Annotated in this window: 94 protein-coding genes and 3 pseudogenes (2 of these 97 cut by a window edge); 41 read left to right on the top strand and 56 right to left on the bottom strand. The window is 68.3% G+C overall.

Features of this window, described 5'->3' with window-relative positions:
* From A3AG_RS0126930 to A3AG_RS0126885, 10 genes are all read left to right on the top strand, one after another.
* Positions 1-1,555: the 3' portion of an ABC transporter substrate-binding protein gene (locus A3AG_RS0126930; protein WP_018008396.1), read on the top strand. The gene continues 80 nt to the left of window position 1, outside the view; the window shows 1,555 of its 1,635 coding nt (coding positions 81-1,635); its start codon lies off the left edge, out of view; it ends in the stop codon at positions 1,553-1,555.
* 138 nt (positions 1,556-1,693) lie between these two features.
* On the top strand, positions 1,694-2,644 hold the full coding sequence (locus A3AG_RS0126925) for an ABC transporter permease (RefSeq protein ID WP_018008395.1): 951 nt from the start codon (positions 1,694-1,696) through the stop codon (positions 2,642-2,644).
* Positions 2,645-2,654: 10 nt separating this feature from the next.
* Complete coding sequence (locus A3AG_RS0126920; RefSeq protein ID WP_018008394.1) at positions 2,655-3,542, top strand: ABC transporter permease; 888 nt, start codon at positions 2,655-2,657, stop codon at positions 3,540-3,542.
* Between the two features lie 2 nt (positions 3,543-3,544).
* Positions 3,545-4,615, top strand: coding sequence for an ABC transporter ATP-binding protein (locus A3AG_RS0126915; RefSeq protein ID WP_018008393.1), 1,071 nt, complete (start codon positions 3,545-3,547; stop codon positions 4,613-4,615).
* Between the two features lie 18 nt (positions 4,616-4,633).
* Positions 4,634-5,656, top strand: coding sequence for an ABC transporter ATP-binding protein (locus A3AG_RS0126910; RefSeq protein ID WP_018008392.1), 1,023 nt, complete (start codon positions 4,634-4,636; stop codon positions 5,654-5,656).
* Between the two features lie 45 nt (positions 5,657-5,701).
* Complete coding sequence (locus A3AG_RS0126905) at positions 5,702-6,952, top strand: amidase (RefSeq protein ID WP_018008391.1); 1,251 nt, start codon at positions 5,702-5,704, stop codon at positions 6,950-6,952.
* Complete coding sequence (locus A3AG_RS34120) at positions 6,907-7,083, top strand: hypothetical protein (RefSeq protein WP_018008390.1); 177 nt, start codon at positions 6,907-6,909, stop codon at positions 7,081-7,083. The genes A3AG_RS0126905 and A3AG_RS34120 overlap by 46 nt, the downstream gene beginning before the upstream one ends.
* Positions 7,084-7,153: 70 nt before the next feature.
* Positions 7,154-8,536: an ethanolamine ammonia-lyase subunit EutB gene (locus tag A3AG_RS0126895; RefSeq protein ID WP_018008389.1), complete on the top strand. Its 1,383-nt coding sequence runs from the start codon at positions 7,154-7,156 to the stop codon at positions 8,534-8,536.
* Positions 8,537-8,561: 25 nt separating this feature from the next.
* Positions 8,562-9,374, top strand: coding sequence for an ethanolamine ammonia-lyase subunit EutC (eutC, locus tag A3AG_RS0126890; protein ID WP_018008388.1), 813 nt, complete (start codon positions 8,562-8,564; stop codon positions 9,372-9,374).
* 91 nt (positions 9,375-9,465) lie between these two features.
* The gene (locus tag A3AG_RS0126885; RefSeq protein WP_018008387.1) at positions 9,466-10,755 is read left to right on the top strand and encodes a haloacid dehalogenase-like hydrolase; all 1,290 of its coding nucleotides are present in this window, start codon (positions 9,466-9,468) and stop codon (positions 10,753-10,755) included.
* 73 nt (positions 10,756-10,828) lie between these two features.
* Here the strand turns inward: A3AG_RS0126885 and A3AG_RS0126880 are convergent, their stop codons facing one another.
* The 5 genes from A3AG_RS0126880 to A3AG_RS0126860 form a co-directional block, all read right to left on the bottom strand.
* The gene (locus A3AG_RS0126880) at positions 10,829-11,812 is read right to left on the bottom strand and encodes a tripartite tricarboxylate transporter substrate binding protein (protein ID WP_018008386.1); all 984 of its coding nucleotides are present in this window, start codon (positions 11,810-11,812) and stop codon (positions 10,829-10,831) included.
* A gap of 32 nt (positions 11,813-11,844) precedes the next feature.
* Positions 11,845-12,915 (bottom strand): cyclase family protein, encoded by a 1,071-nt coding sequence (locus tag A3AG_RS0126875; RefSeq protein ID WP_018008385.1) that lies wholly within the window; start codon positions 12,913-12,915, stop codon positions 11,845-11,847.
* Positions 12,916-12,925: 10 nt separating this feature from the next.
* The gene (locus A3AG_RS0126870; RefSeq protein ID WP_018008384.1) at positions 12,926-13,858 is read right to left on the bottom strand and encodes an NAD(P)-dependent oxidoreductase; all 933 of its coding nucleotides are present in this window, start codon (positions 13,856-13,858) and stop codon (positions 12,926-12,928) included.
* Positions 13,855-14,553 carry an RraA family protein gene (locus A3AG_RS0126865; RefSeq protein ID WP_018008383.1) on the bottom strand — a complete coding sequence of 233 codons (699 nt, stop codon included), beginning with the start codon at positions 14,551-14,553 and terminating at the stop codon, positions 13,855-13,857. The genes A3AG_RS0126870 and A3AG_RS0126865 overlap by 4 nt, the downstream gene beginning before the upstream one ends.
* Positions 14,554-14,670: 117 nt before the next feature.
* Positions 14,671-15,642 carry a Bug family tripartite tricarboxylate transporter substrate binding protein gene (locus tag A3AG_RS0126860; protein WP_018008382.1) on the bottom strand — a complete coding sequence of 324 codons (972 nt, stop codon included), beginning with the start codon at positions 15,640-15,642 and terminating at the stop codon, positions 14,671-14,673.
* Positions 15,643-15,734: 92 nt separating this feature from the next.
* Here A3AG_RS0126860 and A3AG_RS0126855 point away from each other — a divergent pair, with 92 nt between their 5' ends.
* Positions 15,735-16,496: an IclR family transcriptional regulator gene (locus A3AG_RS0126855; RefSeq protein ID WP_018008381.1), complete on the top strand. Its 762-nt coding sequence runs from the start codon at positions 15,735-15,737 to the stop codon at positions 16,494-16,496.
* Between the two features lie 921 nt (positions 16,497-17,417).
* Here A3AG_RS0126855 and A3AG_RS0126850 read toward each other — a convergent pair.
* From A3AG_RS0126850 to A3AG_RS0126815, 9 genes are all read right to left on the bottom strand, one after another.
* Positions 17,418-18,152 (bottom strand): MgtC/SapB family protein, encoded by a 735-nt coding sequence (locus tag A3AG_RS0126850; RefSeq protein WP_018008380.1) that lies wholly within the window; start codon positions 18,150-18,152, stop codon positions 17,418-17,420.
* 12 nt (positions 18,153-18,164) lie between these two features.
* Positions 18,165-18,851, bottom strand: coding sequence for a TolC family protein (locus A3AG_RS32070; protein ID WP_018008379.1), 687 nt, complete (start codon positions 18,849-18,851; stop codon positions 18,165-18,167).
* Positions 18,852-19,246: 395 nt separating this feature from the next.
* Positions 19,247-20,185, bottom strand: coding sequence for a ketopantoate reductase family protein (locus A3AG_RS0126840; RefSeq protein ID WP_018008378.1), 939 nt, complete (start codon positions 20,183-20,185; stop codon positions 19,247-19,249).
* A 12-nt stretch (positions 20,186-20,197) separates the two neighbouring features.
* Complete coding sequence (locus tag A3AG_RS0126835) at positions 20,198-20,656, bottom strand: MaoC family dehydratase (RefSeq protein ID WP_018008377.1); 459 nt, start codon at positions 20,654-20,656, stop codon at positions 20,198-20,200.
* Between the two features lie 69 nt (positions 20,657-20,725).
* Positions 20,726-21,913 carry a thiolase family protein gene (locus A3AG_RS0126830; protein WP_018008376.1) on the bottom strand — a complete coding sequence of 396 codons (1,188 nt, stop codon included), beginning with the start codon at positions 21,911-21,913 and terminating at the stop codon, positions 20,726-20,728.
* 28 nt (positions 21,914-21,941) lie between these two features.
* Complete coding sequence (locus A3AG_RS34115) at positions 21,942-22,142, bottom strand: hypothetical protein (RefSeq protein ID WP_145987519.1); 201 nt, start codon at positions 22,140-22,142, stop codon at positions 21,942-21,944.
* A gap of 13 nt (positions 22,143-22,155) precedes the next feature.
* Positions 22,156-23,757, bottom strand: coding sequence for a DHA2 family efflux MFS transporter permease subunit (locus A3AG_RS0126825; protein ID WP_018008375.1), 1,602 nt, complete (start codon positions 23,755-23,757; stop codon positions 22,156-22,158).
* Positions 23,757-24,875 (bottom strand): HlyD family secretion protein, encoded by a 1,119-nt coding sequence (locus A3AG_RS0126820; protein ID WP_018008374.1) that lies wholly within the window; start codon positions 24,873-24,875, stop codon positions 23,757-23,759. The genes A3AG_RS0126825 and A3AG_RS0126820 overlap by 1 nt, the downstream gene beginning before the upstream one ends.
* Positions 24,876-24,975: 100 nt before the next feature.
* A complete protein-coding gene (locus tag A3AG_RS0126815; RefSeq protein WP_018008373.1) occupies positions 24,976-25,464 on the bottom strand; it encodes a winged helix-turn-helix transcriptional regulator in 489 nt (162 codons plus the stop codon).
* A 194-nt stretch (positions 25,465-25,658) separates the two neighbouring features.
* Between A3AG_RS0126815 and A3AG_RS0126810 the strand changes: the two genes are divergently transcribed.
* Complete coding sequence (locus tag A3AG_RS0126810; protein WP_035849726.1) at positions 25,659-27,110, top strand: efflux transporter outer membrane subunit; 1,452 nt, start codon at positions 25,659-25,661, stop codon at positions 27,108-27,110.
* Positions 27,111-27,207: 97 nt separating this feature from the next.
* Here the strand turns inward: A3AG_RS0126810 and A3AG_RS33625 are convergent.
* Positions 27,208-27,381 (bottom strand): annotated as a pseudogene (locus A3AG_RS33625) (ATP-binding protein); the annotation flags it as partial.
* Positions 27,382-27,564: 183 nt separating this feature from the next.
* Here A3AG_RS33625 and A3AG_RS34365 point away from each other — a divergent pair.
* A complete protein-coding gene (locus tag A3AG_RS34365) occupies positions 27,565-27,783 on the top strand; it encodes a hypothetical protein (protein ID WP_181955797.1) in 219 nt (72 codons plus the stop codon).
* On the opposite strand, the gene A3AG_RS0126795 is transcribed toward A3AG_RS34365, so the two are convergent.
* Positions 27,780-29,990, bottom strand: coding sequence for an amylo-alpha-1,6-glucosidase (locus A3AG_RS0126795; RefSeq protein ID WP_018008369.1), 2,211 nt, complete (start codon positions 29,988-29,990; stop codon positions 27,780-27,782). The genes A3AG_RS34365 and A3AG_RS0126795 overlap by 4 nt on opposite strands.
* Before the next feature lie 32 nt (positions 29,991-30,022).
* The gene (locus A3AG_RS32065; RefSeq protein WP_018008368.1) at positions 30,023-31,102 is read right to left on the bottom strand and encodes a glycosyltransferase family 4 protein; all 1,080 of its coding nucleotides are present in this window, start codon (positions 31,100-31,102) and stop codon (positions 30,023-30,025) included.
* A 372-nt stretch (positions 31,103-31,474) separates the two neighbouring features.
* Here A3AG_RS32065 and A3AG_RS0126785 point away from each other — a divergent pair, with 372 nt between their 5' ends.
* The 6 genes from A3AG_RS0126785 to A3AG_RS0126760 all read left to right on the top strand — a co-directional run bounded on the left by A3AG_RS0126785 (position 31,475) and on the right by A3AG_RS0126760 (position 36,425).
* Positions 31,475-31,654, top strand: a complete 180-nt coding sequence (locus A3AG_RS0126785; protein WP_018008367.1) for a hypothetical protein — start codon at positions 31,475-31,477, stop codon at positions 31,652-31,654.
* A 108-nt stretch (positions 31,655-31,762) separates the two neighbouring features.
* On the top strand, positions 31,763-32,626 hold the full coding sequence (locus A3AG_RS0126780; RefSeq protein WP_018008366.1) for a branched-chain amino acid ABC transporter permease: 864 nt from the start codon (positions 31,763-31,765) through the stop codon (positions 32,624-32,626).
* 10 nt (positions 32,627-32,636) lie between these two features.
* Positions 32,637-33,668, top strand: a complete 1,032-nt coding sequence (locus tag A3AG_RS0126775) for a branched-chain amino acid ABC transporter permease (RefSeq protein WP_018008365.1) — start codon at positions 32,637-32,639, stop codon at positions 33,666-33,668.
* Complete coding sequence (locus tag A3AG_RS0126770) at positions 33,661-34,425, top strand: ABC transporter ATP-binding protein (RefSeq protein ID WP_018008364.1); 765 nt, start codon at positions 33,661-33,663, stop codon at positions 34,423-34,425. Before A3AG_RS0126775 ends, A3AG_RS0126770 begins: the two co-directional genes overlap by 8 nt.
* On the top strand, positions 34,412-35,119 hold the full coding sequence (locus A3AG_RS0126765; RefSeq protein ID WP_018008363.1) for an ABC transporter ATP-binding protein: 708 nt from the start codon (positions 34,412-34,414) through the stop codon (positions 35,117-35,119). The genes A3AG_RS0126770 and A3AG_RS0126765 overlap by 14 nt, the downstream gene beginning before the upstream one ends.
* Positions 35,120-35,243: 124 nt before the next feature.
* The gene (locus A3AG_RS0126760) at positions 35,244-36,425 is read left to right on the top strand and encodes an ABC transporter substrate-binding protein (RefSeq protein ID WP_018008362.1); all 1,182 of its coding nucleotides are present in this window, start codon (positions 35,244-35,246) and stop codon (positions 36,423-36,425) included.
* Between the two features lie 91 nt (positions 36,426-36,516).
* On the opposite strand, the gene A3AG_RS32060 is transcribed toward A3AG_RS0126760, so the two are convergent.
* Entirely contained in the window at positions 36,517-39,192 is a 2,676-nt protein-coding gene (locus A3AG_RS32060; protein ID WP_018008361.1) for a DUF6600 domain-containing protein, read from the bottom strand.
* 286 nt (positions 39,193-39,478) lie between these two features.
* Positions 39,479-40,807 carry a putative bifunctional diguanylate cyclase/phosphodiesterase gene (locus tag A3AG_RS0126750; RefSeq protein WP_018008360.1) on the bottom strand — a complete coding sequence of 443 codons (1,329 nt, stop codon included), beginning with the start codon at positions 40,805-40,807 and terminating at the stop codon, positions 39,479-39,481.
* Positions 40,808-41,045: 238 nt separating this feature from the next.
* Between A3AG_RS0126750 and A3AG_RS0126745 the strand changes: the two genes are divergently transcribed.
* The 8 genes from A3AG_RS0126745 to A3AG_RS0126710 all read left to right on the top strand — a co-directional run bounded on the left by A3AG_RS0126745 (position 41,046) and on the right by A3AG_RS0126710 (position 50,784).
* Positions 41,046-42,698, top strand: a complete 1,653-nt coding sequence (locus A3AG_RS0126745) for a methyl-accepting chemotaxis protein (RefSeq protein WP_018008359.1) — start codon at positions 41,046-41,048, stop codon at positions 42,696-42,698.
* A gap of 39 nt (positions 42,699-42,737) precedes the next feature.
* Positions 42,738-43,214 (top strand): chemotaxis protein CheW, encoded by a 477-nt coding sequence (locus A3AG_RS0126740; protein ID WP_018008358.1) that lies wholly within the window; start codon positions 42,738-42,740, stop codon positions 43,212-43,214.
* A complete protein-coding gene (locus A3AG_RS0126735) occupies positions 43,211-44,530 on the top strand; it encodes a CheR family methyltransferase (RefSeq protein ID WP_018008357.1) in 1,320 nt (439 codons plus the stop codon). The genes A3AG_RS0126740 and A3AG_RS0126735 overlap by 4 nt, the downstream gene beginning before the upstream one ends.
* Positions 44,523-45,257, top strand: a complete 735-nt coding sequence (locus A3AG_RS0126730; protein ID WP_018008356.1) for a chemotaxis protein CheW — start codon at positions 44,523-44,525, stop codon at positions 45,255-45,257. The genes A3AG_RS0126735 and A3AG_RS0126730 overlap by 8 nt, the downstream gene beginning before the upstream one ends.
* Positions 45,254-47,557 carry a hybrid sensor histidine kinase/response regulator gene (locus A3AG_RS0126725; RefSeq protein ID WP_018008355.1) on the top strand — a complete coding sequence of 768 codons (2,304 nt, stop codon included), beginning with the start codon at positions 45,254-45,256 and terminating at the stop codon, positions 47,555-47,557. The genes A3AG_RS0126730 and A3AG_RS0126725 overlap by 4 nt, the downstream gene beginning before the upstream one ends.
* Positions 47,554-48,594 carry a chemotaxis response regulator protein-glutamate methylesterase gene (gene cheB, locus A3AG_RS0126720; protein ID WP_018008354.1) on the top strand — a complete coding sequence of 347 codons (1,041 nt, stop codon included), beginning with the start codon at positions 47,554-47,556 and terminating at the stop codon, positions 48,592-48,594. Before A3AG_RS0126725 ends, cheB begins: the two co-directional genes overlap by 4 nt.
* A gap of 53 nt (positions 48,595-48,647) precedes the next feature.
* A complete protein-coding gene (locus A3AG_RS0126715; protein WP_026164498.1) occupies positions 48,648-49,685 on the top strand; it encodes a diguanylate cyclase in 1,038 nt (345 codons plus the stop codon).
* A 316-nt stretch (positions 49,686-50,001) separates the two neighbouring features.
* Positions 50,002-50,784: a DUF4397 domain-containing protein gene (locus A3AG_RS0126710; RefSeq protein ID WP_018008352.1), complete on the top strand. Its 783-nt coding sequence runs from the start codon at positions 50,002-50,004 to the stop codon at positions 50,782-50,784.
* A gap of 73 nt (positions 50,785-50,857) precedes the next feature.
* Here the strand turns inward: A3AG_RS0126710 and A3AG_RS0126705 are convergent, their stop codons facing one another.
* The 4 genes and pseudogenes from A3AG_RS0126705 to A3AG_RS32055 form a co-directional block, all read right to left on the bottom strand.
* The gene (locus A3AG_RS0126705; RefSeq protein ID WP_018008351.1) at positions 50,858-51,184 is read right to left on the bottom strand and encodes a helix-turn-helix transcriptional regulator; all 327 of its coding nucleotides are present in this window, start codon (positions 51,182-51,184) and stop codon (positions 50,858-50,860) included.
* 219 nt (positions 51,185-51,403) lie between these two features.
* Positions 51,404-52,906, bottom strand: coding sequence for a tripartite tricarboxylate transporter permease (locus tag A3AG_RS0126700; RefSeq protein ID WP_018008350.1), 1,503 nt, complete (start codon positions 52,904-52,906; stop codon positions 51,404-51,406).
* Positions 52,907-52,919: 13 nt separating this feature from the next.
* On the bottom strand, positions 52,920-53,381 hold the full coding sequence (locus tag A3AG_RS0126695) for a tripartite tricarboxylate transporter TctB family protein (protein ID WP_018008349.1): 462 nt from the start codon (positions 53,379-53,381) through the stop codon (positions 52,920-52,922).
* A 445-nt stretch (positions 53,382-53,826) separates the two neighbouring features.
* Positions 53,827-55,318, bottom strand: a pseudogene (locus A3AG_RS32055) (MATE family efflux transporter).
* Positions 55,319-55,596: 278 nt separating this feature from the next.
* Between A3AG_RS32055 and A3AG_RS0126685 the strand changes: the two are divergent.
* Entirely contained in the window at positions 55,597-56,391 is a 795-nt protein-coding gene (locus A3AG_RS0126685) for an MHYT domain-containing protein (protein ID WP_018008348.1), read from the top strand.
* Between the two features lie 138 nt (positions 56,392-56,529).
* Positions 56,530-57,957, top strand: a complete 1,428-nt coding sequence (locus A3AG_RS0126680) for an NAD-dependent succinate-semialdehyde dehydrogenase (RefSeq protein WP_018008347.1) — start codon at positions 56,530-56,532, stop codon at positions 57,955-57,957.
* Between the two features lie 63 nt (positions 57,958-58,020).
* Here the strand turns inward: A3AG_RS0126680 and A3AG_RS0126675 are convergent, their stop codons facing one another.
* From A3AG_RS0126675 to A3AG_RS0126650, 6 genes are all read right to left on the bottom strand, one after another.
* A complete protein-coding gene (locus A3AG_RS0126675) occupies positions 58,021-58,395 on the bottom strand; it encodes a cytochrome C oxidase subunit IV family protein (RefSeq protein ID WP_018008346.1) in 375 nt (124 codons plus the stop codon).
* An 8-nt stretch (positions 58,396-58,403) separates the two neighbouring features.
* Positions 58,404-59,111, bottom strand: coding sequence for a heme-copper oxidase subunit III family protein (locus A3AG_RS0126670; RefSeq protein WP_018008345.1), 708 nt, complete (start codon positions 59,109-59,111; stop codon positions 58,404-58,406).
* 23 nt (positions 59,112-59,134) lie between these two features.
* Positions 59,135-59,782 carry a cytochrome c oxidase subunit 3 family protein gene (locus A3AG_RS0126665; RefSeq protein WP_018008344.1) on the bottom strand — a complete coding sequence of 216 codons (648 nt, stop codon included), beginning with the start codon at positions 59,780-59,782 and terminating at the stop codon, positions 59,135-59,137.
* The gene (gene ctaD, locus A3AG_RS0126660; RefSeq protein WP_018008343.1) at positions 59,779-61,536 is read right to left on the bottom strand and encodes a cytochrome c oxidase subunit I; all 1,758 of its coding nucleotides are present in this window, start codon (positions 61,534-61,536) and stop codon (positions 59,779-59,781) included. Before ctaD ends, A3AG_RS0126665 begins: the two co-directional genes overlap by 4 nt.
* 10 nt (positions 61,537-61,546) lie before the next feature.
* On the bottom strand, positions 61,547-62,905 hold the full coding sequence (locus tag A3AG_RS0126655) for a cytochrome c oxidase subunit II (RefSeq protein WP_018008342.1): 1,359 nt from the start codon (positions 62,903-62,905) through the stop codon (positions 61,547-61,549).
* A 212-nt stretch (positions 62,906-63,117) separates the two neighbouring features.
* Positions 63,118-63,621: a hypothetical protein gene (locus A3AG_RS0126650; protein WP_018008341.1), complete on the bottom strand. Its 504-nt coding sequence runs from the start codon at positions 63,619-63,621 to the stop codon at positions 63,118-63,120.
* Between the two features lie 280 nt (positions 63,622-63,901).
* Between A3AG_RS0126650 and A3AG_RS0126645 the strand changes: the two genes are divergently transcribed.
* Positions 63,902-64,081, top strand: coding sequence for a hypothetical protein (locus tag A3AG_RS0126645; protein ID WP_026164496.1), 180 nt, complete (start codon positions 63,902-63,904; stop codon positions 64,079-64,081).
* Between the two features lie 46 nt (positions 64,082-64,127).
* Entirely contained in the window at positions 64,128-64,295 is a 168-nt protein-coding gene (locus A3AG_RS34265) for a hypothetical protein (protein WP_018008340.1), read from the top strand.
* 43 nt (positions 64,296-64,338) lie between these two features.
* Here A3AG_RS34265 and A3AG_RS0126635 read toward each other — a convergent pair whose 3' ends face one another.
* Both A3AG_RS0126635 and A3AG_RS0126630 read right to left on the bottom strand, forming a co-directional pair.
* Positions 64,339-64,536, bottom strand: a complete 198-nt coding sequence (locus tag A3AG_RS0126635) for a rubredoxin (protein ID WP_018008339.1) — start codon at positions 64,534-64,536, stop codon at positions 64,339-64,341.
* Positions 64,537-64,642: 106 nt separating this feature from the next.
* Positions 64,643-68,623 carry a DUF748 domain-containing protein gene (locus A3AG_RS0126630; protein ID WP_035849723.1) on the bottom strand — a complete coding sequence of 1,327 codons (3,981 nt, stop codon included), beginning with the start codon at positions 68,621-68,623 and terminating at the stop codon, positions 64,643-64,645.
* Between the two features lie 355 nt (positions 68,624-68,978).
* Here A3AG_RS0126630 and A3AG_RS0126625 point away from each other — a divergent pair, with 355 nt between their 5' ends.
* On the top strand, positions 68,979-70,289 hold the full coding sequence (locus tag A3AG_RS0126625; protein WP_018008337.1) for an MFS transporter: 1,311 nt from the start codon (positions 68,979-68,981) through the stop codon (positions 70,287-70,289).
* A gap of 22 nt (positions 70,290-70,311) precedes the next feature.
* Here the strand turns inward: A3AG_RS0126625 and A3AG_RS0126620 are convergent, their stop codons facing one another.
* From A3AG_RS0126620 to A3AG_RS34105, 5 genes are all read right to left on the bottom strand, one after another.
* Positions 70,312-71,400, bottom strand: coding sequence for an extracellular catalytic domain type 1 short-chain-length polyhydroxyalkanoate depolymerase (locus tag A3AG_RS0126620; RefSeq protein WP_018008336.1), 1,089 nt, complete (start codon positions 71,398-71,400; stop codon positions 70,312-70,314).
* A 180-nt stretch (positions 71,401-71,580) separates the two neighbouring features.
* Positions 71,581-72,459: a DUF2950 domain-containing protein gene (locus A3AG_RS0126615; protein ID WP_018008335.1), complete on the bottom strand. Its 879-nt coding sequence runs from the start codon at positions 72,457-72,459 to the stop codon at positions 71,581-71,583.
* A 3-nt stretch (positions 72,460-72,462) separates the two neighbouring features.
* Positions 72,463-73,791: a DUF3300 domain-containing protein gene (locus tag A3AG_RS0126610; RefSeq protein WP_026164495.1), complete on the bottom strand. Its 1,329-nt coding sequence runs from the start codon at positions 73,789-73,791 to the stop codon at positions 72,463-72,465.
* A 52-nt stretch (positions 73,792-73,843) separates the two neighbouring features.
* Positions 73,844-74,245 (bottom strand): hypothetical protein, encoded by a 402-nt coding sequence (locus tag A3AG_RS0126605; RefSeq protein WP_018008333.1) that lies wholly within the window; start codon positions 74,243-74,245, stop codon positions 73,844-73,846.
* Positions 74,246-74,313: 68 nt separating this feature from the next.
* Positions 74,314-74,604: an IS3 family transposase gene (locus tag A3AG_RS34105; RefSeq protein ID WP_018008332.1), complete on the bottom strand. Its 291-nt coding sequence runs from the start codon at positions 74,602-74,604 to the stop codon at positions 74,314-74,316.
* Between the two features lie 812 nt (positions 74,605-75,416).
* Here A3AG_RS34105 and A3AG_RS0126595 point away from each other — a divergent pair.
* Both A3AG_RS0126595 and A3AG_RS0126590 read left to right on the top strand, forming a co-directional pair.
* Positions 75,417-76,376, top strand: coding sequence for a LysR family transcriptional regulator (locus A3AG_RS0126595; protein WP_018008331.1), 960 nt, complete (start codon positions 75,417-75,419; stop codon positions 76,374-76,376).
* A gap of 445 nt (positions 76,377-76,821) precedes the next feature.
* Positions 76,822-77,487, top strand: coding sequence for a response regulator (locus A3AG_RS0126590; RefSeq protein WP_018008330.1), 666 nt, complete (start codon positions 76,822-76,824; stop codon positions 77,485-77,487).
* Between the two features lie 40 nt (positions 77,488-77,527).
* Here A3AG_RS0126590 and A3AG_RS0126585 read toward each other — a convergent pair whose 3' ends face one another.
* The 4 genes from A3AG_RS0126585 to A3AG_RS0126570 form a co-directional block, all read right to left on the bottom strand.
* A complete protein-coding gene (locus A3AG_RS0126585; RefSeq protein WP_018008329.1) occupies positions 77,528-77,989 on the bottom strand; it encodes a MarR family winged helix-turn-helix transcriptional regulator in 462 nt (153 codons plus the stop codon).
* Between the two features lie 32 nt (positions 77,990-78,021).
* Complete coding sequence (locus A3AG_RS0126580; protein ID WP_018008328.1) at positions 78,022-79,617, bottom strand: MFS transporter; 1,596 nt, start codon at positions 79,615-79,617, stop codon at positions 78,022-78,024.
* A gap of 122 nt (positions 79,618-79,739) precedes the next feature.
* The gene (locus A3AG_RS0126575; RefSeq protein WP_018008327.1) at positions 79,740-80,531 is read right to left on the bottom strand and encodes a DUF2182 domain-containing protein; all 792 of its coding nucleotides are present in this window, start codon (positions 80,529-80,531) and stop codon (positions 79,740-79,742) included.
* Positions 80,528-81,172, bottom strand: coding sequence for a DUF1326 domain-containing protein (locus A3AG_RS0126570; RefSeq protein WP_018008326.1), 645 nt, complete (start codon positions 81,170-81,172; stop codon positions 80,528-80,530). Before A3AG_RS0126570 ends, A3AG_RS0126575 begins: the two co-directional genes overlap by 4 nt.
* A 174-nt stretch (positions 81,173-81,346) precedes the next feature.
* Between A3AG_RS0126570 and A3AG_RS0126565 the strand changes: the two genes are divergently transcribed.
* Positions 81,347-81,637, top strand: coding sequence for a hypothetical protein (locus A3AG_RS0126565; protein ID WP_145987518.1), 291 nt, complete (start codon positions 81,347-81,349; stop codon positions 81,635-81,637).
* Positions 81,638-81,717: 80 nt separating this feature from the next.
* Here the strand turns inward: A3AG_RS0126565 and A3AG_RS0126560 are convergent, their stop codons facing one another.
* Both A3AG_RS0126560 and A3AG_RS0126555 read right to left on the bottom strand, forming a co-directional pair.
* Entirely contained in the window at positions 81,718-82,686 is a 969-nt protein-coding gene (locus A3AG_RS0126560; protein WP_018008324.1) for a tripartite tricarboxylate transporter substrate binding protein, read from the bottom strand.
* 25 nt (positions 82,687-82,711) lie between these two features.
* Positions 82,712-83,884 (bottom strand): pyridoxal-phosphate dependent enzyme, encoded by a 1,173-nt coding sequence (locus tag A3AG_RS0126555; protein ID WP_026164494.1) that lies wholly within the window; start codon positions 83,882-83,884, stop codon positions 82,712-82,714.
* Positions 83,885-83,951: 67 nt separating this feature from the next.
* Here A3AG_RS0126555 and A3AG_RS0126550 point away from each other — a divergent pair, with 67 nt between their 5' ends.
* On the top strand, positions 83,952-84,896 hold the full coding sequence (locus A3AG_RS0126550) for a LysR family transcriptional regulator (RefSeq protein WP_240619984.1): 945 nt from the start codon (positions 83,952-83,954) through the stop codon (positions 84,894-84,896).
* A 25-nt stretch (positions 84,897-84,921) separates the two neighbouring features.
* On the opposite strand, the gene A3AG_RS0126545 is transcribed toward A3AG_RS0126550, so the two are convergent.
* The 10 genes and pseudogenes from A3AG_RS0126545 to A3AG_RS0126505 all read right to left on the bottom strand — a co-directional run bounded on the left by A3AG_RS0126545 (position 84,922) and on the right by A3AG_RS0126505 (position 100,173).
* A complete protein-coding gene (locus A3AG_RS0126545; RefSeq protein WP_026164493.1) occupies positions 84,922-88,233 on the bottom strand; it encodes a hybrid sensor histidine kinase/response regulator in 3,312 nt (1,103 codons plus the stop codon).
* Between the two features lie 53 nt (positions 88,234-88,286).
* The gene (locus A3AG_RS0126540) at positions 88,287-88,988 is read right to left on the bottom strand and encodes a response regulator transcription factor (RefSeq protein ID WP_240619973.1); all 702 of its coding nucleotides are present in this window, start codon (positions 88,986-88,988) and stop codon (positions 88,287-88,289) included.
* Positions 88,989-89,235: 247 nt separating this feature from the next.
* Positions 89,236-89,877 (bottom strand): response regulator, encoded by a 642-nt coding sequence (locus tag A3AG_RS0126535; protein WP_018008319.1) that lies wholly within the window; start codon positions 89,875-89,877, stop codon positions 89,236-89,238.
* 132 nt (positions 89,878-90,009) lie between these two features.
* A complete protein-coding gene (locus tag A3AG_RS0126530) occupies positions 90,010-93,402 on the bottom strand; it encodes an ATP-binding protein (RefSeq protein WP_018008318.1) in 3,393 nt (1,130 codons plus the stop codon).
* Positions 93,403-93,570: 168 nt separating this feature from the next.
* Positions 93,571-93,777, bottom strand: a pseudogene (locus tag A3AG_RS34900) (FimD/PapC C-terminal domain-containing protein); the annotation flags it as partial.
* Positions 93,778-93,789: 12 nt separating this feature from the next.
* Entirely contained in the window at positions 93,790-96,153 is a 2,364-nt protein-coding gene (locus A3AG_RS32050) for a fimbria/pilus outer membrane usher protein (RefSeq protein WP_018008316.1), read from the bottom strand.
* A 157-nt stretch (positions 96,154-96,310) separates the two neighbouring features.
* On the bottom strand, positions 96,311-97,069 hold the full coding sequence (locus A3AG_RS0126520) for a fimbria/pilus periplasmic chaperone (RefSeq protein WP_018008315.1): 759 nt from the start codon (positions 97,067-97,069) through the stop codon (positions 96,311-96,313).
* Between the two features lie 136 nt (positions 97,070-97,205).
* A complete protein-coding gene (locus tag A3AG_RS0126515) occupies positions 97,206-97,754 on the bottom strand; it encodes a fimbrial protein (protein WP_018008314.1) in 549 nt (182 codons plus the stop codon).
* A gap of 293 nt (positions 97,755-98,047) precedes the next feature.
* A complete protein-coding gene (locus tag A3AG_RS0126510) occupies positions 98,048-99,457 on the bottom strand; it encodes a sensor histidine kinase (RefSeq protein ID WP_018008313.1) in 1,410 nt (469 codons plus the stop codon).
* Positions 99,454-100,173, bottom strand: a complete 720-nt coding sequence (locus A3AG_RS0126505) for a response regulator transcription factor (protein ID WP_018008312.1) — start codon at positions 100,171-100,173, stop codon at positions 99,454-99,456. The genes A3AG_RS0126510 and A3AG_RS0126505 overlap by 4 nt, the downstream gene beginning before the upstream one ends.
* Before the next feature lie 245 nt (positions 100,174-100,418).
* On the opposite strand from A3AG_RS0126505, the gene A3AG_RS0126500 reads away from it, so the two are divergent.
* On the top strand, positions 100,419-102,407 hold the full coding sequence (locus A3AG_RS0126500; protein WP_018008311.1) for a ligand-gated channel protein: 1,989 nt from the start codon (positions 100,419-100,421) through the stop codon (positions 102,405-102,407).
* 556 nt (positions 102,408-102,963) lie between these two features.
* On the opposite strand, the gene treF is transcribed toward A3AG_RS0126500, so the two are convergent.
* The 3 genes from treF to A3AG_RS0126485 form a co-directional block, all read right to left on the bottom strand.
* Positions 102,964-104,754 (bottom strand): alpha,alpha-trehalase TreF, encoded by a 1,791-nt coding sequence (treF, locus tag A3AG_RS0126495; RefSeq protein WP_035849787.1) that lies wholly within the window; start codon positions 104,752-104,754, stop codon positions 102,964-102,966.
* Positions 104,755-104,881: 127 nt separating this feature from the next.
* Positions 104,882-106,306 carry a multidrug transporter subunit MdtD gene (gene mdtD, locus A3AG_RS0126490; RefSeq protein WP_018008309.1) on the bottom strand — a complete coding sequence of 475 codons (1,425 nt, stop codon included), beginning with the start codon at positions 106,304-106,306 and terminating at the stop codon, positions 104,882-104,884.
* A 101-nt stretch (positions 106,307-106,407) separates the two neighbouring features.
* Positions 106,408-108,597: a TonB-dependent receptor family protein gene (locus A3AG_RS0126485; protein ID WP_018008308.1), complete on the bottom strand. Its 2,190-nt coding sequence runs from the start codon at positions 108,595-108,597 to the stop codon at positions 106,408-106,410.
* A 311-nt stretch (positions 108,598-108,908) separates the two neighbouring features.
* Here A3AG_RS0126485 and A3AG_RS0126480 point away from each other — a divergent pair, with 311 nt between their 5' ends.
* Positions 108,909-109,529 (top strand): flavodoxin family protein, encoded by a 621-nt coding sequence (locus A3AG_RS0126480; RefSeq protein ID WP_018008307.1) that lies wholly within the window; start codon positions 108,909-108,911, stop codon positions 109,527-109,529.
* Positions 109,530-109,631: 102 nt separating this feature from the next.
* Here A3AG_RS0126480 and A3AG_RS0126475 read toward each other — a convergent pair whose 3' ends face one another.
* The gene (locus tag A3AG_RS0126475) at positions 109,632-110,591 is read right to left on the bottom strand and encodes a LysR family transcriptional regulator (RefSeq protein ID WP_018008306.1); all 960 of its coding nucleotides are present in this window, start codon (positions 110,589-110,591) and stop codon (positions 109,632-109,634) included.
* Between the two features lie 122 nt (positions 110,592-110,713).
* On the opposite strand from A3AG_RS0126475, the gene A3AG_RS0126470 reads away from it, so the two are divergent.
* From A3AG_RS0126470 to A3AG_RS0126460, 3 genes are all read left to right on the top strand, one after another.
* Positions 110,714-111,889, top strand: coding sequence for a M20 aminoacylase family protein (locus A3AG_RS0126470; protein ID WP_018008305.1), 1,176 nt, complete (start codon positions 110,714-110,716; stop codon positions 111,887-111,889).
* A 63-nt stretch (positions 111,890-111,952) separates the two neighbouring features.
* Positions 111,953-113,275 carry an MFS transporter gene (locus A3AG_RS0126465; protein WP_026164491.1) on the top strand — a complete coding sequence of 441 codons (1,323 nt, stop codon included), beginning with the start codon at positions 111,953-111,955 and terminating at the stop codon, positions 113,273-113,275.
* Between the two features lie 162 nt (positions 113,276-113,437).
* Positions 113,438-114,190, top strand: the 5' portion of a protein-coding gene (locus A3AG_RS0126460) for a methyl-accepting chemotaxis protein (protein ID WP_018008303.1). It continues 339 nt past the right edge of the window; 753 of the gene's 1,092 nt are visible here — the first part of the coding sequence; it begins with the start codon at positions 113,438-113,440; its stop codon lies beyond the right edge, outside the window.

Below are 114,190 nucleotides of genomic sequence, written 5' to 3'. Positions count from 1 at the left end.
CGGCATGACCGCCGCCGATATCCCCCGCACGCTGGGCCAGCCCGATCAGGGCTTCGAGGGCAACCGCTTCACCGGCATTCCCATGTATGACGCACTCACGCAATGGGACCTGTCCAAGAGCAACGGACCCAGCCTGCTGATTCCCGATCTCGCCACCGAGTGGAAGGTCGAGGACAAGGACAAGACCAGGTGGACCTTCAAGCTGCGCCCCGGGGTGAAGTTCCACGATGGCTCTCCGTTCAATGCCGATGCCGTGGTGTGGAACGTCAACAAGGTCCTCGACAAGACGGCGCGCCAGTTCGATCCGAGCCAGGTGGGCGTGACGGCTTCGCGCATGCCTACGCTGCGCAGTGCGAAGAAGATCGACGACCTGACCGTCGAACTGGTCACGTCCGAGCCGGACTCCTTCCTGCCGTATAACCTGTCGAACCTGTTCATGGCGTCGCCCGCGCAGTGGGAGAAAAAGTACGCCGCGGTCCCCGCATCGGTCACCGATGCGGGCGAGCGCAGCAAGCAGGCGTGGGTCGCGTTCGCCGCCGACGCGTCGGGCACGGGCCCGTTCAAGATGACGCGATTCGTGCCGCGCGAGCGGCTTGAACTGGCAAAGAATGCTGCTTACTGGGACAGCAAGCGCGTGCCCCGCATCGACAAGGTGGTGATGGTGCCGATGCCAGAAGCCAATGCACGCACCGCGGCACTGCTGTCTGGCCAGGTCGACTGGATCGAGGCACCGGCCCCCGACGCCATCGCCCAGATCAAGAGCCGCGGATTCAACGTCTACGCCAACGCCCAGCCCCATGTGTGGCCGTGGCAGCTGTCGTTCGCACCGAACTCACCCTGGCTCGACAAGCGTGTGCGTGAAGCCGCCAACCTCTGCGTGAACCGCTCCGAGCTCAAGGCGCTCCTTGGCGGCTATATGGCGGAGGCCAAGGGCATTGTCGAGCCCGGCAATCCCTGGTGGGGCAACCCGAAGTTCGACATCCGGTACGACGCCAATGCGGCGCGCAAGCTGATGAGCGAAGCGGGCTACTCCTCGGCCAGGCCGCTCAAGGTCAAGGTACAGATATCGGCCTCCGGCTCCGGCCAGATGCAGCCGCTGCCAATGAACGAGTATGTCCAGCAGAACCTGAAGGAATGCTTCTTTGATGTCGATTTCGATGTGGTCGAATGGAACGCGCTGTTCACGAACTGGCGCGTCGGCACCAAGGACGCAAGCGCGCACGGTGCCAATGCCATCAACGTGAGCTTTGCCGCCATGGATCCGTTCTTTGCCATGGTCCGCTTTGTCAGCACAAAGACGCAGCCCCCGGTTTCGAACAACTGGGGCTATTTCGGCAACGCCGAATTCGACAAGCTGATCGAGACGGCACGCACGTCGTTCGACGCCAAGGCACGGGACGCGGCGCTGGCGAAGCTGCACGCCCGCATCGTCGAGGAAGCACCGTTCGTGCTGATTGCGCACGACGTCGGTCCCCGTGCTATCTCGAAGAAGGTCAAGGGCGTGGTGCAGCCGCAAAGCTGGTTCATCGATATCGCCACGATGTCGATGGATTGAGCCTGGAACCCGGCACCCGCTCTCTTTCGCACAGCAGGAGAGCGCCGAAGGGGACGGACTCGCCACGCCTCGTCCAGCCCCCGCCTCCCTGCCCGCACGGGCAGGGAGCGCATGACACCCACACGACGGGCACAGACCATGACTTATCTGTTCCACCGCGTTCTCTATGCGTTTCCGATCCTGCTCGGGGTCGCGCTGCTCTGCTTCTCGCTGGTCCACATCGCTCCCGGCGATCCGCTTGTGTCCGTGCTGCCTCCCGACGCCTCCGAAGAACTGCGGCAGCAGCTCACCGCGCTGTATGGCTTCGACAAGCCATTCCTCGAGCAATTCGTGCACTGGCTTAGCCGCGCACTGCACGGCGATCTGGGCACTTCCATCGCCACCAGCCGGCCGGTGATGACTGAAGTGTCGCACGCCGTGGTCAACTCGATCCGGCTCGCGGCGGTGGCCACGCTGATCGGCTTCGCTCTCGGCAGCCTGTTCGGCTTTGTGGCGGGCTACCTGCGCGATTCGGTAGCCGACCGCATTGCCTCGTTCCTGTCGGTGCTCGGCGTCAGCATTCCCCACTACTGGCTCGGCATGGTCCTGGTGATCGCCTTCTCCGTGCTGCTCGGGTGGCTGCCCGCCACCGGCGCGGGGCCGGACGGCTCCGGCGCCTGGACGTGGGACTGGGCGCACGTCCAGTACATGCTTCTGCCTGCCGTGACGATGTCTGTGATCCCGATGGGAATCGTCAGCCGTACGATCCGCGCGCTCGTGGCGGAAATCCTGTCCAACGAATTCATCGTCGGCCTGCGCGCGCGGGGATTGTCGGACTTCGCCGTGTTCCGCCACGTGGTCAAGAATGTCGCGCCCACCGCGTTGTCGGTGATGGGCCTGCAGCTTGGCTATCTGCTCGGCGGCTCGATCCTGATCGAGACCGTGTTCTCCTGGCCGGGCACCGGCTTCCTGCTCAACGCGGCCATCTTCCAGCGCGATTTCCCGCTGCTGCAGGGCACGATACTGGTACTGGCGGTGTTCTTTGTGCTGCTGAACCTGTTCGTCGATGCGCTGCAGACGGTATTCGACCCGCGCATCCAGCGCACCTGAGGAGCCCCGCATGGAAATGACGCTCAACAAATCCGTCGCGCCGCTGGTGATCGAACGCTCTCCCGGCTACTGGGCCACGGTCGTACGCCGGCTGCTGCGCAACAAGGTCGCCATGGCGGCGGCTCTGATCCTGATCGCCCTCGTGCTGATGGCGGTATTTGCCCCGGCACTGATGCCGGCCGACCCCTATGCCTCGTCGATCCTGAAACGCCTGAAGCCGGTCGGTACGGAGCACCACCTGCTCGGCACGGACGAGCTCGGCCGCGACATGCTGTCGCGCCTGATGCTCGGCGGCCGGCTCTCGCTGTTCATGGGCATCACGCCGGTGCTGCTGGCATTCGTGATCGGCAGCGCCATCGGCATCGTCGCCGGCTACGCCGGCGGCTGGACCAACACGGTGATCATGCGCGTGACCGATGTGCTGTACGCGTTTCCGTCGGTGCTGCTGGCCATCGCGCTGTCCGGCACGCTCGGCGCCGGCGTAGGCAATGCGTTGTTGTCGCTGACCATCGTGTTCGTGCCGCAGATCGTGCGCGTAGCGGAAAGCGTGACCACGCAGTTACGCAGCCGGGAGTTCGTCGATGCGGCCCGCGCCTCGGGTGCGTCCGCACTGACCATCGTACGGGCCCAGGTGCTCAACAACGTGCTCGGCCCGATCTTCGTCTATGCCACCAGCCTGATTTCGGTATCGATGATCCTGGCCTCCGGCCTGTCCTTCCTCGGACTCGGCGTCAAGCCGCCGGAACCCGAATGGGGACTGATGCTCAACACGCTGCGCACGGCGATCTACACCCAACCCTGGGTGGCCGCGCTGCCCGGCGCCATGATCTTCCTGACCTCGATCTCCTTCAACCTGCTGGCGGACGGCATCCGTTCGGCCATGGAAATCAAGGACTGAACATGACCGATACGCTCGTCTCCCCCGCCGCCGATATTGGCGGTCCGGCCCAGCCGCTCGTGATCGCGCGCGATCTGGTCAAGCACTTCCCGCTCAAGTCGGCGATCCCGCTGCGCCGGGCGGGCGTGGTGCGCGCCGTCGATGGCATCAGTTTCGACGTGCGCAAGGGCGAAACGCTCGGCGTGGTCGGTGAATCCGGCTGCGGCAAATCCACCACGGCTCGCTTGCTGATGCAACTGACTCCCCACGACAGCGGCGAACTGATCTTCGACGCGCAGGGCGTCGGCTCGCCGCAGCTGCCGATGAAAGCCTTCCGCAGCCAGGTGCAGATGGTCTTCCAGGACAGCTACTCGTCGCTGAACCCGCGCCTGACGATCGAGGAATCGGTCGCCTTCACGCCACGCGTACACGGCGTGCCGGCTCGCGAAGCCATAGAGCGGGCCCGCTACCTGCTGAACCGCGTCGGACTGGAGCCGTCGCGCTTTGCCGGGCGCTACCCCCACGAGCTTTCCGGCGGCCAGCGCCAGCGCGTCAATATCGCGCGGGCACTGGCGCTGCGTCCGCGCCTGGTGATCCTGGACGAAGCGGTATCCGCGCTGGACAAGTCCGTCGAGGCCCAGGTGCTCAACCTGCTGCTCGATCTCAAGGCCGAGTTCGACCTGACCTACGTCTTCATCAGCCATGACCTGAACGTGATCCGCTACCTGTGCGACCGGGTCATGGTGATGTACCTGGGCAAGGTCGTGGAAGTCGGCGATACCGAATCCATTTACCGGCACCCCGCCCACCCTTACACGCGCGCGCTGCTGGCATCGATGCCGTCGATGGACCCCGACCATCGCACCCTGGCCGCGCCGCTGGCCGGCGACCCGCCGAACCCGATCGACCCGCCATCGGGCTGCAGCTTTCATCCTCGCTGCGCCAGCGCGGAGCCCGTCTGCGCCCGCCGCGCACCGGCGTTGTCGCATGCGCTGGCGGATCACCCCGTGTCCTGCCTGATGGCAATGCCCGATGGCGGCCATTCGCAGCCGTTGCGCCGCATGACGCCCGGCCTGCATGACGCCGCACACTGAACCCGGCCGGAGATGACCATGCCCTCTAATACCCCCGCCATCCCCGCCATCCCCGCCATCCCCGCCATTTCACTCCGGGACCTGCGCGTGACGTTCGCGGGCAGCGGCAAGACCATCCAGGCCGTCAATGGCGTGTCGCTCGATGTTGCCACGGGAGAAGCCGTCGCATTGATCGGCGAGTCCGGTTCCGGCAAGAGCGTCACGCTGCGCGCGCTGATGCGCCTTCACCCGCCGCGTCGCACGAAGATGAGCGGCGACATCCGGGTCGCCGGGCAGGACGTGCTAAAGCTGGACAAGCGGGCACTGGCGCGACTTCGCGGCGGCACCGTGGCGATGGTGTTCCAGGAACCGCTGCTGGCGCTGGATCCCGTCTACACCGTGGGCCAGCAGCTCATCGAGTGCATCCGCACACATCGCAAGGTATCGAAGGCCGAAGCACGGCAACTCGCGCTCAAGGCGCTGGAAGCCGTACGGATCCCGAGCCCGGAGCGCAGACTGGCCGCCTATCCGCATGAAATGTCCGGTGGCATGAGGCAACGTGCGATGATCGCGCTGGCGCTGTCCGCGCAGCCGCAGATCCTGCTGGCAGACGAGCCCACTACGGCGCTCGACGCCACGGTGCAGATCCAGGTACTGATCCTGTTGCGCGAACTGCAGCGCGAACTGGGCCTGTCCATCGTCTTTGTCACGCACGACATAGGCGCCGCGGTGGAAATCGCCGACCGCGTCGCGGTGATGTATGGCGGACGCATTGTCGAGGAAGGTCCGATCCGCACGCTGATGCGCGAAGCGCGCCACCCGTACACGATCGCGCTGCTGCAAAGCCGCCAGCACGGCATGCATCGCGGCGAGCGGCTGCCATCCATCGGCGGCGCGCCGCCCGATCTCGCGGCATTGCCGCCGGGCTGCGCCTTCGCGCCGCGCTGCCCGCACGCCCGCCCCGAATGCCTGGCCGACGTGCCGCGCGCGGTGTCGCTCGGCAACGGCCATCAAGTCAGTTGCACCCTCGTCTCCGCGCGCGCCGCGGCCGAGGCCGCCTGAGTCCCTCAGGCTTCAGTATTCACCGGAAAAAGGAACCCGACCGCCATGAGCCTGGCCACCCATCCGTCCCGCGCCTTCCTGCCCTACCCCGAGGCACCTGTTCCCAACGCGGCGCAGGGGCCGCTCAGCGGGCTGACGTTCGCGGTCAAGGATCTGTTCGATGTAGCCGGATACCCGACCGGCGGCGGCAACCCGCATGTACTGGCGCGCTCCGGCATCAAGACGGCCACAGCGCCGGCGGTATGCAGTCTGCTCGATGCCGGTGCCGCGTTCCTGGGCAAGGTCCATACCGATGAACTCGCGTTCTCGATGAATGGCCAGAACTATCACTATGGCGGCCCTTACAACGGCGCAGCGCCAGACCGGATTACAGGCGGCTCCTCGTCGGGATCGGCATCCGCGGTATCGCACGGCCTGTGCGATTTCGCGCTCGGCACCGATACCGGAGGCTCGATCCGGGCGCCGGCCAGCCATTGCGGCCTGTTTGGCATCCGCCCCTCGCACGGCCGTGTCACGCTGGAGCTGTGCATGCCGTTGAGCGCGTCGCTCGATACCTGCGGCTTTTTTGCACGCGATATCGGCACATTCGCACGCGTCGCCGACGTACTGCTCGGCAACGACTGCCAGCCGCTGGCCGCGCCCCCGAAGTTGCTGCTTGCCGCGGACCTCTTCGAACTGCCAACGCCCGAGGCACGCGCGGCGCTCACGCCAGCCGTTGCCCGCATCGAGTCCCTACTTGGCACGGCCATGCCTGTCAACGTGGCCGACCGCCCCCTGTCCGAGCTGTACTGGGCCTTCCGGTACGTGCAGGGGTGGGAAGCCTGGCAAGCCGACGGCCCACTGATCGAGGACTTTGCACTGCAACTCGGCCCCGACGTGGCCGGCCGATTCCAGTTCAGCAAGGGCGTCACGCGCGACCAGTTCGAGCACGCCAGTACGATACGCCACGCGTTCACCGCACACCTGGGCCGCATGCTCGGGCACGACAGCATCCTGGTGCTGCCGACCATGCCGGACATTGCCCCGCTGCGGACCGCACCGGCGGAGGCCCTGGAAGACTATCGCACGGCCGCTGCGCAATCGCTGTGCCTGGCGCCGCTGACCGGGTTCCCGCAATTGACTCTGCCTCTGTCAGGCCGCCAGGGCGCGCCGCTCGGCATTTCCCTGCTTGGACCGAAGGGGCGCGACCGCAGTCTGATCGCCGTGGCCGAAATGCTAGCCTGTTTCGCCTGCGGCGAAGCGCGCCGGAGATGGCGCGACCGTACCGCACGCCGTTCTACCCGGTCTTCCCGTTGATCGCGCTGGCCGGCGCGGTGGTCGCGCTGGGCGCGATGACCTGGTTCAACCCGCTGATCGCGCTGATCTATGCAGGCGTGCTGGCGGCGGGCTACGCGCATTACCACTGGCGCGGGCGGCATCTGTCGTAGTTGGCGACCTGCACGGCAGCGGGCCGCAGGCAAGCGCACCCGTGGCTGACCCCGCAGACTGAGGCGCATCATGGCCTTCGCCCACACCGTTGCCTCGCGGCGCCACCTGTTCGCCGATCTCAAAACCCTGCTCGCCAAGGCCAGTCCGGCACGCTCGGGCGACTACCTGGCGGGGTTGGCGGCTGCCAGCGAGGAGGAACGCATGGCCGCGCGCATGGCGCTGGCCGAAGTGCCGCTGGCACATTTCCTGAGCGAAGCGCTGGTGCCCTACGAGAAAGATGAGGTCACGCGCCTGATCGTCGACCGCCATGACGCCCAGGCCTTTCGCGAGATCGCGTCGCTCACCGTGGGGGACTTTCGCAACTGGCTGCTGCTGCACGAGACCGATTCCGCCGTGCTCGCGCGCGTGGCGCCGGGCATTACGCCCGAGATGGCCGCCGCGGTCAGCAAGCTGATGCGCAACCAGGACCTGGTGAGGGTGGCGCACAAGTGCCAGGTGGTCACGCGCTTTCGCAACACCATCGGCTTGCCCGGGCGCTTGTCTGTGCGGCTGCAGCCTAACCATCCCACCGACGACGCACGCGGCATCGCCGCCTCGATGATCGACGGGCTGCCGTATGGCTGCGGCGATGCCACCATTGGCATCAACCCCGCCACCGACAACCTCGGTGCCATCGTCACGCTGATGCGCCTGATCGACGACCTGCGCCGCCGCTACGACGTGCCCACGCAGTCCTGCGTGCTGACACACGTCACCAACACCTTGCGCGCGATCGAACAGGGCGCGCCGGTGGACCTGGTGTTCCAGTCCGTGGCGGGCAGCGAGCGCGCCAACGCGGGCTTCGGCATCAGCCTGGCGTTGCTGGCCGAGGCGCACGAGGCCGCGCAAAGCCTGGCGCGCGGCACGGTGGGTAACAACGTAATGTACTTCGAGACCGGCCAGGGCAGCGCGCTGTCCGCCAACGCCCATCACGACGTGGACCAGCAGACCATGGAGACCCGCGCCTATGCGGTCGCGCGCGCGTTCTCGCCGCTGCTGGTCAATACCGTGGTGGGCTTTATCGGCCCCGAGTATCTGTACGACGGCAAGCAGATCATCCGCGCCGGGCTGGAGGACCACTTCTGCGGCAAGCTGCTCGGCGTGCCGATGGGTTGCGATGTCTGCTACACCAACCATGCCGAGGCTGACCAGGACGATATGGACACGCTGCTGACGCTGTTCGGCGCGGCCGGCATCAACTTCATCATGGGTGTGCCCGGCGCCGACGACATCATGCTGAACTACCAGAGCACCTCCTTCCACGACGCGCTCTACCTGCGCGACGTGCTGGGCCTGCGCCCCGCGCCGGAATTCGAGGCGTGGCTGCAGGCAATGGGCATCCTTGGCGAGGACGGGCGGCTGCTTGAGCTCGCCGAGCGCCAGCCATTGCTGCAACTTGCCCACGGCTTGTAAGCCGACAGAGCGCGCCCCCCAAGCCATGAGCCGCAAACTGATCCAAGACAATCCCTGGCAGCGCCTGCGCCAGTTCACCGCCGCGCGCATCGCGCTGGGCCGCGCGGGCCACAGCCAGACCACGGAGGCGGTGCTCGCCTTCGGGCTGGCGCATGCGCAGGCGCGCGATGCCGTGCACCTGCCGCTGGCGCGCGCGGCCATCGAGCAAGCCCTGCATGACGCGGGGTTGAGCAGCGTGGCCGCCCACAGCGCCGCGCCGGACCGCCAGCATTACCTGCGCCGCCCCGACCTGGGGCGCCAGCTTGACGAAGCCAGCCGTACGCGGCTGGCGCAGGCGCGGCCCGCCGAAGCACCCGACGTGGTGTTCGTGATCGCCGACGGCCTTTCCGCACTTGCGGCCGAACGCCATGGCGTGGCACTGCTGCTGCACGCACGGGAGCGCCTGCCGGACTATCGCATCGGGCCAGTGGTGGTGGCCGAGCAGTCGCGCGTGGCGCTGGGCGACGAGGCTGGCCACCTGCTTGGCGCGCGCCAGATGGTGATGCTGATCGGCGAGCGGCCCGGATTGAGTTCGCCGGACAGTCTCGGCATCTATCTCACCCATGACCCGCGGCCCGGCCGCAGCGATGCCGAGCGCAACTGCATCTCCAATGTGCGGCCCGAAGGTCTGCCCTACGCGCAGGCCGCCGATAAGCTCGCCTTCCTGCTGCGCGGCGCGCTGGCGCTGGGGTTCAGCGGCGTGGGCCTGAAGGACGACAGCGAGCACGCGGCGCTACCTGAGCCTGCGCCGGGCGCGCTGTCCGCATCGGGCTCAGCGCCCGGCGCACAGACGGACTGACAAGCCGGTCGATCCGGCCGCTCACGCAGGCGGCCGGGCATTGCCGTGCCGTTTTGCTATCTCATCGCAACAACGAGGAAGAGGAATCGCCATGAAGCACAAGAGCCTGTTGATCGTATCCCTGCTGGCCGCCGCATTCGCCGCGGGCGGCTGCGCCACGCAATCCCTCAACGCACCCGCCGCGCTGGTCCAAGGCACCGCCCAGCCGCTAATCCAGGGCAATTGGGACGCCTTCAACCGTGGCCGCATCGAAGCCATGATCGCCGCCTATGGCAAGGACAGTCCCACCTACGATGCGCGCAAGCCGCCATATGCGGTGTTCGACTGGGACAACACCAGCATCTTCCTCGACATCGAGGAGGCCGTGCTGGTCTACCAGCTGGAGAACCTGCGCTTTGGCGCCACGCCGCAGCAGCTCGACACCGCCATCCGCGTCAACATCCCGGGCAAGGACTTCAACGCGCCGTTCAACAATGCCGCAGGCCAGCCGGTTAACATCGACAAGGTGGCGCCGGACATCATCGAGAGCTACACCTGGCTCTACCAGAACTACCGCGGGCTGAATGGCACGCAGTCGCTCGAGCAGGTCAAGGCCACTCCGCACTACCAGAACTTCATCGCCAAGATGCGCTACCTGTATGAGGCCATCGGCGACAGCTTCGATCACGCGGTAGCTTATCCGTGGGTGACTTACCACTTCGCAGGCATGACCGAGGCGCAGGTGCGCCAACTCACGGCCGATACCGTCACCTGGCAACTCGCGCAGCCGATCGAAAAGGTGAAATGGACCAGCCCTGCCGCCCTGCCTGGCCGCGCCGGCGTCGTGTCGGTAAGCTGGAAGAACGGCCTGAGGCTGGTGCCGGAGATGCAGGATCTCTACGGCAAGATGCGCAATGCGGGCTTTGATGTCTGGGTCTGCTCGGCGTCGTTCGTCGATGTGATCAAGGAGATCTCCTCCAATCCCGCCTATGGCTACAACAACCCCGCCGAGCGCGTGCTGGCGATGGAACTGGAGCGCAATGCACAAGGCGTGATCCAGCCCGAGTTCCGCCGCGGCTACGACCAGACCCAGGGCAAGGGCAAGACCAAGACCATCGAGCGCTTCCTGGTGTCGCGCTACGGCTACGGCCCGACGTTTGTCGCCGGCGACAGCGAAGGCGACCAGAACATGATGCAAGACTTCGCCGACACCCGCGCCGTGCTGATCGTCAACCGGCTACGCGCCAGCGATATCGGCAAGCTGTCCGGCGTGGCCGTGCAAAGCTATGGCAAGCCTGATGCAAAGTACCTGCTGCAGGGACGCGATGACAACGCGGGTGCGTTCGTGGCATCACAGCAACACACGCCGCTGGGGGCGAAGGAAGGGAAGTTGTTGAAGTAGCAGGCGGGAGCGGCCGATCCTCTGATCGATGGGATCGGCCGACGCGGCTACGGCCAGCTCACTTTGAGTATCGTTATTCGGCCCGGATGCTGCCTTGCTTGATGACCTTGGCCCATTTCGCGGTCTCGCCCTCGACGAACTTGCGGAAGTCCTCGGGCCGCGAGCCAGCCGGTTCGGCGCCGATGGCGGCGAGCCGCTGAGAGACCTCTGGAGAGTTGAGCACTTCGCGCGTCAGCGCGCTGAGCCGGTCGACAATCGCCTGTGGCGTACCGGCCGGGGCAAAGAGCCCGTTCCATTCGTAGACCTGATAGCCCGGCAAGCCGGATTCGGCAATCGTGGGCGTGTCCGGCAACGCGGCAGACCGCTTCGTTCCCGTCGTGGCCAGCACCTTGAGCTTCTTGCCCGCGACTAGCGGGTATGACGCCGCCATATTGCTGAACATCATGTCGACCTGGCCACCCATCAGGTCGCTTAGCGCCGGCGCGCCGCCCTTATAGGGAACGTGCAGCAGTTTCAGTCCCGACTGCTGCCCGAACAACTCCGCCGCCAGGTGCTGTGCCGTGCCTGGTCCCGCTGAAGCATAGGTCAGCTTGCCCGGCTTCGCCTTAGCGGCAGCAACAATGTCCTTCGGTGACTTGAAGGGAGAATCGGGCGGCACCACTAGCAGGTTCGGCACCAGCACCACCAGCGAGATGGGGGCAAAGTCCTTAACGGTGTCGTATGGCAAGCGCGGCTGCAAGCTTGGATTGACCGAATGCGCGGTGGCATCGAGCAGCAGCGTGTAACCATCGGGCGCGGCCTTTGCCACCGCGCCCGCGCCAATCACGCCGCTTGCACCGGGACGGTTGTCGACCACGATGGTCTGTCCCAGCTTGGCACCAAGCGGCGCGGCAAGCGTGCGTGCAACCGTGTCGGCGGCACCGCCCGCGGGATAGGGCACAACCAGCCGGATGGGCCGGTCCGGATAGGCTGCGGGTGCGGCGTGGGAGGCGTTCGGCGAAATGCCGAGGCCAAGCAATGCGAGCGAAAGCAGCCGGGCAGTGATGGGCTTGAACATGTCTCGACTCCAGATTCTTATGTGATGAATAATCAAACGGTAGCGATGGGAGTTGCCGGGGATCCGACCGCGCCGGGCAGGCGCAGCGGCGGTGCGGTCAACAGGAAGCGGCTGCGCCGATGTGCCCGCAGCCACCGCGCCAACGGCGTCAGGTGCCAAAGTTCGCCCAGATGAATGCCGTTCTTGAACAGGCAATGCTCGTGCAGCGGCAGCCGGGGCCCACGAATCGGCGATGGCGTCAACGGCTTGGGCACGACAAGCTCTACGGCCGGGTTGTCTGCCAGCAGGCAGGCAAGCCGCACGTCGGTGATCCAGTTGAGCAGCTTCTTGTCGTGGCCGTCCAGCCCGGTCCCGGTTTCATGCAGCACGCGCAGGTCGGGCATCTTGTTCATCGACAGCAGCGTGTCCGCAAAGCCGGTATGCAGGCACACCATGTCGCCCGGTTCGACCGCAATCTTGTCGGCCTCGAGTATGCGCATCAGCGCGTCATAACCGACGGCGTTGCGCTTGCGGCCGATGTGGTGCTCGAGGTCGATCATGACGCCTCGCCCTTGCGCCCCATGCTCGGCCAGCACCGCAATGCTCAGCGCGCGAGCTTCCGGATTCTCGTAGCGCGCCCACGGTTCAGTGGCCTGCATCTCAGTGCCCGCGATGACATCCTCGCCGCCCCGGTAGCCGTTATAGAACACCGGCTCTTCCTTGCCATCGCCGTCCGCGTCGAAATGGCTGCCGACATGCGCAAGACTGTCCCATTGCGTCGAGTACTGCAGACTCATCAACACCACGTCGTCGTTGACGACATCGGTCAAGTCGGGGTCTTCCGACTGATAGGACCAGCAGAAGCCTTGCTGCCCGGCGCTCTTGCCGTCGCGCAGCACGGCAAAGCGGCGCGGTGGCTGACGGCGAACGTTCATCGTTTGCCCGCCCGGATAGTCGAGCGGCAGCGACAGGCAGAACGTGACGCCCTCGCGAACTTCCGCCACACCCTGCAGCACCTTGGCGCGGTCGACCAGGTTCATCCGGCCGCGTTGGTCATCCGGGCCGAATTCGCCCCAATGACTGCCTTCGGGCTGCCGCTTCCAGCGAAGTTGAGTCGACGCCATGCCCTGCTCCTCAGTGTTGCCCGCCGAGCACCGCCAGCGCGTTCGTCGCGGCCGCTACGCCCATGTTGACGTAGGCGTCGCTGGTCACGCCGCCGATATGGGGGCTCAGCACGAACTGCTGATGACGGAAGAACGGATGGTCCGGAGCAGGAGGCTCCTGTGCCAGCGAATCCAGGCCGGCTGCTGCAACCTTGCCGCTCTCCACCGCCGCAAGCAGTGCCGCCTCGTCGATCAGGCCGCCACGCGCGGTATTGACCACGATGACACCGTCCTTGCAAGCCGACAATGCGTCTGCACCCAGCAAGCCCTTGTTGTCGGCGGTGAGCGGGCAATGGAACGACACGACATCGGACTCGCGCCAGATCGTATCCAGGCCGACCGCACGGATATCGCCGGGTACCTCTGTAGCGAAGGGGTCGTAACCCAGCACGTTCATATCCATGGCGGTTGCCATGCGGGCAAAGCGGCGGCCGATCGCGCCCAGGCCGATCAGGCCCAGCGTACGCCCGTTCAATTCAAGGCTCTGGTGTGTCGCCTTGTCCCAATGCCCCATGCGCGTGCGCTGGTCCAGGTGCACCACGGATTTCGCACAGGCAAGCAACAGCGCCATGGCATGCTCCGCCACGGCCGCAGCATTGGCACCGGCGGCCGCCACCACCTTCACGCCACGCGCCTGCGCGGCTTGCTGGTCGATGTTGTCGATGCCGCTGCCGTGCTTGGACAACACGCGGATGGACGGCGCCGCGTCGAGCGCCATCGCACCCACCTTGCTGGTGCGCACGATGATCGCCACAGGCGCATGGCGGCGACACAGGTCGGCCGTTTCCTCTTCGCTGGCGGCCTTGCCGGCATAGATCAGTTCGTAATCGGATAGCAAGGCGACGGCTTGCGGGGCGAGATTTGCCGCAGTCACCACAATGACAGGCTTGCTGGCGGCGCTCACAGTGCCTCTCCCGCCTTCAGCACGCCCGCTGCGCGCAGCGCGTCATCCAGCCAGGCCGGACGCAAAGCCTTGCCCGACTTGATTCCGTCGATGCGCTTGCGCTCGCCGGCTACTTTCTCGGCCGCGGCGGCGATCAGCGAAGCCGCCTTATCGCGTTCGATGACCACGACCCCGTCGGCGTCCCCGATCACCAGGTCGCCCGGGCATACGCTGACGCCACCGCATTGGATCGGGTGGTTGACCCGGCCCGGCACGAACTTGGTCGGGCCATTGGGGTTGGTGCCAACGGAATACATCGGGAAGCCCGCATCCCGGATTTCATCGGCGTCCCGCGACGCGGCATCGAGCACGACGGCGGTCACGCCCAGCGCGATGCACTGCTGGACCATGATGATGCCCATCAGCGCGCTGTTCTGGTCGCCTTTGCCATCGACCACGATGACGTCGCCCGGGCGGGCCAGCGCCATGGCCGCATGGATCATCAGGTTGTCACCCGGTCGCACTTCCACCGTCAGCGCGGTGCCACAGAAGCGGCTGGTGGGGCTGAGCGGCGCAATGCGGCCGTGCATGCCGCCGCGGCGTCCGGCCACGTCAGCAAAAATGGATGAAGCGAACTCCGAAGCCTGCCGGACGATCTCGGCCGGTACGCGTTCAAAATCACGGATGACATCAGGGAGGGTCGGTTGCGCGGACATGGTTGCTCCTGAGAAAGTGCGAATGCATCCCACCGCCCGCCTGGTTACCCACGGCGGGAGGTTCTGCAATGATGCGAAATGGTTAGGAAGTGCTTGGCGACGAAAGCGCGTCGGCGCTCAGTCGATGGTGGCGCCGGAGTCCTTGACCACCACGCGCCAGCGGGCCAGGTCTTTCTGCATCAACGATGCGAATTCCGTGCTGCTGCCGCCGAGGACACGACCGCCTTCGGCTTCGATCTTGTTTTTGACGTCAGGCGTCTTCAGGGCGCGGTTCAGTTCGGCATTGAGCTTTTCCAGGATCGGCGCAGGCGTGCCGGCGGGCGCGAGCAGGCCGAACCAGGTATCGGCTTCAAACTGCTTCACACCGGCCTCCGTGACGGTAGGCGTCGACGGAAGCTGGGCGGAGCGTTGGGTCGAGGTCACCGCCAGGCCGCGCAGCTTGCCGTTCTTGATCTGCCCCATGACGGTCGGCACGGAACCAATATAGATGGCAACCTGCCCGCTCAGCACGTCGGTCAGCGCCTGCGACGCGCCCTTGTAAGGGATATGCTGCAGCTTCACGCCGGCCTGCTTTTGCAACAGTTCCATGGCGAGATGAGCCACGGTGCCGTTGCCTGGCGTGCCAAAGGTGACGGTGCCCGGCTTTGCCCTGGCTGCTGCCAGCACTTCGCCGAGGTTGCGGTATGGGGAGTTGCTCGCCACCACGAGCGCCAGTGGCGCCGAGGCGATCAGCCCGATCGGCGCCAGGTCCTTGCCCGGGTCGTACGGGAGTTTCTTGTACAGCGAGGGATTGATGGCCAGGTTACTGGTCTGGCCGAACACCAGCGTATAACCGTCTGGCGCCGCCTTGGCAGCGGCTTCAATGCCCAGATTGCCCCCGGCGCCGGGCTTGTTTTCGATGACTACCGTCCAATTAAGGTCGCGGCTCATCTGATTGCCGATGGCGCGCGAGAAAGCATCCGGCGCTCCGCCCGGCGGGAACGGCACAATCAGGCGAATAGGCTTGGTGGGATAGGTCTCGGCCACTGCGGACAGCGGCAGTAGGCCGAAAATGGCGCAGGCGGCCAGAAGGCGGGTAGTGCGTTTCAAGGTTGTCTCCGTGGTAAGCCTTGTTCTATGCGCTAACTATAGGGAGTCGTTGCGAGGTGTACAATCACGTTGTCTACTACGGAACGCGTGCCATGAACCGGAACACTTCGCCCGCTTTGGAAGATGCCAAGGAAAGTGCTGATAAAGACACAATCGTCGCAGTAACGCGGGCATTACAGATCCTGGAAGCGTTTTCGGCCGACGACACCGCGCTCACGCTCGCTGAACTCAGTCGTCGTGTCGGCATGGGCAAATCAACCGTCTTGCGCACCGCGAGGACGCTCGCTCAATCCGAGTATCTGGTGCAAAGGGACGATGGCCAATGGCGACTCGGCGCTGCGGCGGGATGGCTCGGCGCACGCTATCAGGCCGCATTTCGCGTTAGCGAAACGGTCGAACCCGTGTTGCGACGCATCTCGTACGAGACTCGAGAGAGTGCCGCGTTTTACGTCCGGGAGGGCGACACGCGGGCCTGCCTGGTGCGCGTGGAAGGGCCCGGCGCGGTGCGACACCACGTGCGCGTAGGTGAAAGGCTGCCGTTGATTGGCGCCCCCGGCCGTGTGTTGCGGGCCTTTGCCGGTGAAATGGGCGAGCCCTACGAAACGATCCGCAAAGACGGCTATTTCATTTCTATGGGGGAACGCGAGCCAGAAGTTTCCAGCATTGCAGTTCCCGTGTTTGGCATTAACTGGACGCTGGCAGGCTCGCTTTGCATCTCTGGCCCGATCAGCCGCCTGACCCGCGACAAGCTGAGCGAATACGCCGAACTGATGCTGGCTGCGGGCCGCGAAATGTCTTATCTGATCTCCGGCTCCCGCGGGCAGACCGCGAAGCCATCCACTTGGCATCCTTGAGACAATGGTCCGGGAAAACTTCACTGATTTGCACAGTCGAGTGGGACTCGTCTTCCTTGAAGCCCATGTCGGCCATCGGCTGCAAAGCTGCCACTGGAACTACCCGCCTCAGTGGCAGAGACGGGGCAAGCGCCCTTGATTCCTTCGACTATTCATGCACGCCGTAGCCTGCAATCCTGGAAGCTGGCCGCGATGTGCGTTTGTCGATTCTCATCAAGGTAATGCGTAGGCTGGGCGTGCAGAGCAATCTCGACGCCGCGTTCCCAGATACCTTGCCGACGTCGCAAGCGTTAACGAAGCGACGGCAGCTACGAATGCGCGCGTACGTGAAAAAGATGCGGCTGTGGACGTCGCAGAAGGGTCGTGAATAGACGAACGACACTGACTCCGCACCGCAGCATTCCTACGGACACCAACCTCTCACGCAAGCGCTACGTAGGCTGCGCTCACGAGCCGTCGCCCTCGCGCTTCCGGGGCGACCGTCCAAAGGTGCCACTGGTGGAGTTGGTCCGGAGTTATATGCATCGCGATGTAGCGCCAAGTTTTCAAGACAGAATAACGGAGCTTCCCGCGAAAGCCGCTGCCAGGGGCGCGTGGTGGCACGATACGGCGACCGGAGCCTATTCTTCCGATGACAGAAGCCGGCTAACTTGCTCCCGGGCCGAGAAGAGACGGTCGTCAATGACGCTGTGACCTGCGGCTCGTAGACCGTTGCGGCGGTCGCGAACAGAAGCCCTGTCTCGCAAAAGAGGCTTGGTCGTGACCTTCGCCTGCCACGAACTCATTAGAGGCGTAATCATCGCCCGTCGCAAGTAATAGGTTTAACGAAAATACCAATCACCAAAACGGTAAAAGGTGCATTCTGGGTGCCAGGCTGCAGGGATGAGCAACACTTCGTCGCGCTTACCCGGGCTTATCCGGCTAACTGCGCACCGGTACGATGCTGAACCGCGAGACACCCTCGGTTGCAGCCATCTCGGCTGCCAGCGAAGCCGGCGAAATCGCACGCGCCTTGTCCGGCGCAACCAGGCTGACTCGCCACACTGCCTGGTTGTCGGCAAACGTGATGTTCAGGGTGTCGTGCAGCACGCGATAGCCGCGAGCCCTTGCCCTGTCGATCAGCAGATCCAAATCAGGCGCTTCTCCGGGTTGGAAAGTCAGCGACAGGTCAAGCGTCATACGGCCCGGAAGCCGGGCCTCCAGCCGATGCAGCAGGGACATCGACGCCACGCAGAGCACAGCGAGCAGCAACCCGGCGGCATAAAAGCCCACGCCCAGCAACACGCCTATGGCCGAGGCGGCCCAGATCGATGCCGCGGTCGTGAGGCCCCGGATAGTCATGCCGTCCTTCATGATGACCCCCGCGCAAAGGAAGCCGACGCCGGTGACGACCCCCTGTACGATACGGGTCGGGTCTGCCTGGGCGTGCGCTGCAGCACCGCCGTACCACAGCGCCGGGTAGCCGACGAACACCGTCAATGCCGTCGACGCCATGCACACGAGGCCATAAGTGCGCATGCCAGCGGCACGGCCGTTGTACGAGCGCTCGTAGCCAACCAGCATTCCCAGCAGCAACGCGCCCACCAGGTTCAATCCGATGAACGCGTTGGCAACGAGATAGCTACCGCTCCAATAGTGCTGCAGATCTCCAATCATGGGGTTTCGCGATCAGGATGCGAGCCAGGCATTCAGCGAGCGCAAGGTTTCCTCGCTGAGCTCGCCGGCCGCGGCGGCAAGACGCAGACGGCCAAGGAGGTAATCCAGGCGTGCCTGGACCACGTCAAGCTCGGCGGCGAACACGCGCTGCTGCGCGTCCAGCACGTCGGGTTCCGTACGGGTTCCCACGTCACGGCCAAGCGTCGTCGCCGCGAGCGCGCTACGCGCCGAAGTCAGCGACTGCTCGAGTGCGGCGACGCGCGACACGCCCGTTTTCACCGAGAGGAATCCGTCCTGCACCTGCAGGCGCACGTCGCGCCGGGCGGCGGCAAGCTCCTGCTCCGCCTGGCTCTTGCGCGCAATGGACTCCCGCTCGCGCGAATCCAGACCGCCGCCCGCGTAAAGCGGAATGTTGAGCTGCAGGCCGACCGTCGCGGTGCGGGTGTTGCTGGCTGCGATCCACGGAGCCAGGTTGCCGGATTGCCCTTGTGCGCCATAACGTGCTACCAGCGCGACGGTCGGGCGGCTGCTGACGCGGTACTTGTCGATCTCCGTCCCGGCAATGTCGAGCTCCGACTGCCGGGTCTTCACCAGGTAACTCTGCTCTTCACCCCTTGCCTGCCACGCCGCGAGATTGTCCGGCTCCGGCGGCCTCGGCACGAATTTTGGTGCCAGTGCGGTGAGCTGATCGGGCGGCATGCCGACCGTTTCCTGGAATCGAGTCCGTTGTTGCTCCAGCGCGGACTGCGCCGTGACTTCGCGACGGCGGCTAGGACATGCACGTGCTTGTACAGCATGATTAGCTCCTCAGGTCCTAGGCCAGTCTGGTTGCTGGATCTCTTCATAACCTGCGCTGGAGTAGGTCTCCAGTCGACGCGAGCCAGTATTTACGATGCCGGGGAAGGCCATTTGACATTTCGGGACCGCCAATTGATGCATTGGGACACCCCGGGAAACCCCCTGCCAAGGAGAGTGACTCCGGCTACGCCGCGTCATGCCGCATCCCGCCTTACGGACGACGGCATCGCTGCTGCGAGCACCGCATGAGCCGGGCGAGCGCGACCGTCATGGCGCGGCCGCGGCCGGATCGCAGGTCAAGCCGCAGCCTGCGCGGCGGCACGCTGGCGCTCGTAGACCTGCAGGTGGCAATAGGCCGTGCGGCTCAATGGCACCTCGTTCCCCTGGGCGGCGGCACGCCGGATCAGGTCGCCGACGATGGCGTCGGCTTCGATGCGCGGCGCGCCCTGCGCAATGTCCCGCATCATCGAAGCGGCCCAGGTCGAGGTGTCGTCCAGCAACCGGGACTGCATCGTGGCCACCACGGGTTCGGAAATGGCATGGCCGCACGCCCGCGCCACCGAGCGGCACTCGGCCATCGCATCGAGCATCAGCCGGCGGCCATCCTGGGTCTTCATGATGTCTCCCACCGAGCCGCGCATCAGGCATGTCATCACGGCGCCGGCCGCAATCATGGTCCACTTGTTCCACAGTTCCTGCTCGATGGCTCCCGAGACTTCGCGCGTCCCCGCCGCGCGCGACAGCAGCGCGTGCACTTCCGCAGCAATGGCCGATGCCTGGCCGGCGCGAGCCCCGACAATGAGGCGGTCCGCGCGGCCGGCGTGCAAGACGGTTCCATCCGCCGCCAGCGTGGCCGCGATATAGGCGACTCCACCAAGCACGCGCTGCCTGCCAAAGCACTGGTCGAGCGAGTCATAGGCGCCCATCCCGTTGAGCAACGGCAGCACCGCGGTGTCCCGGCCCACTGCCGGACTGACCGCCTGGATGGCATCGGCAAGGTCATAGGTCTTGCATGCCAGCAGGATGAGGTCGTACTGCGGGTATGCCTGGCCCGCCAGGACGGTCCTGACCGGGCGATGAAAGTCCCCCAGTTCGCTGCGTACCGCCAGCCCCTGGCGTTTCAGCGCCTGGGCGCGGCCGGGCCGCACCAGGAAGGTAACGTCCGCGCCCGCCTCGATCAGCCGCGCACCGTAGTAGCCGCCCATGGCGCCGGCACCGAGTACCAGAATCTTCATGGCGCCTCCCGTCTACGCATTGCCGCCAGGACGGCACTGCACCACCAGGTTGACGACGCCTGCCTGCACCGCTTCGTCGTGCTGGTTGAAGGTGGTGATGCGCACCTTGACGATGCCCTGGTCCGGACGGGACTTCGACGTGCGCACCTCGAGGATCTCGCTCTCGACACGCAGTACGTCGCCGGGCCGCACCGGCTTGGGCCAGCGCAGTTCCTCGAAGCCGGCGCCGATGATGCCGCCCGCGGGACGAAGTTCGCCGTCGACCAGCAGGCGCATGGTCAGCGCCGCCGTGTGCCAGCCGCTCGCGGCGAGGCCGCGGAACAGCGTGTCGCGGGCTGCGGCTTCATCGAGGTGGAAAGGCTGCGGGTCGAATTCAGCCGCGAAGGACTTGATCCGTTCGGGCTCGACGGTCAGGCGCCCCGAACCATATTTCTGGCCCGGCGCCAGATCCTCGATATATTGAATGTTCATGGTTTGCTCCTCCTGGTGGTGATTGCGCCGGTCCGGACGACCGGCGCGCGCGGGATGACGACGGACGGCTCAGGCCAGGGCCTCGAGCGCCAGTGCAATCCCTTGGCCTCCGCCGATGCACAGCGTGACGATGCCGCGCCGGATGCCGTCCGCGCGCATCGCATGCAGCAGGCGCGTGGCCAGCACCGCCCCGGTCGCACCGATCGGATGGCCGTGCGCGATCGCGCCGCCGTCGACATTGATAATGTCGTGGGGCAGGCCCAGTTCCGCCGCCACGGCCAGCGGCACCGCGGCAAAGGCTTCGTTGATCTCGATGCGCTCGATATCGCCCAGCGCCCAGCCGGCGCGCTGCAGCGCCTGCCGCACCGCCGGGACCGGCCCCAGGCCGAACATGCCGGGCTCCACGGCGCCCACCCCGTAGGCCGCGAGCCGGCCCAGCGGCTGCAGCCCGCGGGCTTCGGCCAGCGAACGTTCCGCCACGATCATGGCCGCGGCGCCGCTGTTGAGCCCGGGAGCATTGCCCGCGGTGATGGTGCCGTCCGGCCGGAACGCCGGCTTGAGCCGGCCGAGCGCCTCCAGGGTGGTATCGGGCCGGTTGGCTTCATCCACCTCGAAAGTCGTCGTACCGCCCTTGCCGTTGACGGCCACGCCGGCGATCTGGCCGGCGAAGCGGCCGTTCGCCTGCGCCCGTGCGAAATTGCGTTGCGAGCGTTCGGCCCAGCGATCCTGCGCCTCGCGGCTGAGCTCGTAGCGGGCGGCAAGATCCTCGGTATGCCATCCGGAATGCTCGCCCGAGAAGGCGTCATGCAGTCCGTCGTACAGCATGCTGTCACGGAGCACGGAATCGCCCATGCGCTGGCCCCAGCGCCCGGACGTCATCAGGTAAGGTGCACGGTCCATGTTTTCCATGCCACCCGCGACGGCGATGTCGACATAGCCGAGGCGCACCTCGTCGGCAGCCGTGGCGATTGCCTGCGCACCCGAGCCGCAGACGCGGTTCACGGTCATCGCCGGAACCGAAACCGGCAGCCCTGCCCCAATGGCAGCCTGCCGGGACGGGTTCATCCGGTTGCCGGCCTGGATGACGTTGCCGAACACCACGCTGCCGACTTCGCCGGGATCGATACCCGAACGTTCCACGCTGGCCCGGATTGCCGCGGCCCCGAGATCGGTCGCCGCAATGGACTTCAATGAGCCGTTGTAGGCGCCAATGGCGGTCCGCACCGGCTGACACAGCACGACATCTCTTGCATGCATTGCTCTTCTCCTGCCAACAAACCAAAGATCACTCGGCCACACGCGCTTCACTCGTGCCGCCATACGGCAAACGTCCGTTGCCCGCCTCCTGAAGATTGCAATACGAATTGCCTGCCCGGGCACACCCTACGCCGGTGTCACGCGGTCGCTCATTGCCGGCGTAGGCCAGCGTCACCCCGCCCGCGATCAGCGCGGCACACAACAAAGGTTTGAACAGAACGGCTTTCATCTTTGCTCCCAGATCAGTGGGCATCCGCCGAGGGGGCCTTCGGCGCCGCGACCTTGCGCATCAGTGGCACCATCGCCGTGGCGACGACGAAGCAGACCAGGATCACCAGGAACGCATCGCCGAAGGTCTGTGTCTGGGCCTCGCGCCAGGCCAGTCCCCACAGTTGTTTTAGGGCGGCCGTATGCGCGTCCAGGGCGTCGTGCCCGGCCGCGACGAACTGGTCGGTGAGCCCTTGCAGCACGCTGCCCATGGCTTCATTGCGGATGTTCAGGTGCTCCGCCTCGCGCAGGAAATGCATGTTGCCGCGGTCGTTGAGCACGGTCGCGCACGCCGCGATGCCGATGGCGCCGCCCAGGTTGCGCATCAGGTTGAACAGGCCGGACGCCAGCTTGAGCCGCTCCGGCGGCAGGCTGCCCAGCGTCAGGGTCACGGTGGGCGCCACGGCAAATTGCTGTGCCATGCCGCGCAGCGCCTGCGGCAGCAGCAGCTGCGCGGCGCCCCAGTCGTGGGTGATGGGCGCGAAGAACCACATCGACACCGCGAACATCGCCAGCCCGGCCATCATCAGCCAGCGCAGGTCGACGCGGTTGGCCAGAAAGGCATAGAGCGGGATCGAAGCCATCTGGAACACGCCGGTCGAGAACACGGCCAGCCCGATGTCCAGCGCGCTGAATCCGCGCACCCGCCCCAGGAACAGCGGCGTCAGGTAGATGGTGGCAAAGATGCCGATGCCGGTGACAAAGGAGAAGAAGCAGCCAAGCGCGAAGTTGCGATCCTTGAGCGCGCGCAGATCGACGATCGGGTTGGCATAGGTCAGCGTGCGCCAGATAAAGGCCACGCCCGAGACACCGGCAATCCACGCCGTCGTCAGGATCACGTCATCGTCGAACCAGTCCCAGCGCGGGCCTTCCTCCAGCGTGTATTCCAGGCAGCCCAGGAACAGCGCCATCATCGCAATGCCGAGATAGTCGGCGCCGCGCACCAGGGACCAGTTGGGCCGGTCGACCTTGACCAGCAGCGGCACCGCGATGGTGACGAAGATGCCCGGCATCAGGTTGATGAAGAACAGCCAGTGCCACGAGAAGTGGTCGGTAATCCAGCCGCCCACCGTGGGGCCGAGGGTTGGCGCCAGCGAAGCCAGCCCGCCGACGGTGGCCGCCGCGATCACGCGCTGCGGGCCGGCGAAGAATGCGAACGCCGTGGTGAACACCAGCGGGATCATCGAGCCGCCCAGGAACCCCTGCAACGCCCGGAACACGATCATGCTATGGATGTCCCACGCCACCCCGCACAGCAGGCTGGTCACGGTGAAGCCGGCCGCCGAGGCGGCGAACAGCCAGCGCGTCGACATCACGCGCGACAGCCAGCCGGACAGCGGAATGACGATGATCTCGGCGATCAGGTAGCTGGTCTGCACCCATACCGTTTCATCGGCGCCGGCCGAGAGCGCGCCGCCGATATCGCGCAGCGACGCGGAAACGATCTGGATATCCAGCAAGGCGATGAACATGCCCACGCACATGGTGCCGAAGGCGAGGACTTTGGCGCCGGTGGACATTGCGTCCGGCGACGTCGCCACGGTGGCCGCAGGGGTGCTCACGCTGGCCGTCGTCATCACTGCACCTGCGGCGTGGATCGCGTCGCGGGATGGGTATTGACCTGCGCGATGACCGACAGGCCCGGGCGCAACACTCCCAGCCGGGCGTCCTGGTCGTCGAGGCGAATCCGCACCGGTACGCGCTGGACGATCTTGGTGAAGTTGCCCGTGGCGTTTTCCGCCGGCAGGACGCTGAACTGCGCGCCGGTGGCGGGCGCCAGGCTCGCGACGCGGCCATGGAAAACGCGTCCGGGCAAAATATCGGCCTCCACTTCGACCGGCATACCGGGGCGCATGTGAGCCAGCTGCCCTTCCTTGAAGTTGGCGTCCACCCAAAGCCCGTTGGCCGGAACGATAGAAAGCAGCTGGCTGCCCGCGCCGGCAAAGGCGCCGACGCGTGCGCGGCGATTGCCGACGGTGCCGTCCACCGGGGCGCGCAGCTCCGTATAGCTCAGGTTGAGCTTCGCGATATCGCGCTCGGCGCTCGCCTGCAACAGCGCTGCCTCGGCCTGCTGCTTCTGCGTGCCGATGACATCCAGCTGGCGCTGGGCTGCCTGCAGCGCGGCGCGGGCCTTGTCGCCGTTGGCCTGCGCCTGCTGGTAATCCGAGTCGGCCTTCTGCGAGCTCTGGATCGAGACGGCCGCCTTGGCCACCAGGCTGGCATAGCGGAGCTGGTCGTCGCGCGCCCGCACCGTGTCGGCATTGGCCGCCGCGATGCCCGCCCTGGCCTGCGCGATGACCGCCTCCTGCAGCCGCGCCGTGGCATCGAGGTTGGCCAGCAGCGCCTTCTGCGCGGCCACGGCGCCTTCCGCCTTGGCCAGCGCGGCGCGATAGTCGCGGTCGTCAAGGCGCACCAGCACGTCGCCGGCGCGGACCGACTGGTTATCGGTCACCGCGACTTCGGCGATATAGCCGCCGACCTTGGCACCGATCACCGTGACATCGCCGCCGACGTAGGCATCGTCGGTACTTTGCAGGTAACGGCCCGATGTCCACCAGTGATGGCCATAGCCGACAGCCGCCAGACCCGCGACAGCCACGGCGGCTGCAACCAGCAAGTGTTTGGGACGGGTCCGGGATTTCGACTCGGGGACGGTGTCGGTACCGGCCCGATCAGTCAGCGTATCGCTACTCATGGCACTTCCTTTCTGCTCTCTGCTTGTTGCTACGGGGGCTGCACCGTGCCTTTGGTGGGAATGGAACGGAAAACCCGGCGGTGGGAAATTGCGAAGCGGCCTAGTGCTCGGCCGAGCGGGACAGGCGCCGGCGCACACCATCGCTGGCGGCCGGACCGGGCGCAATGTGGTAGTCCGCGCCGGTGACCGGGCTGCCGGTGGCAGGATCGACCAGCACGGGCTCCACCCGAGCGCCGGTGTGGCGGTTGGCCAGATGCACGCTTTCGCCTTCGGGCGCGAGATGCTTGTTGCCCCAGGCCAGCATGGCCAGCAGAACCTGGCGAAAATCGCGGCCGCGCTCGGTCAGGATGTATTCGGATCGCGGCGGCCGGTCGCAGTATTGGCGGCGTTCCAGCATCCCCTCCTCGACCAGCGAATTGAGCCGGCGGGTGAGCATGTTGGGAGCGATCGCCAGGTTCTGCTGAAACTCGTCAAAGCGGGTGACGCCATAGAACGCCTCGCGCAGGATCAGCACGCTCCAGCTGTCGGCAACGCGTGCCGCCGTGCGGGCGATAGGACACGGCAGTTCGGCAAGTGGCTTTTTGGGCATGAGCAGCGACCTCTGAAAATCTAGTTGCTTTCAATTTGAAAGTTAGTCTAGAGTAGTAACTATCGTTATGCAAGTTAGTTTTTCGTTTGCGCCGTATCCGCCGCTGTCAGGTCGTTGAAGGTCGCCGTTGAAAGGTGTCAGCCATGCCGCAAGATTCCTCCCGTTCCGTTCCCCCCTCCGTTTCCCGTGTTCGCGTGCGTTCCCCTGCGCAGCGCGCAGGTGCCGGTATCAGCCGCGCCGTGCCGCTGCTGCTGGCGGCAACGCTGGCCGCGTGCGCGGTGGGGCCTGACTACAAGACCCCGTCGTCGGACTTGCCCGCCGCCTACCCGCACGCTCCTGCCCTGGCAGCGCGTGAAGCCACCCGCGAAGCGCCGGCGCTGGACAGCTGGTGGCAGGGCTTTGACGACCCGGCGCTAACCCGGGTGATCCAGCGAGCGTTGGAACAGAACCTCGACCTGGCCGCCGCGATCGCGCGTGTCGACCAGGCCCGGGCGGTGGCTCGGCACGCCGGTGCCGCATTGCTGCCCGAAGGTTCGCTGTCAGGCAGCGTCAGCCGGCAACACCAGTCGCTGGAAGGACCGCCGGGCAGCCTTGCGAGGAACCGGCCGGGCTTTGACCGCAACAACACGCTGTACAGCGTTGGCGCCGGCGCGAGTTGGGAGATCGATGTAGCGGGCGGCCTGCGACGCGGTGCGGAGGCCGCCGGCGCGGAAGCACAGGCTGCGGAAGCCGAGCACCTGGGCGTGCGCGTGCTGGTGGCCGCGGAGGCCGCCGACGCGTACTTCCGCGTGCGCGGCGCTCAGCAGCGCATTGCGATCGCGCAGCAGCAGGTGCGGACCAATGCGCGGCTGCTGGAACTGGTGCAGTTCCGCCTTGCTGACGGCGTCGGCGCGGAACGTGAACGGGCCCAGGCCGAAGCCCAGCTCGCGCAGACTCGCGTGACCATCCCGCCGTTGCAAATCGAACTGGAGACGCAGCTGAACCGCCTCGACGTCTTGATGGGCGCGCATCCGGGCACCTACGCGGCCGAACTGCTCACCCCGGTCGAGCGCGCCACGGTGCCGCGGATTTCCGTGGCCCAAGGCCCCGCCAACCTGCTGCAGCGCCGCCCTGACGTGATGGCCGCCGAACGCCGGCTGGCGGCGTCCAGCGCCCGCATCGGCGTGGCCACCGCCGAGTACTACCCCAAGCTGTCGCTGGCGGCACTGCTCGGCTTCGAAAGCCTGGCCGCCGGCAAGCTGTTCACCGCCGCCGCGTTCCAGCCCGCCGCTGCGGCAGGGCTACGCTGGCGGCTGTTCGACTTCGGCCGGGTGGACGCCGAGGTGGCGCAGGCCAGGGGCGCCAACGCCGAGGCGCTGGCTGTCTATCGCAAGGCGATGCTGCGCGCCACCGAGGACGTGGAGAACGCGATCATCACCCTGACCCAGCTGGAATTGCAGAGCAAGGACCTTGCCACCGAAGTGGCTGCGCACGCCCGTGCGCGCGGCGCGGCCGAGGATGCCTACAAGGGCGGCGCCGTCAGCCTGTTCGAAGTGCTGGAGGAAGACCGCCTGCTGCTTGCCGCGCGCGATCAGCAGGCAAGAGTGCATGCCGACAACGCCCGCGCGGCGGTGGCAACCTTCCGTGCGCTGGGCGGCGGCTGGTAGCCTGCATGGCCGCTGACTTCAGCAGCGCGGCGCCATGATTGCCACAGTGCCCGCGGCCACGCGAAATCCCGCGCGCCGGCCGGGCCGGCTTGCTGTCTCAGCCCAGCCTGAGCTGCGCTTCCAGCCCGCCGCCTTCGCGATTGCGCAGCGTCAGCGAGCCACCGAGCGACAGCGCCAACTGGTGCGCAATGGCCAAGCCCAGCCCAGTTCCGCCAGTCTCGCGGTTGCGCGATGCCTCGAGCCGGACAAACGGCTGGACCACCGCTTCGAGCCCAGTCCGTACATGACGAGCGCGTACGACTACCTCGTCGCCCTCCTGTCCGCGCATGGATTGCCGATCGTCGGCGCGCTAGTATGCGCCCTTACGCCTTCAGTGCCGCCCGCTGCGTGGCTGCACTCACCGCCCGACCTCAGCGAGCACGATCATAGGACTCAGCCTGCGTTGCAGCAGGCAATGGCGCAGAAGATCTCCGCCCACATCGTGAAGTTGCCGACGAGCCATGTACCGCAACTCGCACGGCCCAGACAGGTCGCGGATGACCTGCACGTCATCGAACACCCCGCCGAGGGGGTCGCCCTTCTGCCGGCGTCCGCCGACCGGACAAGCGGATGGGTGGGACGACCACAGCCGATCAATCCGGGCTGGCCCGGCGTGCCAGGCGTGGATGGCTAATTCCGCGTCAGCACCCGCACCGGACCGCGCCGCTCCAGCACATCGACCACCACGCGCTCGCCGGAACGCCGCACCGCCACGTCGGCGCTGCCGCCGCCGACCCCAAGGTTGCGGAACACCACCTCGTCCAGGAACGTGGGCAGCGACGGGTTCTCGAACGTGATGGCCGGCTCCTGCGTGTCGAAGTCCAGGCCCAGGCAGGCCTGCAGCATCAGCAGCGGCGCGGCCGCGGCCCAGGCCTGCGGCGCGCACGCCACCGGATAGAAGGTCGGTCCCTGGCTGCGCTGGCGCGCGAAGCCGCAGAACAGTTCGGGCAGGCGGCGCAGGTCGATATAGCTCGATGCCGCGAACAGGCCCTCGAAAATGCGGCTGGCTTCGGGGTGGTAGCCGTAGCGCGCCATGCCCGCCGCGATCAGGGCATTGTCGTGCGGCCAGACCGAGCCGTTGTGGTAGCTCATCGGATTGAAACGCGCCGCATCCGCGGCGACGGTGCGGATGCCCCAGCCACAGAAGGAACTGCTCTGCATCAGCGTGCCCACGACCGACGGCGCGCGCTCCGGCAGCGCGATACCGGTAAACAGCGTATGCCCCGCGTTGGAAGCGCGGATGCGGCACGGCTGCTTGCGGCCATCCAGCGCCAGCACATAGGTGCCCAGCACGGGGTCAAAGAAGTGCTTGTCGAAGGCGTCGCGCAGCACTTCGGCCCTGGCGGCATAGCGGGCGGCGCCCTCGCTGTCGTCCAGCGCCGCGCGGATCTGCGCGGCGGCCTGCCAGGCGCCGTAGGTGTAGGCCTGGACCTCGGCCAGCGCGATCGGGCCGGCGGCGAGCCCTCCGTCCTCATGGAACACCGAGTCGCGGCTGTCTTTCCAGCCCTGGTTGATCAGGCCCTCCGGCGACTGCCGGCCGTATTCGACGAACCCGTCGCCGTCGCGGTCGCCGTATTCGCTGATCCAGTCCAGCGCGGCCTGCAGCCTCGGCCACAGCGCGCGCACGGTATCGACATCGCCGGTGCGCCGCAGGTAGGCGCCGGCCAGCAGCACGAACAGCGGCGTGGCGTCGACGCTGCCGTAGTAGAGCGCGAATGGCACCTCGCCCAGGCGCGCCATTTCGCCATGGCGCATCTCGTGCAGGATCTTGCCGGGCTCGGCATCGGCACCGGGGTCGACCGCCTCGGCCTGCAGCGCGGCAAGGTGTTGCAGCACGCCGCGCGCGATCTCGGGGTCGAGCCATAGCGTCTGCAGCGCCGTGATCAGAGCATCCCGGCCGAATACCGTGCTGAACCACGGGATGCCGGCATACGGGTAAGGTCCGTGCACGGTGTTGGTCAGCAGCATGTAGAGGTCGGAGATGCTGCGCCGCGCGACTTCGTTGAACAACTCGTTGGACGTGGTGATCGACGCCGCGCGCCCGGACGAGCGCCGCAGCTCGCGCCGCGACTGCAGCAGCGCGCCCAGGAACGACTGGGCCTCGCGCTCCTCGTGGTCCACCGACTTGCAGCGGATCTCCATGCGCAGCAGCTGCGTGCAAGACGGCTTGAGCAGCAGCGTGAAGCTGGCGCGGCTGCCGCTCAGCGCCTGCGGCACCGGGTCGAACGAGAGCCGGGTTTCGCGCCGCGCCTGATCCAGGCCGGTATAGCTCAGCGTGACCGCGGCGCCGTCGACTTGCGCCGGGTGCAGGCTGCCGCGCCGCAGCCGCTGCGTGCCGCGCACTTCGAACAGGTCGGCAAAGTCCGCATCGAAGGCGATGTCGATGCACACGCGCCGCGGCCGGTCGTCGAAGTTGCGCACGCTCAGCCGTTCATAGCAGGCGCCGTTCCACAGGAAGCGCGACCGGCGCAGGTGGATCAGGTCGTGCTCGAGCCACAGCGTGCCCTCCTGGTCGAACAGGTCCGGATTGGTCAGGTCGCAAGTCAGCGCGGCATTGTCGTCGCGCAGCGTTGACGACAGCAGCATCGGGCGCTGCCCTTCCACCGTCAGCCGCAGGAAGGACAGGTGGCGCGTGTCGAAATGGAACAGCCCCTCCGGGCTGCCCGGCGCACCGATCGCATCGCCGTTATGGTCGAACAGCGCGAAGGTGTCGCCATGCTTGAGCGTGCGCGGGCGCCGCTCCTGCAGCGACGCCGCCGCGGGGATATAGAACTGCGCGACATCGCCGGCGCCGGCGACCGCCACCGAGCGGTTGGGATGTTCCGTGGATTCTGCAGGCATGAGCGGGTCTCTCCAGCAGTGGTCGTGTGCGGTTATGCGAGCGCCAGTCCGCCGGCCTCGCCATGTGCCTCGCCCGCGTCGCCGGGGTAAGGCAAGCCCTGGTAGATGCGCACGTAGTCGCGCGCCATCCGCTCCGCGGTAAAGCGCGCGTCGAACGCGGCGCGCACGCCGGCGCGCGGCAGCGTGGCCACGCTGGCGACGGCGGCCACCGCTTCGTCGACGCTGTGCACGATATGCCCGCTGATCCCCGGCTCGATCACTTCCGGCACCGAACCGCAGTCGAACGCAATCACCGGCGTGCCGCAGGCCATGGCCTCGATCATCACCAGGCCGAAAGGCTCGGGCCAGGCGATCGGGAACAGCAGCGCGCGCGCATTGCCCAGGAAGGACGACTTCGCGCACTCGTCGATCTCGCCGATGTATTCGACGTTGGCGTGCGCCGCCACCAGGGGGCGGATCACTTCCTGCCAGTAGGCGCGGTCGACCCGGTCGATCTTGGCCGCCATCTTCAGCGGCCAACCCGCGCGCGCCGCCACCTCGATGGCGTGGTCGGGGCGCTTCTCCGGCGAGATGCGGCCGAGGAATGCCAGGTAGTCGCCCGCCGGATTGGCGCAGTAGTCGAGCAGCGTCGCCGGGATGCCATGGTGCACCGTGCCCACCCAGTTCACCGGCGGCATCGGCGCGCGCTGCGCGTCGGAGACCGACACCAGCGGAAACTGCGGGAAATGCGCATAGAAGGGCCGCAGCTCGCGCAGGTCGAGCCGGCCGTGCAAGGTGGTCACCGCCCGCACCGGAAGGCGCCGCAGCAGCGGGCATTGCAGCATGTCGATATGGAAATGCAGGACATCGAAGCGCGTGGCGGCGGCCATCACGCGGTCCAGCATCATCACGTAGTAAGGCAGATGGTCGCCGACGTCCGCATCCAGGCGCAGTGCCATGTCGCAGCACGGCACCAGCTCGGCGCCGGTGACCGAGTCACCGCTGGCGAACAGCGTGACCTCGTGGCCCTGGCGCACCAGTTCTTCCGTCAGGTACGAAACGATGCGCTCGGTGCCGCCATACAGGCTGGGCGGGCAGCGTTCGGCGAGTGGTGCAATCTGCGCAATCTTCATCGGCTCTCCCCCCGTGTGACTAGCAAACTGCAGGGTGGATTGCCGCGACAGTGCCTGGGCTGATGAAGGCACCATAGAAAGCGGCGGCGGCTTTTTCAAGCTGGTCCGGACCATGCAGGCGCGGCATGGCAACCATGTGGCGCAGCAATGGTGGCAGCCCTGTCCGTCAGGGCTTACCCGGAGGCGCGACCGGTGCTATTTCGCCGTGCGGAATAGCAGGCCGCTTTCCTTGACGGTGCCCGCGCGACTATGCAAAAGTCGGCGAAAACGAACGATCGTGCGGGAACGCTTTCCCGACACGGCGTCACCGGGCGGCAACGCCGTCCGGCTTGCCGGGCGGCCATCGCGCCGCATCGCACAGGAGACACCGCCATGCAGCATCCGCAGCACCGCATTGCGCATCGCCGTTGCCGCGTCCCACGCGTGGACCCGGCGCGCCCGCGCAACAAGGCCCGCGACAAGGCGCGCAACAAGGCGCGCAACAACGCCCGCCACACCGCACGCACCGTCGCGCGCTTCCCGGCACGACAGCCCGCGCTGCCGCTGGCCTGACCCACTGCCCGAGTTTCCCCTGCGCGGCCGCGCCCGGCGCCGCCGCGACGGAACACGCACGGCCACCGCCGGCGCGTGCCTGCTTTCCCGAACCGTACGAGGTATCCCGTGGCATTGTTCCTTCAACAGATCCTGAACGGCCTGACGCTGGGCGGCGTGTACAGCCTGGTGGCGCTTGGCCTGACGCTGGTCTACGGCATCCTGCACGTGCCCAATTTCGCGCACGGCGCCTTCTACATGGCCGGCGCCTACGTGTCGTACTACCTGATGACCGCGCTGGGCGTGAACTACTGGCTGGCGATGCTGGGCGCGGCGCTGGTGGTGGCGGTGCTGTCGATGCTGGCCGACCGGCTGGTGTTCCACCCGCTGCGCAATTCGCCCGAGCTGCACGACATGATCGCCGCAATCGGCATCCTGCTGTTCCTGGAAGCCGGCGCGCAGGCGCTGTGGGGCGCGGACTTCCACCGCATGCCCACGCCCTATGGCCAGATCGTCGACGTGTTCGGCCTGGCCGCGCCGCTGCAGCGCCTGCTGATCATCGGCGCCGCCTTTGCGCTGATGGTGCTGCTGCACCTGTTCCTGACCCGCACCATGACCGGCGCCACCATCATGGCGATGGCGCAGAACGGCGAAGGCGCGGCGCTGGTCGGCATCGACGCCACGCGGGTCACGCTGCTGGTGTTCGCCATCTCCGGCGCGCTGGCCGCGATCGCCGCCACGCTGTACGCGCCGATCAACCTGGTCTACCCCAGCATGGGCAACCTGGTGATCACCAAGGCCTTCGTCATCATCATCCTGGGCGGCATGGGCAGCATCCCCGGCGCCATCGTCGGCGGGCTGATCATCGGCATGGCCGAGAGCTTCGGCGGCTTCTACGTTTCCACCGACTACAAGGACATCATCGCCTTCGTGCTGCTGGTGGTGATCCTGTCGATCCGGCCGCAGGGCCTGTTTGCCGGCAAGGCAGCCTGAGGAGCAAGACATGAAAGCACTGCAAGGAAAGACCGGCTGGATGCTGCTGCTGGCGCTGGCCATCGCCTTCCCGCTGGTCACGCCCAACAGCTACTACCTGACGGTGATGACGCTGGCCTTCATCTATGCCATCGCCACGCTGGGGCTGAACCTGATCACCGGCTATACCGGTCAGCTGAACCTCGCGCACGGCGGTTTCATGGCGATCGGCGCCTATACGCTGGGGATCCTGACCGTGGACTACCAGGTGCCGTTCTGGCTGGCCTTCGTGCTGGCGGGGGTGCTGTGCATGGTGCTGGGCTATGTGGTCGGCGTGGTGTCGCTGCGCCTGAAGGGCCATTACTTCTCGATCTTCACCATGTGCGTGGGCTACATCATCTACCTGCTGATCGAGAAGTGGGAAAGCCTGACGCACGGCACCGTGGGCCTGATCGGCATCCCGGTGCCGGCGGCGATCGGGCCGCTCGCCTTCGACAGCGTGCAGGCGCAGTATTACCTCGTGCTGGCCTTCCTGGCGCTCGGCGTCTTCCTGATGCACCGCATCGTCACCTCGCTGCTGGGGCGCAGCTTCATGGCCGTGCGCAACAGCGACGCGCTGGCCGAGGCGCTGGGCATCAACCTGATGCGCACCAAGGTGCTCTCGTTCGTGCTGTCGGTGGGCTACGCCGGCTTTGCCGGCGCGCTGTACGCCGGACAGGTGCGCTTCCTGGGCCCGGACATCGCCCGCACCGACCTGACCTTCGACATGGTGATGTCGATGCTGGTGGGCGGCATCGGCACGCTGTTCGGGCCGCTGCTGGGCGCGGTGCTGGTACCGTGGATCACGCAGTCGCTGCAGTTCATGCAGGACTACCGCATGCTGGTGTTCGGCCCGGTGCTGGTGCTGCTGATCATCTTCGTGCCCGACGGCATCGTCGGCTCCTACCTGAAGAAGCAGGCGCGCAGGGCCGCCGCGGAGCGCCGCGGCAAGCTGGCCCAGCCCGCCGCCGCGAGCAACACCGCCCCTGTACCGACCACCCGCGCCGGAGCCGACCATGCTTGAGATCCGCAACCTGACCAAGAAATTCGGCGGCCTGACCGCCGTGCACGAGGTCTCGGTGACCTTCGAACAGGGCCACATCAACGCCATCATCGGCCCCAACGGCGCCGGCAAGACCACCTTCTTCAACCTGGTGGCGGGCACCCATGCGCCCTCCTCCGGCCAGATCCTGTTCAAGGGCCAGGACATCGCCGGCCTGCGCGCCGACCAGATCGCGCGCCTGGGCGTGGCCCGCACCTTCCAGGCGACGGCGCTGTTCGACCGCGCCACGGTGCTCGACAACCTGATCGTCGGCCACCGGCTGCGCACCCGTTCCGGCCTGGGCGACGTGCTGTTCAACACCCGCCGCCTGCGCGAGGAAGAGCGGCTGTGCCGCGACAAGGCCGAGGCCGCGCTGGACTTCGTCGGCCTGTCGCACCTCGCGCACGAGGTCGCGGCCGACATCACGCAGGAAGCGCGCAAGCGCGTGGCATTCGCGCTCGCGCTGGCGACCGACCCGGAACTGCTGCTGCTGGACGAACCGGCCGGCGGCGTCAACCCGGAAGAGACCGTCGGCCTGGCCGAGCTGATCCGCAAGATGGTGCGCCATGGCAAGACGGTCTGCCTGATCGAACACAAGATGGACATGATCATGCGCCTGGCCGACAAGATCATGGTGCTGAACTACGGCGAGAAGATTGCCGAAGGCACGCCCGCGCAGATCCAGCAGGATCCGCATGTCATCGAGGCCTACCTGGGAGCCGACCATGTTGCAGCTTGAACGCGTCTCGCTGTCGTACGGCAGCTTCCGCGCCCTCGACAACATCACCCTGCACGCCGGCGCCGGCGAGCTGGTGGTGCTGCTCGGCGCCAACGGCGCCGGCAAGAGCTCGATCTTCCTGGCGATGAGCGCGATCCACCGCATCAGCGGCGGCAGCATGCGCTTCGACGGGCGCGAGCTGTCCGGCATGAAGCCGTCGCAGATCGTGCAGGCGGGGCTGGTGCATTGCCCCGAGGGCCGCAAGCTGTTCCCGGCGATGAGCGTGGAGAAGAACCTGGTGCTGGGCGCCTACGTGCACCGGCGCGACGGCGCGGGCATCCGTAAGACGCTGGACGAGGTCTATGAACTGTTCCCGATCCTGCGGCAGAAGAAGGACGACCCGGCCGGCTCGCTGTCCGGCGGGCAACAGCAGATGGTGGCGCTGGGACGCGCGCTGATGAGCCGCCCGCGCGCGCTGCTGCTCGACGAACCGTCGCTCGGCCTGGCGCCGCTGGTGGTCAAGCAGATGTTCGAGATCATCCAGCGCATCAACCGCGCCGGCACCACGGTGTTGCTGGCGGAGCAGAACGCGTACGCGGCGCTGGGGATTGCGCATCGCGCCTATGTGATCGAGAGCGGCAAGATCGTGATGGAGGGCGATCGCGATGCGCTGTTGAAGGATGAGGGCATTCGCAAGGCGTATATCGGAGGCTGAATCCGAAAGGCCTCGATTACCGATTGCGTACTCCCTCTCCCGCTTGCGGGAGAGGAAGAAAACAAAGCGGTCGGACAGAACGACAGCAGGCAAAACAAGCGCAGTACTTTCAGGAGACAACACCATGCAACACAACCTCATGCGCCGCATCTTCCCGCTGGCCGCCACCGCCGTGGCCGCCATGACCGCCATCATGGCCTCGGGCGCCGCGCTGGCGCAGGAAGTGGTCAAGATCGGCTACACCGGCCCGCTTTCCGGCGGCGCCGCGCTGTATGGCAAGAACGTGCTGTCGGGCGTGCAGATGGCCGTCGACGAGATCAATGCCGCGGGCCTGGAGGTCAAGGGCAAGAAGGTCAAGCTGGAGGTGGTGGCGCTGGACGACAAGTACTCGCCCGCCGAGGCCGCCATCAACGGGCGCCGCCTGGTGCAGCAGCACAAGACACCGGCGGTGTTCGTGCCGCATTCGGGCGGCATCTTTGCCCTGCAGGCCTTCAACGAGCAGGAGAAATTCCTGGTGATGGCCTACTCCAGCGTGCCGCGCATCACCGATGCCGGCAACAAGCTCACCATCCGCATCCCGCCGGCCTATACCGGCTATATCGAACCGTTCATCAAGGCGCAGATGAAGCGCTACGGCAAGAACGTAGCGCTCGCGCCGGCCGACCACGACTACGCCAAGGCCTGGGTGCAGGCCTTCGTGCCGGCTTGGGAATCGGCGGGCGGCAAGGTGGTGGCCAACAACCCGATGTCGTACACCAAGGCCACCGACTTCTACAGCGGCGTGTCGCGCGCCATCAGCGAGAAGCCGGACGTGATGTTCGTCGGCGGCCCGTCGGAGCCCACCGCGCTGGTGGTCAAGCAGGCGCGCGAACTCGGCTTCAAGGGCGGCTTTATCGTGATGGACCAGGCCAAGATGGACGAGATGGCCCGCGTCACCAACGGCCTGGGCATGCTCGAGGGCTCGATCGGCGTGCTGCCGCTGGTCAACGACAGCCGCCCCGCCGCGCAGGCCTTCAATGGCCGGTACAAGAAGCTGCACGACGGGCGCGATGCCACCACCGAGATGTCGCTGAACTACACCATGGTGTATGCGCTGGCCGGCGCGATGAAGCTGGCCGGCACCACCAGCGACGCCGCGGCGATCCGCGCGAAGATGCCGGATGCGGTCAAGGGCCTGGCCAAGGAGGTCAATCCCAACGAAGTCGACGGCATCGACGCCAGGGGCGGATCGATGGCCGACACCGTGGTCGGCTGGGTGCAGAACGGCAAGATCTCGCAGGTGCGCTTGTCCGAACTGGCTAAGTAAGGCGAGACACGCTGCCGCTACGGCAGCGCAGCACAAACCCCGGCATGCCGCCAGGCATGCCGGGGTTTTTCCTTGCGGCGGCCGGGCGCGGCTAGCGGTGGTCGCCGTCGCGGCCCTGGCGCGCCTCCATCTGGCCACGCTCCTGCTGCGCGCGTTGCTGCTGTTGCATTTGCCGCTGCTGGTCCATTTGCTGGCGCTGGCGCTCCTGCATCTGCCGTTGCTGGTCCTGCATCTGCCGCTGCTGCTGCTCGGCCTGGCGCTGCTGCTCGTGCATCGCCCGTTGCTGTTCCTGCATATGGCGCTGCTGCTGTTCAGCCTGCCGCTGCATGGCCTGCTGGCGCTGCTGCTCCTGCATGGCCCGCTGCTGCTCCTGCATCTGGCGCTGCTGCTCGGCCTGCCGCTGCATGGCCTGCTGGCGCTGCTGCTCCTGCACCGCGCGCTGCTGGTCCTGCATCTGCCGCTGCTGGTCCGCCTGCCGCTGCATGGCCTGCTGGCGCTGCTGCTCCTGCGCCGCGCGCTGCTGGTCCTGCATCTGGCGCTGCTGCTCCTGCGCCGCGCGCTGCTGGTCCTGCATCTGGCGCTGCTGCTCCGCCTGCCGCTGCATGGCCTGCTGGCGCTGCTGCTCCTGCGCCGCGCGCTGCTGGTCCTGCATCTGGCGCTGCTGCTCCTGCGCCGCGCGCTGCTGGTCCTGCATCTGCCGCTGCTGCTGCTCGGCCTGGCGCTGCTGCCCTTCCTGCATCTGCCGCTGCTGCTCGAAGCGCTGGCGCTGCATTTCCTGCGACTGCCGCGCCGGGTCGGGGCGCTCCTGACCGTCGGCCCACTGGCGCGGCGGCATGCGTTGCTGGCGCTGCTCTTCCAGCTGCCGTTGCTGCTCGCGCAGCGCGCGCTGCTGTTCCACCTGCTGGCGCTGCTGTTCGACCTGCTGGCGCTGCTGTTCTCGCGGCATGGTCTGTTGCTGCCGCTGGGCGTCGCCGGGCACGTCCGGCTGCCCGGCAAAGCCGCGCGCCTCGTCGGGCCGGGTGCTCTGGCCGCGGCCAGGGCCGCGCCACGGCTCGCGCCGGGCCTGCGCATCGTTGCGATCCGCGCGGCCGTCGCCGTCGGCATCGATACGCCCGGGGCGCGCCTGTACCGGGGCGTGATCGCGCGATGCGATCGCGGCCTGGCTCATGCGCACATCCGGCACCGGCCGTGCGTCGCGGCCGGGCCGGCGTTCGTTGCCGCCGCGCCAGGCCGGACCGGCACCGGGCACGACCCCGCCCTCGCGCGCGAAACGCCGGGCCAGGTCTTCCGTGGCCGGACGGGCCGGCGGGCGCACGGCAATGGCCTGCCGTTCGAAGCCGTGGCGCGCCTGCGGCGGCAGCGGCCGCACCGGCGCCGCGCCCACCAGGCTGCCCTTGACCGGCGCCACCGGCGGCGCGCCGTGGGCCTCGCCCGCCGGCAGGTTGCGCCATTCGGGGCGGTGCAGGCCGCGCGCGGGACGCCCTTCGACAAAGTTGCGCGCGGGCATGCCGGTAATGGCGCCGGGCACGGTGCGGTTGACGTAAGGCGGCGGGCGGCGGTCGCCCATCACGAAGTTGTTGACGGTGACCCGGTTGATGCGGGCGACGTAGGTAGGGCTGGCGCGATAGACCGGCCGGTAGGCGTCGCGCGGCCCCAGCGGATACCAGGCCACGCCGGGTCCGCTGCCCACGCGCACGCTCCAGCCGGGCCCGGCGGCGCCGACGAAGGCGACCAGCGCCGGCGCATAGCACGGCCGCACGCGCGGCCCCGGGACCCAGCCCCAGCGCGAGCCCACATAAGCCCAGCGGCCGTAATGCGACGGCGCGAAGCCCCACGGCGCGTCGTCGATCCAGGTCCAGCCCCAGGGCGCGATCCAGGCCCAGTGGCCGGCGCTGTACGGCACCCATCCCGCGCTGACCACGCGCGGGAACCAGATCGCGCCGTAGCCCGGGTCTTCCTGCCAGTCGCCATAGCCGTCCAGCGCGGCATAGCCCGGCATCTCGCGTGGCACATAGCGCGCCGACGGCGAAGCGTCCTCGCGCGCGTCGCGCGCCGCGGTCCAGCGGTCGAACGCGTCTTCCGGCACCGCGCCGCCGCCGGCATCGGCCAGGTCGGTGCCGGCAAAGCGCATGCGGTCGCCGCGCTGCAGTTCGATGGTGCGGCTGTCGCCGTAGACCACCGCGCTGCCGTGGCGCAGGGTCACGGTGGTGGTACTGCCGTCGGGCGCCACGTCGAGCCGGTAGTCGCCGGGCTCGCGCGGCACGAAGGCCAGGTTGGGGGTATCGACCTCGACGGTCTGGCCCGGCGGCAACGCGCGCACCCGCACCTGCAGCGTGCCCTGGGTCAGCTTGACCTGGGTGGTGCTGTCGTCCAGGTTCAGGATGCTGGCGGCAGTGGCGCCGCCCATGCGCAGCGCCACCGTGCCGGCGTGCAGTTCGGCGCGTCCGCCCGGCTCCAGCCAGAGCCGGTCGCCGGTGGTGACCGGCCGGTTCAGCCCGGCCTCGGCCCAGATGTCCGAGCCGGCGGGCGCAAAGCTGAGGTTGCCGTCGACCGCGGTCAGCGTGGCGATGCGCGAGGAAGGATCGGCCTGCTGCAGCGCGGCGTCGGCCACCGGGGCATCGAGGTAGGGCTCGCCCGGCGCGGCGGGTACCTGCGCCAGTGCTGCAGCCGCCACTGCGAGGCCGGCTGCGGCCGCCAGCGCGGTCAGCGCCAGCCGGCCGCCAAGGCGGCGTGGAAAACGGCCAGCGGATTGGAAAGGATCAGACATGGAAGAACAGGAGCGGGACCCGACATGGGTCGGCGGGCAGGCCGGCCCACGCCGGCGGCCACCCTATTGTCACCATACATGGCCGCGGATGCGGCGGCGCGTTCGGCGCGGCACAGTTTGTAAGCTCGTATTTCGCCAGGCGCCGGGGCCGGGCGGCCCGGCCGGAGCGCGGGGCAGGCTGCGGGCGGGGCGGCGGGCGGTACCGCCCGTGGCAGGGGCGGCCTGTCCGTCAAAGGTGGAAACAACTTCGGGACGCCCGGGTAGGCGGTCCGGGGCCGGCTGCCGCTCAGCCGGCGGCTTGCTGGCGCAGTATCTCGGTCAGGCGCTCGGCCGGCATCGGCCGCCCGTACAGGTAGCCCTGTGCCTCATGGCAGCCGTTGGCGAGCAGGAAATCGCGCTGTTCGGGGGTTTCCACGCCTTCGGCCACCACGCCGATGTGCAGGCTGGCGCCCACGTTGATCACCGAGCGCACGATGGCTGCGTCGGCCGGGTCTTCGGTCACGTTGCGGATAAAGGACTGGTCGATCTTGAGCCGGTCCACCGGGAACGACTTGAGGAAGCTGAGCGAGGCATAGCCCGTGCCGAAGTCATCGCAGGTCAGCGTGATGCCGTCGCGGCGCAACGCCTGCAGCTGGTCCGAGACCTCGTCGCCCTGCTGCAGGGCGATGGTCTCGGTGATCTCGATCTCGAGGCAGTCGGGCGCCAGCTCCAGCGCCCGCAGTACGTGGCGCACCTCGGTCAGCAGCCGGCTTTCGGACAGCTGGGCCGCGAACAGGTTGATCGCCACGCGCGGCGGACGCGCAAACGCCAGCGCCCAGGCACGGGCCTGGGCACAGGCAGTCTGCAGCAGCCACATGCCGACATCGCTGGCGATGCTGCTGCCGGCCAGCGCGTCGATGAAGGCTGCCGGCGACAGCAGCCCGCGGGTGGGATGGCGCCAGCGCATCAGTGCCTCGGCGCCATGGACGCGGCCGTCGCGCAGGTCGACCTGGGGTTGGTACAGCAGCTCGAACTGGCGCTGGGCATAGGCCTCGTGCAGGGCCTGCACCAGCGACAGGCGCGTGGTCACGTCCGAGCGCATCTGCGGCTTGAAGAAGCGGATGGTGCGGCCGCCGTCGTGCTTGGCCCGTGCCAGCGCCAGGCTGGCCGCCGCCAGCATGTCCGAGGCCTGTTCGCCGGCCGCGGGCGCGACGCAGGCACCGATGCTGGCCAGCACATGGTGGCGGCGCCCGGCATGTTCGTGGGGGGAAGACAGCATCGACAGGATCGCGGCGCTGACGTGGCGCACCAGCGTGGGATCGGCGATGGACGGCAGCAGCACGCCGAATTCGTCGCTGCCGATGCGGCCGATGATGGCGTCGCGGGGCGAGGCATCGCGCAGGCGGCGGGCCACGCGCTGCAGGATGATGTCACCTTCGGCATGGCCGTGCATGTCGTTGAAGGCGCGGAAGTCGTCAATGCCGATCAGCAGCAATGCGCAGCGCGGCACAGCCTCGCTATGCAGGCGTGCCTCCAGCCGTTTCAGAAAGCCCTGGCGATTGTCAACGCCGGTCAGCGGATCGAGATCCGAGCCTGGCGAGGCGCCAGCCGACTTCGCCCCCGACTTGGCCACCATCCCTGCCCCATCTGTAATTGTCGACATTGTTACCTGCTAGCAATTTAGCAAGTGTGACGAAAACTTGGAAAAAATCAAGCAGTTCCGATACACGCCAAAACCCCTAGGCGCCGGCGCAACGCCAGCTCTGCCGCAACCATGCCACGCGTTGAATCGCGCGGCCGCATACAGTACCCTACCGCGCATCGGCGCCCGCCACCGCCCCCGAACCGCCCCGGCGGCCCGCTGGCCGGCATCGTTGCGCCTTCAACAAGAACATCACCGGGATCTCACCGTGAATGAATGGACCATCCGCACGCGCATCCTGGCAAGCTTCTCGCTGATCCTGCTGGTCATGGCGCTGATGGGCGTGGTTGCCTATACCCGCCTGGTTTCGATCGAGCGCGAAACCGCGCTGATGCGGGATGACGCGCTGCCCGGACTGACCTACAGCACAGCCATCCGCGGCGCCTGGGGCGAGCGTTATGTGCTGGCCTGGCAGACCATCAACGCCACCGACGAGGCCGAGCGGCGGCGCTTCCAGCAGCAAGCCCTGGAGGCGGCCAGCCGCCTCGACAAGCTCGAGCAGCAATACGACACCACCATCACCCGCGACGAGGACCGGGCCAACTTCCAGGCCTATCGCGACATGCGCGCGCGCTACGAACAGGCGGCCCAGATCCTGTCGCGCCAGGGCGACTGGGACGGCGCCGCCGCCGCGGCGGCGCTGCGGGGCGAAACGCATGACCGCTGGATCGACGCGCGCAAGGCGACCCAGCGCGTGGTGGACGACAACAGCGCGGTCAGCGCGCGCGCTGCGCAAGGCATCGACGATGCCGTCAATGCCGCCAAGATCGGCATCGAAGCGGCGCTGATCGTGGCGGTGGCGGTAGCGCTGCTCTGCGGCTACCTGCTGCTGCGCGCGATCACGGTGCCGATGCAGTCGATCGTCAGCCTGCTGGCCGGCATCCGCGGCGGCGACCTGCGCCTGCGCATGGCGCTGCGCCGCAAGGATGAATTCCACGAAGTCGAGGAAGGCTTCAACCAGATGACCGGCGAGCTGACCTCGCTGGTGGGCCAGGCCCAGCGCACCGCGATCCAGGTCACCACCTCGGTCAACGAGATCGCCGCCACGGCGCGCCAGCAGCAGGCCACGGCCACCGAGACCGCCGCCACCACCACCCAGATCGGCGCGACCTCGCGCGAGATCTCGGCCACCGCGCGCGACCTGGTGCGCACCATCCACGAAGTCTCCAGCGCCGCCGAGCAGGCGGCGGGGCTGGCCGGCACCGGGCAGGTCGGGCTGTCGCGCATGGAAAGCACCATGCAGCATGTCATGGATGCCGCCGGCTCGGTCAATGCCAAGCTGGCCACGCTCAACGAGAAGGCCGGCAATATCAACCAGGTGGTGACCACCATCGCCAAGGTCGCCGACCAGACCAACCTGCTGTCGCTGAACGCCGCGATCGAGGCCGAGAAGGCCGGCGAATACGGCCGCGGCTTTGCGGTGGTAGCCACCGAGATCCGCCGCCTGGCCGACCAGACCGCGGTCGCCACGTACGACATCGAGCAGATGGTGCGCGAGATCCAGTCGGCGGTATCGGCCGGCGTGATGGGCATGGACAAGTTCTCGGAAGAGGTGCGCCGCGGCATGTCCGAGGTCACGCAGGTGGGCGACCAGCTGTCGCAGATCATCGCCCAGGTGCAGTCGCTCGCGCCGCGCGTGCTGATGGTCAATGAAGGCATGCAGGCGCAGGCCGGCGGCGCCGAGCAGATCAACCAGGCGCTGATGCAGTTGTCCGAGGCCGCGCAGCAGACCGTGGAATCGCTGCGCCAGTCGAGCCAGGCGATCGACGAGCTGACGCTGGTCGCCAACGACCTGCGCAGCGGCGTGTCGCGCTTCAAGGTCTAGGCTGCCGGTCTCCGCACCGGGCCGTAACGCGCCGCCGCCATGAAACTCTTCCTGCTGTTCCGCCTCGGCGCCGACCACTACGCGCTCGACGCGGCCGAAGTGGCCGAGGTGCTGCCGCTGACGCGCCTGAAGCAGATTCCCGGCGCGCCGGCCTGGGTGGCGGGACTGATGCAGCGCCGCGGCCAGCCGGTGCCGGTGATCGACCTGCCCGCCCTCGCCACCGGCGTGCCCGCCGCGCTGCGCACCAGCACGCGCACGGTACTGGTCCACTACCGCCGCGATGACAGCGAGCCCATGCGGCTGCTCGGCCTGCGCCTGGAGGCGGCCACCCAGACCCTGCGCTGTCCGGCGGAATCGTTCGTCGATGCCGGCCTCGCCGGCGCCAGCCCGCGCTACCTCGGGCCGGTGCGGCATGACGCGCGCGGGCTGGTGCAATGGGTCAGGGTCGGCGCGCTGCTGCCGGACGATGTCCACGACATGCTGTTCGCCGATGCCGTCGGGGAGGCCGCCGCGTGAGCACCGCCGCGCATATCGAAGCGCTGCTCAAGGCCCGCATCGGCCTTGACGCCGGCGCCATCGGCAGCGGCGCGGTGGCGCGCGCCGTGCGCGAGCGCCAGCAGGCGCGGCAGGCGCCCGATCCCGAGTCCTACTGGCAGCTGCTGCAGGGCACCGCCGACGAATTCCAGGCGCTGATCGAGGCCGTGGTGGTGCCCGAGACCTGGTTCTTCCGGCACCGCGAAGCCCTGCTGGCGCTGGGCCGCTTTGCCGCGGAGCGCGCCTTTGCCGACGGCAGGCGCACGCTGCGGCTGCTGAGCCTGCCCTGCTCCACCGGCGAAGAGCCGTATTCGATCGCCATGGCGCTGCTCGACGCCGGCGTGCCGCCGGGGCGCTTCTATATCGACGCGGTCGACATCAGCGCGCGCGCGCTGGCCCGCGCGCACCAGGCGCACTACAACGCCAATGCCTTCCGCAGCGGCCCGCTGGACTTCCGCGACCGCTATTTCACCGCCACGCCGACGGGCTACGTGCTGGACCCGCGGGTGCGCGGGCAGGTGCGGCTGCTGCAGGGCAACCTGGTCGAGCCCGGCCTGCTGGCGGGCGAAGCGCCCTATGACTTCGTGTTCTGCCGCAACCTGCTGATCTATTTCGACGCCGCCGGGCAACGCCAGGCGGTGCAGACGCTGGTGCGCCTGACCATGGCCGATGGCCTGCTCTTCGTCGGCCCGGCCGAGGCCAGCGTGCTGAGCGCGCAGGGGCTGGAACCGGTCGGCATTCCGCTGTCCTTTGCCTTCCGCAAGCCGGCGGCCGCGGCGCCGCGCGCCCGGCCGCCGTCCCACCCGCCCGTCCACGCCACCCAGCCGCCCCGCATGGCCGCGCCGCCGCGGCTGCCCCGCCCGCCCACGACCATGCGTGCGCCGGCGGTGCGCGCGCCCGCGCCGGCGGCAGCACCGACAGCAGCACCAACGGCAGCACCGGCCGCAAAGCCTGCGGCCGGCACGCACGCTGCCGCGCTGGCCGACATTGCCGCCATGGCCGACCGCGGCGAGCTGGACGCGGCCACCGCCGCATGCCTGGCGCTGCTCGACCGCGCCGCGCCGGACGCCGATGGCACCGCCCTGGCCGATGCCTATGGCATGCTCGGCGTGCTGCACGACGCCGCCGGCCGCACCGCCCAGGCGCATGCGGCCTACCGCAAGGCGCTGTACCTGGATCCGTCGCACCAGGAAAGCCTGTATCACCTGGCCGCGCTGCTCGACACCGAAGGCGACCACGGCGGCGCCACCCGCCTGCGCCAGCGCGCGCAGCGCCATACCCGCAAGCACCATGGCTGAGACCCAGGCCCCTCCCTTTGCCACCGTGGTGCGCGCCGAAGGCGTGGACGACTGCTGGCGGCGCATCGGCGTGCGCGGCGACGGCAGCTGCCCGGCGCTGGTCGAGCACGCGCACTGCCGCAACTGCCCGACCTACGCGCAGGCCGCCGCGATGTTGCTGGACGCGCAGCAGATGGACCAGGCCCTGCTGCAACTGCCGGATGCCGCCGACCTAGCCGGCGCGGCCGACGACGGCGGCAACGACAGCGGCAACGGCAACGACCAGGCGCAGGACGCCAACGCGCTGGCCTGCCTGGTTTTCCGCATCGGCGATGAATGGCTGGCGCTGCCCACCGCCGCGCTGGGCGAAGTGACCGCGCCGTGCCCGGTCCATGCGCTGCCCCACCGTCGCGATGCCGCCGTGCTGGGGCTGGCCGCGGTGCGCGGCAACCTGCTGGCCTGCCTGTCGCTGGCGCACCTGTTCGACACGGGCGCGGCGCGGGCCGAGCCCGATGCCGCCGGCAGCCGTTTTCTGATCCTCGGACAAGGGCGCGCCGCGATCGCCCTGCCGGTGGCCGAGATCGCCGGCATCGTGCGCGTGCGGCGCGCCGCGCTGCAGCCGCTGCCCGCCACGCTGGCACGGGGCTCGGCCCGCTATACGCAGGCGCTGTTCGTCGACCAGGGCCGCAGCGTCGGCCTGCTCGACGCCGCGCAGGTGCGCCAGGCACTGACACGGAGCCTGGCATGAACCCCGAACAACTGCGCGACGCCTCGCTGCTGGACCTGTTTGCGCTCGAAGCCGACGCCCAAGCCGAGATCCTCAACGCCGGCCTGCTGGCGCTGGAGCGCAACCCGGGCGCGCCCGAGCAGCTGGAGGCGTGCATGCGCGCGGCCCACTCGCTCAAGGGCGCGGCCCGCATCGTCGGGCTCGATGGCGGCGTGCGGCTGGCGCATGCAATGGAAGACTGCCTGGTCGCCGCGCAGGGCGGCATGCCGCTGGCCGCCGCGCATATCGATGCGCTGCTGCAGGGCACCGACCTGCTGCTGCGCATCGGCCATCCGCCCGGCGGCGACCCGGACTGGTCCGAGCAGGCCGGCCGCGCCGAGATCGACGCGGTGGTGCAGCGGCTGAACTCGCTCGACGGCGGCGGCATGCCGGCCCAGCCCGCCGCAACGGACGCGCCCGCTCCCGCCCCGGTCCACGCGCCCGCCGCTGCGCCTCCCGTCGACCCTGAACCCGCGCCCGCGGCACCCATTGCCGCGCACGCCAAAGACGGCCACGAGCGCATGCTGCGCGTCAATGCCGATGCGCTGGACCAGCTGCTGGCGCTGTCGGGCGAGGCCATGGTCGAATCGCACTGGCTGCGGCCGTTCGGCGCCTCGCTGCAAAAGGCGCGGCGCCAGCAGGCGCGCGCGCTGCGCGCGGCCGACACGCTGCAGCAGGCCTTGCGCGAAGCGCAGGATGGCGCTGGCGCGCAGGCATTGTCGGCGGCGCACGCGGCGCTGGCCGAACTGCGCCAGCTGCTCGACGACGGCCACCAGCAGCTGGCGGCGCGGCTGGACGAGTTCGAACATTACGACCATCGCGCCACCCGCCTGGCGCGCCGGCTCTACGACAGCGCGCTGGCCTCGCGCATGCGCCCGCTGTCCGACGGCCTGGCCGGCTACGCGCGCATGGTGCGCGACCTGGGCCGCTCGCTGGGCAAGTCAGTGCATCTGGAACTGTCGGGCGCCGGCACGCAGGTGGACCGCGACATCCTCGAGGCGCTCGATGCGCCGCTGGCCCACCTGCTGCGCAATGCCGTCGACCATGGCATCGAAGCGCCGGCGGTACGCGCGGCGCTGGGCAAGCCGCCGGAGGGCGTTGTGACGCTGCACGCGCGCCACAACGCCGGCCGGCTGCAGATCGAGATCTCCGACGACGGCGCAGGGGTCGACCTGGAAGCGCTGCGGCGCGCCATCGTGCGGCGGCGCCTGGCCTCCGAGGACACCGCGGCGCGGCTGTCGCAGGCCGAGCTGCTCGACTTCCTGCTGCTGCCTGGCTTCAGCATGCGCGAGACCGTCTCCGAAGTCTCGGGGCGCGGCGTCGGCCTAGACGCGGTGCAGGAGATGGTGCGCCGCGTGCGCGGCAGCCTGCGCCTGACGCAGCAGCCGGGCCACGGCCTGCACTTCAGCCTGGAACTGCCGCTGACGCTGTCGGTGGTGCGCACGCTGCTGGTGGACGTCGCCGGCGAAGCCTATGCCTTTCCGCTGGGCCGCGTGCTGCGCGCGACCGCGGTGGCGCGCGGCGAGATCGAACAGACCGAAGGCCACCAGCACTTCCGCCACGAAGGCCGCGCCATCGGGCTGGTCAGCGCGGCGCAGGTGCTGCAACGGGAGGGCGCCGACGCGCCGGCGCGCGAGCAGGTCCCGGTGGTGGTCATCGGCGAGGGCGAGCGCACCTATGGCATCGCCGTCGACCGCATGCTGGGCGAACGCCTGCTGGTGGTGCAGCCGCTGCCCGCGGCGCTGGGCAAGATCCGCGACATTGCCGCCGGCAGCCTGACCGACGACGGCACGCCGGTGCTGATCTTCGATGTCGAGGACATGATCCGCTCGGTCGAAAAGCTGGTCTCCGAAGGCCGCATCGAAGGCGTGCGCCAGGGCGCGGCGGCCAGCGTGCAGGCGCGCGCGCGGCGGGTGCTGGTGGTGGACGACTCGCTGACCGTGCGCGAGCTGCAGCGCAAGCTGCTGGCCGGGCGCGGCTATGACGTGACGGTGGCGGTCGACGGCATGGACGGCTGGAACGTGCTGCGTGCCGAGCCCTTCGACCTGGTCATCACCGACATCGACATGCCGCGCATGGACGGCATCGAGCTGGTGCGGCGCATCCGCCAGGACGCCGCGCTGCGCCAGCTGCCGGTGATGGTGGTGTCGTACAAGGACCGCGAACAGGACCGCCAGCGCGGCCTGGAGGCCGGCGCGGACTATTATCTGGCCAAGGGCAGTTTCCACGACGCCGCGTTGCTCGACGCGGTCCAGGACCTGATCGGCGAGGCACGTCCATGAAAATCGGCATCGTCAATGATTCCGCGCTCGCGGTCGCCGCGCTGCGCCGCGCACTGGCGCTGGATCCGTCGTTCGAGATCGCGTGGATCGCCGGCGACGGCGCCCAGGCGGTGCAGATGGCCGCGCAACAGACCCCGGACCTGATCCTGATGGACCTGCTGATGCCGGTCATGGACGGGGTCGAGGCCACGCGCCGGATCATGGCCGCCACACCGTGCGCCATCGTGGTGGTAACCATGGACCTGGGGCGCAACGCGACGCAGGTCTTCGACGCCATGGGCCATGGCGCCATCGATGCGGTCGACACCCCTACGCTGGCCGAGGCCGATGCGCAGCTTGCCGCCGGGCCGCTGCTGCGCAAGCTGCGCAATATCGCGCGCCTGCTGGCGGGCCGGGTGGCACCGCAGCATGCGCTGGCGGTGGCGCCGCGCGCGGTCAGCGCGCCCCGGCTGGTGGCGATCGGCGCCTCGGCCGGCGGCCCGGCCGCGCTGGCCGCGCTGCTGGGCGGACTGCCGACAGACTTCGGCGCCGCGGTGGTCACCGTGCAGCATGTCGACGAGGCCTTTGCCGCCGGCATGGCCGACTGGCTCGACGGCCAGTGCGCGCTGCCGGTGCGCATCGCCCGCGCCGGCGAGACGCCCCAGGCCGGCACCGTGCTGCTGGCCGGCACCAACGACCACCTGCGCCTGGCCAGCCCGAGCCGGCTGGCCTACACCGAGCAACCCTGCGACTACCTTTACCGCCCGTCCATCGACGTGTTCTTCGAAAGCGTGGTGGAACACTGGCGCGGCGACGTGATCGGCGTGCTGCTCACCGGCATGGGGCGCGACGGCGCGCTGGGGCTGAAGGCGATGCGCGACCGCGGCTTCCTGACCATCGCCCAGGACCGCGCCACCAGCGCCGTGTACGGCATGCCCAAGGCCGCGGCCGCGCTCGGCGCCGCCGCCGAGATCCTGCCACTGCCGCGCATCGCGCCGCGCCTGGTGCAGGCGTGCGGCCCGGCGGCGATGACATGGCAGCCGGCGCCGCCCGTCTGAAAGAATGCAACCGGTCCCAGGCCGCGCCGGGACCGCGACAACAGGAACTGAACATGCAACCCGAATCCTCCAACCCGTCTGCCGCGCCCGCGCCGACGCCCGCCGCCACCGACAAGCAGGAGTACCTGGCCATGGTGCTGCTGGTGGACGACCAGGCCATGGTCGGCGAAGCGGTGCGCCGCGCGCTCGCCACCGAGCCCGATATCGACTTCCATTACTGCTCGCAGCCCGAAGAAGCGGTGGCCGTGGCGCAGCGCACCAAGCCGACCGTGATCCTGCAGGACCTGGTGATGCCTGGCATGGACGGCCTGACGCTGGTGCAGCGCTATCGCGACAACCCCGCCACGCGCGACATCCCGATCATCGTGCTGTCGACCAAGGAAGAAGCCGCGACCAAGGGCGCGGCCTTTGCCGCCGGCGCCAACGACTACCTGGTCAAGCTGCCCGACAGCATCGAGCTGATCGCGCGCATCCGCTACCACTCGCGCTCGTACCTGAACCAGCTGCAGCGCGACGAGGCCTACCGCGCGCTGCGCCAGAGCCAGCAGCAGCTGCTGGAGACCAACCTCGAGCTGCAGCGCCTGACCAATTCGGACGGGCTGACCGGCTTGTCCAACCGGCGCTATTTCGACGAATACCTCGGCGCGGAATGGCGCCGCGCGCAGCGCGAGCAAACCCAGCTGGCGCTGCTGATGATCGATGTCGACGCCTTCAAGGCCTACAACGACACTTATGGCCACGTCGCCGGCGACGACGTGCTGCGCCGCGTCGCCGCGGTAATCCGCGACAACTGCGCGCGCGCCACCGACCTGCCCGCGCGCTTTGGCGGCGAAGAGTTCGCCATGGTGCTGCCGGCCACCTCGCCCGGCGGCGTGCGCCTGCTGGCCGAAAAGGTGCGGCGCGCGGTGCAGGGGCTGGCCATCGCCCACAGCGGCTCGCCCGCCCTGAATTGCGTCACCGTCAGCATCGGCGGCGCGGTGCTGGTGCCCCAGCCCGACGCGCAGCCCAGCCAGCTGGTGCAGGAGGCCGATGCGGGCCTGTACCAGGCCAAGCGCAACGGCCGCAACCAGGTCATGATGTCGACGGCCTGAGCCGCGGCGGCAACAACCGGTTACACATCTGCGCAGCCGGCATCGCGGGCCGCGGCCGCGTCTTGCCGCGCCGCCGCGCTTGCGCCGGCAAGGCGCGCCGCCTGTCGCGCCCGCGCAGGCATCACTTACTGTCGGAATCGTCCGACACTGAATTCGGAGCGTCGCGCCTGTCTGGCCTGCGGCTTCAAACCTATCGTTGCATCACGGCAAGCGTGATCCCGCGCCTGCATACCAGATAGCAACTGGCCACGCGGCCGCCGCGTTCCGCGCCGGCATGGGCCAGCTCGTCTCTGACTCCAACAGCAAGAGGTGACCCATGCTTCGATCCAAGACCCTTTTCCTTGGCCTCGCGCTGGCCGCGACCGCGGTACTGACAGCGTGCGGCGGCGGCGATGACGGCATCGATGACCGCATCGGCCTGAGCAAGCCGAGCGTGCGCGTAATCCACGCCGTCACCGGCGGCCCCAATGTCGACGTGCTGCAGAACGGCACGCTCACCAGCATGGTCAACAAGCCCTACAAGTTCGTCTCGACCTACTTCAACGTTGAAACCGGCAACCAGCTGATCTCGTTCAACACCGCCGGCACGCAGACCGAACTGGCCCGCGCCAGCCTGGTCGCGGCCACCGGCCACAAGTACACCGTGGTGGCGCTGCCCGGCGCAGCCACCGCCGAAACGGTGACGATCGACGATCCGTTCGGCAAGGGCCTGCTGTCGAACAAGGCGCGCCTGCGCTCGCTCAACGCTTCGTTCAATGCGCAGAACATCGACATCTACGTGACCCTGCCCGCGATCGACCTGAACTCGGTCGCGCCGACCTTCGCCGCGGTGGGCTACAAGCAGGCTTCGCCGGCATCGGGCCAGGATTCGATCGACCTGGATGGCAACACCACCTATCGCCTGCGTATCACCCCGGCCGGCACCAAGACCGTGATCTTCGACTCGGGCGCGCTGACGCTGGCGAACAACGCCGACTGGCTGATCACCACCATCCCGTCGGATGGCATCGCCGGCCTGACGCCGAACAAGATCAAGGTGCTGGTGGCGCGCGGCGACGACGAGTCGCAAGCCGGCCTGGAGCTGGTGACCACGCAATAACCGCTGTCGCGGTTGCCCGCGGCAGGCGGGCAGCATGCGGAGGCCGGTCCTGAGGGACCGGCCTTTTTTTGGCTCAAGGCTGGGCGTCGTGCCGCGCCGGCGTTTCGTCGACAGGTTGCAGTTCCGCCTTCAGCACGGCCAGATGGGAGATATACGTTTCCAGTTCGGCCCGCCCCTGCGCGGTGATGCAATACACGCGGCCGCTGCCTTCGACAAGCTCGGCGGTGATGGCGCGGGCCATCATCAGGCTGCGCAGGATCGGCCGCAGCGAGCGGATGTTCTTGTCGATGCCGCGCTCGCGCAGCCGGTCGACCAGGCTGAGCACCGTGGACGGGCTCGACTGGACCAGCTTGAGCACATAGATGCGTGAGAAAAACCGGTCAAGGGTAGGCGTTTTCATGGGCGCTGTCGGCGCACCCGATGGTGCGGGAATCCTGATCTATCATGCGCAGCCCATGACTGCTGCCGCAGTCGGGCACTCTCTGGGAACAAGGCGGGCGGACGCGCGGCGCGCGCCGCGCCCGCGAAAGCAAACGGGGTGCGCGAAGGCACCCCGAAAGCTTGCGTTGCTGGCGCCGGCCGCTTGCGGGACGGCGCCATTCCGGGGCGCTCGCCGGCGCTAGTCTTCCTGGAACGCTTCCTCGCGCTTGGCCTTGATCGACGGCAGCGCCACGATCACGACCAGCACCGCTGCGGCGATCAGCAGGCCGAGCGACAGCGGACGGGTCACGAACACGCTGAAGTCACCACGCGACAGCAGCAGCGTGCGGCGGAAGTTCTCTTCCATCATCGGTCCCAGCACGAAGCCGAGCAGCAGCGGCGCCGGTTCGCACTTGAGCTTCAGGAACAGGTAGCCGATCACGCCGAAGCCCGCGGCCATGAACACGTCGAAGGTCTGGTTGTTGACCGAGTACACGCCGATGCCGCAGAACACCAGGATCGCCGGGTACAGGAAGCGGTAGGGCACGGTCAGCAGCTTCACCCAGATGCCGATCATCGGCAGGTTCAGGATGATCAGCATCAGGTTGCCGATCCACATCGAGGCGATCAGGCCCCAGAACAGCGACGGGTTGCTGGTCATCACCTGCGGGCCGGGCTGGATGTTGTGGATGGTCATCGCCCCCACCATCAGCGCCATCACCGCGTTGGGCGGAATGCCCAGCGTCAGCAGCGGGATGAACGAGGTCTGCGCCGCGGCGTTGTTGGCCGATTCCGGACCGGCCACGCCCTCGATCGCGCCCTTGCCGAACTCATGCGCGTTCCTGGAAGTCTTCTTCTCCAGCGAGTACGCCGCGAACGATGCCAGCGAGGCCCCGCCGCCCGGCAGGATGCCCAGCGCCGAGCCCAGCGCGGTGCCGCGCAGCACCGCCGGGATCATGCGCTTGAAGTCTTCCCTGGTCGGGAACAGGTTGGTGACCTTGTTGGTAAAGGTCTCGCGGGCTTCCTTCTGCTCCAGGTTGGCGATGATCTCGGCAAAGCCGAACATGCCCATCGCCAGCGCGACGAAGTCGATGCCGTCGGTCAGCTCGGGCACGTCGAACGAGAAGCGCGCCGCGCCCGAGTTGACGTCGGTGCCGATCAGCCCCAGCAGCAGGCCCAGCACGATCATCGCGATCGCCTTCGGCAGCGAGCCGGAAGCCAGCACCACGGCGCCGATCAGGCCCAGCACCATCAGCGAGAAATACTCGGCCGGGCCGAACTTGAAGGCGATCTCCGACAGCGGCGTGGCGAAGGCAGCCAGGATCAGCGTGGCGACGCAGCCGGCGAAGAACGAACCCAGGCCCGCGGTGGCCAGCGCCACCCCTGCCCGTCCGCGCCGCGCCATCTGGTAGCCATCGATGGTGGTCACCACCGACGACGATTCGCCCGGCAGGTTCACCAGGATGGCGGTGGTCGAGCCGCCGTACTGGGCGCCGTAGTAGATGCCGGCCAGCATGATCAGCGCGGCCACCGGCGGCAGCGTGTAGGTGATCGGCAGCAGCATGGCGATGGTGGCCAGCGGCCCGAGGCCCGGCAGCACGCCGATCAGCGTGCCCAGCACGCAGCCCAGGAAGGCATAGGCCAGGTTCTGCAGCGACAGCGCGGTGGAAAAACCCAGCGCGAGGTGTTCAAACAATTCCATGATGCGGCGCTCCTTAACCGGTGATGAAGGCCGGCCACACCGGCATCTGCAGGTTGATGCCGTACACGAAGGCGCCCAGGCTGATCAGCACCAGCACCACCGCGTTGAGCAGCGCGCCCTTCCAGCTGAATTCGTGGCTGGCCATCGACGACACCAGCACCAGCACGAACACCGACAGCACCATGCCGAGCGGCTTGAGCAGCAGGCCGAACAGCACCACCGAGCCGAGGATCCACAGCAAGGTCTTCAGGTCCCAGCGGGCCAGGTGGTCCTGCTCGCCCTTGGGCGACAGCGAGCTCAGCAGCACCACCGCTCCCAGCAGTGCAAGGACCAGGCCCAGCAGGAATGGAAAGTATCCGGGTCCCATCTTGGCGGCCGTCCCCATGGAATAGCCGCGAGCGACCCAGGAAAAGCCCAGCCCGACCAGAACGAACATCAGGCCGGAGGCAAAGTCCTTTTGGCTGCGTATGCGCAAAACGATTCTCCTCAAAGTTCACGAAATGCCGTGCCGGGGGTGCACTGGCTCAGGCGCAACAGGATGCAAGCGGGCATGCTCCCCGACGGTTGCCCCGAACCTTAGAGACGTGATCTTTCAGGTGCCTTTCATTTGTCTGGTTCTAGGGGTATTTACCAATAACCCCTTAAAACAAGGCAAATCCAGCCGAATGGCGCGCGCAAATACATCACAACGTGATGTATTTGCGCGTTCAGTCAAATGAGAAAGCGGACAGGAATTCAGACCAACAAGACGGCGCGCGCACTTGCATCAACGCAAGGCGCGGCCGGAAAGACGCGCACCGCTGCCGTGCCGGGCAGCCCACGCGTGCGCTGGGAGGGAGAGCCAGCGATGACACGATGACACAGCGATCTTTCGAAAGGCTTTCAATGCGAAGCCTGCTGTGCGCGGACTTTCCGTGCCATCAGCGCGCGGCTTCGGCCGCGGGTGTTGCCGCGCCGGCCGGCTCGACAACCTCGCCGGCGTCTTCGCAAGGCGTGCCCATGCTGGTATCGGGCGCCTGCCCCACCGCCTCTGCCGGATGCGGCGCGACGGGCAGGATCTGGCTGCCGCGCCAGTTACCGAAGCGGTAGTAGCCGAGCGCCAGCGCCAGCGACACCACCGAGCCGAGCGGGAAGCTCCAACCAGATCGCGTCGGCGCCGAGGCGCGGGCCCAGCGCCCAGGCGAACGGCAGCCGGATCACCCACATCGACAGGAACAGGATCACCAGCGGTGCCATCACCGCGCCGGTGGCGCGCACCGTGCCGAAGATGACGATGGTGAAGCCGAACAGGATGAACGACCACAGCACCACCACGTTGATATGCCGGGCGATGCCGATCGCGACGCCGTCGGTGCCGAGGAACAGGCCCAGCGAATGGCGGTTGAACAGGTAGATCAGCGCCACCAGCGCTCCCGTCATGGCTACGTTGAACAGCAGCCCCATGCGGGTGATGCGCGCCACGCGCTGCCACAGCCCGGCGCCGACGTTCTGCGCCACCATCGACGACACGCTCGCACCCACCGCGAGCGCGGGCATCTGCACATAGGTCCACAGCTGCGACGCCACGCCATAGGCGGCGGTGGTCTGCGAGCCATAGGCGTTGACCAGCGCCATCATCACGATGGCGGACGACGAGATCACCACCATCTGCAGGCCCATCGGCAGGCCCTTGACGACCAGCGCGCGCAGGAGCGCCGGGTCCGGCACCAGCAGCGCCAGCTGGCCGCGATGCAGCAGCAGGAAATGCCGGCGCCGGTACAGCAGCGCCATCATCGCCGCCAGGCTTGCCAGCTGGGCGATCAGCGTGGCCAGCGCCGAGCCGGCGATGCCCATGGCCGGGACCGGACCCACGCCGAAGATCAGCACCGGGTTGAGCCCCACGTCCAGCACCACCGACAGCAGCATGAACCAGAACGGCGTGCGCGAATCGCCGGCGCCGCGCAGCGTCATCATCACGAAGTTGTAGAAGTACATGAACGGCAGCGCCAGGAAGATGATGCGCAGGTAGGCCACCGCCAGCGGCGCGGCATCGTGCGGGGTCCGCATCGCTGCGAGGATGTCGGGGGTGTAGAAGTAGCCGAGCGCCGACGCCAGCACCGACAGCGCGACGAAGAAGGTGGTGCTGGTGCCGACCACGCGGCGCGCCTCGTCGATGTCGCGCGCGCCGACGGCCTGGCCGATCATGATGGTGTTGGCCATGCTGATGCCGAACACCACGCCCAGCAGGAAGAACAGGATGATGTTGGCGTTGGAGGTAGCGGTCAGCGCGGCTTCGCCCAGGAAGCGCCCGACCCAGACCGAATTGATCGAAGCGTTCAGCGACTGCAGGATGTTGCTGCCGAGCACCGGCAGCGAGAACAGCAGCAAGGTCCGGCCGATCGGGCCGGTGGTCAGTCTGGCATCGGGCTTCATGGGGCGTCGCGAGGCGGAAATCCGTCCAGTCTATTCCTGCCTCCCGGGCGCCTACAAGCTTGCCGCGGCGTCCGCATCGCCGGCCAGCGCCCTCCGACCGCAGCGCCTTGCCCGCCTTTTTACCTGAATGAGTTATTTCCGGCCGATGGCCGCCGCCGCATACTCCGGCTGGGACCAGCGCGTCCCGGGCCGGCTGCCGGACGGGGTTATCCGGGCTTATCCGGATCGATCCGGCATGCGAGCGCCTTCCGCCGCAGTCAAAACAAGGAGGTGGGGTCATGTTTGTCGGTTTCGAGCCTGTTGCCGGCGCCCTGGTGCCGTTTGCCTATGACTGGCCGATGGTGGGCCTGTCGTTCCTGATCTCGGTGTGCGGCGCCTACGTCGGCCTGCGCTGGTCGCGCCGGGTGCGCCAGCCCGACGGGCGCCTGGACGTGGACCGGCTGCTGTGCGCCAGCGTGGCGCTGGGCGGCGGCGCGGTCTGGTCGATGCATTTCATCGGCATGGTGGCCTACCAGACCCCGACCCACCGCGAGTTCGGCCTGTTCACCACGCTGGCGTCGCTGCTGGTGGTGATGGTGCTGGCCGGAGCCGGCCTGGCGATCGCGTCGCGCCCGCGCGGCAGCCGTACCGGCAACGTGGTGCAGGGTGGCGTGCTGACCGGGCTGGGCGTGGTGGCGATGCACTACACCGGGATGGCGGCGATCCGCTCCAACACCCGCTTCGACTGGGATCTCGCCATCATCGCGCTGTCGGTGGTGATCGCCGTGGTGGTGTCGGTGGTGGCGCTGTGGCTGGCCATCACGGTGAAGACCGGCGGCAAGCAGCTGGCGGCGGCGGTGGTGATGGGCGTGGCGGTCTGCGGCATGCACTACACCGGCATGTCGGCCGGCACCATGATCTGCACCAGCCCGACCTACGCGCCCAGCCTGTTTGCGATCGAAGGCGACAGCATCGGCTATGCGGTGTTCGGGCTGAGCCTGATCACGCTGCTGGTGATCCTGGTGGTGGAAGCCACCCGCACCGGCGCCGCGGCCGGGAGCGCCGCGATGGCACGCACGCGCGACCCCGCCTGACACCCGGCCGCCGGGCCGCGGCCTGACGGCCGGACGGGTCCGTTCCCGCACATTCCTGCCTGGCACGCACCCGGCACGCTGCATGAACGCAGCGGCCGGGTTAAGCTTGCGGTTTCACCGCCCACCAGGAGAACACGCATGTACCAGGATCTCGCCCTCTATATCGACGGGGAATTCATCAAGGGAGGCGACCGGCGCGAGCAGGAGGTCATCAACCCGGCGACGCAGGAAGTGCTGGGCCAGCTGCCGCACGCCACGCGCGCCGACCTGGACCGCGCCCTGGCCGCCGCGCAGCGCGCCTTCGAAAGCTGGAAGAAGACCTCGCCGCTGGAGCGCGGCAAGATCCTGCGCCGCGTCGGCGAGCTCGCGCGCGAGCGCGCCCGCGACATCGGCCGCAATATCACGCTGGACCAGGGCAAGCCGCTCGCCGAGGCGGTCGGCGAGATCATGGTCTGCGCCGAGCACGCCGACTGGCATGCCGAGGAATGCCGCCGCATCTACGGCCGCGTGATCCCGCCGCGCCAGCCCAATGTGCGCCAGCTGGTGGTGCGCGAGCCGATCGGCGTCTGCGCCGCGTTCACGCCATGGAACTTCCCCTTCAACCAGGCCATCCGCAAGATCGTCGCCGCGGTGGGCGCGGGCTGCACGCTGATCCTGAAGGGGCCCGAGGACTCGCCCAGCGCGGTGGTGGCGCTGGCGCAGCTGTTCCACGATGCCGGCCTGCCGCCGGGCGTGCTCAACATCGTCTGGGGCGTGCCGTCCGAGGTCTCGACCTACCTGATCGAATCGCCGATCGTGCGCAAGATCTCGTTCACCGGCTCGGTGCCGGTGGGCAAGCAGCTGGCGGCGCTGGCCGGCGCGCACATGAAGCGCGTCACCATGGAGCTGGGCGGGCATTCGCCGGTGCTGGTGTTCGACGATGCCGACATCGACCCGGCCGCCGAGATGCTGGCGCGCTTCAAGCTGCGCAATGCCGGCCAGGTGTGCGTGTCGCCCACGCGCTTCTACGTCCAGGAGAAGGCCTATGACCGCTTCCTGGCGCGCTTCACCGAGGTGATCGGCTCGATCAAGGTCGGCAACGGCCTGGAGGACGGCACCCAGATGGGGCCGCTGGCGCACGAGCGCCGCGTGCTGTCGATGGAGCAGTTCCTGGACGATGCCAGCCAGCGCGGCGGCAAGGTGGTGGCGGGCGGCTCGCGCCTGGGTGACAAGGGCTACTTCTTTGCCCCGACCGTGGTCACCGACCTGCCCGACGACGCGCGCCTGATGACCGACGAGCCCTTCGGACCGGTGGCGCCGGTGACGCGCTTCAAGGACACCGCCGAGGTGCTGCGCCGCGCCAACAGCCTGCCCTACGGCCTGGCCTCGTATGTGTTCACCAACTCGCTGAAGACCGCGACCGAAGTGTCCAACGGGCTGGAGGCCGGCATGGTCAACATCAACCACTTCGGCATGGCGCTGGCCGAGACCCCGTTCGGCGGCATCAAGGACTCGGGCATCGGCAGCGAAGGCGGCCTGGAGACCTTTGACGGCTACCTGGTGACCAAGTTCATCACCCAGGTCTGAGCGCCGCGCGCGTGCAAGGCGGCCTGCCGCCGGCGCCCTCCCCGGGGCCGGCGGCGCCGCCCGTCAGCGGAAGAAGATGCCGCGCGTCAGGTACGTATGATTTGCTTCTTCCGCCATCAGCCAGACCAGCACCAGCAGGCACAGCGGCGGGATCAGGATGGCGCAGATCAGCGCCATGCGCTCCCATGCCATGTGCATGAACACCGCCACGATCAGCCCTGCCTTCAGCCCCATGAACAGCAGGATCAGGGTCCAGCGCAGGTAACCGGTGAAGTGGAAATAGTCGACCAGGTACGACAGCGTCGACAGCACGAACAGCAGCAGCCAGATTTTCAGGTACAGCCCGATCGGGTGCTCCTGCCCGTGGTGCGCGGCGTCCGCGCCAGTGGCATGCTCGGGCGTTGCCGGCGCCGCGGGGGTTGCAGGGTTCGATGCCATGGCCACCCTCACCAGAGATAGAACAGCGCAAAGATAAACACCCACACCAGGTCGACGAAGTGCCAGTACAGGCCGGCGATCTCGACGATCTGGTAGTTGCCGGTGGCCTCGTAGCGCCCGCGCAGCACGCGCGTGGCCACCACCAGCAGGTAGATCACGCCGCACGACACGTGCAGGCCATGGAAGCCCGTGATCATGAAGAAGGTCGAGCCGAACTGCGCCGCCCCCATCGGGTTGCCCCACGGCCGCACGCCCTCGTCGACGATCAGCTTGGTCCATTCGAACGCCTGCATGCCGACGAACAGCACGCCGAAGGCCGCGGTGACGAACATCAGCGTCGCGCATTCGCGGCGCGCGCGCCGGTAGGCGAAGTTGACCGCCATCGCCATGGTGCCGCTGCTGGTGATCAGCACGAAGGTCATGATCGCGATCAGCAGCAGCGGGATGTCGGCGCCGCCCACGTGCAGCGCGAACACCTCGCTCGGGTTGGGCCACGGCACCGTGGTCGACATGCGCACGGTCATGTAGCCGGTCAGGAAGCAGCTGAAGACAAAGGTGTCGGACAGCAGGAAGATCCACATCATCGCCTTGCCCCACGACACCTTGAAGGCCTGCTGGTCCGACGACCAGTCGGCCAGCAGGCCGCGCACGCCGCCGACCGGCGGCGCGGGCGCCACGCCGGGGGTGGCCGAGGGTGAAGACAATTGCGTGGACATGCCGGTCCTCCTTGCCGCCGGCGCTAGGCCGTGCCGCAGATGTAGCGCACCAGTTCGGGCGTGAGCCATCCCAGCGCCGCCAGCAGCACCGCCCACACCGCCAGCAGGAAATGCCAGTAGCGCGCGCACAGCCGCAGGCGCAGCACGGCGGCCTCGCCGCTGCCGCGTGCCGTCATGGCAAAGCCCCAGCCCGCCAGGCCGCCGAGCACGTGCAGGCCATGCATCGCGGTCAGCAGGTAGAAGAAGCTGCCGGCGGGATTGCCGGCCGGCAGCACCTGCATCGCGCCCAGCGCCTGCCACGCCCACAGCTGCGAGGCGACGAAAGCGGCCGCCCCCAGCCCGCCCAGGCGCAGCGCGCGCCTGGCCGCGGCCATCTCGCCCCGGCCCGCCGCGCGCGCGGCCACCGCCATCGCCACGCTGCCCGCGGCCAGCAGCGCGGTTGACAGCCATACCTGCCACGGCAGCGCGATGCGGTGCCAGTCGGGGCTGTCCATGCGCAGCGCATAGGCCATCAGGAACAGCGCGAACAGCGAAGTGACCACGCCCATGAACACCCACAGGCCGATGCTGGCCGGCGCGCGGCGCTGCGGATGGCGGTTGGCGGCGTTCTCACCTGAAGGGTTGCCGCCGAAGTCATCGCGGCTGACCTTGAAGACAGCGTCGGCGTTCATGCTACGGCTCCACGGCTGGCATGCGGTTCAGGCTCGGCCCCGCCCTGCTCCGGCGGCGCGTTCTGCGCGATAAAGTCCTCGCGCGCGCCCGGCACGCTGTAGGCATAGGCCCAGCGGTACACCACCGGCAGGTGCGGTCCCCAGTTGCCGTGCGCGGGCGGCGTCTGTGGCGTCTGCCATTCCAGCGAGGCCGCGCGCCACGGGTTGCCGTCGGCCTTGCGCCCGTGGCGCAGGCTCCAGAACAGGTTGAAGACAAAGAGCAGCTGCGCCGTGGCGACAACGAACGCCGCCACCGAGATATACATGTTCATCACATGCGCCGATTCCGGGATAAAGGCATAGTTCTCCCAGGCGTAGTAGCGCCGCGGCATCCCAAGCACGCCCAGGTAGTGCATCGGGAAGAAGATGGCATAGGTGCCGACGAAAGTGACCCAGAAGTGGATGCGGCCCATGCTGTCGTCCAGCATCCGCCCGGTCACCTTGGGATACCAGTGGTAGAGCCCGCCGAACACCACCAGGATCGGCGACACCCCCATCACCATGTGGAAGTGCGCCACCACGAAATACGTATTCGACAACGGGATGTCGACGCTGACATTGCCCAGGAACAGCCCGGTCAGTCCGCCGATGATGAAGGTGCTGATGAAGGCGATGGCGAACAGCATCGGCACGGTGAAGTGGATATCGCCGCGCCATAGCGTGATGACCCAGTTGTAGACCTTGATCGCGGTCGGGATCGCGATGATCAGCGTGGTGGTGGCGAAGAAGAAGCCGAAGTACGGGTTCATGCCGCTGACGAACATATGGTGCGCCCACACCGCCACCGACAGCACGCCGATCGCCAGGATCGCCCACACCATGGTGCGGTAGCCGAAGATGCTCTTGCGCGAATGCACGCTGACCAGGTCCGAGACGATGCCGAAGGCCGGCAGCGCGACGATATAGACCTCGGGGTGGCCGAAGAACCAGAACAGGTGCTGGAACAGCAGCGGGCTGCCGCCCTTGTACTGCAACTGCTGCCCCATCGACACCATCGCCGGCATGAAGAAGCTGGTGCCCATGGTCTTGTCGAGCAGCATCATCACCGCCGACACGAACAGCGCCGGGAACGCCAGCAGCGCCAGGATGGTGGCCATGAAGATGCCCCATACCGACAGCGGCATGCGCAGCAGCGTCATGCCCTCGGTGCGCGCCTGCAGCACCGTGGTGACGTAGTTGAGCCCGCCCATCGTTGCCGCGACGATGAAGATCGCCAGCGATACCAGCATCAGGATGATGCCCCAGTCGTGCCCCGGCGTGCCGGCCAGGATGGCCTGCGGCGGGTATAGCGTCCAGCCCGCGCCGGTGGGCCCGCCCGGCACGAAGAAGCTGGCCAGCAGCACGATCACCGACAGCAGGTAGACCCAGAAGCTGAGCATGTTGAGGAAGGGGAACACCATGTCGCGCGCCCCCACCATCAGCGGGATCAGGTAGTTGCCGAAGCCGCCCAGGAACAGCGCGGTCAGCAGGTAGATCACCATGATCATGCCGTGCATGGTGACGAACTGGTAGTAGCGGTTGGCGTCGATGAACTCGAAGCGGCCGGGGAAGCCCAGCTGCATGCGCATCAGGTTGGACAGCGCCACGCCCACCAGGCCCACCACGATCGCCACGATGGTGTACTGCACGGCGATGACCTTGTGGTCCTGGCTCCAGACATAGCGCGTCCAGAAGCTCTGCGGCGCGTGATGGGCGGCATCATCGGCGTAAGCCATGCAGGTCTCCTCACTGGCGCGGCGGCGCGGGCGCGGCCGTGGGCGGCACCGCGACGGCCGTCGAAGTGGTGTAGGTGCCGGACGCGGCGCCGGCCGTGGCCGCGGGCGCCGCGGAACCGGCGGCCGCCGTGGTCGCGGCGCTAGTGGTGGCGGCCGCGCCGGCGGGCACGTCCGCCGGCGCCACCGGCGCCACCATGCCGGCGTCCGCGGCACCGCTGCCAACGGACTTGATATACGCGGTCAGCGCCGCGACCTCGTCGTCGCTGACCGGCACCTTCGGCATTACCGGGCCGTAGCCCTTGACCAGCCGCGCATGCGGGTCGGCGATCTCCTTGTGCAGGAAGGCATCGTCGACCCTGGCGCTGCTGCCGTCGGCAAAGGTTTCGGTCTTGCCGTACAGGCCTTTCCAGGTCGGGCCCACGCCCGGGTTGCCGTCGATGCTGTGGCAGCCGGCGCAGCCCTTGCTCTGCGCCAGCGCGCGGCCCTTCTCGATGGTGCCGGCCGCACCCGCGGCACCGGGCGCTGCCGCGCCCATGGCCGCCGGCGGCGCCGCGGCCTTGGCCAGCGTCATGGCAAAGGTCTGCTGCTTGGCCAGCCACGCCTCGAACGCGGCCGGCTCTTCCACCACCACCGTGCCGCGCATGTTGTAATGGCCCACGCCGCACAGCTGCGCGCACAGGATGTCGAAGCGCCCCGCCTGCGTCGGCGTGAACCAGAATGACGTCACCATGCCCGGCACCATGTTCATGCGCGCGCGGAACGGCGGCACGTAGAAGTCATGCAGCACGTCCTTGGAGCGCAGCAGCACCTTGACCGGCTGGTTCAGCGGCAGGTGCACCTCCGGGCCGACGATGACGATGTTGTCGAGCCCGCGCGGATCGTCCGGATCCAGCCCGAGCGGATTCGCGCCGGTGACGAAGCGCGCGTCGGAGGCGCCGAGCTGCCCGCTCTTGCCGGGAAAGCGGAAAGCCCACGACCACTGCTGGCCGACCACTTCCATCACCATCGCCTCGCGCGGCGGGCGCACATAGTCGGCGTAGACGAACAAGCCCGGCGCCAGCAGCAGGATCACGCCCAGCGTGGTGCCGCCGATCAGCCACAGTTCAAGCTTGCTGTTCTCGGGGTGGTAGGAGGCGCGGTGACCGCTGCCGCCGTTGGGATGCGGCGCATCATGGCGGAAGCGCCAGACGATGTAGCCGACGAACAGGTTGATGCCGATAAAGAAGATGCCGGTGATGACGAGGGTAATGGTCAGCGTGTCGTCCATCTGTTTCCAGTTGGACGCCAGCGGCGTTGCCCACCACGGGCTCAGGAAATGGAAGAGCACCGAAGCGGCAACCATGACGACGAGTGCGATGGCCATCGCCATATCCACCCTCCTCCTCGCGCGCGGCGAGGGATGCGCAAGTCACGCAGGTAGAGATAAGACTAGTGCATGCCGTCAGGTCACTGCAAGGCGACACGCCGGAGCATTGGTGTCGCACTGCACAAGCGTGCGGCGCAAGCAAAAAAGCGGCGGGAACCCGTGGTCCCCGCCGCCGCAGCGCGATGGTGCCGGCCCGTGTACTGGCCGGCGCCGCGTCAGTGCGAGACGTCCTTGCTTTCCAGCTTCCAGTAGCACGCAGCCGCGGCGATGCCGAAGATCAGGTGCCCGACGAAGGTATGCCAGCCGCGCACCTCGACAAACCACGGGAACGCCCGCGTCATCACATAGAAGTTGAAGACGTAGACCACCACGCCGAACACCGCGCCGGCCAGCATCGCCAGGCCCAGGCTGGAATCGAGCGTGAACGGCGCCAGGATCGCTGCCAGGATCATGCCCAGCACGGCGCCCAGCACAAAGTGGATCACCAGTGCCGCGGCCACGGTGCCGACGCTGAACAGCGAGGTCTGCAGCACCTCGGGCCCCATCACGATCGCCGCGATCATGCGCGTCGCGACCCACGGGTTGACACCCGACACCATCGACGACCAGAACAGCTCCAGCACCAGCAGCAACGCGCCCGCCGCCAGCCCTGACACCGCTGCCGCGGTCCAGTCCGGCAGTCGTCGCACGTAGTGGTGCGATTGCATGTGAAGTTCCATAGCCACCTCCGTCTCTCGTCGGCGGGGCATCGCACGAAAGGGGAAACACGCCCCGCGTCTCTGCTCAGCATAGGACACGGGTCTAGCGCTTCGGGACCGGCGAGCCGAAAAAAGGCTCGGCATGCGTACATCGCGCAACGGCCGCCTCACGCAAGTGCGGCCTCCGATACTGCGGGTCAGGGCGCAAGCGCCGCATCGGGGACAATCCCGATGCGCACACCGTTTATACGGCACACACTGCCTATACTGGAACCACAAAAGAGAGAGACAGGAGACCGCCATGCACTTCACCGCGCATGATCTTGTATTCCTGATTCCGATGGCGCTGGTAGGCGTGATCGCCATGGGGTCGATCCCGGTGACCGCCAAGTTCCTGCGCATCAGTTGCCGCACCATGGGGGCGCTGATCGGCGCACTGGTCGCGGTGCTGGTGATGGAGGCATTACCGCTGCTGATCTGACTCACGTAGGGAGTCCGGTGCGCGCGTAGTGGGAGGAGGACCCGCCATGTCGATCGGCCTGCTAGCCGCCATCATGGCGGTGCTGCTGTGCATCACCGTGTTGCGGGCGCTGTGGCGCTGCAGCCATCCGTACCGGATGCGGTATCGGAGGTACCTGGCGCAGCGGCAGCGCGCGGGGCTGTGCCGGCCGGGACACAGGCGCCGCCACGGCTAGTCCGCCAGGGCCTGCAGGCGTCGTAAAGAGCGCAGCGCTCCGCTTACAGCTCGATCATCGCGAATTCGCCCTTGCCGACGTCGCATTCGGGGCAGCGCCAGTCGTCGGGAATGTCCTCCCAGCGCGTGCCGGGGGCGATGCCGTCTTCCGGCCAGCCTTGCTCTTCGTCGTACACCCAGCCGCAGATCACGCACACCCACGTCTTGTAGGCGACGGCGGCTTCCATTGGCTCCTGCTGCAAAATTCACTCCTGGTTCGGCGATGGAACGGATTGTCCGGGCCGAATCATACCGGTTTTCGCAGCCGGGCCTGTGGCGGCGCCGCACGGTGCGGCGCCGCCACCCGGACTAGCCGCGGATGGAAAAGTCCACCCGGTTGGGCGTGCCCTTGTCCTTGATGCCCTCGGCGCTGAGCCTGGGCGCGGTCAGGAACAGCCGGCTTTCGGGCACCTTGCCTTCGCGTTCGAGCGACTGCTTGACCACCAGCGCGCGCTGCTCGGCCAGGCGCTTGAGGTCGGCTTCGGTCACGGTGGCGTTGGCCATCAGCAGCTTTTCCATTTCCTCGGGCGGCAGGGTCTTGGCAAAGCCGACGAAGTTGCGCGGCTTCTTCATCGAGGTGCGCTTGTAGACCTGCTCCAGGTATTTGGGGTACTCGGCCTTCGACACCTTGACCTCGGCGCCCTGCTCGCCGGCCTCGTCGTCGCGCGCTTCGGCACCGGCCTGCGCGTTGTCGCGCAGGTCGCGCCGCTTCTGCTCGGCCACGCGCGCATCCAGCCACGCGCGGCGGGCGCCGGCTTCGTCGGTGGCGGGATCGATGCGGCCGCTGATTTCCAGCCGCAGCGAGGGCCGGTCATTGAGCGCCTGGCCCAGCTTGGCGATCTTGTCCCTGGCCGCCGGCGTCAGCGTGGCGGTGCCGGGCGCGAACTCGACATAGCCCAGCTCCTCGCCGCTGCCGCCGAAGGCCGAGGCGATCAGCGAGAACGGCGAGGTGATCGCCTTGGTCAGCAGGTTGACGATCACGCGCACGATCACGCCACCGATGCTGAACTCCGGATCCGACAGCGAGCCCGACACCGGCAGGTTCACATCGATCACGCCATTGCGGTCCTTGAGCAGCGACACCGCCAGCAGCACCGGCAGCTTGGTCGCATCGGGGCTGTCGACGCGCTCGCCGAAGGTGAGCTGGTCGAGGAACAGGTGGTTGCGCGCATCGAGCTTGCCGTTCTCGATCTTGTAGGCCACGTCCACGGTCAGCTTGCCCTTGGTGATGGGGTAGCCCGCGTACTTGGCGGCATAGGGCGTAAGCCGGGTCAGCTCGACGCCGGCGGCCTTGGCGGCAATGTCGAGGAACAGCTGCTCGCCCAGCGGATTGAGCTTGCCGCTGATATTGACCGGCGCGTCGTCGTCGATGCGGCCGTCCAGCACCAGGTCGGCCGGGGTGGGGTCGCCCGACGACACCTTGGACACCGAGCCCTTCATGCCGGTCAGGTTGGCGGTGTAGTTGGGCTTGACGAAGAAGTCCGAGAAATTGATGTTGCCCTTGTCGACCGAGACCCCGCCGATGCGGATCTGCGGCTTGGGTCCGCCCGGCTTCTGCTCGACCTGGGCGGTGCGCGTGTCGCCGGCCTGCACCGGCGGCGCGGCCGGCGCCGAGGCCGGCGTCGAGCTCGGATTAGCCTGGGTCAGGCTGGTGGACGGCGCGGCCTCGCCCTTCTCCGCGCCGCCGGCCAGCACGTCCTGCAGGTTCAGGCGGCCGTTGGCGTTCAGGATCACGCGGGCGTAGAAGTCGGACAGCGCGATATTGCCCAGGCTGACGCGCATCGGCCCCTTGCTCTCGTCCATCGCGAAGTCGATGCCCGACACCGCCAGCGAGCGCCAGCGCAGGAAGTCGTCGCCGCTGACGCGGTCCACCGTGCGCACGTTGCCGGTCTGGACGTTGCCGTTGAATTGCGCGGCAAGCGGCTTGCCGGCTGGCGCGTCGACATTGAGCCGGCCCTTGACCGTAAGCGTGCCGCTGCGCAGCGCGGCATTGAAGCGGTCAGCCAGGTAAGGCTGCAACGGGCTCACGTCGACCTGGCGCAGGTCCAGCTGCAGGCGGGTGCCCGGCAGGGCCGGCAACACCGTGCCATCGACCCCGATCACGCCGCGGCGGCCGGATTCGGCATGCAGCTTGACCGGCACCGCCGCCGGCGTGAGGGGCCAGGCCAGCGTGCCGGTGTTCAGGCCGATATTGCGGAACTGGTGGATCACCGGGCGGCCACGGTTGGCCTGCGCCGGCTGGTAGTCCGCCAGCCGGGCGCTGCCACCTTCCACCACCACCTTGCCAATACTGGCCTTCCAGCCTCCGCCCGCTGCAGCACCATTGGCGCCATTCGCGCTGGCGGGCGCAGTGCGCCGCGGCGCCGCGCGCGCCTGCTGCGCCGATTCCGTCGCCCACAGCCGTGCCATCTCGAGGAACTCGCCGCGATGGTCGCGCGTGGCGGCGATCTGCGGTTGCGCCAGCGTGACCTGGCTGGTGGCAAAGGTCTGCCTGGCGAGGTCGAGCTGGATATCGTCCAGCACCAGCTTCTGGGCCAGCAGCAGCGGCAGCGCGGCACCATCCCAGTCATTGCCGCGCTCGCCGGCGCGGTCGCGCGCGCGGCGGCCGGCGCCCTGCGTTCTGTCGCCCGCAGGGGCATCGGCTGCGCTGGCGCGCAAGGCAGCGGCCGCCGGGATCACCACCGGATCGCGCGTGGCGACGTACAGCGGCGCCAGCTCCAGCCGCGATTTTTCCAGCACGAACTGGAACTGCGGCGTGCCCCAGGCCATGCGGTAGTGCAGCTCCGCATTGACCGCGGTGGTGCCGAACTGGCTGCGCAGCTCGCGCGGCCACCAGGCGGCAAATCCCTGCGGCCGCAAGCCGGTGGTTTTCAGCGTGCCGGTCATCGAGCCGTCGCGCAGCAGCAGGTCGCCGGTATGGTGCAGGGTCTGGCCATCGGCCACGGCCAGCGTGGCCTCGACGCGCACCGGCTTGTCGCCGTCGATGCCGGCAAAGCCTTTGACCTCGGCATCGAGCGGCCCGAGCGCGAGCTTGCCCGGGCCGGATGGTGCCAGCGCGTCTTCGAATCCCACCCGGGCCTGCCTGACCACGATGCGGTCGACCGCATAGTGCCACGGCGCCTCCCTGGTCGCGGCCGTGGCGGGAGCTGCCGGCACCGCCGACGCGGCGGCGGGAGCCGACGCCGGCGCGGGCGCCGGTGCCACGCCATCGGTGGACCGGCTCACCGCCTGCGGCAGGAATGCCGTGGCCAGATTCAGGGAGCCGTCCGCGCGCCGCGCTGCCTCCAGCGCCAGCCCGTCGATCTCGACGCTGCGCAGCTGCGCGCGGTGCGCCAGCGGCTCCAGCCTGGCGATATCGACCGCCAGCTTGCCGCTGCGGATCAGCGGCTGGCCGGCGCGCGTGCGCACGTCGGCTTCGCGCAGCGCGGCGGTGCCCAGCACCACCATCTCCTGCGTGTCCTTCTGCTGGCGGAACGCCACCGTCAGCCGCGTATCGAGCTTGCCGGACTTGACCTCGGCATCGCGCAACGGCGGCGCGAACGCCATCATCCGCGCCACCTCGAGCCCGTCGAGGTTGATGTTGAGCCGGGTCTGGCGCGAATCGGCGAAAGGCAGCACCTCGCCGTCCAGCGCCAGCGGCGTGCCGTTAACCTGCGCGCTCAGCGTGGGCCGGGTCACGATCTCGACGTCGTGCGGCAGGTTGGACAGGAACGGCAGCGTCAGCGTCAGGTTGTCGACGCGCAGGGTGGTATTTAGCAGCTTGTCGTCATAGCGCAGGCTGCTGCCGGTCACCGCGATGTTGTTCACCGAGAAGCGCGCCGGCCTGGCATCGGCCGGCCTGGGGGGCAGCGCCGCGAACTTTTCCTGCACATCGGCAAAGCTCATGCGGCCGTCGGCGCCACGCACCACGTGCACGGCGAGGCGGTCGACATGCAGGTTGTCCACCACCGGTGCCAGGTGCCAGACCGAGGCCAGCGAGGTATTGGCCTGGACCTCGCCCAGCGTCAGCGCCGGCGTCTTGCCATCGCGCTCATAGATGGTCAGGCCGGACAGCGTGGCGCCCAGTTCGAACGGGCGCACCTGCGCCTGACCCAGCGTGACCTTGCGCCCGAGCGCCTCGGTCGCGTTCTTTTCGACCAGGTACTTGATCAGCGGCGGGCCGCCGAAATACCCCGCCAGCCCGAACACCGCCAGCGCCGCCGCCACGCCGCCCGCAATGCGCACGGCCAGCCGGCCGCGCGGCGTGGCAGCCACCGTGGCTGCCGCCTGGATGGATTGCTTGAATGCCATGACGTTCCAGAAATTCCGACCCCGCAACCCGGCGTTGCACGCTTCTTTGTGCCCCGGATTTCACATTTTTCGACATTATGGCAACGGTTTCGGACAAAGCAAAGAAATCGGTCCCGGCGCGGGTGCGGCCCGGCGACGGGCGCGGCATGCACGCGGACCGGCGCGGTTTTGACCGCTCAATGGCCGGTGCGCCGATCTGGTATCTTTACGTCCTTTGCGAAGCGTCCCGTCGCAAGCCTGTGGCTTACCCGCCATGTCGTGCCTGCCTCTCCCGCGCTGTACCCTCCGGCCACACCCATCACGTTATTCCGTGCTGCGCGCTTCGCATGCGTTCTCTTCCATGCGAGTCCACTTCATGTCTACCACCAGCAGTACCGCCGCGGGTGTCGGCACGCCGCGCGCCGGCGCGCGCGCGCTCACCGGCCAGGATTACAAGACCCTTTCCCTTGCCGCCCTGGGCGGCGCGCTCGAATTCTACGACTTCATCATCTTCGTGTTCTTCGCGACGGTGATCGGCCAGCTGTTCTTCCCGCCATCGGTGCCCGACTGGCTGCGCCAGCTGCAGACCTTCGGCATCTTCGCCGCCGGTTACCTGGCGCGGCCGCTGGGCGGCATCATCATGGCGCACTTCGGCGACCTGCTCGGGCGCAAGAAGATGTTCACGCTGTCGATCCTGCTGATGTCGGTGCCGACGCTGCTGATGGGCCTGATGCCCACGTACGAGTCGATCGGGCTGGCCGCGCCGGTGCTGCTGCTGGTGCTGCGCATCCTGCAAGGCGCGGCCGTCGGCGGCGAAGTGCCGGGCGCCTGGGTTTTCGTCTCCGAGCACGTGCCGGCGCGCCATGTCGGCTATGCCTGCGGCACGCTGACCGCGGGACTGACCGCCGGCATCCTGCTCGGCTCGCTGGTGGCAACCGGCATCAACACCGTCTTCACCCCGGCCGAGCTGTCCGACTACGGCTGGCGCGTACCGTTCCTGATCGGCGGCGTGTTCGGCATTGCCTCGATGTACCTGCGCCGCTGGCTGCATGAGACCCCGGTCTTTGCGGAGTTGCAGCAGCGCAAGGCGCTGGCGGCGGAAATGCCGCTGAAGTCGGTGATGCGCGACCACGGCGGCAGTGTCGCGGTGTCGATGCTGCTGACCTGGATGCTGTCGGCCGGCATCGTGGTGGTGATCCTGATGACCCCCACCTTCCTGCAGAAGCTGTATGGCTTCGACGCGCGCACCGCGCTGGTCGCCAACAGCGTGGCCACGCTGTGCCTGACCATAGGCTGCATCGTCTCGGGCGCGCTGGCCGACCGCATCGGCGCACGCCGCACGCTGTTCTTCGGCGGCCTGCTGCTGGCGGTCTGTGCCTACGCGTTCTACACCACCATCTTCACCCGCCCCGACCTGCTGCTGCCGCTGTACGCGCTGGCCGGCCTGCTGGTCGGCACCATCGGCGCGGTGCCGTTCGTGCTGGTCAATGCGTTCCCGGCGCAGGTGCGCTTCTCGGGGCTGTCGTTCTCGTACAACGTGTCCTATGCGATCTTCGGCGGCCTGACGCCGATGGTGGTGACGCTGATGCTGAAGAACGACCCGCTGGCGCCGGCGCATTATGTGGTGGCGCTGTGCGTGCTGGGCATGGTGACCGCGCTGTTTGTGAAGGATCGGTCGCGGGTGTGATGGCGCTGCCGCCCCTCGTCGCTCAGCGGCGGTGCTGCCGAAAAAACTCCCACATCATCGTGCTCGCATCCGGCCCGATATCGCTGTGGTAACTGTAGCGGTCGTCGCCGCCGCTCCACGCGTGCCCCAGGCCCTCCACCTCGACCAGCGTCACCAGGTCGCGGTGCCAGCGGCCAAAGCGATATTCACGCGAGCGGCCCGGCACGTCGCTGGCCGGCTCGAAGTGCGCGGGGCGGCCGGCGAGGCGGTCTTCCAGGCCGTTGTAGGCCACGAACTGCCGCGCGAGCAGGCGCCCGTTGACCGGATGCACCGCGTCATCGGCCAGTCCGTGGATCACCAGTGCGGGCATCTCGGGGCCGCCCGGCGTGACGCCGGCGGCATCGAGCAGCCAGGCGGGCTCGGCCTCGGAGCCTTCCTGCATCGCGCGCAAGCCGGCGCGGGCGTTGCCGGCGGCGCCGATGACCACGCCGGAATGTAACGCCACGGCCGCCACCTTGTCCGGGTAGCGCAGCGCCACCACCGCGGCCATGGCCGCGCCGGCGGACATGCCGGCCAGGTAGATTTCGCGCTCACGCACGTCATGGCGCGCCGCCAGGGCATCGACCAGCGCGGCCACCGCCTGCGCCTCGCGTCCGCCGTCGGCCGCGCCGAGGTCGAACCACTGCCAGCAGCGCTGCACTTGCCGGCGCAGCGGCTGTTGCGGGTAGGCGACGATAAAGCCCTCGCTTTCGGCCAGTGCATTCAGGCGCGTGCCCGCGGCCAGGTCATCCGGCGTCTGGCGACATCCATGCAGCACCACCACCACCGGCAGCGGGCCGCGATGGCGCTTCGACGGGATGTAGAGGTGATAAGAGAGATGCGGCACCAGTTCGCCCGGCGTGGGCGCGAGGCGCAGCCGGTGCGCCTGCCAGGTGCCGCGCAGCGCGCCGGGATCGGCCACCGGGCGCGCGGGCCGGGCGGGCCGAGGCGGCCCGGGCAGCCGCGTCGGCGTGAGCGGGTTCAGTGAATCCATGCGCCGGAGCCAGGATTTCACCTGGGCTTCCGTGCGGGTCTGCACGCGGCTCAAGCGCCGCATGCGGGCATGCCAGTCTGCTGCAAGGCTCTTCGTCATGAGGACTCCTGTGTGACGGAATCTCCCCCTATGCCTTTATTGTTGCGTTGCAGCATACCACAGGCGCGAGTCGTCCACCCGCTATTCGCGAGCACACGTCGGGAAAACGAAACGAAACTGCGACGATGCACGCTGGCTGCCGACGGCCCAACGGCTGCCGGGCGGCGCAAGCGCCAGTACTTAGCGATCAGCCACCCGCTTCCAGCCTTCGGGCGAGAAGCTGCGCATGGCCCGGGCGCGCGCGGCCGTGCCCGGGCCCAGGTCGCGTTCGTAGAACACGCGATCGCTGCCGAGCAGGAAGGATTGGACACCGGTATCGCCGTAGCGCGCCGGCCATGCGAGCAGGCCGTAGCCGCCATTGCTGCCCCGGGCGGCCGGCAGGATGCGGTAGTGATAGCCGTAGAACGCGTCGGCCGCAGGCGTGTCGGGACCCATCGCCAGGGCGTCGGGACCGAGCGGACTGGCGTCCTGCTCGCTGGCGGCGGGCCAGTAGAGTCCGTCGGTCTTGCCGGGCGTGCTGATCAGCCGCCTGGCGTAGCGGCCCTGGCCCACTTGCTCGGCATAGCGCTGCTGGGCATCCGCCAGCTGTAGCAGGGTCTCCATGGTGACCAGTTCGTTGCGTCCGAGGCGGCGGCGGCGCACTTCCTGCTGGCCGGCGGGCAGGTCGAACTGCCAGCCGCCCTTCTGCCGGGCCAGGGGCACCGGGAAGGTCCAGCCGCTCTCCCCCACCGCAATGCGCGCGCGGTTGTCGCCTTCGGGCTGCACGGCATGGTGACGCGCCCAGGCCCCCAGGAAGTCATAGACGTCGTCCTGATCGATCGAGCCCTGCGGCACCAGCAACTGGTAGCGCTTGCCAAGCACCCGCTGCAGTGCGTCGCCATCGCTGCGCGCGATGGCATCGCCGAGCGCATCGGCTGCCGCCTGCGCGCTCGGGAAGACCTGCTGCGCCGCCGCGGGGACGGCCAGCGCCAGGGCCAGGGCCGCAGCTACCCGCGGCAGCACGCGCGCACCGCGGCGGAAACCGACCGCGGAGATCAGGTTACCGGTCTTGGGCATCATGCTTTACCTCCGACCATGGCCAAAATGTTCCCCGCCGCCCAGCCGGCCCTCGCCGCCATGGCGCATGCCGCCCTGGCTGAATCCGGCCGGATGCACCGGAGCCGCGTGGTGCGGGGATAACCCGGCGCGCTGCGTCTGCTGGCGCATGCGATCGCCGTTGCCGGCATCGCGCAGCGCGCTGTCACGATTGGCATGGCGGGCGCGGTCGCGCGCCGCGGCCTGGTCGGCGCGCTGGTGCTCGGCACCGGCGGGATGCGGGGTGCGCGTGCCGGCACCGCCCGCGCCCGGCCGCGCGCCCTCGGCGCGACCGGCCACGCCGCCGGCATGGCCTGGAATCGCCCGGCCGGTACGGCCTTCGAAGGAGCGGGCCGCGCGCTCGCGCGCCTGGTCGCGCGCAGACGGTTCGCGCTGCACGCCGCCGCCGACGCGCTGCCCCGGCTGCGCCCCGGCCTGGCGATTGGCTAAACCGGCCTGGCGCTGCGCGTCATAGCGGCCGCGCACCGCCGCGTTGTTGTAGGGCACATCGCCGCGCCGGGCCGGGTTGTGCTGCCAGTTCACGTTGGCGCGGTTCACGTCCAGGCGCTGGTTGACATTGATGTTGTTGTAGCGGTTCACGTTGATGTTGACATCGTGGTCGTGCCAGTCGAATCCGCCCCACATCGCGTCGACCGCGGCCACACCCAGCCCGAAGCCGATGCCGGACACCAGCGCCGTGGCGAACACCGATCCCGGCGGCGGCGGGTAATACGCCGGCGGATAGGCGGGATACGGCCAGGCGCCGTAGACCGTGGTCGGGTTATAGGCCGGCACATAGACCACTTGCGGATTGGCCGGCTCGATCTGCACGATGGTGGTGCCGCCGGAGCTCTGGGTCACCACCTTCTGCTGTTCGGTGGTCTTGAGCGTGCCTGCCTTCTGCGCCTGCAAGCGCAAGCGCTGCACCGAGTCCATCACGTCATTGGGCTGCGCCAGGAACGCATCGCCGATCGACTGCACCCACTGCGGCTGGCGTCCCATCATGTCGAGCACCGACGGGAAGGCAGCCAGCGATTGCACGCTGGGGTCCCAGCTCTGGCTGGCCACCGCCTTGGTCGCGGCGTCGCCCGAGAGGCCGGGATTGGCCTTGGACCATTGCGCCGCCGCGGCCACGTCGGCCGGATACGTAGCGGCCATCAGCACCTGGGACAGCAGCGCATCCGGATACAGCGCCACCGGCGCGGTGAGCTGGTCAAGTTGCGGCTGGCTCAGCGTGGCTTGCGCCAGCGCAGGCTGCAGGGGCGCCATCAGCATCAGTGCCAGGCACCACGCTAAAAACCGTTGAAGACGATGCATGCTGACGCTCCACAAGTCCGCAAGTGACGGACGGCCGCCACCGGTGCGCCGATCAGCGGCGCTCCTGCGCGCACTGCTGGCGATAGGCTTCCTCCAGCCGCTTGCGATCCGCCTGGCGCTCCAGGGTCGGATAGCTGCGCCCGTCAGCCGTGGTGACCGAACCTTTGCCGGTAGACCATTGCGGTCCGCCGGGCAATGCGTTGATCTGGTCGAGCAGGCCCTGGCAGTGCTGCCGCTGCGATGCCGAAAGCGTGCCGCCAGGCCCCTCCCCCACCGCCGTGGCTTCATCCAGGATCCGCGGCGGTGGCGGCGCCACCATCGGCGTTGCAGCCGCCGAATCGGCCGCAGCGGCCGCAGCGGCCGCAGTCGCGCTGGCATTGCCAGCTGCCCACGACGGGGCAGCCACCATGGCGGTGCATGCCAGCATGCCCGCCTTGATCAGAAACTTCGTCAAACCCATTACTCCAGAGCCGTCCACGGCGCGTCCCCGGGCCGTGGGCGTGTTGCGTGAACCGTCCGCCGCTAGCGGTCCTTGCCGCTGCCGCCGCGCCGGCCGGTGCGGTTGCGCATCAACTCAAGCTTGAGCAGTGCGTCCGCAAGCATACTCTTCAGTCTGGCATTCTCTTCCTGCAGTTCGCGCAGCTTGCGCCCCTCGCGCGCCTCGCCGCTGCCGGGCTGGCCGTAGCGGCTGCGCCATCCGTAGAACGAAGCGTCGCTGAAGCCATAGCGCGCGCACAGCTCGCGCACCGGCACGCCGCTGGCCGCCTCGGCCAGGTAACCGCGGATCTGTTCTTCCGAATACCGTCTGTTCACGAATCTCTCCGCTTCGCGACGGCGGGGCCCAGGCGTCGCACAGCCAGCCCGCGACGCCAACCGTGCCGACTCTGGCCGTAAGTTAGCCCACGGCCGCCGCAAAAGGCAATTCAGTGTCTTCGCAGTGCGAGTTAAGAAAATTATCGCGGCACACCGGTGCCGAGCGTTGGCATTGCATAGCCAAATTTCGTTATTCCAATTTGGAAATCGCATGGACTGATTGCATGCCAAAGTCACCCAAGCGGGGGATGAAATATCATCGCCAGGACCGGTATTTGACGACAGACCGGCCCGCAAACGCCCACAGCAAGCCATGTCTGCGGCGCCATACAAAAATAGGGAAAAAGATTGACAGGTCTGTCATCAATTCAAGTTTCTAGGACTTTTTCTAAGCATGTATTAAGATTCCTCGGCATAACTAAATTTCACACGCCTTCGCACGGCGCCCTTACGCGGCACCGGCAGAAGCGCGGTCCGGCAGCAGCGCACCACCGAGGAGTCGCCCCGCAGCCGGTACCCATCCCGTCCGTCGGCATGCGCCGATCTGATGGATCCGAGAGTCGCTACGCTGGGGGATCTGAGCTACGTGGACACTGGCGTGTCACGCGTATAGGGAAACATCCTGCAGAGCCTTGCGTGCGGGACTTCATACTGGCCCACCTGGCTTGCGCGGCGTGGCGCCGAAAGCAAGCAGCCGTGGCGAACGCGCCGCGGTGCGCCGTGGTTTCATGCGCGCCCTCACTGGCGCATCACTGTTTGCATCAGACCGACAAAGAAGAAGAAAGCGAAGTCATGTATCAGGAGAAGTCGGAATGCGTCATGTCAGCACGAAGTTGTTGCATGTCTTTGTTCTGGTCATGGAGTACCGTGACCTGAGTGCGGTCGCGGCTTGCACGCAGGGACGCGTCCCCACCGTGGCCTACAGCCTGGCGCGCTTGCGCGAGATCACCGGCGACCCATTGTTCGTCAAGCGCAACGGCATGCTCGAGCCCACCCCGCACGCGCTGCGCCTGGAACAGACGGCGCGCCAGATCCTGGCGAAATGGAACCACCTGGTGCGGCCCGGCGAACCCGGCCTGAGCAAACGCCGCGAAGGCGGCAGGCGCGTCTCCATCGGCTTTTCGTCATCGATCGGCGACCCCGTCATTACCGAGATCCTGACCGCGCTGTGCGAGCAGTTCCCGCAAGACAGCTTTGTCACGCGCCCGGTGATTGCCGACGCCGCCCTTGCCGGCCAGCTGAGCGAGGGCGACCTCGATTGCGCCTTCGTCGTCGACAGCGGGCATGATCCCGAACGGGTGCGCCAGCACAACATCATGGCCACGCCGCGCCGGCTGGTGAGCGCCACGCGCGGCGGCAACCAGGATGAAAGCGAGAGTGCGTGGATCCTGTTGCAGGAAGACAGCGAGGCCGGCAGTCCGCTGCGTGCCTTCCTGAGCCGGCACGCCAGCACGCCCGGCCATCGCGAGACGGTGGTGCCGTCGTGGCATACGCAGATCACGCTGCTGCATTCCGCCGGCGGCATCTGCCCGGTGCTGGATTTCAACGTGCCGCTGGTCACGCGCGAGCGCAAGACGCGGCTGCTGGCACCACCAAGCAGCTTTCCTGAATGGGCCGCCCTGCATTTCTGGGGGCCGGAGCGCGGCCGCGACCAGGGCGTGCTGCGCGATGTCATGGAAGTCGGCAGCGCGGTGCTGCGCGACCCGCTCAAGGCCATCGACGGGCGCCGCAACGGCCGCCCCGCAGTCCCCGCCGAGGCCGCGACCACCTGACCCCAGGCGCGCCGCCAACATGCAAACGGGCGCTGTCGCCGGGAGGCGGCAGCGCCCGTTTGCATGTCACGGATCGTTGTCGCCTATCGTTATCAGCGAGCCTTGTCACGGATCGGAAACGCCGCGCCGTCTAGCCCATTGCCGAGGCGAAGTGCCGGCGGCCGGCACGCGCCACACGCGCTCGCGCCGGGCTGGCGCAAGGAGCTTTTCTGGCAATGATTTACGAATCCTCCTAGTTCCGCCGCACTGACGCGCCGCTATCCTGCCATGGCAGTGCCGCAGTCCGGCCGTCTCCCGTTTGGCCCGGACCCGCGGCAATGCGAGCAGTTGTCCGGCGCCTCCCTGTCTGGCGTCATTTTTGCGCCGCACGTCGCCGAGGCGTGCGGCGTTTTCTTGACGTTTGCCGAAGGCTGCGCCGCGTGAACCAGAATCGAGGAGCAACCCGATGGCATTCAGGATCCTGCTTGCCGACGACCACCCACTGGTCTCGGCAGCCGTCGCCGACCGCTTGCACACCCAGACCGGCTGGGAAGTCTGCGGCAGCGTGACCAGCGCGACGGCGCTGCTCAACAGCATCGACAGCCTGCGCCCCGACGTCGTCATCACGGATTACCACATGCCCGCGCAGGGCGAACGCAACAGCGACGGACTGCGGCTGCTGGCGAGCCTGCGGCGGCGGCATCCGTCGCTGGCCGTGATCGTGCTGACCATGATCACCAACCCGCTGGTGCTGCGCTCGATCCTCGACACCCAGGTACACGGACTGGTGCTCAAGGACGCCCCGCTGACCGAACTGGTCACGGTGGTGTACCGCATCCAGCGCGGCTTCCATTACATCGGCAAGTCCGCTATGGAAGTGCTGTCGCAGGCTGACCCGGGCAGCCTGGTGGGCGCGGGCCGGGCCGGCGCGGAACGCCTGTCGCGCCGTGAAATGGAGGTATTGCGGCTATACCTGACCGGGCGCTCGGTCAGCGAGATCGCCATCCAGCTGTGCCGCAGCGTCAAGACCATCAGCCGGCAGAAGAACTGCGCCATGCAGAAGCTCGGCGTCACCAACGACCGCGAGCTGTTCGAGTTTGCCGCGCTCAATGGCCTGCTGCTGAGCGGCTGAACCGCTGAGCGCCGCCGCGCCGCGGACGGTGCCGCTGGCTTCAGGCCGCGTCGGCCTGCGCCGCCGCGCGGGCCTGTGCGTGGGCAATGCCTGCCTCGAGGCGCGCCAGGCCGCGCGACAGTTCGCGCATGGTCGTGGGCGAGACCTCGGACAGCACGTCCTCGAGAAAGGCCGAGCGCAGCGGCATGGCGCGCGCCACCACCTCGCGCCCGGCCGGCGACAGCGTGACATGGGTCACGCGGTTGTCGCGCTCGGACGTGCTGCGCTCGACCCAGCCCAGTTCCTGCATGGCCTTGAGCTGGCGCGTCAGCGCACCGGGGTCCATGACGACCAGGTCGGCCAGCGCCTTCTGGCCGATGGCGCCCTCCTGGTGATGCAGCGCATGCAAGATGCGCCAGCGCGGCAAGGGCAGTCCCATGCGCTGCTCGAACGCCCCCGCATAGGCGCGGTAGGTTCGGCCGAACTGCTGCAATACGGCCACGCTCTGTCGCTCCAGTTCCATCCATTCTCCTCAGGGTAAGTTGCCGCCTGGCATCAGTCCGCGGCCATCGCCGGCGCGGGGCTGCGGGCCAGCCTGATCGACGGCACCTGGCGCGCGCACCACACGCCCAGCGCGGCCGCCGCTCCCGCCACCACCAGTCCGAGGTGGATGGACCCCACCAGCGACACGCGCGCCTGCTCCAGCAGCAAGGCGCCATTGTGCCCGGCCTGCTCCAGCTGGCCGAGCAGCGCCAGCTGCGACGCCTTGTCGATCAGCACCTGCGGGTCCGCCATGCGGGATGCCCACTGGGTGGCATTGGCGCCGGACAGCGCCTGTTCGACGCCGCCGGTATAGCTGCGCGTCACCAGCGTGCCCACGATCGCGGTGCCAACCATGCCGCCCACCATGCGCAGCGACTGCAGCATGGCCGTGGCAATGCCAAGGTGCTCGCGCCCGGCGGTCTGCTGGGCGAACACCGTCAGGTTGGGCATGATAAAGCCAAGGCCGAGGCCGCCGACCAGCATGATGGCCATCAGCACGCCATGCGGCATGCCGCGGGTGGCCTGCGACAGCCCCAGGCACGACAGCGCCAGCATGCCGAAGCCGGCATAGAGCATGGTGTTCGGCCGGCGTATGCGGGTCACGATGCGGCCGTTCAGGATGCTGCCGACGGTGATGCAGACCACCAGCGGCGTGATCAATACCCCGGCCTGCTTCGGCGAATAGCCGAAGCCGCCCTGGAACAGCAGCGGCGCATACAGCAGCAGCGCAAACATGGTGAAACCCGCGAACACCGAAAGCTTGAACAGCGGCGCCAGCCCCGGATCGCGGAACATTTCGACGGGCAGGATCGGATTGGCGCAGCGCCGCTCCCACTGCCAGAGCGCCACCAGCGCCACCGCCGCCAGCACGAGCAGGCCCGCGGTATAGGCGTCGAGGCCGCGCGCCGGCAGCAATTCCACGCTCATCTGCAAGCTGCCGAGCCCCGCCGCGATCAGCAGCGCCCCCAGCCAGTCGACGCGGATCGACCCGCGGTGCGCCTGCTGGCGCAGATGCGGCAGGTAGCGCCAGGCAAACCACAGCCCCAGCACGCCCACCGGCAGGTTGACGTAGAACACCGCGCGCCAGCCATACCACTCCGTCAGCAGGCCGCCCAGCGACGGACCGACCGCGTTGGCAATGCCGAACGCCGCGCTGAGCATCACCTGCCAGCGCAGCCGCACGTGCGAATCCGGAAACAGGTCGGCAATGCAGGCAAAGGCCGTACCGACCAGCATGCCGCCGCCGATGCCCTGCAGCGCGCGCGCCGCCACCAGGAACGGCATGTTCGGCGCCATGCCGCACAGCGCCGAGGCGACAGAGAACACCACGATCGAGGCCAGCACGAACGGCTTGCGGCCGTAGTAGTCCCCCAGGCGGCCGAACACCGGCACCGTGATCACCGAGGTCAGCAGGTAGGCCGTGGCGACCCAGGCGTAGTACTCGAACCCCTGCAGCTCCGCCACCACCGTGGGCAGGGCCGTGCCGACCACGGTCTGGTCCAGCGCCACCAGCATCACCACGAAGGCCACGCCCAGCATGGCCAGCAGCGATTCGCGAAACGGCAGGACCTGGCCGGCAGGCTGCGAACTTTGTGGTTCGGGGGTCATTTTATTGCTCGATCAATCGTTGCATTGTCAAGAATTATAGGGCAACTTCCGCCGCCTTGCCTTGCCGTATTCGGCACGGGAGTCATGTCGGCGTGCCCAGCCGGGAGTTGACGGAAGCCCGACTACACCAACAGGGTGGCGCCCGCCCAGAGGATCAACAGGACCCCCAGCACGCGGCCCGCCCGCTCACCGCCCGGCAGGACCTTTTCAACGAAGACCATCAGCGAGAGCGCGGCGATCCAGACGATGTTCATGATGCCGCCGACGAACAGCAGCGCCATCAGCAGCCAGCAGCAGCCCACGCAGTAGGCGCCGTGGCGCAGGCCGAGCAGGAAGCTGCCGGCGGCGCCAGGACGCCAATGCGCGACCAGGAATGCGGCGGGCGCGCGGCACTGTGCCAGGCAGGCGCGCTTGAGCGGCGAAAACTGATAGACGCCCGCCGCCAGCAGCACGCCAGCGGAAAGGAGGGCACTCTTCGACCACAGCATCATGGCCGAAATGAGCCCGCTCGGCTGCAGCGCCAGCTGCAGCGATGCCGCGCCGACGGCGAACCCGAGCCATGCGGTGAGATAGCCGGCCAGCAGAAGCATCGACGTGGCCGCGGACCCGCCCGCGGCGGTGCCGTGATGCCGCAATACCCGCCGATACAGCAGGACGACGGGCGCCGCGCTGGGCGTCATCATGGCGATCATCATCACCCACCACATCAGGATAACGAGGGACAGCGGCGTGTCCATGCCTGCGATGCCACCCGGCAACCGATGCGGAAACAGCGTGACAGCCGTCATGTCGAGCGCGGACATGCCGGTGCCCGCCCCCGTCCACAGGTAGCCCCACGACAACGCGACAATGACGACGAGGCCGAGCGACGTGATGGCGCGCTCGCGTCCGAGGACGTTTTCGAGACGGCTCATGCGGCAGTGCGATGCCGGATCAGTCCCTTGTTGTTCATGTGCAATCGTGCGAATTGCGCGTAGGTGCCGTTGAGCTCGAGGGCGATATTGCCTTGCGAGCGGCTGGTACCGGAGCCGATCTCGGCAAGCTCGTACTCGAAGCCGTGCGGCAGATCGATGCGGACCCGATGATCGACGCCCGTTACCGGGTTGCGGATCGGTTCGCCGACGGTGTCGAACACGCCTTCGACATGGATGCGGCCGCGGCGGGCATCGACATCGACGTCGAAGTCGATCTTCGTGTAGATCGGATCGAAGACCTGCTCGAGCGTCGACGCGAATACCGCGAACATGGTCGCGAACGGCTCGGTGTCCTGCCCGGACATGATCTTCAGGAGGGCTTCGCGCTGCGCCGGGGTGGCCCGTTCGTCGACGATCGGCTGGCACTTTCCCCGCCCTTCGTGGATCGGGCCGGGCCACTGGAACACCACTGCGATGTTGAGGCCGTCGAGTCGCACGTCGCCGTAGTAGCCGTCGCTGATCGAGATCGCGCCCATGGCTTCGCAGAAGCCCTTGCTTGGCACCGCGTTGAATTGGCATGGGCAACCGTACGAGCAATTGCAGTTGATCAGCTCGGTGCCTTGGATTTCCCAGGGGGTCATGGCAGTCCTCCTTGCGCTTGACGTCTTGAGCGCCTGCTTATCGTCCCCGCACGATGGGCAGCCTGGCTTGAATCTAGTGTGCAGCAAGGGGAAGTCAAGACGGGCTCTGCGCCGGCACGTGCGTTCGCCTACCCACAACCATGTGATGTACCATCGCCGCAAACGGAGGTCGCCATGCCTGCAGCGATGCGGAAGTGCCTGTGGTGGTACAAGCTGTGCTGGGTCCTGGTCTGGCTGTGCGCCAGCGCCTTGCTGGTCGGTGCGCCGGCGCTGCTGGTGTCCGGCCTCTTCGTCGCCGCGGCAATGGCGGGCGGCGCTTCGGCGGCGTACCTGGAACAATGCCGGCCGACCATCGGCGCCGATTTCGTCTGGTTCGCCGCCTCGGTGGCGGTACTGCTGTTCCCGCTGGCGCTGGCGATCCACAGCGTGCGCGTCTGTCGCCTGAGCCGGGCGGACCGGGCGTGACGCCAGGCCCAGCCGATGTGCGTGGCGTATTACGACTACCACCGGATTCGCATGCGCTTGCCCGTCGCGCCAGGCTCTTGCTATTCAGGTTGAATACCCGCCTGCTTCACCAGATTCCCCCAGCGGTCCACCTCCGCGCGCAGCCGGTCGCCGAGCTGGGCGGGGGTCGACGCCTTGAGATCGATGCCCTGGCTGTCGAGCCGGGCTTTGGTCTGCGGACTCGCCAGCGCCGCGCGCACTTCGTCCGCAAGCCGGCTCACCACCGCGGTCGGGGTCCGCGCCGGCGCGACCAGGGCCCACCACTGGCTGACCTGCATGCCGGGCAGCCTGGCCTCGGCGGCGGTCGGCACGCCGGGCAGCGCGGCCACGCGCGCCGGGCCCGTCACCATCAGCGCCGAGATCTTGTTGCCGCCAAGCAGGCTGCTGCCGCTTGCCAGCGTCGCGAAATGGCCCTTGACCAGTTGCGCGGAGACATCGGTCAGTGCCGGCGCCGAGCCGCGGTACGGCACGGCGTCGACCGGGATCCCCGCCTGGCTTTCCAGCATCTTGGCGGCCAGATGGCTGATCGAGCCGTTGCCGCTGGTGGCCAGCTGCAGCGGCGTCCCCGCCTTGCGCGAGTCCGCCAGGAAGCGCTGGACCTCTCCGGCGCGATACTGCGTGCTGTCCGCGAACAGCACCAGCGGCGCCTCGCCCAGCATCGAGACCGGCGTGAAGTCGCGCAACACGTCGTACGGCATCTGGCGGAACACCGACGGCGCGACGGTGTGCGCCAGCTCGATCACGCCCAGGGTGTAGCCGTCCGGCGCCGACTTGGCCAGCGTGTCGGCGCCGATGCGGCCAGAGGCACCGGCGCGGTTGTCGACCACCACGGGCTGGCCCATCGATTCGCTCATGCGCTGCGCGACCGCTCGCGCCAGCGCATCGGTACTGCCGCCGGCGGCCCAGGGCACGATCAGCCGGATCGGCTTTTCCGGAAAGGCGGCCAGCGCCGGCTGCACTTGGGCCGCGAGGCAGCAGGTGATGGCAGTCAGCAGGTAACGCAGCTTCATGAGTATCTCCCCAAGGTGTTTGAATTCATGCCTGGCCCGGATCGCGGTCGCCGCGCGCGGTCAGCATCAGCATCACGGCTTCAGTCCGGCCGATGCGCCCGTCGGCGCGCAATGCCTGCGCCGCGGCAAGGCCCGCTCCGGCGCACAGTTCGACCCAGAATCCCGCGGCTGCGAGATGGCGGGTGCCGTCGCGTGCCGCCGCATCGTCGACGACCACCGCGCCGCCACCCGAGCGCGTGACGGCATGGACCTGCTGGGCGGTCACGGTGGAGCCCGCCGTGGAGAACTGCAGGGTCGTGCCGGCAAAATCAGACTGCTGCGACGCCCCGGCCAGCACCCGCGACAGCCGTGGAAACGGCTCGACCGCCCAGAGGCGCGGCAGTTTCGGCAGGTGCCCCAGCGCAACGAGGTCCCGCAGCGCGCTATAGATGCCCCACAACAGATCGCCGCGCGCGGTGGGCACGATGACATGGTCTGGCCGGCACCCTTGCGCCACCCACTCCAGCGCGACGGCCCGGTAGCCTTCCACCCCGAATACCGGGCTGCCGACCGCCGGCACGCTGTAGTTGGTCAGCGCGAAGGCACCGTCGTCCCGGACACGCCGGCGCACATGCGCCCAGCGCGCATGACCGTTATCGCAGACCACACGCCTTGCGCCGTAATGGCGCAACGCCGCGTCGAACACGGCGGGCAGGGACTGGTAGGTCGCGACTTCGCAGTCCAGCCCCGCGGCGGCGCAATAGGCGGCGGCCGAGACGGCGGCGTTGCCGCTGGAGGCCAGCACCAGCTCGCGCGCACCGATATCGACGGCCCGGCTGATGGCCTGCGCCGACATGCGGTCCTTGTGCGAGCCGGTCGGGTTCGCGCCTTCGTTCTTGATCCAGACCGCCCCCACGTCGGCCAGCGACGCCAGCGCCGGCACCGGGACGCATGGCGTGGCGCCCTCCCCCAGTGACACGCCGTCCAGGTAGGGCAGCCAATGGCCCCATGTATAACTTCCGCTTTTCGGTGCAAAATCCAGTGCCCCGGCCTCGTAGACCGCTTCAAGGCTGCTGGGACGACCGGCGGCCGCGCAGGCCGGGCAGCCTTCCGGCATGTCGCCGAGCGGATGGCGGGCGTCGCAGGTGATGCATCGCAGCACCTGCATTGCCGGGTTGATGAGCGGTTGGGTCGGAGGTGGAGTGCCGCTGGCGCGCATGGTAATGGCGGGAGTGAAAGTGGCTCGAGTCTATGCCAGGCCAGGACCCCGCGGTGCAGGCGTGCCGATGATCAACTTAAGCAAAACTTATAGGGTAGAGATGAAGACAGCCGCCGATGCACGCATCAGCGCCCGCCAGGTCGAGGTGTTCCGCATGGTCATGCGCCTGGGATCGGCCCGCCGCGCCGCCGAAGCGCTGCATATCAGCCAGCCGGCCGTGACACAGATCGTGTTGCAGCTTGAAAAGGCGGCGCGGCTAAGGCTGTTCGACCGCAGCAAGGGACGCATGGTGCCGACGCCCGAGGCGGCGTCCTTGATGGATGAAGTCGAACGGGTCTATGTCGGCCTCGACGCCGTGCAACGCCGGATCGATCAATTGCGTGCCCATGAGGACACGGTGCTGCGCGTGGGGGTGTTGCACGCCATGGCGTCGAGCGTGATGCCGGCGGCGGTGGCGGACTTCGTCCACCGCCATCCGCGCTTTCGTTGCCAGCTGGAAGTCGACAGCTCCCGCGGCCTGCGCGAGCGCTTGCTGCAGCGCGAACTCGATATCGCCTTCATGGGCGATGAAGCGGACACCAGCGGCCTGATCGCTTCCGAGTTCTACGCGGTGCAGGCCGTCTGCGTTGCGCCGGCGACGCACCCGTTCGCGGCGCGCGCGAAGGTCGGCATCGAGGACCTCGTCGACGTACCGCTGATTGGCCTGGACGCCGCGGATCCCGCGCAACGCCGGCTGCAGGCTTGCTTCGCCGAGCTCGGCATCGCGCCGCGCTTCGTCGCGACGACGCCGTACAGCCATACGCAATGCTCGCTGGCCCTGGCCGGTGCGGGCCTGGCGATCACCAATCCGCTGGTCGCCCGCACCTATGTGGCGCTCGGGCTGCGCAGCGTACCCCTGACCGCGCCGGTTCGCTTCCGCGCCATCCTGGCCTTCCATCCGAGCCTGGGCCAATCCACCGCGGCGCAGCAGTTCGTCAGCCTGTGCCGCCAGCGCCTGGCCGATCTGCAGTAATGGTCGTACGGCTGCGGCCGTTGCGTCAGACGGCGTGGCTGCCGCACTGCGCCTGCAGCCGCTCCGCCAGCTGCTCCAGTTCGGCGTGGATCGCTTGCCAGTCGGCGCCGACGGCGCCCAGCCCGGCCCGCCGCACGGTCTGTTCCAGCCAGCGACAGGCCTGGCTTTGCACCGGATGGCCCATCACCGACAGCGCGCCGGCCAGCCCATGCAGGCGCTGGACGAAGGTGTCGGCATCGCCGGCGCGCAGTGCCTCGGCCAGCGCGCGCTGGTCGCTGCGCAGCGCATCGGCATGCAGCACGGCGCCGCCGGCATGCCGCTCGGGCGGCGTACGCGCGGCCAGGCGCGTGCCGGAGAAATCCTCGAGCAGCTCGCGCAGCGTGGCCACGCCGACCGGCTTGGTCAGGCAGCGGTCGATGCCGGCGTGCCGGCAGCGCTCGGACACATCGGGTCCCACGCTCGCCGTGATGGCGACGATGGGCATGGCATGTCCCGCCTCGCGCAGGCGCCGCGCCAGCGTGAAGCCATCCATGCCCGGCATCTGCAGGTCGGTCAGGATCAGGTCGTAGTGCCGGCCCGAAGCCAGCGACAGGGCCTCGGGACCGTCTTGGGCCAGCTCGACCGATTGCCCCAGGCTTTCCAGCTGATCGCGCATCACCACCTGGTTGATGGGATGGTCTTCCACCAGCAGCAACGCCAGCTGCGCGTCGGGCGCCTCGGCGCCAGCCGGCGCCGGCGCGGGCACCGCCTCCACCTCCGCGCCGGCCGCGGCCGCGATGGCCGAGACCAGGCCCTGCCAGGCATAAGGCGAGGCCACCACGGGCGTCTGGGTCAGGTCCGGCGCGATCGGCGCCAGCGCGGATATCACCACATCGGCATCGGGGCAGCCCGACAGCGCGTCTTCGTCACAGACCAGCACGTCGACCGGCGTCACCGGGGGCGCGCCGGGATCGTACCTGACCGCGCGTGCGCCGTAGTACCGCAGCAGCTGCTCGACGCCCTGATAGAGCTCCTGCAAGGTGACGTTGAGGCCTACGGTCAGGCCGCGCAGCGCGGCCTGCGGCCAGGGCTCCGCGGGCGCCGGGATGCCGGAGGCGCCGGCCAGCGGCAGGCTGACGACAAAGCAGCTGCCCAGGCCCGGCTCGCTGACCACGCGGATCTCGCCGCGCATCAGCTCGACCAGCCGCCTGCAGATCGACAAGCCCAGTCCGGTGCCGCCATAGTGGCGCGTATCGGGCTGCTCGGCCTGCACGAACGGCTCGAACAGGCGGCGCTGGTCATGCGCCGCAATGCCGACGCCGGTATCGACCACGCGCATCTCGACGCCTTCGGCGCCACCGCCCTGGGCAGGCCGCATGCGCCTGGCCGTGACGATCACCTTGCCCTGTTCGGTGAACTTGACCGCATTGCTGACGAGGTTGTTCAGGATCTGCTCCAGCTTGACCACGTCGGCCATCACTGGTTCGGACAGCGACGGATCGATGACGCACAGCAGGCGCAGGTGCTTGCGCGCGGCTTCGGCGGCAAAGCCCCGGGTCACTTCCTCGACCACTTCGTCGAGCCGGCACGGCCGCGGCTGCAGCGACATCTGCCCGGCCTCGATCTTGCTGAAGTCGAGCACGTCGTTGATGATGTCGATCAGCGATTGCGAGGCGTGCTGCATCACGGCCAGCTGGTCGCGCTGGCGCGGCTCTAGCCGGGTCAGGCTCAGCAGTTCGATGCTGCCCAGCATGCCGTTGAGCGGCGTGCGGATTTCATGGCTCATGGTGGCCAGGAACGCAGACTTGGCCCGGTTGGCGGCATCCGCGGCGCGGATCGCCTGGCGCAGGCGCGCCTCGCCGCGCCGCGCCTCGGTGACGTCGTTGAGCGCGCACAGCAACGCCGCGCGGACCTCGTAGGTGATCTGCACCAGGCGAACTTCCAGGGAGCGCGTCTCGCCATTGCCGCAGGCCATGTCGACGTCGAAGCAAGGCAGCACCTGCGGCGGCCCTTCGGCGCCGGCATCGCCGCTGCCCAGGCGCGCTTCGCAGGCGTCCTGCAGCTGCGCCAGCCCGGCGGGCGTGGCCTGGTCGATCAGCGCCTGGGCCGCGGCATTGGCCAGCAGCACCCGGCGCGTGCTGCGCTCGACGATCATCAGGCCGACCCCCGCCACCTCGATCACGAAGCGGCCCAGCGCATCGCTCTCCTGCAGGCGCTGGGACTGGCGCTGCGCCGGACGCATGATGCGCCGGTCGATCAGCCAGATCCAGGCGAAGATCAGCAGCGACAGCGAACCGGTCAGCCCCAGCATCCACAAGGTGTTCGCCCGGAACTGCCGCCACACGCGGCCGACCTCGACCACCGCCACGGTGCGCCAGCCCCAGGCGTCGAGCGGATATTCGAGCACCACCTCATGCTGCAGCAGCCCGTGCCGCACCAGCGCTGATCGCACCGTGCCGGGCGGCGCACCGGGGGCAGCGAGGGCCGCGGCGACGGGCGCTTCGAGCGGGCCGGCCGGCATGCCGTCGGCACTCAGCACCATGCCGGAGTCGGTCAGCAGCAGGAAGTCGCCGTCCCCGGCCTGGCCGTCGGGCAGCATCGGTGACAGCGGGAACTCCATCGCCAGCACCGCGGCCGGCTCGCCGCCGTCCTGCACCAGGATGGCAAAGGTGACCGTGCGGATGCCGCTGACCCAGTCCTGCGCCGGTGGCAGCATCGCCGCCTGGCCCGGATGGGCGCGCAGGCGCGCCAGCAGCGCGTCGCTGCGCAGCCGCTGCAGGGTGTCGCGCAAGAGGGTCTGGCGCGCGTCATCGCGCTGCAGCAGCATGCGCGCCGGATTGAGCCGGCGCGGGATGACGTACAGCTGGTCGGCGTGCAGGTCGACCAGGTAGGCGTTCTGCACCTCGCGGTATTGCAGGTTGTTGACGCGGAAGGTGAACGTCATCACGTCGGCCAGGTCCTTCAGCCCCTTGCGCGGCAGGCTGGTGCTCGCGGGCGGGACCAGCAATGCGATATAGGGCCGGTCGCCGCGGCGCTGCAGGCGCTCGGTCCATTGCGCGTCGCGGACGCCCGCGACATCGTCGGCCAGGCCGATATCGGACAGCCGCGACAACGATCCCTGCGCGCGCACGGTCAGCGCCTCGGCCCGGTGCAGCGTCGACTGGAGTTCTTCGGACTGCGCGCGCAGCACCATGCCCTGCCGGTCGATCGCCTCGCGCAGGCGGTAATGGAGCAGCACGCCCCAGGACAGTACGGTCAGGCCCACCACGCAGGCCGAGAACAGATAAACCAGATAGCGGATCTGGCGAATGCTCAACGGCAATGCGGCGCTGCTGTCGGCCGGCATCAGCCTTTTCATTGCTTACCTCGTAATCACGTCGACCGGCCCGGGCGCGCGCTGTGCGGGGCGACTCACAACATGCCGCGCTGGATGGCAAAGGCGGCGAGCTCGACGTCGTTGTCGGCGCCGACCTTGCGCATGACGCTCTGCTTCTGCGTACTGATGGTCTTGACGGTGCGCCCCGTGCGCACCGCGATTTCGGTCACGGACAAGCCGGACAGATAGAGCCGCAGCACTTCGCTTTCGCGGGTGGTGAGCAGCTCTGCCCAATCGTCGCAGTCGCCCAGGCCGCGGCAGCGCCGGCCCCAGATCAGGTCACAGGCGATGTCAGAGACCGAGGCAAGTTCCAGGTGTGCCATCCGCACCGCCTTCACGACCTCGTCGGCGTGGTCGCGGGCGGTGACGACATTGCGGCAGCCATCCTTGATCAGTTGCAGCACGCCGGCGCGGTCCGCGATATTGGCGATGGCGACCACGCGTTGCCGCCCCAGCGCGGCCAGCCGCGCGCCGAGGCGGGCATAGCTGCCAGCACGCGCATCGTTGTCGTTGCCGAGCGGGAACCGCAGCGCCACCACATCGCAAACGCCTTGGCCCAGCGCCTGCACCAGGCCGCGCTCGTCCGCCACCAGGCCGGCCAGTTCGATGCAGGCGCTGGCCGCGAGCCGCCGGCCCAACAATCGCCGCATGCCAGGTTGCGAGTCCGCGACGATCACCCGGATTTTTTCCATGACCGCTTTACGCTCCAGCGTTGTCCCGGTCTCAGGATGGACCATGCGCCTGGCTTTCGAAATCAGCCAAGCCTGAAATGTCTGCGGTATTTTCTGATCAGCGCCGGCCGAGCGCACACGCGGTCGGGCGCAGGCCGGCAATCACGGCACCGGTCAGCACGCGCGCGGAAATCGGCGGTGAAGGAGAGAGGAAAGAAGGTGGAAACCCGGCAGCCCACGCAGCCGCGGCTCCTACGCGGCTCCTACGCGGCTACCACGCGGCTACCACGCGGCTACCACGCGGCCGCGATTATCACGCGCCGCCAAGCAGGCCGTTGGTGCGGGCATATTCGTAAAGCTCATAATCGTTTGCCAGGCCCAGCTTCTTCATGGCAATGCTTTTTTGCGCGCTGATGGTCTTGCTGCTGCGATTGGCCTGGCGCGCAATCTCGATGACCGGCACGCCGGCCGCGCATTGCCGGATCACTTCGAGTTCCCGCCGCGTAAGGAGCGGGCGGCGCGACGGCTCATCGAGCCCGCCCGCGGCGAGGATGGCGCGCACCGACGCCGGCTGGTAGCTCAAGCCGCTGAACGCGGCGCGCACCGCGGGAATCAGTTCCTGGACCGGATCGGTCTTGTTGAGGATCACCGAAATGCCGACCTTCTGGATATTGCGGATCAGCGCCGGATTATCCAGCATGGTCATGACCACGATGCGCGTGGTGGGATAGCGGCGCCGCAACATCTGCAGCATCGGCAGGCCGTCGCCAAACTGCCCGCCGGGCATCGAATAATCGGTGACGATGACGTCGCAGTCGGTGCTTTCGAGCAACGCCACCAGCTGCGTCGAATTGGTGGCGCTGCCCACGACCTGCATGCCTACCTCGAGCGCCAGCACGCGACTCATTCCGTCCAGCACCACGGGGTGGTCATCGGCGATGATTATTTTGATCATTCTTACCCCCTGATTTTTCGGTTCCGTGACTAGGCGCGATGCGCCGCCGGAACTGAGCCGGTATTCAATACCGGTCATCTTCGCTGACTTGAATATTAGGAGTCTTCCGAAAAACCCGAATTAAGGTATTCCTTAAATAGTACTCCGCCAATCGCCGGGAAGGCCGCTCTGGCCGCTGTTCTTGTTGCCGTTCTGGCTGCCTGTCTGGTGACATGGCGGATCGTCGGTTCCGTCAAAGTACGCTGCAAGGTACAAGGCGAGGTTGTCGACATGGGCCTGCACGGCCTCCTGCGCCTGGGCCACCTCCAGTTCGAGTTCCCGGCACAGCACTACGATTTCTTCGCCGTCTTCGGCCAGCGCCATGGCGCCGCGCATGCGATGCGCGTGATGGCGGATCGCCTTCCATTCCCCACTGCGCGCGGCGGCGGACAGCGCCGCGAAATCTTCGCGCATGGTATGCGCCAGCAGCGCCACGCCGGCGGCGCTGTCCGGGGGCCGCGGCAAGCCGGCTTCGTCGTCGGCTGATTGCGCCGGCCCGGCTGCATGCGCCGGCAGCACCGCCCGCAGGCACTCGGCCAGGGGGCCGAGCAAGACCGGCTTGGACAGGTATCGATCCATGCCGGCTTCCAGGCAGCGCTCCGCCTCGCCTTGCGCGATGCTCGCGGTCAGCCCGACGATCGGCACGCTTACCCCTTGCGCGCGCAGCCTGCGGCTGAGTTCGTTGCCGTCCATGCCGGGCATGTGGACATCGGTCAGCACGAGATCAAACCCGCGCTGCTGCCACAGCGCCAGCGCTTCTTCGCCACCGCTCGCCAGCGTGGCGCGGCAGCCCAGGCGGCCGAGCTGCTGCTGCATCAACAGCCGGTTGTAGGGATGGTCGTCGACCACCAGGATCTCCAGGCCCAGCTGCGGCACGGGATCGGCTGCCGTCGCCACCGGCGACGCGCTTGCCGGCGTCATGCCAGCGGCCCGGCACAGCGCGCGCAGGATGCCGGCCTGGTGATAGGCGTTGACCACCCAGCTGCCGCCGGCGAGCTGCGGCTCGGCCGGGCCATCGGCGCGTCCGAACACCACGCCGGCATAGCCCTGCGGGATGGCGGCGATACGGCGGGTGGCGACGAACAGCACCATGCCGGGTTGCGGCGCCGGCCCTTCGCAGGCGATCGCGTCGCAGCCGGTCGCGCGCAGCGCGGCGATGGCATGGTTGCGGATCTCGTCATCTTCGGTCAGCACGGCCACCGGCGGCAGCACCGGCTCCAGCGCCGCGCGCGGCCCCGCCTGCGGCAGCCGCAGCAAGACCCGGAACACGCTGCCCTTGCCGGGCTCGCTGTGCACGGCAACGCTGCCATCCATCAGCGCCGCCAGCCGCCGGCAGATCGACAAGCCCAGGCCCGTCCCGCCATACCGCCTGGCGGTGGACGGGTCGGCCTGCACGAAGGGCTCGAACAGCTTGTCCTGTACCTCGGGCGCGATGCCCGGCCCGGTGTCCGCCACCTCGAGCTGGATCGTGATCCTGCCGGCCGTGTCGGTAGCCTCCGGCACAGCGGTTCCCGCGCCGCGCGGCGCACGCCCCAGGCGCACGATGACATGGCCTGTGGCGGTGAACTTCAGCGCATTGCCGAGCAGGTTGCCGATGATCTGGCGCACCCGCACCGGGTCGCCGGCCAGGCACGGCAGGCTCGGCTCCGGATAGCACGACAGCACAAGCCCCTTTTGCAGCGCGATCGGCGCGTGCGCCCGCACTGTCGACTCGAGCAGGTCGACCGGATCGAACGGCACGCTGTCCAGATGCATCTGGCCCGCTTCGGCGCGCGAGTAGTCAAGCAGGTCGTCCAGGATCTGCAGCAGCACCTGTGACGAAGACTGGATGGTCGACAGCATCTCGCGCTGGCTGTGCGCGAGGCTGGTCAGCGACAGCAGTTCCAGCGTGCCCAGCATGCCGTACAACGGCGTGCGGATTTCATGGCTCATGGTGGCCAGGAAGCGCAATCTGGCGGCCCCGGCCTCGTCGGCAAGCTGGCGCGCGCGGGCCAGCTTGCGGTGCGCCTCGCGTTCTTCGGTGACGTCATGGATCGCGCACAGCAGCACGTCTTCGCCTTCGAAGCGGGTACGGCAGCCGACCACCAGCACGTCGCGCGCGCCATCGGCGCCCGCCGGCACCCGCACCTCCAGCCGCACGGGCGTTTCGCCGCGCCGCGCCAGGATCGCGTCCAGCCATGGCCGGCCTTGCGTGCGCGCATCGAGCGGCAGCCATTGCGCAGCCAGTGCGTTCTCGGCGCGCACATGCGCGTCGGCGGTACGCACCACGCGCAGGCCCACCGGCGCGGCCTGCATCACGGTGCGGTTGAAGCGCTCGCTGTCCTCGATGCGCTCGGCGTTGCGCTGCATCGGCACCAGCACCCGGCGCCGCACCATATGCGCGCCTTGCAGCACCGCGGCGACGCCGAGCGCGTAGAGCAGCAGCGCCGCCGCCAGCGCCACCCCGTGGTCGGCCAGGCCTTGCGACAGCGGGTAGGCATAGACCGCGCGCCAGCCCTGGTCGCGCGCCAGGCTGCCGATCATCAGGCTGCCTTGCTCGAACCAGAAGGCCACGCCCAGCTCGCCGGCTGCCAGCTCGCGCGCGATCCGCTCGCTCAGGGCCTGGGTGCGCAACCAGCCGGCATCGCGGCCCTGGAACAGCAGCTTGCCACGCTCATCGAACAACACCGCGCGCCTGCCCGATCCCCGCTGCGCCGCTTGCGTGGCGCCCGACTGGCCGACGTCGCCCATCAGGGCGTGGATCGGAATGGCGGTGGCGGTATAGCCGAGCAGCGCTCCCGTGGCGTTGCGAACGGGCAGGAAACAGCTCAGCATCGGTTCCTCACCGATCAGGCCCGCGTAGGGGCCGGCCCACAGCGGCGTGCCTGCCGGCGTAGCGGCCCGCGCCTCGCGCGACCGGCGCGCCAGCGCCTTGGCCCAGTTGCTGACGGCATCGGCAACCAGCGGCCCGCTCAGCGGCTGCGCCGCCGGCAGCGCGGGGGTCACCAGCGCCTCGCTGCCGTCCGCCATCAGAAACACCGAGCGCACGCCCTGCGGCGCCGTGCCCCAGTACGCGCGCTCGAACATGGCAAAGCGGATGATGTGCGACACCGCCGCGGAGCGGTCCGCGCCCGGCACCGGCGCGCCGCGCAACAGGGTGGCGGGATTGATCAGCCCGGGCAATTCGACCGCGCGCGCACTGCCCGCAGGCACGGCCATCAGCATGGCTTCAAGCTGGGTTGCGGGCCGGTCGCTGCGCACCAGCCGGTATTCGGGCCCGGTGATCTCGGCCATGCGCCGGATAAAGTACTCGTGGGTAGCCTTGGCCGCCAGCACGGCGCCAAAGTGCTGGCGCGCGGCCCATGCCTGCTCCCAGACGACGCGCTCGAACCGGCTGTGCAGAAACAAGGCGAGGCAGCCGCTGATGACCACGATCAGCAGGGCGGCAACGACGGCGAGAAGGCGACCGGGAAACTGCCTGTTTGCGCGAGACAGCCAATTGGGCATTGGCGAAGCTCCTTCTCAGCAACCTGCCTGACGTCGCTCGGGAAGCGGGCCTCGCCCGTGCCCGATGGCTGGGGAATTGCCTAGGGATTATGCATCAACATGGCGGCGCTTCCCGGCCCGCCGCCATGTCGCGGCGGCTGGCGGACCATGGCCGATGTCATCCCCGGCTTAGCGCGCCGCCGATGCCCCGCATTCCGCGTCAAGCACCGCCAGCGCGTTGGCCGGGCGCGCCGTTTCCGGCGGGAGCGCATAGCGCAGTGCGCACGAGGATTTCGCATCGCTGCCCCATTTGACCAGCAGTTCGCCGCTGTCCTGCTTCAGCCCGCGCACGATGATGCGTCCGCCCTGCCCCACGGTGCCGACCGCCTGGCCCTGCGCGTCCGTGACCTAGGCCCCGAACGGCAGCGGCGCCCCATCCGGGCCCATGGCACGCAGGATCGCGGCGCGCCCGGGGTTGTCGGTCTCGAACTTCATCTTCACGATGGCGCCCGCGGTGGGTGCCGTGTTCTGCTGCGTGGTCTTCAGCGCCACGCTGATGGGCAGCCCCTTGGGATCGATCTCGATCTGGTTGCGGGAGAACGGGGTCAGGCTCGGCACGAGGGCGTGGCCCCACGGGTCCACCCGCAGGCCGCTGCCATTGGCCACGCGCGCGCCCGCGGCGTCGGCGGCCTCGACAATGGCCATGGTGTCGCCGGGCATCGGCGTGAATGCCACCCCGCCGGCATAGGCAACGATGCCGCCGCTGATGCCGAAACCGGCCTGCGAGTAATTGCGCCCCTTGCTGGCGCTGGCGGTGACCGTGGCGAAGGGCGACACATAGCCGACGTTGGCGCCGGCCATGGCGGTGTCGGTGCTGTTGCCGCCGCCGGTGTAGCCGGCATTGACGCCGTAGGTGAAGGCGTTGTCATCGCCGAGCGTGCCGGTCACCGATTCCTGCAGCGAGGTGCCGCCAGTGGAGTCGTGGGACAGGCTGGTCATCGAGTACGGCGCATGCTGGCCCCGGCCCAGCGGAATGCCCACCGTGAGCATCACCCGGTTATCCCATTTGCCGGCGTTGACGTTGAACTGGCGCGATGCCGAGATGCCGTAGTTGATGCGCTTGTAGCTGTTGTTGTAGCCCGCCTGGAACTGGGTGTCGCTACCGCTGCGGTTCCAGTAGTTCTGCGTGGATCCGGTCAGGTAGAACGAGCCGTAGCCCTGCGGCAGCATCTGGTTGATGGTCATCTGCAGCCGCCCGCGCTGGATCCCGCCCATGAACATGCCCGCGGCCATGCCGCGCTGTTCGAGGTCGCGCAGCGCCATGGCATCGGCCATGCCGAGGTAGCCGCTGCTGGAATAACGGTAGGCAGCCAGCGTCAGGTTGGTGTTGGTCGGCGCCACCAGCTTGCTGTAAGACAGCCGCAGGCTCTGGCCGCTGCGGTTGCCGGCGTCCAGGGTGGTCCAGGCCTGCGTGATGTCGGCACCGAAGGCGCCCAGGTCGGTGTTCAGCGCTCCGCCGCCGAGCACCGCGGTGTAGTCCTGCGCCACGATAAAGCCGCCGTAGCCCGTCACCATATTGCTGATGCCGTGCTGGACCGTGGCCTGCATCATCATCGGCCGGCTATGGAGCGCGACATTGCGGTACTGCCCCACGGTAAGGCTGTAGCGCGTGATGCCCGGACGCAGCGCATTGACGGCCGCGGCAAAGGGCAGGCGCGAGGTGCGCACGCTGCCGTCAGCTTCGGTGATCACCAGTTCCAGGTCGCCGCCATAGCCGGTCGGATACAGGTCGGTGATCTCGAACGCGCCTGGCGCGACCGTGGTTTCGTAGATGATGTTGCCGCCCTGGCGCACCTGCACCCGGGCATTGCTGTTGGCAATGCCGCGCACCACCGGTGCATAGCCGCGTTGCGATTCCGGATACATGCGGTCGTCGCTGGCGACCTGCACGCCGCGAAACCCGAAGCTGTCGAACAGGGCCCCGTCCGTATAGGCCTCGCCGATCACCAGCTGGCTGCGGATCGGCGCCAGCGAGCGCTGCAGGCTGGTCTGCACGCTCTGGTAGCGGCTGCCTTCGAGGTCGCCATGGGTCAGGTTGCCGACATGGCGGAAGCGCCAGCCACCGAAGTTGAAGCCGGCGTTCAGCCCGACGTAGCTCTGCGTGGTCGACAGCCCGCCCGCATCCGAATGGTAGACGTTGGCGTTGTACTGCAGCCGCGCCGCGGTGACGCCTTCGTCCCAGTACTTGGGATCGACATAACCGCGCGCGGTGCGCGACATGGCAATCTGCGGTACCGACACATCGAGCCGTTGCTCGCCGTTGTCGAAACTGGCGCTGGCATCGGCCACCAGCTCGGGCAGCGCCACGCAGCCCGCCACCAGCTTCGCCGTGGCCTCCGGCGACAGCTTCGCCAGGTCGATGCCGATGCGCTCGACCGCGGCGCGGTCGAAGCAGGGCTGCACATTGCGGGAGTCGTCGCCGACCTGGCGCAGCGTCGCCTCGGTCCGCCCCAGCCAGACCTCGTTCACGTAGAGTTCTGCGCGATAGGTGCCCGGCAAGGCCACGTTGCCCTTGTTGAAGCGGCTGACGTCGATGCGCACCCCGCCCGGCTGCTGCAGGAAGGTGTCGTTGAACTCGACTTCGGCAACCAGCGCGGAAGCGGCGGAAGCGCCGGACGCTCCCCACGCATTCACGCTGGCAAACAGGGACAACACCACCGCGCTGGCCGGACGCAGCCGCGACGGGAACGACGAGGTCTTCTGGGTTTTCATGGTCTATGCCGGATATCTGGCACTGCGCGGGCAAGACTTGCCCCTGCCGCCTGCGCGGCATCGTCAATCGAAGGCAATCAGCCTGGAGGATCGCCGGGCGGCGCCCGGCGCTAGCTCAGCGCAAACTTCAGCGCGAAGCTCAGCGGGAAGTGCAGCGCTAAAGGGCCTGGGCGGAGCCGCTGTCGAGCGCGGCTTCGCCGCGTGCGGAGCCGCCGTAATCGTTGATGGTGTTGAAGCGGACCCTGGCGTCGGGGCCTTGCGCCACGTCGCCGGTCAGCGCAAAGCTCCTGGTTTCGCCCGGCCCGATCATGCCGCCTTCTTCAAAGCGGGCGGTCTTGCCGCCCCCGACCAGTTCGATCCTGGAGAAGGAAACGTGATACGCGCTCGGGTTGCGGCCTTCCAGCGCTGGCTTGCCGCCGGACTGGACCACGCGCCAGCGGATCATGGCCGGAGCCTCGTCCGCCGTGCCCTTCAGGCCGGCAGGACGGAAGAACAGCTTGATGCGCGATCGAAAGGCCAGTTGCAGCTTGTTGGCATCGGCCTGATCCGCGCCCGGCTTGGGCGGGATTTCCAGCACGTTGAGCCAGAACACGGTTTCGCGGTCCTGCGCCAGCGGCTCGCCGGTGTAGAGAATGCGCAGCGTCTGGCCCTTGCCCGGGTCGATGCGCGACACCGGCGGCGTCACGGTGAACGGCACCTCGATGGCGGCGGGCGCGGCCTTGGGATCGCCCTTGTCGATCCACGCCTGCGTCAATGCAGGCGTCTTGCCTTCGTTGGTCAGCTTGATGGTGGTCTCGCTCTCCTGCGCGCGATAGATGACCCGCGTACCGGCGATGACCACGGAGGCCTGCGCTTGCACTGCACTCAGGAGCCCCAGCGCAACAACGCCGGCGGAAATCAGGGACTTGATCGTCATGTTCTTGCTGGCAGCGGACGCCAGCTCGGGTGAACCGGCAGCCGGATGGGCCGCCAAATTGGTTTACCGGCGCGACGTCAGGCAAGGCAAGGCGCGGAGCGCGCCGGTATCACGCTCCGCGCCTGGGGCAAAAGGCTTACTCGTAGGCGATCGAGTACATCACCCTGGAATTGGCGGCGCCGGCAGTGGCCTGGCCGGTGGCGTAGTACTGCGCGTAGTACCACAGCGTAGCCGCGCCGTTGGTGATGGGAACAGAGTTCGAGCCCTGCGCCGCATCGGTGAAGCCGGCCTTGATCGGGGTGTTGGCGGTGCCGCCGTTCAGCAGGCGGATCTGCACGTTCTGGGCGCCGCCTGCGTCGAGAATCAGGTTGCCGGTGGTGGCGTCGGTGGTCGGGCCGGCTTCGAAGAACGTATGCACGTTGCCGCTGCCCGGCGTGCAGTTGGTCAGCGCAATGTTGAAGGGCGTCTGACCAGCAACATTGCCGGGCGCATTCAGGGTCGAGGTCGAGACCGTCGGCAACTGCACGGTAAAGTCGTGGGAGTTGGTGCCATTGCCGTTGATGGTGCAGGTCTGGGCGGTGATGTTGCCATTGAAAGTGATGGTGCCATCGGCAGCATGGGCGAACTGCGCGCCCATGGCGGTACCGGCAACGATCAGAGCGGCGAGAAGCTTGTTATTGGTCATGATGGGTGATTCAGAGGTTGGTAGGTCAATGGCTTGCGGATCCGGCGGATCCCGCCCTGCCCCGTGCCGCGTGCAACCGCCAATCAGCTTGTGCAGTTGCCGGCCGCCCCGGGGACAAGTGGAATATAGGGATGGGGCTTAATGCCACCAATCAGGCAAGCCTTAGATCTTGTTCGGAATTTTCCCTTCGACAGGCCAGGTCACGCCATGATGCGTTGACACCACCAGGGGCCCGCGTGGAAAACGGCCGGCCTCCTGCAAGCCGCCCTGTTGCGGGGCCGCCGCTGCGCGCGTCAGGGCAGGCGCGGCAGGTGCACCGATACCGCCAGCCCGCGCGGCTGGGCATTGCGGGCGGATACCGTGCCGCCATGCGCGGCGATACCCGCATGCGCGATGCTGAGCCCGAGCCCGGCGCCGGCCGGATGGCCCGGGCCGCTGCGCACACGGTAGAACGGCTCGAACAGGCTTGCCAGCGCTTCGGCCGGCACGCCGGGGCCACCGTCGACGATATCGAGGCGGATCTCGTGCGCGTCGGCCTGCAACGTCACGTTCACCGGCGCGTCCGGGTCGTTGTAGCGGACGGCGTTGCGCAGGATATTCTCGATGGCGCTTCCCAGCGCCGCGGCTTCGGCGTCGAAGATCAGTTCCTCCGGCGCGGTCCAGTGGATCGCCACGCCGCGGGCCGCGGCCTCGAAGCGGGCATCGGCGACGATCACGTCGACCAGTCCGGCGAGGTCGATGGGACTGCGCACCGGCGCCATCGCATGCAGCCGTGCCAGCTGCAGGGTGCGCTCGACCAGGGCATCGAGCCGCTCGGTCTCGCGCTCGATGCGATCGAACTGCAGCCCAAGCGTGGCATCGCGGCGGCGCGCCAGCTCCAGCGACAGGCGCAGCCGCCCCAGCGGCGAGCGCAGCTCATGCGCAATATTGCGCAGCAGCTGCTCGCGCCAGTCCACCAGGCGCTGCAGCTGGTCGGCCATGGCGTCGAAGTCTCGCGCCAGTTGCCCAAGCTCGTCGGCGCGGCGGGCCAGCACCGGCGGCGTGCGCGTGGCCAGCGCGCCGTCGGCGAGCGCCTGCGTCGCTTCGCGCAGGCGCTGCAGCGGGCCGGTCACGTGCCGCGTCAGGGCCCAGCACAGCGGCGCCGACACCGCCAGCGCAAACAGGCCAAGCGCCAGCGCCACCGGCGACAGCCGCAGCACTTCCCAGCGCGACGAATCGAACGGCAGGAACAGCAGCAGCACCTCGCCGCCGTCCGGCAGCGCGATCGGTTGCGGGTCCCACCATGACACCCGTGCGCCGGGCCGCGGCACATGCGCGACCGCATGGCCGATCATGCCCGCGCGCCACATCGGCACGATGCGGTCGGCAAGATGGTTGCGCAGCCGCGCCGGCAACTGCCGGCCGAGCATGTCGTGCAGCGCGTGGTCGACGATATAGACGTCCAGCGCCGAGGCATGCGAATCCATCGCCCGCAGCCAGCGCCGCAGTCCGGGACGCCCCTGGGTCTGCGCCACCGCGAGCGCGTCTTCGGTCAGCGCGGCGGGGCTCAGGCCGTCGAGCGCCTCGAAGCGGTACCAGGCCACCGCCACCGTCAGCGCCATGCCGATGCCGACGATCGCGGCCATGCCCAGCCAGAACGCCAGGAAGTTGCGCCAGAACAGCGGCAGCGGCAACAGCGCGCGCACGCGGCGCCAGCCGTTCACGGCACCTGCACCAGCAGGTAGCCCTGGCCGCGCAGGTTGCGGATCCGCAGCGGCGACGACGCGCCGTCCAACGCCAGCTTGCGGCGCAGCGCGCTGACGTGGGTGTCGAGGCTGCGGTCGTACCGCTCGGGAGCGCGTCCCAGCGCGAAGCACCCGATTTCCTCGCGCGTCACCACCCGGCCCGCCGAGCGCATCAGGATTTCCAGCACGCGTTGCTCGGCGCCGGTCAGCGTGGCCTGCGCCGCTCCGTGCATGGCTTCGCCCGAGGCCAGGTTCAGCCGCAGCGCGCCGGCCTCCAGCCAGGGGCTGGCGCCGGCGGCCGGCGCGGCGCAGCGGAACCGGCGCAGCACCGCGTGCATGCGCGCGCGCAGTTCGCGCGGGCTGAAGGGCTTGCTCAGGTAATCGTCGGCACCGAGTTCCAGCCCGAGCACGCGGTCGGTCTCGTCGCCATGGGCGGTGAACATGATCACCGGGCGCTGCGAGCGCGCGCGGTGCAGGCGCAGCAGTTCCAGCCCGTTGCCGTCGGGCAGCATCAGGTCCAGCAGCGCGACGTCGTAGTCATTGCGGGCGAGCAGGGTTTCGCCCTGCTCGCGGGTGTGCGCGAGCGTGACGGTGCAGTGGTCGGGCTCGAGGTATTCGCGCAGCATCTGCGCCAGTTCCAGGTCGTCGTCGATCAGCAGCACGCGCGCGGGCGGCGTGTGAGAGCACATCAGCATGCAGCTTGCCGGGGCCCTGGCGGGCGAGGAGCTGGCCGCCGGCCCCCGGTTCCGTCAAGAAAGGTCAAGAAAACAAAAGCTTTCCAAAGTGACTGGTTAGCAATTTTCATCTCGAATTCTAATATGAGAATGATTGTTATTTGCATGCAGTGGGGAAAATAATGAAGGACAGGCAGGCCGCCGGAAGCGGTTTGGCATCGAGGGCGGCAGCACGGTCAGTGGCTGGGGCGGCAACACCGCGGGGCATGCCGAGGGCGCAATGGACGAAGGGGCTGGCCGCGGTCTGCGCGGCCTCGGGCATGACGGGGGCCTGGTCCCAGGCGCAGGAGCCCGGGGCGGACGCCACCCTCGCCACCGTGGTGGTGACCGCGGCGGGCAGCGCGCAGGATATCCGCGATGCGCCCGCGTCGATCAGCGTGGTCACGCGTTCGGAACTGGAAAACAAGGCTTACCGCGACATCAACGACGCGCTGGTCGAAGTGCCGGGCGTGATCGTCAGCGGCGGCGGCGACCGCACCGACATCAGCCTGCGCGGCATGGGCGCCAAGTACACCCAGGTGCTGATCGACGGCAAGCGCCAGAGTTCGCGCGAGACCCGCACCAACTCCGACTCGTCCGGCGTCGAGAGCAGCTGGACCCCGCCGCTGGCCGCGATCGAGCGCATCGAGGTGGTGCGCGGCCCGATGTCATCGCTGTATGGGTCCGATGCCATGGGCGGCGTGGTCAACATCATCACGCGCAAGGTGCCGAAGCAATGGACCGGCGAGCTGCGCGGCGACGCCACGCTGCAGCAGCACAGCGACTCGGGCAACCAGTACCAGGGCAACTTCTACCTGGCCGGCCCGCTCAAGAGCGACCTGCTGGGCCTGCAGCTGTACGGCCAGAGCACGCATCGCATCGAAGACGACATCGAATACGGCTTCCGCGGCCGCCGCGCCGAGAGCCTGACCGCCAAGCTGGCGCTGACGCCCACGCGCCAGCATGACATCGTGTTCGAGGCCACCGGCATGCGCCAGCAACGCAGCGAGACCGTGGGCAAGACCGTGCTCCCGCTGCCGCCCGGCACGCCGTGCCCGCGCACCGGCTGCCCCACCTCGTCCGAGACCGACTACCGCAGCGAGAAGTACGCGTTGTCGCACACCGGCCGCTGGGGCTTCGGCGTCTCCGACAGCTATATCCAGCAGGAGGAGTTCGACAACCGCAGCCGCCGGATGAAGATCAAGAACCTGGATGCGCGCACCAGCTGGGCCATGCCGCTGGGCAGGCACATGCTGTCGGTCGGCGCCGAATACCTGAACCAGCGCCTGAACGACCAGACCGGCAACCAGATCGCGGGCGGCCCGAACCAGGTCGAGCGCTACCAGTGGGCCCTGTTTGCCGAGGACGAATGGCGCCTGGCGCAGAGCTTTGCGCTGACCGGCGGCGTGCGCATGGACCATGACCAGAACTTCGGCCAGCACTACAGCCCGCGCCTGTACGGCGTCTGGCACGCGGCCGAGCGCTGGACCGTCAAAGGCGGCGTGTCCAGCGGCTTCCGCGCGCCGGACCTGCGCCAGACCGTGGCCGGCTGGGGCCAGACCAGCCGCGGCGGCAACATGTACGGCAACCCGGACCTGAAGCCCGAGACCATGGTGTCGCAGGAGCTGGGCCTGCTCTACGACAAGGGCAACGGCCTGCAGGCGGGCGTGACGCTGTTCAACAATGACTTCAAGGACAAGATCACGCGCGTGGCCTGCCCGCTCACGCAATGCACCGACGGCCCCAACCAGTTCGGCGCCGCCCCGACCACGTACATGAACGTGGACCGCGCCTACTCGCGCGGCGTGGAAGCCAGCCTGCGCTGGCCCATCGCGCAGGCGTGGTCGCTGACCGGCAGCTACACCTATACCCGCTCGGAACAGAAGACCGGGCAGTACCAGGGCCAGCCGCTGAACCAGCTGCCGATGCACCTGCTGGTGGCCACGCTGAACTGGCGCCCGTCGGAAAAGCTCAACGCCTGGGCCCGCCTCAACTACCGCGGCAAGGAAAGCCAGCCGATCACCGGGCCGTCTTCCAGCACCGTGGTGGCGCCGTCATACACCTTCGTCGACCTGGGCGCGACCTACGCGGTGACCAGGAACGTGTCGGTGTTCGCCGGCATCTACAACCTGTTCGACAAGCAGGTGAACTACGCCGACTACGGTTATGTCGAGGACGGCCGGCGCTACTGGATGAGCGTGGCGGTCAAATTTTGAAGGAGGGGTTTTGGGTTGTGGCACGTACGCGTCGCCGCTCGCCTGGCGCTGACGGTCTCGGCCTCCGAGGCTGTTGAAGGCTCGACTTCGTTGAGGCTTCCGCCCTCTCCCGCAAGCGGGAGAGGGCAGCAGACAAGCGGGACGCGAAAATCCTTTGGGCTCGCCCGCGACAACGCGTGCGAGCACAGCGACGCACTCCGTGCCAAAGCAGCAGACCTGAGATAGGGAGCGCGCGCAGCGCAGCCGAAGGCGTCCCACCAATAACGCCGTTAGTAGGTGGCCACCGACCTAAAGTCGGGTTCGTCCATCCGCCCCCGAACGCCAGGCACCTCCAGGTAGCAATCAGCAGGGTGGAACCACCAACCGCCGGACCGCCAGTCAACACCGTTCGAACCACCAACGCCGCCTTAGCCAGCCGCCTAGGCGACGCGTTTTTTGGCTACTTTTTGGCGCTCGGCCAAAAAGGTGACCCGCCCAGCAGGGCGGAGCCAGGCGGTTCGATCGCCGACAGCATGTCACCAACAGCAACCAATTACTCACCGCGAGCACGGTACGCTCACCGCGAAGCCCCCCCATCTTCCGCGCGGCACGTTGCCGGCACCTCGCCGTAGCGTGCCATCAACGCCCCGGCAACCGCATTGGTCCAGCCAAAGCCGTCCTGCAGCGGATACTCGCCGCCGCCACCGCCCTGGGCGGCCCCTTCGATATGCCGGATGCGGTATTTCTCCACCAGCTTGCATTCGTGGGTGTAAAGGCTGGCCACAGTGGCCAGCCAGCGCTGCGCGATCTCGCGCGCAAGGGCCTCGTGCCCATAGCGCTCCAGGCCGCATACCGCCAGCCATTGCAGCGGCGCCCAGCCATTGGGATGGTCCCATTGCTGGCCCGAGGTGCACTCCGTGGTGGCCAGGCCGCCGTCGACCAGCAGCCGGTCCTGCAGTGTCCGCGCCACCGCTTGCGCCTGCGCCGCACTGGCCAGGCCGAGATAGAGCGGCATTACGGTGGCCGCGGTCAGGTACCGGCGCGGCGCGCCGCGGCACCAGTCGTAGTCGACGAAGACACCCGCGGCGCCGTCCCACAGATATTGCAGGATGGCCGCCTCGCGCCGCTGCGCCGCGGCGCGGTAAGCCTGCGCCGCGGCATCGCCGGCCTGCTCGCACAGCGCCGCAAGCCGCGTTTCCAGGTGCCATAGCAGCGCATTGAGGTCGACCGGCAGCATCGCCGTGGTGCGGATGGTGGCCAGGTCGGCGGGCTGGCCGGCGCGCGGGTCGGGCGCATCGAGCCAGCGCGAGCTGAAGTCCCAGCCCGACTCCGCCGCGGCGCGCAGGTCGCGGAACACCATATGGTGCGGCCGGCCGCTGCGCAGCGCGGTCTCCATGTCTTCGAGGAAGGCCTCCTCGCGCGGCCATGGGCGATCGTCCCAGTAGCGGTTGAGCAGCGCGCCGTCGGGCAGGCAGACCACGCGGCGGTGCGCATGGCCGGGGCACAGGCCGTCGGCGCCGTCCATCCAGAACGCGTATTCGCGGCGCAACTGCGGCAGGAAGTCGAGCGCGCTGGCCAGTTGCTCGCGTTCGAGCAGGTCCACCATCAATGCAAAGACCGGCGGTTGCGAGCGGCTCAGGTAGTAGTTGCGGGTGCCGTTCGGCACCAGCCCGTAGGTGTCGATCAGGTAGGCGAAATTCCGCGTCATCTCCACCATCAGGTCGCCGTGCCCGCTGCGGGCCAGCCCCTGCATGGTGAAGTAGGAATCCCAGTAATAAAGTTCGCCGAAGCGCCCGCCCGGCACCACGTAGCGGTGCGGCAGCGGCAACAGCGACGACAGCGGCGGATGGGCCACGGGCGCGCGCGTCAGCACCGGCCACAGGCCGTCGATATGCTCGCGCAGGGTGCTGGCCGGATCGGATACATAGTGGCTTTCCGGCACGGTGGCGCGGGTGAAGTACGCCTGCACGAAATCCCCCAGCGAGAAGCCGGGCGTGTCGCGGCTCTCGCGATAGCGTGCCACGATCAGTTCCGGGTCGCAGTTGGGAATGCAGTCAGGGAAGGTCTTGCTGTCGGCGAACAGGCCGCTGTGCTGGACGTCGACAAACAGCTCGCAATAGCGCGCCGCGGGCGACAGCACGTCGGCGCAGGCACAGCCCGGCAGCGTGTGCGGCGGCGGGCAGTCGCGGTGCGTGATCCAGGCGGGCTGCGCCGCCGCATGGATCTTGCCGGGCGCCGCGGCCGGCCCGGCCACGGCGCCGGCCCCGTCGGGCGTGGCCGGGGCGCTGCTTGGCACCGTGCTGCCGCTGGCGGCGCCGTGCAACGGCGGCACCGGGGATTCGGGATCGGGCTTGCCGGTCGGCCGCATGGACGCCTCCTTGTACCGGCCGCGGCCGGCTCCGATGGGATAGAGGTAGGAGCCGCAGCGCGCACGGTAAGTTCGCCGCCGCGCCGCAAAGCGGCGCATATGCCACGCCGGGGCCAGCCCGCTCCCGCTACACCTCCTTCTCGCCGTGCTGCACCGGGATCGCCGGCGCCGCCTCGCGCATGCCCAGCTGCATGAAGATCCAGGCCGACGCGCAGGTGATCAGCCCCATGCAGACAAAGGTGGCATGGAAGGCCGGCAGCACCGCGGCGGGATCGCCGCCAAAGCGGTGCTGGAACGTTGCCAGCAACGCCCCCGCCGCGGTCACGGCCAGGCTCATCGACAGCATCTGCACCATCGACAGCATGCTGTTGCCGCTGCTGGCGCCGGCGCCGCTGAGGTCCTTCAGCGTGACCGTGTTCATCGCCGTGAACTGGATCGAATTGACCATGCCGAACAACGCCAGCAGCGGCACCAGCAGCCACAGCGGCAGCTGCGGCGTGATCAGCGCGAAGGCCGCCATCACCAGCCCCACCACGAAGGTGTTCGACACCAGCACGCGCCGGTAGCCATGGCGCTGGATCAGCCGCGTGGCGAGCCGCTTGGACGCCATGCCGGCCGCGGTGACGGGCAGCATCATCAGGCCGGCGTCGAGCGGCGCATAGCCCAGGCTGACCTGCAGCGTCAGCGGGATCAGGAACGGCATCGAGCCATTGCCGATGCGCGCGAACAGGTTGCCCAGCAGCCCGACGCTGAAGCTGTGGATGCGGAACAGCCGCAGCGGGAACAGCGGCTGCTTGCGGCGGTTGGCGTGCAGACCATAGGCGGTCAGCGCGGCCATGCTGGCGATCAGCAGCATCAGCACGGTGGCGTGCTGGAAGCCCAGCCCGGCCAGGCCATCGAGCGAGAACGACAGCGCCAGCATCGCGGTAGCCAGCAGCAGGTAGCCCGCGATGTCGAAGCGGCCGACGCCGGACAGCCGCGCATTGGGCATGTAGCGCACGGTGGCCAGCGCCCCCAGCACGCCGACCGGCACGTTGATCAGGAAGATCCAGTGCCACGACAGCGCCTGCGTCAGCCAGCCCCCCAGCGTGGGGCCGATCAGCGGGCCGATCATGCCGGGGATGGCGACGAAGCTGAGCGCCTGCAGGTACTGCTCGCGCGGGAAGGTGCGCAGCACCGACAGCCGCCCCACCGGCAGCAGCATCGCGCCGCCCACGCCCTGCACCACCCGCGCGCCGATCAGGAAGTTCAGCGTCGGCGCGTAGGCGCACAGCAGCGAGCCGGCGACGAACAGCGCGATCGCGGTCTGGAAGATGTTGCGGGTGCCGAAGCGGTCGGCCAGCCAGCCCGAGGCCGGGATGATCACCGCCATCGTCAGCGAGTAGGCGATCACCACCGACTGCATGCGCAGCGGGCTCTCGCCCAGGCTATGCGCCATCGACGGCAGCGCGGTGTTGACGATGGTCGAATCCAGCGTCTGCATGAAAAAGCCGACCGCCACCACCCACAGCATGATGCGGCGGGTGCGGTTGTCGGGCGCGGGCGAGGTCATGGTGCGGCTCCGGGTCCGGCCGGCGCCGCGGTGACCCGGTGCGCGTCGGCCAAAGCCGACACCTTAAAGGGCAACGCCGGCCGAGGCAATCGGCGCCCCGCTTACAGCGCGGCGCGCAGCCCGATGAAGAAGCGCCGGCCCGGTGCCGGCTCGAAGTAGCGCCCGTTGGCCTCGTTGACGATGACCGAGCCGATGTAACGCCGGTCCGCCAGGTTGTCGATGCGGCCGAACAGGTAGAAACGCGTCGTGCCGATACGCAAGGCATAGCCGGCGCGCAGGTTGATCACGGCGTAGCCCGGGGCCGCCTGGGTGTTGAGGTCGTCGGCATAGACGCGGCTGTCGACGCGCAGCTCGGCCCCCAGCGTCAGCGGCGCGAGCGGCCGCCACGACAGGTCGGCGGCCAGGCTGTGGCGCGCGGTGCCGGGCAGGCGGTTGCCTGCCGCCACGGCCAGCCCCTGCGCGTTGATGAAGCCGTCGCCGAAGTACGCATCGAGCCAGGTATAGGCCAGTCCTGCCTCGATCCGGCTGCCGCCGCCCTGGCCCGGCGTGCCGACCTGATCGAGAAAGCCGCCGCGCCAGCCCAGCTCCAGGCCGCGCCGGCGCACGCCGCTAACATTCTGGTAAACGGTGCGCCCGGCATTGTTCGATTGCGGCACCACCTCGTCATGGCTGTCGGCGTCGAACAGCGCCGCTTCCAGCCGCTGCCCCGCCGCCTGCCATTTGATGCCGATCTCGCCCTGGCGGCTGGTAGAGGCCTGCAAACCCAGGTTGCTGCCGACGCCGCCGGGGCCGTAGGCGACCTCGGTCAGCGTCGGGGTCTCGAAGCCCCGGCCGAGGTTGGCGTAGACATTGAGCGAATCCAGCGCATGCCAGACCACGCCGAGCACCGGGCTGACATTGCTGTAGCTGGCGTGGCCGCTGTCGTCGGGGCTGGCCGCGGTGATGAAATGATCGTCGATGCCCAGCCGCACCCGGCTGGCGCGCGCCCCGCCTACCAGTTGCCAGGCCGGATGGAAAGTCCAGTCGAACTGCGCGAAGGCGCCGAGGTCGGTCGCGGTATTGGTTTCATCGCGGCGCAGCGCCCCCTGCGTGCCGTTCTGGTTGACGTAGCCGTTGCGGCCGTCACGCATGCCGTTGGCTTCGATCCCGGCGCTCCACAGCAAGGGCAGACCCGCGGCAGTGGTGGTGCGCCGGCTCCACGACAGCGCGGCACCGCCGAACGTGCGGTCCAGGTCGACGATGCCGCCGGATGAGTTGGGCGCGGCGCCGCTGAAGCCCAGCCGCTGGTACAGGTTGCGCGTACCGCCGTACAGCCGTGCCGACACGTTGTCGCTGCGGCTGATCTGGTGGTCCACCACCACCCCGGCCTGGGCCTGTTCGACGGTCTTGCCGGTATCGAACTGGGTGGCCGCGGCCACGGCCTGGCGCGGATCGGCATCGGCCTGCGCGCGGGTCAGGCCCAGCGGGTCCTGCGCCAGCGGCTGGTTGAAGTAGTTGAACTGGCCGGTCACGCGCGTGCCGCCGGCGGGCTGCGCCACCACCCTGGCATTGAGCTGGTAGCGGCGCGCCGCGCTGTGCTCGCGATAGCCGTCGGTCTGGTAGGTCCACGCGTCGAGCGAGCCGCCGAGGCGGTCATTGCCGCCGGCCAGCGCCACGCCGGCCTGCCACTGGCCGTCGGCGCCGAAGCCGGTCGAAACGCGCCCGGTGAACCCGTCCGTGGGCGGATCGGGGGAGAACACCTGCACCACCCCGCCCGAGGCATTGCCATACAGCTGCGCGAACGGGCCGCGCAGCACCTCGACCCGGCTGGCATTGGCGAGGTCGGCCGTCGACGCCTGCCCCTGCCCGTCCGGCATGGTGGCGGGAATGCCGTCGACATACAGGCGCACCCCGCGCACGCCGAAGGTCGAACGCGTGCCGAAGCCGCGCACCGCCAGCTGCAGGTCCTGCGCATAGTTCTGCCGGTCGCGCACCGCCACGCCCGGCACGCCGGCCAGCACCTCCGACAGGTTCACCAGCGGCGTGGCGCTGCGCAGCGGGTCGACCGGCACGCTGTCAACCGCGGCGGGCGCGTCGAAGCGGCGTTGCTCGCTGCGCGTGGCGCTGACCACCACGTCCGGCAGGGTCTCGCCGGTGGCCACGGCAACGGCCGCGCCGGGCGCGTCAGCCGCCCGCGCCGCGGCGCCGGCCAGCACCAGCGCCGCGCACGCGAGCCGGCAAGCCGGGTGGAAACAAGAGCGGGAACGGCGCTGCTGCCGCAGCGCCGGGATCTGCCTGCCGCCTGGGTTCATGGGAATCGGGAGCGGTTGCGGGTGGGGCGCGGAGTCGGGCAGCGCCCGGGCGGGGTGGATATGGCGCAACTTTATCCCGGCCGCAGCGCGGTGGCTACGCGCCGCGGCGCCGGGAAAACCCGTGGACCGGCGCCGGGGCCACCCGCGAACTCAAGTTCAGAAAATTTCAACAACTGGTTGCGGATTCTGCCCTGCCAGCGGCGCTTCACGCCCCTACACTTCCTTCACCAGCCGCTGCCGCCCGCAAACTCTCACCGAGGCAACGCAGCATATCGATATTCAGATTTTCGAAATCAAAAGGATCGACAATCATGACCACCGCCTCCACCCGCGTTGCCATCGTCTACCACAGCGGCTACGGCCACACCGCCCGCCAGGCCCAGGCCGTCGCGCGCGGCGCCGGAAGCGTCGCGGGCGCCGAAAGCCTGCTGATCCCGGTCGAGGACATCGACCAGCACTGGGACACCCTGGAACAGGTCGACGCCATCATCTTCGGCGCGCCGACCTACATGGGCAGCGCCTCGGCCCAGTTCAAGGGCTTCATGGACGCGACCTCGCGCAACGTGTTCGCCAAGGGCGGCAAGTGGGCCAACAAGGTGGCCGCAGGCTTTACCAACGCGGCCTCGCGCTCCGGCGACAAGCTGGCCACGCTGCAGCAGATCGCCATCTTCGCGGCGCAGCACGGCATGCACTGGGTCAACCTGGGCCTGCCCCCGGGCCACAACAATTCCAAGTCGAGCGAGGACTCGCTGAACCGCCACGGCTTCTTCCTGGGCGCGGCGGCGCAGTCGGATGCGGATGTGAGCGCCGAGGTGGCGCCGCCGCCGGCCGACCTGCGCACCGCCGAACACCTGGGTGCGCGCGTCGCCGAAGTGGCGCAGCAGCTGGTCGCGGGCCGGCAGGCGCTGGCGGCGCTGAAGGAAGCGGCCTGAGGCCGCTCAGGGCCGGGCCAGCCGGGCGCAAGCCCCTGCCCGGCCGGCAAGCGTGGCACTGGCCCCGCTGTCCGAGACCCGATTCCTGCGACGGCCCTGCGCTCAATACAGGACTTGCAGCGCATCGAACAACTCGATGTCCCGCTGCGCCGCCGAACGCGCGCGGCGCCGGATTTCCTCCAGCAGGCAGTCGGTGAAGCATTGCGCGGCGGGGCTGCGCATGGCGTTATGGCGGGTAATGATGCCAAGCCGGCTGGTCTCGAACCGCTCGGCCAGAGGCAGGGCCTGGACCCAGCCCCGCATCGGCTCGGCCAGCAGCAGCGGCTGCGGACAATAGCTGATCATGCCGGCATTGCGCACTAACTCCAGCAGCAATGCGGTCGAATGCGCGCAATGCAGGCGGGCGGGATCGATGCGCGCCTCATGCTGCCAGAACAGGTTGCGCATAAAGGGTTCGTAGCTGGCCGCGGTGTAGTTCACGACCCAGTCCTGCTCCAGCAGCCCGTGCAGCGAGCGCGTTTGCGCGCATGGATGCCCGCGCCGCGCGATGACGCATGAGTCATAGGCAAGCAACGGCTCGCATTCGAATTCCTGCGTGGACATCGCCGCCGTAAACGGCCCCACCGCGAAGTCGAGGGTGCCTTCGCGCAAGCGCGGCAAGGCCACCGCGGTCAGTCCTTCGAAGATCTCCACCTGCACGCCGGGCATGCGCTCGCGAAAGCGCAGCAGCACGCGCGGCAGGAACGTCAGCATGACCCACGGCGTGACGCTCAGGCTCACCCGTCCCACTCCTTCGCCGCGCAGCGTAGCCAGTTCTTCACTGGCGCGGGCGAGTTGCCCGACCACCAGCCTGGCATGTCCCAGCATGCGTTGCCCCGCTTCGGTCAGCGCCACGCCGCTGGCGGTGCGCGACAGCAACGGCAGGCGCGCCTCGCTTTCCAGCTCGCGCAGCGCCTTGGTCAACGCCGCCTGCGACAGCCCGACCAGCCGGGCGGCGGCGCGGATGCTGCCGGCATCGGCCACCGCGACAAGGGCCTGGATCTGGTGCAGTTTCATCGGCATGGGGGCTCCGGGAAGGTGACAACCATTGGTTGTCAGGATAACAGTATTGCGGCTGGCGGCTCATGCGGGCGCTGCATAAGATCGGTCCACACCATTCCCCGCCAGCACCTCCCGGAGACGCCATGCAACCCGATCCCGTCCTGCCCGGCATTCGCGCTATCGAAGCAGCGATGGTGGACCTGCGCCACCGCATCCATGCCAACCCCGAACTGGGCTTCGAGGAATTTGCCACCAGCGACCTCGTGGCCAAATGCCTGCAGGGCTGGGGCTATGCCGTGCATCGCGGCCTGGGCGGCACCGGCGTAGTCGGCACGCTGCGTCATGGCGAGGGCCGCGCCATCGGCCTGCGTGCCGACATGGATGCCTTGCCGATCCAGGAAACCACGGGCCTGCCCTATGCCAGCAAGCTCGACGGCAAGATGCATGCGTGCGGCCACGACGGCCATACCGCCACGCTGCTGGCCGCCGCCCGCTACCTCGCTGAAAACAAGTCCTTCCAGGGCACGCTGCATGTCATCTTCCAGCCGGCCGAGGAGGGCATGGGCGGTGCCCGCGAGATGATCCGCGACGGCCTGTTTCGCCTGTTCCCGTGCGACGCGGTCTTCGCGCTGCACAACATGCCCGGCCACCCCACCGGCAAGTTCGGCTTTTTGGGCGGGCCGTTCATGGCGTCATCAGACACCGTCACGATCCGCGTCAGCGGGCGCGGCGGCCACGGCGCGGTGCCGCACCGGGCCGTCGATCCGGTGGTGGCGTGCGCATCGATGGTGATGGCCTTGCAATCCGTGGTGGCGCGCAACGTAAATCCGCTCGACATGGCGATCGTCACCGTCGGCGCGATCGAAGCCGGCAAGGCGCCCAATGTGATTCCGGAAAGCGCCGAGCTGCGCCTGTCGGTGCGCGCGCTGAAGGCCGACGTGCGCGACCTGCTGCAGGCACGCATCACCGCGCTGGCCCATGCGCAGGCCGAGAGCTTCGGTGCCACCGCCGAAGTGCGCTACGACCGCCGCTACCCCGTACTGGTCAACGACCCGGCCATCACCGCTTTTGCACGCGAGGTCGCACGCGACTGGCTGGGCGCGGACGGCCTGATCGAAGACATGGCGCCGCTGACCGGCAGCGAGGATTTTTCTTTCATGCTGGAAGCCTGCCCGGGCTGCTACCTGATCGTCGGCAACGGCGACGGCGAGGGCGAGGGCGGCTGCATGGTCCACAACCCCGGCTATGACTTCAACGACGACTGCCTGCCGCTCGCGGCCACCTACTGGGTAAAGCTGGTCGAGCGCTACCTGGGCTGACCCGCGCCCGCCATCCGCCAAGACCGGCCCGCAGGCCGGCGCCACCCTTCATGGAGACACTGCATGTCGACACCACTTCCCGCGCAGCCTGTGGACAGCGCCTTCGTCGCGCCGGTCCCGCGCGCCGCGCCCCGCCGCCGCGCGATCGCCGCCATCACCATCGGCAATGGCCTCGAGTTCTACGATTTCACGGTCTACAGCTTCTTCGCCGTGCTGATCGGCAAGCTGTTCTTTCCGGTTTCCGGCGGCATTGGCCAGCTGATGCTGTCCCTGGCGACCTTTGGCGTGGGCTTTGTCGCGCGCCCGCTCGGCGGCTTGCTGATCGGGCTCTATGCCGACCGTGTCGGGCGCAAGCCGGCGATGGCGCTGACGCTGTGGCTGATGGGGCTGGGTTCGCTGCTGTTCGTGGTCGCGCCCACCTACGCGCAGGCAGGCATGGCGGCGCCGCTGCTGATCGTGCTGGCGCGGCTGCTGCAGGGCTTCGCGCTCGGCGGCGAAGTCGGCGCCTCGACGGCCCTGTTGATGGAGTACGCCGATGACCACTCGCGCGGCTACTACGGCAGCTGGCAGCTGTTCAGCCAGGGCGTCAGCGTGCTGCTGGGCGCGGTCGTCGGGCTGTCGCTGACCAACGGGCTGTCGCCCGACGCGCTGCAAAGCTGGGGGTGGCGCGTGCCGTTTGCCATCGGCATCCTGGTCATCCCGCTGGGTCTCTATATTCGCCGCCACCTGGAGGAAACCGCGGGGACGCCGGCCGCCGGCGCGCCGGGGCATGAACGCGCCGGCCTGGCCGCGATCTTCGGTGCGCACGGGCGCGTCGTGGTTGCCGGCGTGCTGGTAACAATCGGCGGCACCTCGGCAACCTATATCGTGCTGCACTACATGACCAGCTACGCGGCAACGGTGCTGAAGATTCCGCTCGGGCTCAGCATGGCTGCAGGCTGCGTGGCCGCGCTGGTGCAGGTGGCACTGTCTGCGCAAGCCGGCCGGCTGTCGGACCGCATCGGCCGCAAGCCCGCCATCCTGTGGTCGCGCGTGGCCATGCTGGCGCTGATCTACCCTGCCTTCATGCTGCTTAACGCGCGGCCGTCGCTGGGGATGCTGCTGGCAGTGGTCGCGGTGCTGGCGCTGCTGCTAGTGCTGAATACGGTGCCGTCGGTGGTGCTGATCACTGAGCTGTTCCCGCGCCGCATCCGCGCAAGCGGGCTGTCGGTGGTCTATTGCATCGGCGTGCTGGTATTCGGCGGCTTTGCCCAGTTGATTGCCACCTGGCTGATCGACCTGACCGGCAATGCCAGTGCGCCGGCGCTCTATGTGATCGGCTGCGGCCTGATTTCACTGGTCGGGCTGGCGATGGTGCCCGAGACTGCGGGCAAGCGACTGAATTGAGTCAATGCCAGCCCGGGACGGATTGCCCATATTCCCCGGCACGGGCAGCCCATGCCGGCCAGCCACCGCAGGTCGCCTTCGTTACCAAAAATCTGCTAAAGCCCTCGCCCTTCCCCGCCGTTAATCAATGGGGTCGCATTGGGACGGAGACGGGAGACGGAGATGCAGAATCTTGGCATTCGCATACGCCTGGGCGCGGCGTTTGGGGCCATGTGGTCGCTGATGGCGATCGGGATCGCGGTAGCCGTGCCGCGCATGCAGGACGGCGCCGATGCGCGGCGCGTGCTGATCGCGCTGGCCGCAGTAGCGCTATGCGTGGCCGTAGGCGCGGTCTGGGGCCTGGCGCGCAGCATCGAGGCGCCGCTGTCCGAAGCCGTCCATATCGCCGAAACCGTGGCCGCGGGCGACCTCAGCCAGGAGTTCAACACCGACCGCGGCGGCGAGTTCGGCCGGTTGCTCGGCGGGCTGGGCGAGATGGAAGACATGCTGACCGACCTGGTGACGCGCATCCGCACCGCGACAGACTCCATTACCGACGCCTCGCACCAGATTGCTGCCGGCAATACCGACCTGTCGCAACGCACCGAAGAGCAGGCCGCGGCGCTGCAGCAAACGGCGTCGAGCATGGGCGAACTGACCGCGATGGTGCAGCAGAACACCGAACGCGCGCGCGCCGCCAACGGCATGGCGGCCAGCGCCTCGGGCATCGCCGCGCGCGGCGGCGAAGTGGTCGGCAACGTGGTGCAGACCATGTCCGCGATCAGCGCCAGCTCGCGCAAGGTCACCGATATCATCGAAGTGATCGAAGGCATCGCCTTCCAGACCAATATCCTGGCGCTGAACGCCGCGGTGGAAGCGGCCCGCGCAGGCGAACAGGGCCGCGGCTTCGCCGTGGTCGCGGGCGAGGTGCGCACG

This window comes from Cupriavidus neocaledonicus (assembly GCF_000372525.1).
Taxonomy (GTDB): domain Bacteria; phylum Pseudomonadota; class Gammaproteobacteria; order Burkholderiales; family Burkholderiaceae; genus Cupriavidus; species Cupriavidus neocaledonicus.
This window is presented reverse-complemented; position numbering and strand designations above follow the sequence as displayed.

What these genes read in the sequence shown, in the direction of transcription:
- A3AG_RS0126925 (WP_018008395.1), top strand. Translation starts at nt 1,694, where the DNA reads ATGACTTATCTGTTCCACCGCGTTCTCTATGCGTTTCCGATCCTGCTC.
- A3AG_RS0126920 (WP_018008394.1), top strand. Translation starts at nt 2,655, where the DNA reads ATGGAAATGACGCTCAACAAATCCGTCGCGCCGCTGGTGATCGAACGC.
- A3AG_RS0126915 (WP_018008393.1), top strand. Translation starts at nt 3,545, where the DNA reads ATGACCGATACGCTCGTCTCCCCCGCCGCCGATATTGGCGGTCCGGCC.
- A3AG_RS0126910 (WP_018008392.1), top strand. Translation starts at nt 4,634, where the DNA reads ATGCCCTCTAATACCCCCGCCATCCCCGCCATCCCCGCCATCCCCGCC.
- A3AG_RS0126905 (WP_018008391.1), top strand. Translation starts at nt 5,702, where the DNA reads ATGAGCCTGGCCACCCATCCGTCCCGCGCCTTCCTGCCCTACCCCGAG.
- A3AG_RS34120 (WP_018008390.1), top strand. Translation starts at nt 6,907, where the DNA reads ATGGCGCGACCGTACCGCACGCCGTTCTACCCGGTCTTCCCGTTGATC.
- A3AG_RS0126895 (WP_018008389.1), top strand. Translation starts at nt 7,154, where the DNA reads ATGGCCTTCGCCCACACCGTTGCCTCGCGGCGCCACCTGTTCGCCGAT.
- eutC (WP_018008388.1), top strand. Translation starts at nt 8,562, where the DNA reads ATGAGCCGCAAACTGATCCAAGACAATCCCTGGCAGCGCCTGCGCCAG.
- A3AG_RS0126885 (WP_018008387.1), top strand. Translation starts at nt 9,466, where the DNA reads ATGAAGCACAAGAGCCTGTTGATCGTATCCCTGCTGGCCGCCGCATTC.
- A3AG_RS0126880 (WP_018008386.1), bottom strand. Translation starts at nt 11,812, where the DNA reads ATGTTCAAGCCCATCACTGCCCGGCTGCTTTCGCTCGCATTGCTTGGC.
- A3AG_RS0126875 (WP_018008385.1), bottom strand. Translation starts at nt 12,915, where the DNA reads ATGGCGTCGACTCAACTTCGCTGGAAGCGGCAGCCCGAAGGCAGTCAT.
- A3AG_RS0126865 (WP_018008383.1), bottom strand. Translation starts at nt 14,553, where the DNA reads ATGTCCGCGCAACCGACCCTCCCTGATGTCATCCGTGATTTTGAACGC.
- A3AG_RS0126855 (WP_018008381.1), top strand. Translation starts at nt 15,735, where the DNA reads ATGAACCGGAACACTTCGCCCGCTTTGGAAGATGCCAAGGAAAGTGCT.
- A3AG_RS0126850 (WP_018008380.1), bottom strand. Translation starts at nt 18,152, where the DNA reads ATGATTGGAGATCTGCAGCACTATTGGAGCGGTAGCTATCTCGTTGCC.
- A3AG_RS32070 (WP_018008379.1), bottom strand. Translation starts at nt 18,851, where the DNA reads ATGCCGCCCGATCAGCTCACCGCACTGGCACCAAAATTCGTGCCGAGG.
- A3AG_RS0126840 (WP_018008378.1), bottom strand. Translation starts at nt 20,185, where the DNA reads ATGAAGATTCTGGTACTCGGTGCCGGCGCCATGGGCGGCTACTACGGT.
- A3AG_RS0126835 (WP_018008377.1), bottom strand. Translation starts at nt 20,656, where the DNA reads ATGAACATTCAATATATCGAGGATCTGGCGCCGGGCCAGAAATATGGT.
- A3AG_RS0126830 (WP_018008376.1), bottom strand. Translation starts at nt 21,913, where the DNA reads ATGCATGCAAGAGATGTCGTGCTGTGTCAGCCGGTGCGGACCGCCATT.
- A3AG_RS34115 (WP_145987519.1), bottom strand. Translation starts at nt 22,142, where the DNA reads ATGAAAGCCGTTCTGTTCAAACCTTTGTTGTGTGCCGCGCTGATCGCG.
- A3AG_RS0126825 (WP_018008375.1), bottom strand. Translation starts at nt 23,757, where the DNA reads ATGACGACGGCCAGCGTGAGCACCCCTGCGGCCACCGTGGCGACGTCG.
- A3AG_RS0126820 (WP_018008374.1), bottom strand. Translation starts at nt 24,875, where the DNA reads ATGAGTAGCGATACGCTGACTGATCGGGCCGGTACCGACACCGTCCCC.
- A3AG_RS0126815 (WP_018008373.1), bottom strand. Translation starts at nt 25,464, where the DNA reads ATGCCCAAAAAGCCACTTGCCGAACTGCCGTGTCCTATCGCCCGCACG.
- A3AG_RS34365 (WP_181955797.1), top strand. Translation starts at nt 27,565, where the DNA reads ATGGCGCAGAAGATCTCCGCCCACATCGTGAAGTTGCCGACGAGCCAT.
- A3AG_RS0126795 (WP_018008369.1), bottom strand. Translation starts at nt 29,990, where the DNA reads ATGCCTGCAGAATCCACGGAACATCCCAACCGCTCGGTGGCGGTCGCC.
- A3AG_RS32065 (WP_018008368.1), bottom strand. Translation starts at nt 31,102, where the DNA reads ATGAAGATTGCGCAGATTGCACCACTCGCCGAACGCTGCCCGCCCAGC.
- A3AG_RS0126785 (WP_018008367.1), top strand. Translation starts at nt 31,475, where the DNA reads ATGCAGCATCCGCAGCACCGCATTGCGCATCGCCGTTGCCGCGTCCCA.
- A3AG_RS0126775 (WP_018008365.1), top strand. Translation starts at nt 32,637, where the DNA reads ATGAAAGCACTGCAAGGAAAGACCGGCTGGATGCTGCTGCTGGCGCTG.
- A3AG_RS0126770 (WP_018008364.1), top strand. Translation starts at nt 33,661, where the DNA reads ATGCTTGAGATCCGCAACCTGACCAAGAAATTCGGCGGCCTGACCGCC.
- A3AG_RS0126765 (WP_018008363.1), top strand. Translation starts at nt 34,412, where the DNA reads ATGTTGCAGCTTGAACGCGTCTCGCTGTCGTACGGCAGCTTCCGCGCC.
- A3AG_RS0126760 (WP_018008362.1), top strand. Translation starts at nt 35,244, where the DNA reads ATGCAACACAACCTCATGCGCCGCATCTTCCCGCTGGCCGCCACCGCC.
- A3AG_RS32060 (WP_018008361.1), bottom strand. Translation starts at nt 39,192, where the DNA reads ATGTCTGATCCTTTCCAATCCGCTGGCCGTTTTCCACGCCGCCTTGGC.
- A3AG_RS0126750 (WP_018008360.1), bottom strand. Translation starts at nt 40,807, where the DNA reads ATGGTGGCCAAGTCGGGGGCGAAGTCGGCTGGCGCCTCGCCAGGCTCG.
- A3AG_RS0126740 (WP_018008358.1), top strand. Translation starts at nt 42,738, where the DNA reads ATGAAACTCTTCCTGCTGTTCCGCCTCGGCGCCGACCACTACGCGCTC.
- A3AG_RS0126730 (WP_018008356.1), top strand. Translation starts at nt 44,523, where the DNA reads ATGGCTGAGACCCAGGCCCCTCCCTTTGCCACCGTGGTGCGCGCCGAA.
- A3AG_RS0126725 (WP_018008355.1), top strand. Translation starts at nt 45,254, where the DNA reads ATGAACCCCGAACAACTGCGCGACGCCTCGCTGCTGGACCTGTTTGCG.
- cheB (WP_018008354.1), top strand. Translation starts at nt 47,554, where the DNA reads ATGAAAATCGGCATCGTCAATGATTCCGCGCTCGCGGTCGCCGCGCTG.
- A3AG_RS0126715 (WP_026164498.1), top strand. Translation starts at nt 48,648, where the DNA reads ATGCAACCCGAATCCTCCAACCCGTCTGCCGCGCCCGCGCCGACGCCC.
- A3AG_RS0126710 (WP_018008352.1), top strand. Translation starts at nt 50,002, where the DNA reads ATGCTTCGATCCAAGACCCTTTTCCTTGGCCTCGCGCTGGCCGCGACC.
- A3AG_RS0126705 (WP_018008351.1), bottom strand. Translation starts at nt 51,184, where the DNA reads ATGAAAACGCCTACCCTTGACCGGTTTTTCTCACGCATCTATGTGCTC.
- A3AG_RS0126700 (WP_018008350.1), bottom strand. Translation starts at nt 52,906, where the DNA reads ATGGAATTGTTTGAACACCTCGCGCTGGGTTTTTCCACCGCGCTGTCG.
- A3AG_RS0126685 (WP_018008348.1), top strand. Translation starts at nt 55,597, where the DNA reads ATGTTTGTCGGTTTCGAGCCTGTTGCCGGCGCCCTGGTGCCGTTTGCC.
- A3AG_RS0126680 (WP_018008347.1), top strand. Translation starts at nt 56,530, where the DNA reads ATGTACCAGGATCTCGCCCTCTATATCGACGGGGAATTCATCAAGGGA.
- A3AG_RS0126675 (WP_018008346.1), bottom strand. Translation starts at nt 58,395, where the DNA reads ATGGCATCGAACCCTGCAACCCCCGCGGCGCCGGCAACGCCCGAGCAT.
- A3AG_RS0126670 (WP_018008345.1), bottom strand. Translation starts at nt 59,111, where the DNA reads ATGTCCACGCAATTGTCTTCACCCTCGGCCACCCCCGGCGTGGCGCCC.
- A3AG_RS0126665 (WP_018008344.1), bottom strand. Translation starts at nt 59,782, where the DNA reads ATGAACGCCGACGCTGTCTTCAAGGTCAGCCGCGATGACTTCGGCGGC.
- ctaD (WP_018008343.1), bottom strand. Translation starts at nt 61,536, where the DNA reads ATGGCTTACGCCGATGATGCCGCCCATCACGCGCCGCAGAGCTTCTGG.
- A3AG_RS0126655 (WP_018008342.1), bottom strand. Translation starts at nt 62,905, where the DNA reads ATGGCGATGGCCATCGCACTCGTCGTCATGGTTGCCGCTTCGGTGCTC.
- A3AG_RS0126650 (WP_018008341.1), bottom strand. Translation starts at nt 63,621, where the DNA reads ATGGAACTTCACATGCAATCGCACCACTACGTGCGACGACTGCCGGAC.
- A3AG_RS0126645 (WP_026164496.1), top strand. Translation starts at nt 63,902, where the DNA reads ATGCACTTCACCGCGCATGATCTTGTATTCCTGATTCCGATGGCGCTG.
- A3AG_RS34265 (WP_018008340.1), top strand. Translation starts at nt 64,128, where the DNA reads ATGTCGATCGGCCTGCTAGCCGCCATCATGGCGGTGCTGCTGTGCATC.
- A3AG_RS0126630 (WP_035849723.1), bottom strand. Translation starts at nt 68,623, where the DNA reads ATGGCATTCAAGCAATCCATCCAGGCGGCAGCCACGGTGGCTGCCACG.
- A3AG_RS0126625 (WP_018008337.1), top strand. Translation starts at nt 68,979, where the DNA reads ATGTCTACCACCAGCAGTACCGCCGCGGGTGTCGGCACGCCGCGCGCC.
- A3AG_RS0126620 (WP_018008336.1), bottom strand. Translation starts at nt 71,400, where the DNA reads ATGACGAAGAGCCTTGCAGCAGACTGGCATGCCCGCATGCGGCGCTTG.
- A3AG_RS0126615 (WP_018008335.1), bottom strand. Translation starts at nt 72,459, where the DNA reads ATGATGCCCAAGACCGGTAACCTGATCTCCGCGGTCGGTTTCCGCCGC.
- A3AG_RS0126610 (WP_026164495.1), bottom strand. Translation starts at nt 73,791, where the DNA reads ATGCATCGTCTTCAACGGTTTTTAGCGTGGTGCCTGGCACTGATGCTG.
- A3AG_RS0126595 (WP_018008331.1), top strand. Translation starts at nt 75,417, where the DNA reads ATGCGTCATGTCAGCACGAAGTTGTTGCATGTCTTTGTTCTGGTCATG.
- A3AG_RS0126590 (WP_018008330.1), top strand. Translation starts at nt 76,822, where the DNA reads ATGGCATTCAGGATCCTGCTTGCCGACGACCACCCACTGGTCTCGGCA.
- A3AG_RS0126585 (WP_018008329.1), bottom strand. Translation starts at nt 77,989, where the DNA reads ATGGAACTGGAGCGACAGAGCGTGGCCGTATTGCAGCAGTTCGGCCGA.
- A3AG_RS0126580 (WP_018008328.1), bottom strand. Translation starts at nt 79,617, where the DNA reads ATGACCCCCGAACCACAAAGTTCGCAGCCTGCCGGCCAGGTCCTGCCG.
- A3AG_RS0126575 (WP_018008327.1), bottom strand. Translation starts at nt 80,531, where the DNA reads ATGAGCCGTCTCGAAAACGTCCTCGGACGCGAGCGCGCCATCACGTCG.
- A3AG_RS0126570 (WP_018008326.1), bottom strand. Translation starts at nt 81,172, where the DNA reads ATGACCCCCTGGGAAATCCAAGGCACCGAGCTGATCAACTGCAATTGC.
- A3AG_RS0126565 (WP_145987518.1), top strand. Translation starts at nt 81,347, where the DNA reads ATGCCTGCAGCGATGCGGAAGTGCCTGTGGTGGTACAAGCTGTGCTGG.
- A3AG_RS0126560 (WP_018008324.1), bottom strand. Translation starts at nt 82,686, where the DNA reads ATGAAGCTGCGTTACCTGCTGACTGCCATCACCTGCTGCCTCGCGGCC.
- A3AG_RS0126555 (WP_026164494.1), bottom strand. Translation starts at nt 83,884, where the DNA reads ATGCGCGCCAGCGGCACTCCACCTCCGACCCAACCGCTCATCAACCCG.
- A3AG_RS0126550 (WP_240619984.1), top strand. Translation starts at nt 83,952, where the DNA reads ATGATCAACTTAAGCAAAACTTATAGGGTAGAGATGAAGACAGCCGCC.
- A3AG_RS0126545 (WP_026164493.1), bottom strand. Translation starts at nt 88,233, where the DNA reads ATGAAAAGGCTGATGCCGGCCGACAGCAGCGCCGCATTGCCGTTGAGC.
- A3AG_RS0126540 (WP_240619973.1), bottom strand. Translation starts at nt 88,988, where the DNA reads ATGGTCCATCCTGAGACCGGGACAACGCTGGAGCGTAAAGCGGTCATG.
- A3AG_RS0126535 (WP_018008319.1), bottom strand. Translation starts at nt 89,877, where the DNA reads ATGATCAAAATAATCATCGCCGATGACCACCCCGTGGTGCTGGACGGA.
- A3AG_RS0126530 (WP_018008318.1), bottom strand. Translation starts at nt 93,402, where the DNA reads ATGCCCAATTGGCTGTCTCGCGCAAACAGGCAGTTTCCCGGTCGCCTT.
- A3AG_RS32050 (WP_018008316.1), bottom strand. Translation starts at nt 96,153, where the DNA reads ATGAAAACCCAGAAGACCTCGTCGTTCCCGTCGCGGCTGCGTCCGGCC.
- A3AG_RS0126520 (WP_018008315.1), bottom strand. Translation starts at nt 97,069, where the DNA reads ATGACGATCAAGTCCCTGATTTCCGCCGGCGTTGTTGCGCTGGGGCTC.
- A3AG_RS0126515 (WP_018008314.1), bottom strand. Translation starts at nt 97,754, where the DNA reads ATGACCAATAACAAGCTTCTCGCCGCTCTGATCGTTGCCGGTACCGCC.
- A3AG_RS0126505 (WP_018008312.1), bottom strand. Translation starts at nt 100,173, where the DNA reads ATGCTGATGTGCTCTCACACGCCGCCCGCGCGCGTGCTGCTGATCGAC.
- A3AG_RS0126500 (WP_018008311.1), top strand. Translation starts at nt 100,419, where the DNA reads ATGCCGAGGGCGCAATGGACGAAGGGGCTGGCCGCGGTCTGCGCGGCC.
- treF (WP_035849787.1), bottom strand. Translation starts at nt 104,754, where the DNA reads ATGCGGCCGACCGGCAAGCCCGATCCCGAATCCCCGGTGCCGCCGTTG.
- mdtD (WP_018008309.1), bottom strand. Translation starts at nt 106,306, where the DNA reads ATGACCTCGCCCGCGCCCGACAACCGCACCCGCCGCATCATGCTGTGG.
- A3AG_RS0126485 (WP_018008308.1), bottom strand. Translation starts at nt 108,597, where the DNA reads ATGAACCCAGGCGGCAGGCAGATCCCGGCGCTGCGGCAGCAGCGCCGT.
- A3AG_RS0126480 (WP_018008307.1), top strand. Translation starts at nt 108,909, where the DNA reads ATGACCACCGCCTCCACCCGCGTTGCCATCGTCTACCACAGCGGCTAC.
- A3AG_RS0126475 (WP_018008306.1), bottom strand. Translation starts at nt 110,591, where the DNA reads ATGCCGATGAAACTGCACCAGATCCAGGCCCTTGTCGCGGTGGCCGAT.
- A3AG_RS0126470 (WP_018008305.1), top strand. Translation starts at nt 110,714, where the DNA reads ATGCAACCCGATCCCGTCCTGCCCGGCATTCGCGCTATCGAAGCAGCG.
- A3AG_RS0126465 (WP_026164491.1), top strand. Translation starts at nt 111,953, where the DNA reads ATGTCGACACCACTTCCCGCGCAGCCTGTGGACAGCGCCTTCGTCGCG.